This is a genomic window from Luteimonas sp. A277, from assembly GCF_054052045.1.
Window position 1 is genome coordinate 111,304 of sequence record NZ_JBSVRG010000008.1, and the last position, 82,827, is coordinate 194,130.

General features: G+C 67.1%; 71 protein-coding genes, 1 tRNA gene, 1 other RNA gene and 1 pseudogene (1 of these 74 only partly in view). 35 read left to right on the forward strand and 39 right to left on the reverse strand.

Annotated elements, in window-relative coordinates; all coding sequences use genetic code 11:
- Positions 1 to 1,259, forward strand: partial view of a TonB-dependent receptor domain-containing protein gene (locus tag ACW7G2_RS09520; protein WP_456975089.1) — the end only. Its footprint begins 1,666 nt before the window's first position; 1,259 of the gene's 2,925 nt are visible here — the last part of the coding sequence; its start codon lies beyond the left edge, outside the window; it ends in the stop codon at positions 1,257 to 1,259.
- A gap of 129 nt (positions 1,260 to 1,388) precedes the next feature.
- Positions 1,389 to 3,536: a methyltransferase domain-containing protein gene (locus tag ACW7G2_RS09525; protein WP_456975091.1), complete on the forward strand. Its 2,148-nt coding sequence runs from the start codon at positions 1,389 to 1,391 to the stop codon at positions 3,534 to 3,536.
- A gap of 51 nt (positions 3,537 to 3,587) precedes the next feature.
- Here the strand turns inward: ACW7G2_RS09525 and ACW7G2_RS09530 are convergent, their stop codons facing one another.
- Together ACW7G2_RS09530 and ACW7G2_RS09535 are read right to left on the reverse strand one after the other, a co-directional pair.
- The gene (locus ACW7G2_RS09530; protein ID WP_456975093.1) at positions 3,588 to 5,393 is read right to left on the reverse strand and encodes a phosphoenolpyruvate carboxykinase (GTP); all 1,806 of its coding nucleotides are present in this window, start codon (positions 5,391 to 5,393) and stop codon (positions 3,588 to 3,590) included.
- Between the two features lie 104 nt (positions 5,394 to 5,497).
- Complete coding sequence (locus ACW7G2_RS09535) at positions 5,498 to 6,103, reverse strand: TetR/AcrR family transcriptional regulator (protein WP_456975095.1); 606 nt, start codon at positions 6,101 to 6,103, stop codon at positions 5,498 to 5,500.
- Positions 6,104 to 6,257: 154 nt separating this feature from the next.
- Here ACW7G2_RS09535 and ACW7G2_RS09540 point away from each other — a divergent pair, with 154 nt between their 5' ends.
- From ACW7G2_RS09540 to ACW7G2_RS09550, 3 genes are all read left to right on the forward strand, one after another.
- Entirely contained in the window at positions 6,258 to 8,723 is a 2,466-nt protein-coding gene (locus ACW7G2_RS09540) for an acyl-CoA dehydrogenase (protein ID WP_456975097.1), read from the forward strand.
- A 321-nt stretch (positions 8,724 to 9,044) separates the two neighbouring features.
- Positions 9,045 to 9,974 carry an RHS repeat-associated core domain-containing protein gene (locus ACW7G2_RS09545; RefSeq protein WP_456975099.1) on the forward strand — a complete coding sequence of 310 codons (930 nt, stop codon included), beginning with the start codon at positions 9,045 to 9,047 and terminating at the stop codon, positions 9,972 to 9,974.
- Between the two features lie 20 nt (positions 9,975 to 9,994).
- Complete coding sequence (locus ACW7G2_RS09550) at positions 9,995 to 10,483, forward strand: hypothetical protein (protein WP_456975101.1); 489 nt, start codon at positions 9,995 to 9,997, stop codon at positions 10,481 to 10,483.
- Positions 10,484 to 10,565: 82 nt separating this feature from the next.
- On the opposite strand, the gene ACW7G2_RS09555 is transcribed toward ACW7G2_RS09550, so the two are convergent.
- From ACW7G2_RS09555 to ACW7G2_RS09570, 4 genes are all read right to left on the reverse strand, one after another.
- Entirely contained in the window at positions 10,566 to 11,912 is a 1,347-nt protein-coding gene (locus ACW7G2_RS09555; protein WP_456975103.1) for an NTP/NDP exchange transporter, read from the reverse strand.
- 107 nt (positions 11,913 to 12,019) lie between these two features.
- Positions 12,020 to 12,430, reverse strand: coding sequence for a DUF6165 family protein (locus ACW7G2_RS09560; RefSeq protein ID WP_456975105.1), 411 nt, complete (start codon positions 12,428 to 12,430; stop codon positions 12,020 to 12,022).
- Between the two features lie 16 nt (positions 12,431 to 12,446).
- Positions 12,447 to 12,520, reverse strand: a tRNA-Gly gene (locus tag ACW7G2_RS09565).
- Positions 12,521 to 12,573: 53 nt separating this feature from the next.
- Positions 12,574 to 14,397, reverse strand: a complete 1,824-nt coding sequence (locus ACW7G2_RS09570) for an autotransporter domain-containing protein (protein WP_456975107.1) — start codon at positions 14,395 to 14,397, stop codon at positions 12,574 to 12,576.
- Between the two features lie 160 nt (positions 14,398 to 14,557).
- On the opposite strand from ACW7G2_RS09570, the gene thiS reads away from it, so the two are divergent.
- From thiS to ACW7G2_RS09590, 4 genes are all read left to right on the forward strand, one after another.
- Positions 14,558 to 14,758 (forward strand): sulfur carrier protein ThiS, encoded by a 201-nt coding sequence (thiS, locus tag ACW7G2_RS09575; RefSeq protein WP_456975109.1) that lies wholly within the window; start codon positions 14,558 to 14,560, stop codon positions 14,756 to 14,758.
- A gap of 96 nt (positions 14,759 to 14,854) precedes the next feature.
- Positions 14,855 to 15,658, forward strand: a complete 804-nt coding sequence (locus ACW7G2_RS09580; RefSeq protein ID WP_456975111.1) for a thiazole synthase — start codon at positions 14,855 to 14,857, stop codon at positions 15,656 to 15,658.
- A 166-nt stretch (positions 15,659 to 15,824) separates the two neighbouring features.
- The gene (trmB, locus tag ACW7G2_RS09585; RefSeq protein ID WP_456975113.1) at positions 15,825 to 16,556 is read left to right on the forward strand and encodes a tRNA (guanosine(46)-N7)-methyltransferase TrmB; all 732 of its coding nucleotides are present in this window, start codon (positions 15,825 to 15,827) and stop codon (positions 16,554 to 16,556) included.
- A 23-nt stretch (positions 16,557 to 16,579) separates the two neighbouring features.
- Positions 16,580 to 18,421: an SLC13 family permease gene (locus ACW7G2_RS09590; protein ID WP_456975115.1), complete on the forward strand. Its 1,842-nt coding sequence runs from the start codon at positions 16,580 to 16,582 to the stop codon at positions 18,419 to 18,421.
- A 138-nt stretch (positions 18,422 to 18,559) separates the two neighbouring features.
- Here the strand turns inward: ACW7G2_RS09590 and ACW7G2_RS09595 are convergent, their stop codons facing one another.
- Positions 18,560 to 18,895 carry a Rieske (2Fe-2S) protein gene (locus tag ACW7G2_RS09595; RefSeq protein WP_456975117.1) on the reverse strand — a complete coding sequence of 112 codons (336 nt, stop codon included), beginning with the start codon at positions 18,893 to 18,895 and terminating at the stop codon, positions 18,560 to 18,562.
- A 102-nt stretch (positions 18,896 to 18,997) separates the two neighbouring features.
- On the opposite strand from ACW7G2_RS09595, the gene ACW7G2_RS09600 reads away from it, so the two are divergent.
- From ACW7G2_RS09600 to ACW7G2_RS09615, 4 genes are all read left to right on the forward strand, one after another.
- The gene (locus ACW7G2_RS09600; RefSeq protein WP_456975119.1) at positions 18,998 to 19,297 is read left to right on the forward strand and encodes a hypothetical protein; all 300 of its coding nucleotides are present in this window, start codon (positions 18,998 to 19,000) and stop codon (positions 19,295 to 19,297) included.
- 7 nt (positions 19,298 to 19,304) lie between these two features.
- Complete coding sequence (locus ACW7G2_RS09605; RefSeq protein WP_456975121.1) at positions 19,305 to 20,018, forward strand: fumarylacetoacetate hydrolase family protein; 714 nt, start codon at positions 19,305 to 19,307, stop codon at positions 20,016 to 20,018.
- A 60-nt stretch (positions 20,019 to 20,078) separates the two neighbouring features.
- Positions 20,079 to 20,501 (forward strand): large-conductance mechanosensitive channel protein MscL, encoded by a 423-nt coding sequence (gene mscL / locus ACW7G2_RS09610; protein WP_456975123.1) that lies wholly within the window; start codon positions 20,079 to 20,081, stop codon positions 20,499 to 20,501.
- 118 nt (positions 20,502 to 20,619) lie between these two features.
- Positions 20,620 to 22,014, forward strand: a complete 1,395-nt coding sequence (locus ACW7G2_RS09615) for a M20/M25/M40 family metallo-hydrolase (protein WP_456975125.1) — start codon at positions 20,620 to 20,622, stop codon at positions 22,012 to 22,014.
- Between the two features lie 319 nt (positions 22,015 to 22,333).
- On the opposite strand, the gene ACW7G2_RS09620 is transcribed toward ACW7G2_RS09615, so the two are convergent.
- From ACW7G2_RS09620 to ACW7G2_RS09635, 4 genes are all read right to left on the reverse strand, one after another.
- A complete protein-coding gene (locus ACW7G2_RS09620; protein ID WP_456975241.1) occupies positions 22,334 to 23,251 on the reverse strand; it encodes a TrmH family RNA methyltransferase in 918 nt (305 codons plus the stop codon).
- Positions 23,224 to 24,666 (reverse strand): alanine/glycine:cation symporter family protein, encoded by a 1,443-nt coding sequence (locus tag ACW7G2_RS09625; RefSeq protein WP_456975127.1) that lies wholly within the window; start codon positions 24,664 to 24,666, stop codon positions 23,224 to 23,226. The genes ACW7G2_RS09620 and ACW7G2_RS09625 overlap by 28 nt, the downstream gene beginning before the upstream one ends.
- Before the next feature lie 105 nt (positions 24,667 to 24,771).
- On the reverse strand, positions 24,772 to 27,906 hold the full coding sequence (locus tag ACW7G2_RS09630; protein ID WP_456975129.1) for an efflux RND transporter permease subunit: 3,135 nt from the start codon (positions 27,904 to 27,906) through the stop codon (positions 24,772 to 24,774).
- A gap of 38 nt (positions 27,907 to 27,944) precedes the next feature.
- Positions 27,945 to 29,069 carry an efflux RND transporter periplasmic adaptor subunit gene (locus tag ACW7G2_RS09635; protein WP_456975131.1) on the reverse strand — a complete coding sequence of 375 codons (1,125 nt, stop codon included), beginning with the start codon at positions 29,067 to 29,069 and terminating at the stop codon, positions 27,945 to 27,947.
- A gap of 190 nt (positions 29,070 to 29,259) precedes the next feature.
- Between ACW7G2_RS09635 and cysK the strand changes: the two genes are divergently transcribed.
- Positions 29,260 to 30,213, forward strand: coding sequence for a cysteine synthase A (gene cysK / locus ACW7G2_RS09640; protein ID WP_456975133.1), 954 nt, complete (start codon positions 29,260 to 29,262; stop codon positions 30,211 to 30,213).
- Between the two features lie 192 nt (positions 30,214 to 30,405).
- Here the strand turns inward: cysK and ACW7G2_RS09645 are convergent, their stop codons facing one another.
- The 4 genes and pseudogenes from ACW7G2_RS09645 to gap all read right to left on the reverse strand — a co-directional run bounded on the left by ACW7G2_RS09645 (position 30,406) and on the right by gap (position 35,454).
- Complete coding sequence (locus tag ACW7G2_RS09645; protein WP_456975135.1) at positions 30,406 to 31,416, reverse strand: class I fructose-bisphosphate aldolase; 1,011 nt, start codon at positions 31,414 to 31,416, stop codon at positions 30,406 to 30,408.
- A gap of 58 nt (positions 31,417 to 31,474) precedes the next feature.
- A pseudogene (pyk, locus tag ACW7G2_RS09650) lies at positions 31,475 to 32,942 on the reverse strand (pyruvate kinase).
- Between the two features lie 66 nt (positions 32,943 to 33,008).
- Positions 33,009 to 34,190, reverse strand: a complete 1,182-nt coding sequence (locus ACW7G2_RS09655; RefSeq protein ID WP_456975137.1) for a phosphoglycerate kinase — start codon at positions 34,188 to 34,190, stop codon at positions 33,009 to 33,011.
- Positions 34,191 to 34,449: 259 nt separating this feature from the next.
- A complete protein-coding gene (gene gap / locus ACW7G2_RS09660) occupies positions 34,450 to 35,454 on the reverse strand; it encodes a type I glyceraldehyde-3-phosphate dehydrogenase (protein ID WP_456975139.1) in 1,005 nt (334 codons plus the stop codon).
- A gap of 169 nt (positions 35,455 to 35,623) precedes the next feature.
- On the opposite strand from gap, the gene ACW7G2_RS09665 reads away from it, so the two are divergent.
- The 6 genes from ACW7G2_RS09665 to ACW7G2_RS09690 all read left to right on the forward strand — a co-directional run bounded on the left by ACW7G2_RS09665 (position 35,624) and on the right by ACW7G2_RS09690 (position 39,906).
- Complete coding sequence (locus ACW7G2_RS09665; RefSeq protein WP_456975141.1) at positions 35,624 to 36,244, forward strand: OmpW/AlkL family protein; 621 nt, start codon at positions 35,624 to 35,626, stop codon at positions 36,242 to 36,244.
- Positions 36,245 to 36,335: 91 nt separating this feature from the next.
- On the forward strand, positions 36,336 to 37,145 hold the full coding sequence (locus tag ACW7G2_RS09670; RefSeq protein WP_456975143.1) for a S1/P1 nuclease: 810 nt from the start codon (positions 36,336 to 36,338) through the stop codon (positions 37,143 to 37,145).
- 70 nt (positions 37,146 to 37,215) lie between these two features.
- Positions 37,216 to 38,028: a molybdate ABC transporter substrate-binding protein gene (modA, locus tag ACW7G2_RS09675; RefSeq protein ID WP_456975145.1), complete on the forward strand. Its 813-nt coding sequence runs from the start codon at positions 37,216 to 37,218 to the stop codon at positions 38,026 to 38,028.
- A gap of 13 nt (positions 38,029 to 38,041) precedes the next feature.
- Positions 38,042 to 38,728 carry a molybdate ABC transporter permease subunit gene (gene modB / locus ACW7G2_RS09680; protein ID WP_456975146.1) on the forward strand — a complete coding sequence of 229 codons (687 nt, stop codon included), beginning with the start codon at positions 38,042 to 38,044 and terminating at the stop codon, positions 38,726 to 38,728.
- 157 nt (positions 38,729 to 38,885) lie between these two features.
- Positions 38,886 to 39,506: a molybdenum ABC transporter ATP-binding protein gene (modC, locus tag ACW7G2_RS09685; RefSeq protein WP_456975243.1), complete on the forward strand. Its 621-nt coding sequence runs from the start codon at positions 38,886 to 38,888 to the stop codon at positions 39,504 to 39,506.
- A gap of 85 nt (positions 39,507 to 39,591) precedes the next feature.
- Positions 39,592 to 39,906: a BolA family protein gene (locus ACW7G2_RS09690; protein WP_456975147.1), complete on the forward strand. Its 315-nt coding sequence runs from the start codon at positions 39,592 to 39,594 to the stop codon at positions 39,904 to 39,906.
- 59 nt (positions 39,907 to 39,965) lie between these two features.
- Here the strand turns inward: ACW7G2_RS09690 and tkt are convergent, their stop codons facing one another.
- From tkt to ACW7G2_RS09755, 13 genes are all read right to left on the reverse strand, one after another.
- On the reverse strand, positions 39,966 to 41,981 hold the full coding sequence (gene tkt, locus ACW7G2_RS09695) for a transketolase (RefSeq protein WP_456975149.1): 2,016 nt from the start codon (positions 41,979 to 41,981) through the stop codon (positions 39,966 to 39,968).
- Positions 41,982 to 42,101: 120 nt separating this feature from the next.
- On the reverse strand, positions 42,102 to 43,442 hold the full coding sequence (locus ACW7G2_RS09700; RefSeq protein ID WP_456975151.1) for a dicarboxylate/amino acid:cation symporter: 1,341 nt from the start codon (positions 43,440 to 43,442) through the stop codon (positions 42,102 to 42,104).
- Positions 43,443 to 43,562: 120 nt separating this feature from the next.
- Positions 43,563 to 45,203: a BatD family protein gene (locus tag ACW7G2_RS09705; protein WP_456975153.1), complete on the reverse strand. Its 1,641-nt coding sequence runs from the start codon at positions 45,201 to 45,203 to the stop codon at positions 43,563 to 43,565.
- Between the two features lie 4 nt (positions 45,204 to 45,207).
- On the reverse strand, positions 45,208 to 46,983 hold the full coding sequence (locus ACW7G2_RS09710; RefSeq protein WP_456975155.1) for a VWA domain-containing protein: 1,776 nt from the start codon (positions 46,981 to 46,983) through the stop codon (positions 45,208 to 45,210).
- Positions 46,980 to 48,056, reverse strand: a complete 1,077-nt coding sequence (locus ACW7G2_RS09715; protein WP_456975157.1) for a vWA domain-containing protein — start codon at positions 48,054 to 48,056, stop codon at positions 46,980 to 46,982. The genes ACW7G2_RS09710 and ACW7G2_RS09715 overlap by 4 nt, the downstream gene beginning before the upstream one ends.
- Positions 48,053 to 48,514 carry a DUF4381 domain-containing protein gene (locus tag ACW7G2_RS09720; RefSeq protein WP_456975159.1) on the reverse strand — a complete coding sequence of 154 codons (462 nt, stop codon included), beginning with the start codon at positions 48,512 to 48,514 and terminating at the stop codon, positions 48,053 to 48,055. Before ACW7G2_RS09720 ends, ACW7G2_RS09715 begins: the two co-directional genes overlap by 4 nt.
- Positions 48,511 to 49,437: a DUF58 domain-containing protein gene (locus ACW7G2_RS09725; RefSeq protein WP_456975161.1), complete on the reverse strand. Its 927-nt coding sequence runs from the start codon at positions 49,435 to 49,437 to the stop codon at positions 48,511 to 48,513. The genes ACW7G2_RS09720 and ACW7G2_RS09725 overlap by 4 nt, the downstream gene beginning before the upstream one ends.
- Positions 49,438 to 49,462: 25 nt before the next feature.
- Positions 49,463 to 50,464, reverse strand: a complete 1,002-nt coding sequence (locus ACW7G2_RS09730) for an AAA family ATPase (RefSeq protein WP_456975163.1) — start codon at positions 50,462 to 50,464, stop codon at positions 49,463 to 49,465.
- 174 nt (positions 50,465 to 50,638) lie between these two features.
- The gene (locus ACW7G2_RS09735) at positions 50,639 to 52,564 is read right to left on the reverse strand and encodes a type IV pilus secretin PilQ (protein WP_456975165.1); all 1,926 of its coding nucleotides are present in this window, start codon (positions 52,562 to 52,564) and stop codon (positions 50,639 to 50,641) included.
- 44 nt (positions 52,565 to 52,608) lie between these two features.
- Positions 52,609 to 53,097, reverse strand: coding sequence for a pilus assembly protein PilP (locus ACW7G2_RS09740; protein ID WP_456975245.1), 489 nt, complete (start codon positions 53,095 to 53,097; stop codon positions 52,609 to 52,611).
- A 43-nt stretch (positions 53,098 to 53,140) separates the two neighbouring features.
- A complete protein-coding gene (locus ACW7G2_RS09745; protein ID WP_456975247.1) occupies positions 53,141 to 53,776 on the reverse strand; it encodes a type 4a pilus biogenesis protein PilO in 636 nt (211 codons plus the stop codon).
- A gap of 14 nt (positions 53,777 to 53,790) precedes the next feature.
- The gene (locus tag ACW7G2_RS09750) at positions 53,791 to 54,489 is read right to left on the reverse strand and encodes a PilN domain-containing protein (RefSeq protein WP_456975167.1); all 699 of its coding nucleotides are present in this window, start codon (positions 54,487 to 54,489) and stop codon (positions 53,791 to 53,793) included.
- A complete protein-coding gene (locus ACW7G2_RS09755; protein ID WP_456975169.1) occupies positions 54,489 to 55,547 on the reverse strand; it encodes a pilus assembly protein PilM in 1,059 nt (352 codons plus the stop codon). The genes ACW7G2_RS09750 and ACW7G2_RS09755 overlap by 1 nt, the downstream gene beginning before the upstream one ends.
- A gap of 222 nt (positions 55,548 to 55,769) precedes the next feature.
- Here ACW7G2_RS09755 and ACW7G2_RS09760 point away from each other — a divergent pair, with 222 nt between their 5' ends.
- A complete protein-coding gene (locus ACW7G2_RS09760) occupies positions 55,770 to 58,322 on the forward strand; it encodes a penicillin-binding protein 1A (RefSeq protein WP_456975171.1) in 2,553 nt (850 codons plus the stop codon).
- 96 nt (positions 58,323 to 58,418) lie between these two features.
- Positions 58,419 to 59,045, forward strand: coding sequence for a hypothetical protein (locus ACW7G2_RS09765; protein WP_456975173.1), 627 nt, complete (start codon positions 58,419 to 58,421; stop codon positions 59,043 to 59,045).
- Positions 59,046 to 59,126: 81 nt separating this feature from the next.
- On the opposite strand, the gene ACW7G2_RS09770 is transcribed toward ACW7G2_RS09765, so the two are convergent.
- From ACW7G2_RS09770 to ACW7G2_RS09810, 9 genes are all read right to left on the reverse strand, one after another.
- The gene (locus ACW7G2_RS09770; protein WP_456975175.1) at positions 59,127 to 60,416 is read right to left on the reverse strand and encodes a citrate synthase; all 1,290 of its coding nucleotides are present in this window, start codon (positions 60,414 to 60,416) and stop codon (positions 59,127 to 59,129) included.
- 241 nt (positions 60,417 to 60,657) lie between these two features.
- Positions 60,658 to 60,906 carry a type B 50S ribosomal protein L31 gene (locus tag ACW7G2_RS09775; protein WP_456975177.1) on the reverse strand — a complete coding sequence of 83 codons (249 nt, stop codon included), beginning with the start codon at positions 60,904 to 60,906 and terminating at the stop codon, positions 60,658 to 60,660.
- A 66-nt stretch (positions 60,907 to 60,972) separates the two neighbouring features.
- Positions 60,973 to 61,908, reverse strand: coding sequence for a nucleoside hydrolase (locus tag ACW7G2_RS09780; protein ID WP_456975179.1), 936 nt, complete (start codon positions 61,906 to 61,908; stop codon positions 60,973 to 60,975).
- A gap of 45 nt (positions 61,909 to 61,953) precedes the next feature.
- Complete coding sequence (gene recG, locus ACW7G2_RS09785) at positions 61,954 to 64,041, reverse strand: ATP-dependent DNA helicase RecG (protein ID WP_456975249.1); 2,088 nt, start codon at positions 64,039 to 64,041, stop codon at positions 61,954 to 61,956.
- The gene (locus tag ACW7G2_RS09790; RefSeq protein WP_456975181.1) at positions 64,038 to 64,421 is read right to left on the reverse strand and encodes a RidA family protein; all 384 of its coding nucleotides are present in this window, start codon (positions 64,419 to 64,421) and stop codon (positions 64,038 to 64,040) included. Before ACW7G2_RS09790 ends, recG begins: the two co-directional genes overlap by 4 nt.
- Before the next feature lie 58 nt (positions 64,422 to 64,479).
- On the reverse strand, positions 64,480 to 66,654 hold the full coding sequence (locus ACW7G2_RS09795) for a RelA/SpoT family protein (RefSeq protein ID WP_456975183.1): 2,175 nt from the start codon (positions 66,652 to 66,654) through the stop codon (positions 64,480 to 64,482).
- Between the two features lie 150 nt (positions 66,655 to 66,804).
- Positions 66,805 to 67,104, reverse strand: coding sequence for a DNA-directed RNA polymerase subunit omega (rpoZ, locus tag ACW7G2_RS09800; protein WP_456975185.1), 300 nt, complete (start codon positions 67,102 to 67,104; stop codon positions 66,805 to 66,807).
- A gap of 133 nt (positions 67,105 to 67,237) precedes the next feature.
- On the reverse strand, positions 67,238 to 67,855 hold the full coding sequence (gene gmk, locus ACW7G2_RS09805; protein WP_456975187.1) for a guanylate kinase: 618 nt from the start codon (positions 67,853 to 67,855) through the stop codon (positions 67,238 to 67,240).
- Positions 67,856 to 67,859: 4 nt separating this feature from the next.
- A complete protein-coding gene (locus ACW7G2_RS09810) occupies positions 67,860 to 68,717 on the reverse strand; it encodes a YicC/YloC family endoribonuclease (RefSeq protein WP_456975189.1) in 858 nt (285 codons plus the stop codon).
- A 107-nt stretch (positions 68,718 to 68,824) separates the two neighbouring features.
- Between ACW7G2_RS09810 and rph the strand changes: the two genes are divergently transcribed.
- From rph to pepQ, 6 genes are all read left to right on the forward strand, one after another.
- Entirely contained in the window at positions 68,825 to 69,559 is a 735-nt protein-coding gene (rph, locus tag ACW7G2_RS09815) for a ribonuclease PH (RefSeq protein ID WP_456975191.1), read from the forward strand.
- Positions 69,556 to 70,152, forward strand: a complete 597-nt coding sequence (gene rdgB, locus ACW7G2_RS09820; RefSeq protein WP_456975193.1) for an RdgB/HAM1 family non-canonical purine NTP pyrophosphatase — start codon at positions 69,556 to 69,558, stop codon at positions 70,150 to 70,152. The genes rph and rdgB overlap by 4 nt, the downstream gene beginning before the upstream one ends.
- 58 nt (positions 70,153 to 70,210) lie before the next feature.
- On the forward strand, positions 70,211 to 71,365 hold the full coding sequence (gene hemW, locus ACW7G2_RS09825) for a radical SAM family heme chaperone HemW (protein WP_456975195.1): 1,155 nt from the start codon (positions 70,211 to 70,213) through the stop codon (positions 71,363 to 71,365).
- A 101-nt stretch (positions 71,366 to 71,466) separates the two neighbouring features.
- Entirely contained in the window at positions 71,467 to 73,743 is a 2,277-nt protein-coding gene (locus tag ACW7G2_RS09830) for a DUF1631 family protein (RefSeq protein ID WP_456975197.1), read from the forward strand.
- Positions 73,740 to 74,090, forward strand: a complete 351-nt coding sequence (locus ACW7G2_RS09835; protein ID WP_456975199.1) for a PilZ domain-containing protein — start codon at positions 73,740 to 73,742, stop codon at positions 74,088 to 74,090. The genes ACW7G2_RS09830 and ACW7G2_RS09835 overlap by 4 nt, the downstream gene beginning before the upstream one ends.
- A gap of 64 nt (positions 74,091 to 74,154) precedes the next feature.
- Complete coding sequence (pepQ, locus tag ACW7G2_RS09840) at positions 74,155 to 75,477, forward strand: Xaa-Pro dipeptidase (protein WP_456975201.1); 1,323 nt, start codon at positions 74,155 to 74,157, stop codon at positions 75,475 to 75,477.
- 21 nt (positions 75,478 to 75,498) lie between these two features.
- On the opposite strand, the gene ACW7G2_RS09845 is transcribed toward pepQ, so the two are convergent.
- Both ACW7G2_RS09845 and ACW7G2_RS09850 read right to left on the reverse strand, forming a co-directional pair.
- The gene (locus ACW7G2_RS09845; protein WP_456975251.1) at positions 75,499 to 76,830 is read right to left on the reverse strand and encodes an aminopeptidase P N-terminal domain-containing protein; all 1,332 of its coding nucleotides are present in this window, start codon (positions 76,828 to 76,830) and stop codon (positions 75,499 to 75,501) included.
- 43 nt (positions 76,831 to 76,873) lie between these two features.
- The gene (locus ACW7G2_RS09850) at positions 76,874 to 77,413 is read right to left on the reverse strand and encodes a UPF0149 family protein (protein WP_456975203.1); all 540 of its coding nucleotides are present in this window, start codon (positions 77,411 to 77,413) and stop codon (positions 76,874 to 76,876) included.
- A 110-nt stretch (positions 77,414 to 77,523) separates the two neighbouring features.
- Here ACW7G2_RS09850 and ACW7G2_RS09855 point away from each other — a divergent pair, with 110 nt between their 5' ends.
- The 7 genes from ACW7G2_RS09855 (at position 77,524) to rpiA (ending at position 82,334) form a co-directional block, all read left to right on the forward strand.
- The gene (locus ACW7G2_RS09855) at positions 77,524 to 79,746 is read left to right on the forward strand and encodes a putative bifunctional diguanylate cyclase/phosphodiesterase (RefSeq protein WP_456975205.1); all 2,223 of its coding nucleotides are present in this window, start codon (positions 77,524 to 77,526) and stop codon (positions 79,744 to 79,746) included.
- A 31-nt stretch (positions 79,747 to 79,777) separates the two neighbouring features.
- Positions 79,778 to 79,999: a TIGR02449 family protein gene (locus ACW7G2_RS09860; RefSeq protein ID WP_456975207.1), complete on the forward strand. Its 222-nt coding sequence runs from the start codon at positions 79,778 to 79,780 to the stop codon at positions 79,997 to 79,999.
- Positions 79,996 to 80,280: a cell division protein ZapA gene (locus ACW7G2_RS09865; RefSeq protein WP_456975209.1), complete on the forward strand. Its 285-nt coding sequence runs from the start codon at positions 79,996 to 79,998 to the stop codon at positions 80,278 to 80,280. Before ACW7G2_RS09860 ends, ACW7G2_RS09865 begins: the two co-directional genes overlap by 4 nt.
- A 67-nt stretch (positions 80,281 to 80,347) precedes the next feature.
- Positions 80,348 to 80,532, forward strand: a non-coding RNA gene (gene ssrS, locus ACW7G2_RS09870) — 6S RNA.
- A gap of 89 nt (positions 80,533 to 80,621) precedes the next feature.
- Positions 80,622 to 81,227: a 5-formyltetrahydrofolate cyclo-ligase gene (locus tag ACW7G2_RS09875; RefSeq protein WP_456975211.1), complete on the forward strand. Its 606-nt coding sequence runs from the start codon at positions 80,622 to 80,624 to the stop codon at positions 81,225 to 81,227.
- Complete coding sequence (locus tag ACW7G2_RS09880; protein ID WP_456975213.1) at positions 81,224 to 81,712, forward strand: EVE domain-containing protein; 489 nt, start codon at positions 81,224 to 81,226, stop codon at positions 81,710 to 81,712. The genes ACW7G2_RS09875 and ACW7G2_RS09880 overlap by 4 nt, the downstream gene beginning before the upstream one ends.
- The gene (rpiA, locus tag ACW7G2_RS09885; protein ID WP_456975215.1) at positions 81,705 to 82,334 is read left to right on the forward strand and encodes a ribose-5-phosphate isomerase RpiA; all 630 of its coding nucleotides are present in this window, start codon (positions 81,705 to 81,707) and stop codon (positions 82,332 to 82,334) included. Before ACW7G2_RS09880 ends, rpiA begins: the two co-directional genes overlap by 8 nt.
- Positions 82,335 to 82,827: the final 493 nt, after the last annotated feature.

The window sequence follows — 82,827 nt, forward strand, 5'->3', positions numbered from 1 at the left end:
CTGACGCCCTGCTGCAGTCCGGCGTTGCCTCCGGCCTGGCCGCTGGCCCGACCGGTGGTGACTACAAGGTTGACGAGTTCTTCCTGGAGTTCGACGTCCCGCTGCTGTCCGGCGTGACCGGTGCCCAGGAGCTGGGCATCAACGTGGCCAGCCGCTACTCCGACTACGACACCTTCGGTGACACCGTCAACAGCAAGTTCGGCGTGAAGTGGAAGCCGATCGACGACCTGCTGGTCCGCGCCACCTGGGCCCAGGGCTTCCGCGCCCCCTCCATCAGCAACCTGTACGGCGGCGGCTCGCAGACCTTCACCACCAACTTCCGCGATCCGTGTGACTCGGTTTATGGTGACGCCCGCGGCACCTCGCGCTGCCTGCAGGACGTTGCAGCCGACTACCGTCAGCTGAAGCAGGGCTTCGTGCCGACCGATGGTCCGGCGGACCAGACCCCGGTTCCGTTCAACAGCGGCTCCAATCCGCTGCTGCAGCCAGAGCGCTCGCGTTCCTGGACCGCAGGCCTGGTCTACAGCCCGAGCTACGTCCAGGGCCTGGACTTCACCCTGGACTGGTGGAAGATCCGCATTGACGACACCATGGTCAGCGACACTCCGAACGCGATCCTTTCGGACTGCTACATCTCGCTGATCGAGTCGCGCTGCGGGCAGTTTGAACGTGATCCGTCCAACGGCATCGTCAACGAGCTGTCCTTTGGCCTGCGCAACGCCGGCTACTCGGAAGTTGAAGGCTTTGACTTCGGCGTCGGCTACCGCTGGGATACCAACTCCCTCGGCGCGTTCTCGGCCCAGTGGGACAGCACGTACTTCTCGAGCTACGACTACAAGGCCACCAACGACGCAGACGCACCTGTCTCGCCGCAGGTCGGTTTCGGCTCGGAATTCCGTATCCGTTCGAACTTCAACCTGAGCTGGACCTACGGTGACTTCGGTGCCACCTGGGCCATGCGCTACAACTCCGGTTCGAAGGAAGGCTGCTACTACACCCAGCTCTGCACGAATCCGGACTACCAGGCTCCGGACACCCAGGGCAACATCGTTCCGCAGAACCGCGTCGGCTCGGTCACGTTCAACGACCTGCAGGTGCGCTGGAATGCTCCGTGGAATGCCACCGTCTCGGTCGGTGCGAACAACGTGCTCGGCAAGGAACCGCCGATCTACTTCTCGCAGCCGAACTCGAACTACGCGTTCTACGGCGGTCATGACATGGGTCGCTTCATGTACATGAAGTACCAGCAGCGCTTCTGATCCATCCAGACAGCTGATGTCTGTTTACTACGGCCCCTCACGGGGCCGTAGTTTTTTGGGTCGCCGTTGGACTTGGCGCATACTCCGGCGGCACCTGGATCATCTGCAGTCACTGGAGATCGAGACATCATGAACCCGATGGAACAGGCCCGGGGGCTGTTCGAACAGGCTATTGAGCATCACCGCAATCACCGTTTGCAGGCAGCTGAGCAGCTGTACCGCCAGGCACTGGTCCTGGTACCGGACCGGGTTTCACTGCTGGTCAACCTGAGCGCGGTGCTGATTGGCCAAGGGCGCACCGACGAGGCCAGCGCGCTGAGCCAACAGGCGCTTGCCATCGAGCCCGGCCATCCTGACGCCCTGGAGCACCTGGCCGCCTGCAGCCAGGCCAAGCTGGATCCCGAGGAACGGCTCCGCCGCATCGAGGCGGATCTTTTGCGGCAACCGCAGGACGCCGGATTGCACAACCAGCGGGGCCTTCTGCTCCATGACATGGCCCGGCCCGAAGAAGCATGCGCAAGCTTCAGCCAGGCATTGGCGCTGGATCCCGACAACCCGGGCACCCTGAGCAATCGCGCCATGTCCCTGGAAGCCCTGGCACAGCATGAGCGGGCGCTGGAAGACTATCGCCAGGCCGTGCGGGCGTCGCCCGATTACGATCAGGCAGGCTATGGATTGATCAACACTGCGCTGGCGATCGGCTACCTGCCCACGACGCCGGACCCCGGGTTTGAAGAGCTGTTGGCCCGGGCGCTGGAGCGCCCCTGGGCCAGGCCACAATCAATCGCGCCGCTGGCCCAGGCCTGGCTGAAGCGCTCCCCTGATATGGCGAGGGTCCTGACAGACCTCGACGGGCTGGCGGCTGGGCCGGGCATTTCCGACACCCGGGTTGCAGAAGCCAGCAGGGTGCTTGCCCACAACCGCCTGTTGGTCGCGCTGCTGCAGCATGCCGTGGTGACGGACATCGAACTGGAACGGCTGCTGACGCGGCTCAGGGCCGCGTTTCTGGCGGAAACAATGCGACCGGATCCGCCCAACGGCGAGCCGGCACTTGCAGCCTTCCATTGCGCACTGGCCATGCAGTGCTTCCTCAACGAATACGTTTATGCCAACGACGCCCGGGAGCAGGCCGGGTTCCGCGATCTGGCGGCGCGGCTGGGCAATGCGCTGTCCCGGCGTCAACCGGTGCCGGTCCGCTGGATTACCGCCGTGGCCAGCTATATGCCGCTGCACCAGGTGCCAGGGTACGAATACCTGCTGGAGCAGCCCGGAATCGCGGCGGCTGGCCCCGTGATACGGCAACAGGTTGCGGCTCCACTGCAGGAACGGCAGTTGGCAGCCGCTATTCCGGCGATCACTCCGATCCGCGACACCGTTTCGGTGCAGGTGCGGGAGCAATATGAGCAGAACCCCTATCCACGCTGGAACAATCTGCCCCGCCACACCACCAGGATGGGCTTGCGGACGTTTCTGAAGTCACGGGTTGCCGGCACGCTTCCCGCCCGTTTGCCCGGGGCGGACGGCAAGCCGGTGGAAGCGCTGAACGCCGGCTGCGGAACCGGACAGCACCCCATCGACATGGTCCAGCGCATCGAAAGTATCAAACTGCTGGCCGTGGACCTGAGCCTGGCGAGTCTTGCCTACGCCAAGCGCATGGCGGGGGAGATGCAACTGCAAAACATCGAATTTGCCCAGGCGGACATCCTTGAGCTCGGCAGCATTGACCGCCGCTTCGATCTGATTGAATCCACCGGGGTGCTACATCACCTGGCCGACCCCGCCCAAGGGCTTGCGGTCCTGTGCAGGTTGCTGCGCGATGACGGGGTAATGCGCCTGGCGCTGTACAGCGAACACGCCCGCCAATCAGTGGCCGCCTGCCGCCGGTATATTGCCGAGCGGGGCTATCGCTCCACCCCGGAAGACATCCGTCGCTGTCGCGCAGAACTGATGTCGCTGGAGCCGGGGGACCCCCGACGGGAAGCGATGAAGTTCACTGATTTTTACTCGATGAGCGAGTGCCGCGATCTGCTTTTCCACGTGCAGGAGCATCGCTTCAACCTGCCCGACCTCAGGATCCTGCTGCAACGGATGTCGCTGGACTTCCTGGGTTTTGAGCTTCAGCCAGGCGATCTCGACGGCTTCCGCCGCAGGTTTCCTGATCCAGCGGATCGCAGTGACCTGCTGGCCTGGGATGCGCACGAGCGACAGAACCCGGACCTGTTCGCCGGCATGTACGTCTTCTGGGTGCGAAAATCTGCCGCTGGCATCAGTTCCTGATACGGAACCGGCCGCAAGCGCTTCCCGCGCTTGCGGCCATATCAGCCCTGGTCAGCCGCCCTTGCCCAGACCGGACAGCGTGCGCAGGTGTTCTTCGCGCAACGCCTCAGGCAACCGGCTGCCGAACTCGTCCAGGAAGCCCGCAAGCGACTCATACTCGGCGCGCCAACCGTCGGTATCCACCTCCAGCAACGCATCCCGATCCGCTTCGGTCAGCTCCAGCCCGTCCAGTGACAACACCTCTGCGGTCGGCAACAACCCCACCGGGCTTTCAACCGCTCCGGTAGAGCCATCGACCCGGCCGATGATCCACTCCAGCACGCGCAGGTTGTCGCCAAAGCCAGGCCACATGAAACGGCCGTCGGCGTCTTTGCGGAACCAGTTGACGTGGAAGATGCCCGGCAGCTTCGCCCCCGGCTTGTCGAACGACAGCCAGTGCTTGAAGTAGTCGCCGAAGTGGTAGCCGCAGAACGGCTTCATCGCCATCGGGTCGCGGCGCACCACGCCCACGGCGCCGGTGGCGGCGGCGGTGGTTTCAGAGGCCATGGCCGCGCCCACCATCACCCCGTGGGCCCAGTCGCGGGCCTGGAACACCAGCGGCACCAGCGAGGCGCGGCGGCCGCCGAAGACGATCGCGCTGATCGGCACGCCCTGCGGGTCCTCTCCGTGTGGCGAGAAGGTCGGGCACTGCCGCGCGGCCACGGTGAACCGGGAGTTCGGGTGCGCGGCCGGGCCATTGGCCGGGTCATAGGGGCGTCCCTGCCAGTCGAAAGCGGGCACGCGATCGTCCAGGCCTTCCCACCAGGGCTGGTTGTCGTCGGTGATCGCCACGTTGGTGAAGATGGTGTCGCGCTGGATCGAGGCGAGTGCGTTGGGGTTTGATTTGGCCGAGGTGCCCGGGGCCACGCCAAAGAATCCGGCTTCCGGATTGATAGCCCACAGCCGGCCGTCTTCACCGGGGTGCATCCAGGCGATGTCGTCGCCCACCGTCCACACCTTCCAGCCATCCTGCTGGTAGCCTTCCGGCGGGATCAGCATGGCCAGGTTGGTCTTGCCGCAGGCGCTGGGGAAGGCGGCGGCGATGTAGTGCGTCTCGCCCTGCGGGTTCTCGATGCCCACGATCAGCATGTGCTCGGCCAGCCAGCCTTCCTGGCGTGCCTGCCAAGAGGCGATGCGCAGAGCGTGGCACTTCTTGCCCAGCAGCGCGTTGCCGCCGTAGCCCGAGCCGTAGGACTTGATCGCCAGCTCCTCGGGGAAATGCATGATGTAGCGGCGCTCCGGATCCAGCTCGCCGGTCGAGTGCAGGCCCTTCACGAACGGCTTGCCCTCGGCACCCTCGCGCTCGATCCGCTCCAGCGCAGCTGCGCCCATGCGGGTCATCAGGCGCATGTTGGCGACCACGTACGGCGAGTCGGTGATTTCCACCCCGCAGCGGGCCAGCGGTGAATCCACCGGACCCATGCAGTACGGGATCACGTACATGGTGCGGCCCTGCATGCAGCCTTCAAACAGCGCGTCCAGCTTGGTATGCGCCTCGTCCGGGGCCATCCAGTGGTTGTTCGGACCGGCATCCTCGCGTTCGCGGCTGCACACGAAAGTCAGGTGTTCCACCCGCGCCACGTCTTCGGGGTCGGACCGGTGCAGCCAGCAGCCGGGGTGCGTATCCGGGTTGAGCGGCAGCAGGGTGCCGTCGGCCTGCATGGCCTCCAGCAGCGCCTGGTACTCGGCATCGCTGCCATCGCACCAGTGGATGGCATCCGGGCGCGTCAATGCGGCGACCTGCGCCACCCACTCGTTCAGCGCGGCAAGTGCGCTGGCGTTCGCAGGCATGACCTGCTGACTGGAAACTGCGTTCATCGAACCTCCGGAAAACGGCACTGCTCCGCCCAACGGCGGAAAAGCGGCCAGTTTAGCCGCTGCGACCGGAGCTGGCCCCGCTGCAGCGCAACATTGCGCTGCGCTCAGACCGGGATCAGGGTTTCCATGACGTGGCCGATGTATTCCTCGTAGGTCTCGTGATCCAGCCGCGACTGCGGCAGCTGCGAGGAGAGCTGCAGGAAACCGACGTAGGCGCTGTAGGCCAGCCGCGCCCGGTGCTTCGCCCTGGACTGCGCAAAGCCGACCTGGCAGAACGCACTGGTCAGGTACTGCAGCCGGCGCTCGGACACGCGACCGATCACCGGCTGCACGATCGGATGGTCCAGCGCCTGCAGCAGCGCGCTGTAGATGACGTGCGACTGGATCTCCACCGCTACCATCTGGATCAGGTTGCGCAGCCGTTCGTGCGGATCGGTGATGCGCTCGAGCGCACCGAACAGGGCCTCCTGTTCCACGCTCTCCCAGCGCTCCAGCGCTGCCTGAAGCAGCGCATCGCGGGATGGGAAGTGCCAGTAGAAGCTGCCCTTGGTCACCCCGAGCCGGCGGGCCAGGGGTTCCACGGCCACGGCGGCCACGCCCTGCTCGGCGATCAGGTCGAGGGCGGCCTGGGCCCAATCATCGGTGCTCAATCGGGCATTGCGCTCCCGCGACTTTGATTTCGGCGCCTTGCCGGGAGCTGTTTTTTCCATGGCCGCAGTGTATCCATACGCTGCCGTCTCGTCATGCGCGGCCGGCCCCGTACCGCGCGATTGACACGGCTTCGCGGCATTCCCATACTGGCCCGTATGGTTATATTGCGGCGCGCAGGCACCCTGCCCGGCACGCCCTCCCCAGGAGTCCGTAATGAGCGTTGCAATGCCGTTCCTCGTCCTGATCCTCACCGGTGCCTTTGCCGCCTACCACCGCCTGCGGCTGGCCACGTGGATTGCCATCGGCGCCACCGGCCTGGTGGCCTGCTGGCTGCTGGGCAGCCATCCCGGCGCCACCGTGGTGGCCGCGGTGCTGCTCGCACTGGTGGCGGCACTGCTGCTGATCGGCCCGGTGCGCAAGGCGCTGATCACCGCGCCGCTGCTGAAGTTCTTCCGCAAGGTGCTGCCGCCGCTGTCGCAGACCGAGCGGATCGCGCTGGAAACCGGCTCCGTGGGTTTTGAAGGCGAGCTGTTCACCGGTGACCCGGACTGGAACATCCTGCTGAACTATCCGAAGCCGGAGCTGACCGCCGAAGAACAGGCCTTCCTGGACGGACCCACCGAAGAACTGTGCCTGATGGTGGACGAGTGGCAGATCAACCACGTGCACGCCGACCTGCCGCCGGAAATGTGGGACTTCATCAAGACCAACCGCTTCTTCGGCATGATCATCCCCAAGGAATATGGCGGCCTCGGCTTTTCCGCCCTGGCCCACCACAAGGTGATCCAGAAGTTGGCCACGGCTTCGAGCGTGGTCAGCTCCACCGTGGGCGTGCCCAACTCGCTGGGGCCTGGCGAGCTGCTGATGCACTACGGCACCCAGGAGCAGAAGGAGTACTACCTGCCGCGCCTGGCGTTGGGGGAGGAAGTGCCGTGCTTTGCCCTCACCGGCCCGTTTGCCGGCTCCGACGCCACCTCCATCCCCGACTACGGCATCGTCTGCAAGGGCGAGTGGAATGGCGCCCAGGTGCTGGGCGTGCGCCTGACCTTCGACAAGCGCTATATCACCCTGGCCCCGGTGGCGACCCTGATCGGCTTGGCCTTCCGCATGTATGACCCGGACGGACTGATCGGCGACACCCGCGACATCGGCATCACCCTGGCACTGATGCCCCGTGACACCGCTGGCGTGGAAGCCGGCCGCCGCCACTTCCCGCTCAATTCGCCGTTCCAGAACGGCCCGGTGCGCGGCAAGGACGTGTTCATCCCGCTCAGCCAGCTGATTGGCGGCGTGGAGAAGGCCGGCCTGGGCTGGAACATGCTCAACGAGTGCCTGGCCGTGGGCCGCTCCATCACCCTGCCCTCAACCGCCAGCGGTGGATCCAAATTCGCTGCGGTAGTGGTCGGCGCCTATGCGCGGATCCGCAAGCAGTTCGGGCTGTCGATCGGACGCTTCGAAGGCGTGGAGGAAGCGCTGGCCCGGATCGGCGGGCGCGCCTATGCCGCCAGCGCCCTGTCGCAGGCGACCGCCGCGGCGGTTGACCGCGGCGATGTGCCGTCAGTGCCTTCGGCGATTGCCAAATACCACTGCACCGAAATGGGCCGCCAGGCCGCCAGCGACTTCATGGACGTCGTGGGCGGCAAGGGCATCATCCTCGGGCCGCGTAACCTGGGCGGGCGGGCCTGGCAGGCCTCGCCGATCGCGATCACGGTGGAAGGCGCCAACATCATGACCCGCAGCCTGCTGATCTTCGGCCAGGGCGCGATCCTGTGTCATCCGTGGGTGATGAAGGAGATGAAGGCCGCCCAGGATCCGGACGAGGCCGCCGGGCTGCGCGAATTCGACCGCAACCTGTTTGGTCATATGGGGTTCGCGATCTCCAACGCGGTGCGCTCGTTCTGGTTCGGCATCACCGCGGCGAAAATCGGCTCCGCTCCAGGCGACGACTACACCCGCCGCTACTTCCGCAAGCTGGACCGCTACTCCGCCAATCTGGCGCTGATGGCCGACGTGTCGATGCTGATGCTGGGCGGCAAGCTGAAGTTCAAGGAGTCACTGTCCGGGCGGCTGGGCGATGTGCTCAGCCATCTCTATATGACCAGCGCCATGCTCAAGCGCTACCACGACGAAGGCACCCCGGAAGCCGAGCAGCCGCTGCTGGCCTGGGCCTTCCACGACAGCGTGCACCGCATGGAAACCTCGCTGTCCGCGGCACTGCGCAACTTCCCGATCCGTCCGGTGGGCTGGCTGATGTGGCTGCTGGTGTTCCCGCTGGGCCGTCGCGCGGTGCCACCGGGTGATCGCCTGAGCCATCGCGTGGCCGCGCTGCTGATGTCGCCCAACGCCGCCCGCGACCGCCTGGCCAAGGGCGTGTTCCTCACTCCCGGCCCGAACAACCCGGGTGGCCGCATCAACAGCTACCTGGCCAAGGCCATCGCCGCCGAGCCGGTGGAACGCAAGCTGATGAAGGCGCTGAAGAACAGCGATATCGAGGCGCTGGACTTCGCCTCGCAGCTGGACGAGGGCTTGCGCGAGGGCTGGATCACCACGGAAGAGCGCGCCCAACTGGAAGAGCTGCGCGAGCTCACCCTGGACACCATCACCGTGGACGACTTCGACGCCGAGGAACTGCGTTCAGCGGGCTACCGTGTGCAGCAGGAAAAGCGCGATGCGGCCTGACGGGCGGGCCCTTTCGGCTTGGGTGAGCGCGCTGTGATCTGAAGGGCCCCTCCGCGACCGGGAGGCCTTTGCGCTCCATGTCCCCCGGCATCCGCCTTCCGGCGGTTGCCTCCTCCTTTACTTACGCGCAAAGGCCTCCCGGCCACGACGGGGCTCGGCTTCGGCGCGCTGTGTCCGCGCCACCGCGGCTGGATTGACCCGCCGACGGGCAGGCCAACTTGGCGATACCGGACGTCGATCCCATTTTACGCAGGCGCGGTATTGACACGAACTGTTAAAAGTGGAACTTGATCGCCAGGAGGCCGGCAAACGGGTACGGTCATGCGTCAAGCCAACGCTACGGAAGGCCAAGGGGGAAGCATGCGTCTCAATCTATTCGTCGGACTGGCGGCAGTCGGATTCTTTTGCGTGGTGTCGAACAGTCACGCGCAGACCACCGTACGTTATTTTCATACTGACGCGATGGGCAGTATCGTCGCCGTTTCCGACGAGAGCGGGAACGTCGTGGAACGCCGGGAATACGAACCGTACGGTGCCCAGCTGACCCCTGCCCTGCAGGACGGCCCCGGATTCACTGGGCATGTGCAAGATGCGGCCACCGGCCTCACCTACATGCAGGATCGCTATTACGATCCAGTCTTGGGGGTATTCCTGTCGGTCGACCCAGTCACCCCATACAGCCGCCCCACGCAGTACTTCCACCGGTATCGCTACGCCGCCAACAACCCGTACCGCTATCATGATCCTGATGGCCGGGAGTTCCGATCAATCAATCCAGCCAACAATGCGAAGCTTGCGGGCTATATCAATGCGAGGGCCGCTGGGCACTATCGGTTCAATGAGACCAACTTGCTGGTCCGAACCGGTGACAACCCCGGGGGCGGAGGATCGGCAACTTACGATTCGGCGCTGCAGCATGGGATTGCCTCGGAAAAGACGATTCTGCTGGCCGTCCAGCAGATGGTCGGTAACGTCAACGTCGACGATCACGGGGGTGGGTTGACGGGTACGCACGGCAACGACGTCGCCGCTGTCATTAGCGACAACGTCTTTAATACAGTCGACGCACAAGGGAACCTGTTGACCGATCTGCCGGCCGATATTCTGGCGCACGAGATTGCCGGCCATGCAGTACAGCAGGTACTCGGCAACCACGAAGCCAACGCAATCGACATTGACAACCAGATCCGGACGGAAATGAGAGAGCCTTCGCTTCCGCGCGACGAAAACCACCGGGCTTTCGACCCATGATCCGCATACTATTGGCCTGCGTGATCGTGATCGTCCTGCTGTGCGGCAACGCGTTCGCCAGGGAACTTCGTGAGTACTCCCTGACCGAGAAAGTGGAAGCATCAGACATGATCGTTGTCGGCCGGGTTGTCGGGGTCGAGCGCCCGGGCATCGAGGGAGTGAGGGCGTTCGCCCGCGTGGAAGTGAGCGACGGCATCAAGGGGGCAACCGCGGGAGACGAACTGCGCTTCGTGATCCGCGGCAGCATTGCCGAGGCCGATCCGGATTGCTGCAAGGTGGGCTGTGAGTACCTCTTCTTTGCTGTTCGGGGGATACAGGTCTTGCTCGTCGAGGGAACGGAGATCGGCGGCAAGATGAGCCGACAGGACCAATTCGTTTCCGCTACCAACGGCAGGTTCAGCACGTATCGCCTCGGGTTTGAAGGGGTCAAGGACTGGCCACGAGATGGTGAAGGCCCCACACCGCTGGCCGAGGTCCGCAGTGACATCGAGTCGCTGCTTGACCGGTAGCAGATTATTCAAGACATCTTGGGACGCCACCTGACTTGCAAGTGGCGCGGCTTCGAAGGTGTCGACGTTGTGACCGGAGCCGTTACAGCCGCGCTTCGCTGTGCTGTTCGGGCAGCCGGCGCTGCTCGCGCACCACCCGCCAGGCGCTGAAACTGAAGCCCAGCGCGACGCCGATGCCGGCCAGGAACACCACCCCCGAGCCAAACGCCGCCAGCCCCTTGTGCACCCACACGAAGGTGACGTCGCCGCCGCGGTAGATCGCGGTGTCGATGACCGCCTTGGCCTTGTAGCGGGATTCGCGGTCCATGCGGGTGTACAGGGTCTCGCGCGCCGGTTTGTTGAGCGAGAACTCGCTCGCCCGGGTCATCACCTGCACCATGGCCACCAGCATGGGCAGCGGCGAGGCTGACAGCAGGCAGAAGCCCAGCAGGATCGCCACCGCCGGCAACAGCAGCAGTGGCGCCACGCCGTAGCGGCGCAGCAGCCAGCGGGTGGCGAAGAGCTGGATCAGGATGGTCAGTCCGTTCACCGCCCAGTCCAGCGTGGAGTAGTAGCGGGTCGCGCCCTCGGCGGTCGGGAAGTACTGGCGCACGATCGCCGCCTGCTCGTTGTACAGCAGCGTTCCGATGCCCACGCCGAAGAACATCAGCATCGCCAGCGCGCGCAGCAGCGGGTCATTCCACACCCGCACCAGCCCTGCCCACACCGAGCCGCCCATGGCCTGCTCGCCGCTCTGTTCGTCATGCTCGATTTCGCGCCGCATGGCCCAGGGCCGCAGCTTGATGATGCACAACACGCACACGCTGAGGAACGCGGCCGACACCAGCAGCAGGTTGGCTACGCCGATCTGCTCCACCAGAAGGCGGGTGATCGCCGGACCTGACAGCGCCCCGATGGTGCCGCCCGCACCGATGTAGCCGTACACCAGCTTGGCGTGTTCGTTATCGAACACGTCGGCCATGAAACTCCAGAACACCATTACCGCGAACAGGTTGAACACCGCGATGAAGATGAAGAACACCGCGCCGCGCCCGGAAGCGCCGGTATCAAATGCCCACCAGAACCCCAGCAGGCACGTGATGAACACCAGATACACCACCGGCAGGAACACCCGCCGCGGAAACCGGGCCACCAGCCCACCGTAGACCGGCTGCAGCAGCAGCATGACCAGGAAAGTGCCGCTGAACAGAACCTGCAGGGTGTAGTCGCCAAGCGCTATCCCGCGCCCCGCCGTCCACTCCAGCAGCCAGGCCGGGAACACGGTGGCCGGATCACTGGATGCCCCCATGGCGTCGCGCACCGGACGCAGTACGTAATAGCCGCACAGCAGGCAGAAAAAATATACCAGCGCCCACCACAGCGGCGGGGAAGCCGACAGCGCCGCCCGGAAGCGCGCAAGGCGTGAGGTCGAACTGGGGGGAGTGGTCAAGGCACGGCAGGGCTGCTAATGCGATCCGGGCACGGTACCTGATGCACTGCACAATCGGCAATCATCCGCCCCTGCCGGCGTGCGGCCTGCCTGGTGTCGGGCGAGGCTCAGGCGCCGGGAGCAGCGTCGGCCTGATATTCCTTTTCGTCGATGAAAGTCGAGCCGACCAAACGGTTGATGTCGTTCTTCAACCCGACCCGCACCGCGTTCTCGCGCCCCACCGCACAGGCGAGACGCACGAACTCTTCATCGAAGTTCTTTGCCGCTTCGCGATCGCGCAGGCCGTCCTGCACGTCCCACATCGCCTCGTTGGCAACCTTGAGCTGCTGCTTGAGTTCCTCGACCCCGGGGTGACGGTCACGCAGGCCTTCCCAGATCGCGGTCAGCCCCTGCAGTTCAACCATCACGTTGCCGCGCTTTTCGGCGTCGGCGATGCGCTCGGACTTGATCTCCAGGATGGTGATCTTGTCCAGCAGCTCACCGATGGACATCGGCATCAGGATCGAACCCAACTTCATCTCCCAGGCAACACTATGGAGCGGGTGAAGGGAATCGAACCCTCGTCTTAAGCTTGGGAAGCTTCTGCTCTACCATTGAGCTACACCCGCCTGTGGCCCGCAGTCTAGGGTGCGGGACCAGTGTTTGCCAAGCGGCCCGAGGCTCAGAATCCGCGGCCCAGGCTGAGGAAGACGGCGGTGTTGCCACCGCCCGCATGACTCACCGTACCGGTGACCCCGAAGTTGGCATCCAGCCCGAACAGCGCGGTACGTGCGCCCAGGGTTACGGTGCCGTAGCTGTCGTCGTGGCCGTAGGTGGGTACGGCGTACGGGCCGCTGCCGGCCAACGTCTGGGCGATGGCGAAGGCCTCCTCCGGCGCATCCTCCAGCTCGTTGTCCCAGGTGAATCGCGCATACGGGCGCAGCGCGCCCTCGCCTGTCACTGCAAGCTGCCAGCCCACGCTGGCGATGAGTGAATCGAAATCCTGGTCCGGATAGGCCAGCGAGGTGGACAGGGCCGGATCGCTCTCGGCAAAACCATCCATGTCGACCTGCTGCCACACCAGTCCCAGCACCGGGCCGTGGCGCAGGCTGCCGCGCTGGAAGTCCCAGCCCAGATGGGTGGCCACGGCCAGGATTTCGCCGTCGGTCGAGCCGCGATGGCTGCGCTCGCCCTGCCCCAGCCGCACCCGGCGGTGGCTGTCGAAATCCAGCTGCGACCAGCTCAGCTGGGTCACGCCCCAGCCGCCACCGTCACTGAACCAGCCGGCGTAGCCGCCGATGGCAAGATCTTCGTAGCGGAAATCACCGCGGTTCAGGCCCCACTGCTGGCGGGTCGTGCCATAGCCGCCAAAGGCGCCGAACACCGCGTTGCCGCGCACCCAGTCCAGGCCCACGGTCAGCGCGGGCCCGAAGCCGTCGTGGAAGTCACCGTCATCGCGGCGCAGGTAGTTGCCAGCCACATCGACCCACCAGCCGCCGGTTTCCGGCCTGCCCTCGACGTGCCAGGCCACCCGTTCGGCACGGGCGCGTCCGGTCGCTGCCGCAGCCTGGGGCAGTGCCGCCACCAGCGCCGGCGCCTCCAGCACCGAAGCAGCGAAATCCGCCAGCGCGGCGTGGCCTGCATCGGTCGGGTGCACGCCGTCGGCAAAGAGATAGGTCCTGGGCGCATCCGGATGGGTGTAGCTGGCCGGACTGCAGGTCAGCGACTGGGCGGTGATCTGCGGCTCGCAGGCGGTGCCGGTGACGTTCGAGAACCCGAACTCGCCCGGGCTGGCCGCGATTTCGCGCAGGAAACTGAAGGTATCCAGCGGGATCACCCGCAGGCCGCTGGCCGCCAGTCCGCCGAACAGCGCATCGTTGTACGCCCCGGCCAGCGCGCTGAGCTGCGCCTGGGCCACTGGCCCCTGGGCACGCGCAGCCGGGGTGATGCCCATATCCGGCAGCGCGGGCACCAGCACGTAACGCGCCCCGGCGCCCTGCAATGCGCCCACCAGGCCGATCTGCGTGCTTACCGCCGTGCCGATGGTCTGTTCCGGCGGCGCGCCAGCCGCGATGGAAAACACGTCGTTGGCGCCGCCCCACAGCGAATACAGCGCATCGGGATCCACTCCGCCCGTTGCCATGAAGCGCTGCACCTGGCTGGCCATCGATGGCGTCGGCCCGAGCGCACCGACCACGTCCGACGCCACCAGCGCCCCACCCACGGCGTAGTTGTCACCCGATTGGCCGTTGCCGTTGGCCGAGGCGTCGGTGCCCCAGCGCGCGCCCAGGTGCTGCGCCCAGACCCAGCCCGGGTTGGTGGTGAACTGACCGGTGACCGCCTGCACTTCCGGAGGCAGCAGCGGACGGAAAAAGCCGGCGTCGGTCAGGCTGTCCCCGAAGAACACCGTGCGGGAAAACCGGTCGTCCTGCGCGAACGCCGGTGCGGCTGCCAGCGTGGCGGCGGCGACGGCGAGAATGGTCGGTACGAAACGGCGCAGGGTCATGGGATCCTCCTGATCAATGCGGCTGGCCTGGACGCGCTGCGGGACATACCCCGGCGCATGGGGCGTCATCGTTCCACGATCATTCGCAACCCTCACGCCGCAGTGCGTCATCAATCTGTCATCAATGGCCTCCGCAGGCACAAACGGCGACAATGGCGGCATGGAAATCGTACTCAATGGCGACACCGTATCGGTGGACGCGAACTCCACGGTGGCTACCCTGCTGCAGGCCAAGGGCCTGGGCGAGCGTCGCGTAGCGGTGGAAGTGAACGGAGAAATCCTGCCCCGCGGCCTGCACGCGGAACACGTGCTTGCCCCCGGTGACCGGGTCGAGATCGTGCACGCGCTGGGCGGCGGGTAAACCGACCCGCGCGCACGCGACACGTTCCGTTGGGTCGCATGAACCGACCTGCAGGAAGATGCAGCCGAAGCGCCCCATCTGCGCGATAATCGGGCGATGACCGCACAGCACACCTCCAACCAAGACGACGCCCTTGTCATTGCCGGCAAGGCCTATTCCTCGCGCCTGCTCACCGGCACCGGCAAGTTCAGGGACCTGGACGAGACCCGCCGCGCCACCGAGGCCGCAGGCGCCGAAATCGTGACCGTGGCCATCCGCCGCACCAACATCGGCCAGGATCCGGGCGAACCGAACCTGCTCGATGTGCTGCCGCCCGACCGCTACACCATCCTGCCCAACACCGCCGGCTGCTATACCGCCGAAGAAGCGGTGCGCACCTGCCGCCTGGGGCGCGAACTGCTCGACGGCCACCAGCTGACCAAGCTGGAAGTGCTGGGCGACCAGCGCACCCTGTATCCGGACGTGGTGCAGACCCTGAAGGCGGCCGAGATGCTGGTGGCCGATGGTTTCCACGTGATGGTCTACACCAGCGATGATCCACTGCTGTGCAAGCAGCTGGAAGAGATCGGCTGCGTGGCGGTGATGCCGCTGGCCGCACCGATCGGCTCGGGCCTGGGCATCCAGAACCACTGGAACCTGCGCGAGATCGTGGACAACGCCAAGGTGCCGATCCTGGTCGACGCCGGCGTGGGCACCGCCTCGGACGCGGCGATCGCGATGGAGCTGGGCTGCGACGGCGTGCTGATGAACACCGCCATCGCCGGGGCAAAGGATCCGGTGCGCATGGCCCGGGCGATGAACTACGCAGTGCGTGCCGGGCGCGATGCGTTCCTGGCTGGGCGCATCCCACGCCGCCGCTACGCCAGCGCCTCTTCGCCCGAAGACGGACTCCTCGGCTGATGGACCTTCCCTCCTCCTCCTCACGTAGGAGCGCGCCATGCGCGCGAAGCCGCGTGATTTGCGGGATCACGCAGGGGCTCCGGTTGCCTCGCTCGATCCGAAGCCCCGCGGCGCCGATCGGTGTCACGCGGCTTCGCGCGCATGGCGCGCTCCTACGGGTCAGGGCATGAGCCAGGCGGGGCCCGGGAAGCCGTACACGCAGGACCCCGAGCGGCGCAGGATCCGCAGCTTCGTGCTGCGCCAGGGCCGCTTCACCGATGCCCAGCAGCGCGCTTTCGACGAGCTGTGGCCGCGCTTCGGGCTTGATTTCACTCCGCTTGCAAGCAGGGGTGCGCCGCGCGACTTCGACGCAGTCTTCGGCCGCGTTGCGCCGCGGGTGCTGGAAATCGGCTTCGGCAACGGCGAGGCCCTGCGCTGGGCCGCGGCCCGCTATCCGGAGCGCGATCACATCGGCATCGAGGTGCACGCGCCGGGCGTGGGCCGGCTGCTGAACGCGCTGGCCGAAGACGAGGCGCACAACGTGCGCGTCTTCCACCACGACGCGGTGGAAGTGCTGGAAAATGAGGTAGCCGACGCCAGCCTGGACGAGGTGCGCATCTGGTTCCCCGATCCATGGCACAAGAAGCGCCACAACAAGCGCCGACTGGTGCAGCCCGCATTCGCCGACCTGCTGGTACGCAAGCTTGCGCCGGATGGCCGCTTGCACCTGGCCACCGATTGGCGGGACTATGCCGAACACATGTGGGACGTGCTTGAAGCCACCGAAGGACTGCGCAATCGCGCCGGCGAGCGGGGGCACGTACCGCGCCCCGAATGGCGTGCCCAGACCCACTTCGAGACCCGCGGCCAACGCCTTGGCCATGGTGTCTGGGACCTGATCTACGACCGCACCACCTGACCAGCTGAGACCAACAACCGGGCATGGACACCGCTCTCGCGCTCACCACCGATATGCAGATCGTTCTCGGTCTGGTGGCGCTGACCATGCTGCTGTTCCTGTTCCAGCGCGTCCGCGCCGACCTGGTGGCGCTGGTGGTGCTGGTGCTGCTGGGCCTCACCGGCCAGGTGGCGCCGGAAGACGTCTTCAACGGCTTTTCTTCCAACGCGGTGATCAGCGTGATCGCCACGATGATCCTGGGCCTGGGCCTGGACCGTACCGGCGCCCTCAACCGGCTGGCTGGCTGGCTGCTGCGCCGCGCGCGCGGAGTGGAGGAGAGACTGCTGCTGCTGACCGCAACCGTGGCCGGCCTCAACTCCTCGATCATGCAGAACCCGTCGGTGATGGCGCTGTACCTGCCGGTGATCTCGCGGCTGTCATCGCGCACCGGCATCAGCCTGGCGCGGATGCTGCTGCCGGTGGGCGTGGCGATCGTGATGGGCGGCACCCTGACCATGGTCGGCAACTCGCCCTTGATCATGCTCAACGACCTGCTGGTATCGGCCAACGCCAACCTGCCCTCGGGTGCGGCCACGCTGACCCCGCTGAACATGTTCGCCCCCGCGCCGATCGGCCTGGCCCTGCTGGCGGCGGGGCTGGCCTACTTCCACTTCCACGGCAACCGCCAGCTGCGCGGCGGCAAGGATGCCGGCGTGGCACCCGGGCGCACGCAGAGTTACTTTGCCCGGGTCTATGGCATCGACGGCGATATGTTCGAACTCACCGTCAGCGCCGACAGCCCGCTGGTGGGCATGACCTTCGGTGAAGCGGAATCGCTGCACAACGCGCCGGTGCTGCTGGCGCTGAAGGTGGAGGACGAAGCGCGCCTGGCACCGGCGGCTGACGTGCGCATCTGGGTGGGCAGCGTGATCGGTGCGATGGGAACCCGCGAGCAGGTATCGGACTTCGCCCAGAACAACTTCCTGCGCCTGAGCACCCGCCTGCGCCAGTTCGGCGACCTGTTCAATCCGGCCCGCGCGGGCATCTCCGAGGCGGTCGTGCCGCCGAACTCGGATTACGTCGGCAAGACCGCCAATGAGCTGCAGCTGCGCCGCCACCATGGCCTGCGCCTGCTGGCCGTCAACCGCGACAAGGACAAGGTGATCCGCGAAAACGTGCGCGACCTGCCGCTGCGCGCGGGCGACATGCTGGTGCTGCACAGCTTCTGGAAGAACCTGGTGGAGGCCGCCACGGACCGCGACTTCGTGGTGGTGACCGACTATCCGAAGGGCGAGCAGCGTCCGCACAAGTTCAAGATCGCCATGGCGATCTTCGCGGTCACGATCCTGATTGCCGTGTCCGGCCGGGTGCCGACCGCGATCGCGCTGATGACCGGCGTGGCCGGCATGCTGGTGACCGGCGTGCTGAAGATGGACGAGGCCTACGGCGCGATCAACTGGAAAACCGTGTTCCTGATGGCCTGCCTGATCCCGCTGGGCTGGGCCATGGACCGCAGCGGCGCGGCGGCCTGGGTAGCGGGAGCTTCGATCGAACGACTGCCCGACGGCCTGCCGGTGTGGCTGATCCAGGTGGCGGTGGCGATCCTCACCGCCGGCTTCTCACTGGTGATCAGCCACGTGGGCGCGACCATCGTGATGGTGCCGCTGGCGATCAACCTGGCGCTGGCGGTAGGCGCGGACCCGACCTCGTTCGCACTGATCGTGGCGCTGGCGGCGTCGAACAATTTCATGACCCAGTCCAACCCGGTGATGTCGATGATCACCGGGCCCGGCGGGTATCGCGCCAGGCAGCTGTGGATCGTGTGCGGACCGCTGTCGCTGATCTACATCGCGATCGTGGTGCTGATGGTCAACCTGCTGTTCTGAGCACGCCCCTCGTAGGAGCGCGCCATGCGCGCGAAGCCGCGTGACATCGATCCGCGCCGCGTGGCGCCGGTCACGGTCTACCGGCCGAAGCTTCGGCGCACATCACGTGTGACGCGGCTTCGCGCGCATGGCGCGCTCCTACAGGGTTGGGGCTTGCAATACGATCTGGCCATCCTGGACGGTGACCGGGATTTCACGCAGGCGGTCCCCGCGACAGGGGCCGGCGACGCATTCGCCGCTGGCAAGTTCGAAGCTGGCCCCGTGCACGGCGCACACCAATTGGCCTTCCTTCGACTTCAGGAACTGTCCCGGCGCGTAATCCAGCCGGCGCCCGGCGTGCGGGCATACATTGAGCCAGGCGCGTACGGCATCGCCCTGACGATGGACGATCAGCGATTCAGCCGCGCCGTCAACGTTGGCTTCGATCTCAACCAGGCCGCCGTCGGGGATCTGCTCGAAGGAAATCAGGGACACGTCTTCACCGTCATTTAACAGTTACGTTACAAACCCGGGCGGCATGGGACCGATACTGTGCGTCCCGGCCGCGAGCCGCATTGTGTCACGCCGAAGTAACTGATGACTCCACGCTTCCTGCAAAACCTGCTGCTGCGCTACCGCGCCACCGGCTTCAACGCCGTTTTCGCACCGCGCAAACCCCGCCACCCACTGGTCCGGCTGCTGTTCGGCCTGGCTGGCGTTGCCCTGCTGGCGGTACTGCTGGTGTTTGGCGTGGTGATCGGCGCGGCGATGCTGACAGCTGGCATGGCGATGCGCCTGCTCGGCAAGCGCGGCGCCACGATGGGCAGCCGTACCGGCAGCAACGGCACGGTGCTCGACGGCGACTACCGCGTAGTCGACAAGCCGGTCCTGCGCTGAGCCCTTCATGGCAGACCTGATTCCTGCGTGCGAAGCGCCACGTATTCCGGTACGCGGCGGCGGCACGTTTCCCGTGCGGCGTATTTACTGCGTCGGTCGCAATTTCGCCGATCATGCGCGGGAAATGGGCGCCGAGGCTCCGGCGTCGCCCGAAGCCCGTGGCCGCCCGGTGTTTTTCAGCAAGCCCGCCGATGCGCTGGTGCTGGATGGCCTGGTGCCCTACCCGTCGGCCACCTCGGAACTTCACCATGAGGTTGAGCTGACGGTGGCGATCGGCCGTGACGCGGCGCCGGGCATTCTTGATCCCGCCCATGCGTTGGCCCTGGTGCTCGGCTATGGCATCGGCCTGGACCTGACCCGGCGTGACCTGCAGGCCCAGGCAAAAGCCGCTGGCCTGCCGTGGGACATCGCCAAGGGCTTTGATCACTCCGCCCCGGCAAGCGTACTGGTGCCGGCCAGTGACATCGGCGCGTTGCACGAGCGCACGCTGTCACTGGAGGTCAACGGGGAACTGCGCCAGTCCGCGCGCCTGGATCAGATGATCTGGAACGTGGCCGAGATCCTGCACGAGCTGTCGCAGCTGTATCGCCTGCGTGCAGGCGACCTGGTGTTCATGGGTACGCCTGCCGGCGTGGCAGCACTGCAGCCCGGTGACCGCTGCAGCGCGCGACTGGATGATCTGTTGTCGCTGGACTGCGTTATTCTCCCTGTGCTCGCCTGATCCCGGCTGCCCGCTTGGCGGTCCCGGATCAGCCCAATTTCTACGGCAGGAGTCCACCAGATGAGCATCGCTTCGGAGTTCAAGGAATTCGCCATGCGCGGCAGCGTCGTCGACCTTGCGGTCGGCGTGGTGATCGGCGCCGCATTCGGCAATATTGTCACCGCCTTCGTGGACAAGGTGATCATGCCGCCGATCGGATTGCTGATCGGCGGCGTCGACTTCGCCGAATGGGTGATCACCCTGCGCGAGGCCGCGGTGGACGCGGCCGGCGAGGAAATCCCGGCGGTGGTGATCGGCATCGGCGAGTTCCTCAACTCGGTGATCCAATTCGTGATCATCGCCTTCGCGATCTTCATGGTAATCAAGGGAATCAACCGCATGAACCGCAAGGCGGCTGTCGAAGATGAGCCCGCCGCTCCCGAAGCGCCTTCGGAAGACGTGCTGTTGCTGCGCGAAATCCGCGACTCGCTCAAGAGCCGCTGACTCGGCTGGCAGCGCCCCCGCGGCGCCCATGGCGGCCTGGGAGCCGCGCCAGCCGCTCCCGGGACAATGCCGCGGGCTGATAAGCTCGCGGCATTCTTTTTCCGTCTCGGGGTTGTCCATGCGCCTGGCCGCACTGCTGTTCGTACTTGCTGTCTCTCTGCCCGCCGCCGCGCAGGAGCCGACCCGCATCCCGGATGCGGCATTGGAGATTGCAGTCCAGCTGCGCGAGCAGGCGCTGGCCGACGCCACCTCCTGGCGGGTGACCGAATCACTGACCACTGAAATCGGCGCGCGCCTGCCTGGCAGCGAAGCCGACGCGCGTGCCGTTGCCTGGGCCGAGGCGAAGTTCGCCGAGCTGGGCTATGACCGGGTCTGGACCGAGCCGGTCACGTTCCCCAAATGGGTGCGGCGCAGCGAAAGCGCGCACGTCGTGGGCGGCTACGCCCAGCCGCTGGTGGTGACTGCACTCGGGGGCAGTCCCGGCGGCGAGGTTGAAGCACCGATCGTGCGCTTCGCCAACTTCGAGGCCCTGGACGCAGCGCCCGAAGGGTCGCTGGAAGGCCGCATCGCCTTCGTCGACTTCCAGATGGAGCGCACTGCCGACGGCAGCGGCTATGGTGCCGCCGGCCCGGTACGCGGCCGCGGTCCTTCCATGGCGAGCAGCAAGGGCGCGGTTGGCTTCCTGATGCGCTCGCTCGGCACCAGCCACGCCCGCGTCGCCAACACCGGCATCACCCGCTTCGCCGAGGGCGTGGAGCCGATCCCGGCTGCCGCGCTGTCACTGCCCGATGCCGACCAGCTGGGCCGGCTGCTGCAGCGCGGCGAGGTCACCGTGGCCCTCGCGCTCGACGTCGGCTTCGACGGTGAGTACACCTCGCAGAACGTGATCGGCGAGATCAGCGGCAGCGGCGACAGCGACGAGTTCGTGGTGATCGCCTCACACCTGGATTCCTGGGATCTGGGCACCGGAGCGATCGATGATGCCTCGGGCGTGGGCATCACCATGGCTGCCGGCCACCTGATCGGCCAGCTGGAGCAGCGCCCGGCGCGCAGCATCCGGGTGATCGCCTTCGCCAACGAGGAGCAGGGCCTGATCGGTGCGCGCCAGTACGCAGAGCGTCACGCCGACAGCATCGGGCTGCACCTGGTCGCTGCCGAAAGCGACTTTGGCGCCGGCCGCATCTACGGCTTCAACACCGGCGCGCCCGGGCACGCACGCGAGGCGACGCGCCAGATTGCTGAGGCACTGGCACCGCTGGGCATCGAGTACATGCCGGAAGAAGGTGGCCCGGGCCCTGACATCATCCCCATGGCCCAGGCCGGTGTGACCTGGGTCTGGCTGGGGCAGGACGGCACGGACTACTTCGACCTGCACCACAACGCCAATGACACTTTGGACAAGGTCGATCCGGCCGACCTTGCCCAGAACACGGCCGCCTATGCGGTGTTCGCGTACCTGGCCGCACAGGCCGAGGGCGACTTCGGCAGCGCACCCGCCACCTACTCCCCGTAGGAGCGCGCCACGCGCGCGAAGCCGCGTGACCTTCGATTCCCATCGATTGCCGTGATGTCCCGGGGCCGGCGGGAGGCGCTGTGACGGGACTGTCTGCGCCATGGATGGCGCAGGCAAGCCCCCATGGGAGAGTCAGCGCGTTTGCGAAGCACTGCTTCGCGCGCTGGCGAGCGCCCGGAAGCTATGCAGAAGGGCTGGACCCGCGAAGCGGGGGTTTACGGCGTGTCCCGTTACAGCGCTTCCTGCCGGCTCGCCTGCGCAAGCTGATCACTGTCACGCGGCTTCGCGCGCATGGCGCGCGCCTACGGGTGGGGACGTCCTACGGGCGGGGGCGGGACCAGGCGGCGAGGAGGACGGCGGTGGCGGCAGCCACGTTGAGGCTCTCCACGGCGCCAGTGCCTGGGATCGACAGACGCAGGTCGCAGGCCTCGGCCAAGCCGCGATCCATGCCCTCGCCCTCGGCGCCAATCACGTAGACCAGGCGTTGCGGGAGGGTCGTGGCAAACAGGTCCTGCCCGCCTTCGACCACGGTGGCGACAAGCGCGAAGCCCGCGCTTCGCAGCTGTTCTATCGAGGCTTCCGCCGGGCCTAAACGCACCAGTGGCAGCGCCTCCGCACCGCCCTCGGCGACGCGGGCGGCCGCCCCTGAAAGCGCCAGGTCGGAACCCTCCGGCAACAGCACCGCTGCGACGCCGAAGTGGGCGGATGAGCGCAGGATCGCACCCAGGTTGTGCGGATTGCCGACACCATCCAGCCACAGCAGGCACTGTGGGCCGGCCGCCAGCGTGGGCAACCAGTCGCCAAGGGGCGGTTCGGAAGCGCGCAGAACGTCGGCCACCACACCCTCGTGGTGCCCGCTGCCGGCAAGCCGTACCAGCTCGCCTTCGTCTTCCACCACCCGGTAGCCGACCCGGTTCGCCACACACCACTTGAGCAGCGGCTGCAGGTCCGGGATACGTGAGCTGGTCAAATACAGCTTGCGGATCGCCTGCGGACGGCTGGAGAATACGGCCCTGATCGCGTTGAGCCCGTGCAGACGCTGCTCGGCGCGTCGGTCCGGCCGGTTTTCACCGGGCCCCGACACTTGGGTGGGTGCCGGGCGCGGGGGCCCTTCGGGGCGCCTCCGCGGTCGTTCGCTTCCAACTTTCCCGTCCGGACGTCGGCCGCGCGGCTTCCAGGGTCCACCGTCTCCGCCGCCACCCGTTGTGCTCACTTTCCGGCTGCCTTGCCGACCCAGAAGTCGGCGTTGCGGATTTCCAGTTTGAGCGGGTCGAAGGTCGGGTCCAGCCCCAGCTTCTTCTGCGCCTCGTAGTCGCGCAGCGCCAGCAGCGCCGGCTTCTGCAGGATCAGGATGGCGATCAGGTTCAGCCACGCCATCAGGCCAACGCCAATGTCGCCCAGGGTCCAAGCCATGCCAGCGGTGCGCACGCAGCCGAAGGTCACCGCCGCCAGGATGGTGATCCGCAGCGCGAAGATCATCCACGGCCGGTGGATCTTGCGGTTGATGTAGGCGATGTTGGTTTCCGCCATGTAGTAGTAGGCGATGATCGTGGTGAAGGCGAAGAAGAACAGCGCAATCGCCACGAAGCCGGCGCCGTAGCCGGGCATCACCGCTTCCACCGCAAACTGGGCGAAGCCCGGCCCCGGTTCCACGCCAGGCAGGGCCTCGGCCAGCATCTCGCCCCCGCGCCCGACTACGTTGTACATGCCGGTGGAAAGGACCATGAAGGCGGTCGCCGAGCACACCAGCAGGGTGTCCACGTAGACCGAAAATGCCTGCACGTAACCCTGCTTGGCCGGGTGCGACACCTCGGCTGCCGCGGCGTGATGGGGCCCGGTGCCCTGACCGGCCTCGTTGGAGTAGATCCCGCGCTTGACGCCCCACTCCACCGCCAGGCCCAGCATCGCGCCGAATCCGGCGTGCATGCCAAACGCGCTTTCGAAGACCAGCATGAACATCGCCGGGATCTGGGACATGTTGAGAAACATGATCACCAGCGCCATCAACATGTATGCCAGCGCCATGAACGGCACCACCAGCTCGGCGAAGCGGGCGATGCGGGTGACGCCGCCGAAGATGATGAAACCCAGCCCGATCACCAGCACAGTCGCGGTGACGGTGGTCGGCACTTCCCATGCATTGAAGACCGCGGAGGAAATCCCGTTGGCCTGCACGCCCGGCATCAGGAAGCCCGCAGCAACAATGGTCACCAGCGCGAACAGCCACGCGTACCACTTCTGGCCCATCGCCTTTTCAATGTAGTAGGCCGGCCCACCCCGATAGCGGCCCTGGTCGTCCTTTTCCTTGTAGATCTGCGCGAGGGTGGATTCGATGAACGCGGTGGAAGCACCCAGGAAGGCCATTACCCACATCCAGAACACCGCCCCGGGTCCGCCAAACGCGATCGCGGTGGCCACACCGGCGATGTTGCCAATCCCAACCCGCCCTGACAGCGACATCGCCAGCGCCTGGAAGGACGACACCCCGGCATCGGACTTGGTGCCGCTGAGCAGCAGCCGCACCATTTCCGGCACCTGGCGGAACTGCACGAACCGGGTGCGGATGGAGAACCACAGGCCCGCCCCCAGGCACAGGACGATCAGCGGCATGCTCCACACATACCCGTTTACGGCTTCAACGAACTGCTCCACGCATTTCTCCCCGAACGTATGATTCCCCGACCCGCGACATGGCGGACTGGTCGATTCTCACCGATCAGCCCGCGTCGCGAAACCGTCCGCATCGACTACCGCCCCTCAGCCGTGCCCGCTAACCGGTGGCGTGGCGGCTTCCAGTGCTTCCAGCTTCCTGGCCAGCGCGTCGGGCGAGCGGGTGTAAGGCGCCAGCAGCGCGTACAGCGCCGGCACCACGAACAGCGACAGCAGGGTGGCGAAGGCCACGCCGGACATGATGACCACGCCGATCGTGGCGCGGCTGGCCGAGCCGGGACCGCCAGCGGTCACCAGCGGGATCGCGCCCATGATCGTGGCCGCAGCGGTCATCAGGATCGGCCGCAGGCGCACTGCGGAAGCCTCCTCGATCGCCTCACGCACGCTGCGGCCCTCGTCGCGCAGCTGGTTGGCGAATTCGACGATCAGGATGCCGTTCTTGGCTGCAAGCCCTACCAGCATCACGATCCCGATCTGGCTGAACAGGTTGAGCGTGCCGCCAGTGGCCCACAGCCCCAGCAGCGCACCCAGCACGGCCAGCGGCACGGTGAGCATGATCACCAGCGGGTGCAGGAAGCTCTCGAACTGCGCCGCCATCACCAGGTACACGATCACCAGGGCCAGGGCGAAGGTGAGGACGATCGCCCCGCCGGCTTCCTGGAACTCGCGCGTCTCGCCTTTCCAGTCGATCTGGGCATGGCCCGGCAGCTCCTCCGCGGCAACCTGGTAGGTCCATTCGATTGCCTCACCCATGGTGTAGCCCGGCGCGAGACCGGCACTGATGGTGATCGCGCGCAGGCGGTTGAAGCGGTTGAAGCTGCCCGGCTCGGCCACTTCGCGCAGGGTCACCAAGCTGGACAGCGGCACCTGCGTGCCGTCATCGCCGCGCACCCAGGTATTGGCCAGGTCATCGGGCTCCATCCGGTTTTCGCGCCCGGCCTGGAGCATCACGTCGTACTCTTCGCCGTCGTCGATATAGGTGGTGACCTGACGCGAACCCATCATGGTTTCCAGCGTGCGTCCGATCTCCTGTACGGACACGCCGAGGTCGGCGGCGCGCGCGCGATCGATCTCCACCCGCATCTGCGGCCGGGTTTCCTTGTAATCCGAATCCGGATCCTGGATGCCGGGGTTGCCTTCCATGCGCACCAGCATGCGGTCGCGCCATTCGGCCAGGTCCTCGTAGTCCGGCCCGCCCAGCACCAGCTGGTAGCGCTGGCCGCGCGAACCGATCAGGCCGCCCGGCACGTTGGCGCGCACCTCCACGCCCGGCAGGTCGACGAAACTGTCGCGCAGCGAGGCGACCACTTCGGCGGTGCTTTCCTCGCGCTCGCGCCAGTCCTTGAGGAACACGATCACCGCGCCCGAATGCATTTCCTCGGTGCCACCCCAGCCGCGCGGCACCCGTGAATTGGCCCGCTCGATCGGCCCGTCACCGCCCACGTAGTCGGCAAAGATCCGCTCCACGCCCTGGATCTGGGACACGGTGTAATCAAAGCCCGCACCCTCCGGGCCGTCCACCGCAACGAAGAAGCGGCCGCGGTCCTCGGCTGGCGACAGCTCGCTGGGTACGTGCCAGAACAGCACTGCCGCCGCTGCCAGGCAGGCCAGCATGGCCAGCGACACCAGCACCGCAAGGCGCAGCGTGGGCATGGCCACCATCCGCCCAATCCCGCCGCCATAGGCACTGCTGGTGCGCCGCAGCAGCCGGTTGACCCACGCATTGAACCCGGTGGGTTTGACGTTTGCCCGCACCAGCTTGGAGCACATCATCGGCGTCAGGGTCAGGGCCACGAACGCCGACAGTGCCACCGCCGCGGCCAGCGCCACGGACAGCTCGCGGAACAGGCGCCCGCTGTTGCCCTCCATGAAGCCGACCGGCAGGAACACCGCCACCAGCACCGCGGTGGTCGCGATTACTGCGAATGCCACCTGCGCGGTGCCGCGCTTGGCCGCCACCAGCGGCGGCTCGCCCAGATCGGCCCGGCGCTGCACGTTTTCCAGCACGATGATGGCGTCGTCCACCACCAGCCCGATACACAGCACCAGGGCGAGCAGGGTCAGCAGGTTGATCGAGAATCCGAACGCATACAGCGCAATGAACGCCGCCACCAGGCACACCGGTACCGTGATCGCCGGGATCAGCGCCGCGCGCAGTTTGCCCAGGAACAGCCAGATCACCAGGAACACCAGCAGCATGGCCTCGGCCAGGGTCCAGTACACCCGGTCCACCGCAGCCTCGATGAACTGCGTGTTGTCCGAGGCGACGAAGATCTCAGTGCCCTGGGGCAGGCTGTCCTGGATCCGCACCGCCTCCTCGCGCGCCGCGCGGGCCACGTCCAGCGCATTGGCGGTGGAGGTGCGCACGATCCCCAGACCCACGTTCGGGATCGAATTGCTGCGCATGTAGGAACGGCGCTCGCGCGGCCCGATCTCGACCTCGGCCACGTCGCCCAGGCGCACCACGTAGCCATCGCTGCCGCGCCGGAGCGGCAGCGCAGCGAATTCTTCGGGGGTCTGGTAACCGCGCTCCACCCGCAGGGTGAAGTCGCGCGTCTCCGATTCGATGCGCCCGGCCGGCAGCTCCACGTTCTGGCTGCGCAGCGAGCTTTCCACGTCCGCGGCGGTGATCCCGCGGGCAGCCATGGCGTCGCGGTCCAGCCAGATCCGCATCGAATAGCGCTGGCTGCCGCTCAGTTGCACCCGCGCCACACCGTCAAGCGCCGACAGGCGGTCCATCACGTAGCGGTCCGCGTAGTCGCTCAGCTCCATGGTATCCATCGTCGCCGAGCGCATGTTCAACCACAGGATCGCGTCGGCGTCGGCTTCCACCTTGGAAATATCCGGCGGGTCGGCCTCGATCGGCAGGCGGTCGGCCACCCGGCTGATCGCATCGCGTACATCATTGGCCGCGGCCTCGATGTCGCGGGAAATATTGAACTCGATGGTCACGTCGGAGCGGCCGTTGCGGCTGCGCGACTGGATGGTGTTGATGCCCTCGATGCCGGCCAGGGCATCTTCCAGGATCTGGGTGATGCGGGTTTCCACTACCGCGGCCGACGCACCCGGATAGGTCACGTCCACCGACACGATCGGCGGATCGATGTTCGGCATCTCGCGCAGGGTCAGCCGCATGAAGGCCATCAGGCCCAGCACCACCAGGAGCAGGCTCATCACCACCGCGAAGACCGGGCGTTTGATGGAAAGATCTGAAATGCGCATCGGCTGGCTGGATCCGGTGGGGTCGGGAGGGTGACGGGCTACTGGATGACTGCGTCGTCGTAGGCGCGGTCGTCACTGGAAGACGACGGCTCCACATAGGCGTCGGGGCTGACATCCATGATCGCCAGGCCCGGCCGCAGCTTGCCGGTGCCGTCCACCACGATCCGGTCGCCCGGCTCCAGGCCGTCAACCACTTCGGCCCGCCCGGCCACGCGTGCGCCCACCTGGATCCGCACCTGCTCCACGGTCTGGTCTTCACGGACCCGGTAGACGAAGGTATCGCGGCCCACCTGCACCACCGAGATTTCCGGCACCACCAGCGCTTCGCGCGCCGGCCGGTCCAGGCGCACCCGGATCAGCATGCCCGGCCGCAATTCGCGATTGGCATTGGGGAAGCTGCCGCGCACGGTCACCGCGCGCGTGCTGGAGTCCACCCGCGAATCAATCATCGCGACCTCGCCTTCGAAGTCTTTCCCAGGCCACGCCGAGCTGCGCCCGGTCAGCTGCTGGCCCTCGGCCAGATGGGCCAGCTGCACTTCGGGCACGGGAAAGTCCACATACACCCGGGAAATATCATCCAGGGAGGCGATCTCGGTACCGGGCTGCACCAGCGCCCCCGGGCTGACCCGGCGGATGCCCAGCACCCCGGCGAACGGCGCGCGAATCGAACGGTCGCCCAGGTTGGCCCGGATCTCGGCCACACGCGCCCGGGCGGCATCGCGGGTCGCACGCTGGGTATCCAGCATGGCGCTGGCGATCAGCTGCTGCTCGGCCAGCTGCTCCTGGCGACGGTACAGCCGTTCGGCCTCGTTCTCGGAAGCCACGGCCGCGTTCAGCGCCGCCTGCTGCTGATCGCCGCTGAGGGTCACCAGCACCGAGCCCGCCTCCACGATGTCGCCGCTTTCAAAGTGCACCTGCTGCACGGTTTCGCTGACCTTGGCGGTCACCACCACCGATTCACGCGCCGCCACCGTGCCCAGCGCATCGATGGTGTCGCTCCAGGCCTCGTTGGCGACCACGGCGGTAGTGACGGTGGCGGCGGAAGCCTGCCTGCCGCTGGCGGGGGCTTCACTGCCGCCACAGGCGGCCAACATCAGGCCAGTGACCAGGAGCGCAGCGAACGGGAGGATTGGGCGGAGGCGTTGGATAGGGGGAGTCTGCATACCAGGGGGATGGATACGGCAATCCAACCGATTCTAGAGGTTGCAGATGTCATCGCCCCGTGTCGTCAGGCACAGACGCCTGCCAGTGGACCCTTGTCAACGGGCATCCCACCTGCGCGTTACACTCGGGTGCGCCCCGCGGGCGGCCCTCGCTCCGCCCGGATCCCCCACTGCAACCGGAGCTCCCCCCATGATCCATGAATCCATCCTGGACACGATCGGAAAGACCCCGATCGTGCGCCTGCACCGCCTCGCCCCCGACCACATCAGCCTGTACGCGAAGGTTGAAAGCTTCAACCCCGGCGGCTCGGTCAAGGACCGGCTGGCGCTGGCCATCATCCTCGATGCCGAGGAAAAAGGCCTGCTCAAGCCCGGCGATACCGTGGTCGAAGCCACTTCCGGCAACACCGGCATCGCCCTGGCCATGGTCTGCGCAGCGCGCGGCTACAAGTTCGTGGCGACCATGGTGGAGACGTTTTCGGTCGAACGGCGCAAGCTGATGCGCGCCTACGGCGCCCGGGTGATCCTGACCCCGGCGGCCGAGCGCGGCAGCGGCATGGTGCGCCGTGCGCGTGAACTGGCCGAGGAGCACGGCTGGTTCCTCGCCAGCCAGTTCACCAATCTTGCCAACCCTGCCTGGCACCGCCAGACCACCGCGGCGGAAATCCTGCTGGCATTCGCCGGGCGCCGACTCGACCACTTCGTCACCGGCTGGGGCACCGGCGGCACCCTGACCGGCGTGGGCGAGGTGCTCAAGGTCGCCCGTCCGGAAGTGAAAGTGGTCGCGGCCGAGCCCGCCAAGGCGGCGATGCTGCAGGGGCAGGAGTTCAGCTCGCACAAGATCCAGGGCTGGACGCCCGACTTCGTGCCCGAGGTGCTCAACCGCGACGTCGCCGACCGCGTGGTGTCGGTGGACGACGACGAGGCCATCACCATCGCGCGCCGGCTGGCGGCGGAGGAAGGCATCTTCTGCGGCATCTCCGCCGGCGCCACGGTGGCCGCGGCGCTGGAGGTGGCCCGCGATGCCGAAGAAGGTACGGTGATCCTGGCCATGCTGCCGGACACCGGGGAACGCTACTTCTCCACCCCGCTGTTCCAGGACGTCATCGAAGGCTCCGACGACGAGTGGCTCGCCGGCCTGTAAGGCCGGCCTTCGTCGAACGAATCCCGTAGGAGCGCGCCACGCGCGCGAAACCGCGTGAATCGTCGCGATGCGGCGGGGCGTCGGACAGGCTGATCTGACCGGTCCCACGCGGCACGGGCGGCTTCGCGCGCATGGCGCGCTCCTACGGGGAGCTGGCCGGCACGGGGGCCAAACGCTTGGCCCCCGCGCAGGTCAGCTTTCGCCGTCCCACTCTCCGAGCGCGGCCATGCCGTTGGCCCGGGCGCGACCGAGTACGACTTCCTGGGCGCGTGTGACGTTCGCTGCCGGGTCCTGCGCCCACACCTTGAGCGCCGCCTGCTGCATCGCGCGGCCGTAGGAAAACGACAGCGGCCACGGGTGCGGGCGCAAGCGGTTCATCGCGTCCAGGTGCGCGGTTGCGTCCTCGTCGGACTGGCCGCCGGACAGGAACACGATGCCCGGCAGGATCGCCGGCACCGCCGAACGCAGGCACATCAGGGTGGCCTCGGCCACTTCGTCCACCGCGGCCTGCTCGGCGCAGTCGCTGCCGGGCAGCACCATCGACGGCTTGAGGATCGCGCCTTCGAACATCACCTGCTGGCTGTAAAGCGCGTCGAACACACCGCGCAAGGTGATCTCGGTGACTTCGTAGCAGGCCTCGATATCGTGATCGCCTTCCATCAGAATTTCCGGCTCCACGATCGGCACCAGGCCCTGCTCCTGGCACAGCGCGGCATAGCGCGCCAGCGCATGCGCGTTGGCGTCGATGCAGGTTCCGGAGGGGGTCTCTTCACCGATATGGATCACCGCGCGCCACTTGGCGAAGCGCGCGCCCAGCCGGTAGAACTCCTTGAGCCGCGCGCGCAGGCCATCCAGGCCCTCGGTGACCGTCTCACCGGGGAAGCCCGCCAGCGGGTGGGTGCCGGCGTCCACCTTGACGCCGGGAATGATGCCGGCCTCGTCCAGCAGCCGGGAAAACGGCACGCCCGCGGTGGTTGATTGACGCAGCGTTTCCTCGTGCAGGATCGCGCCGCTGATGTAATCGCCCAGGCCCGGGGTCGTCAGCACCACTTCGCGCCACGCACGGCGGTTGTCGCCGGAGTTGGCCACGCCCACCGCGTCAAAGCGCTTGCCCAGGGTGCCGGGCGATTCGTCCAGGGCAATGATGCCCTTGCCCGCGGCCATCATGGCCTGGGCAGTCAGTGCAAGATCTTCGATGCTCATGGGGGAGGTTCCGGTAACGTCGCGTGGCGGACCGCCAGTATAGGCCCGCGGCCAACCGCTAAAGCTCGCCCAGCCCTTCCGCCCGGCCGCCCTCGCCTACCCGCAGCAGGCGCAGCGTGTTGGTGGCACCCAGGGTTTCCATGTGCTCGCCGCTGGTAAAGATGATCCGTTCGCCGTCGGACAGCAGCCCGTCTTCGACCAGCCGCGACACGCTGCCGCGCGCCGCCTCGCGCGGGGTCTGCCCACGGGTGTCGTAATCGATCGGGAACACCTCGCGCATCAGCGACATGCGCCGGCGTGCACCGGCGTGGCGCGAGAAGGCATAGATCGGTGCGCCCGCACGGAAACGCGACAGGTAGCGGGCGGTGCCACCGGATTCGGTCATGGCCACGATCGCGCGGACGCCGATGTGCTCGCTCAGGAACATGGCCGCCATGGCGATGGCCTGGTCGGCACGCTCCAGATTGCGCCCGGTCGGGCCGAAATCGATCTCATGGGTGAACTGGCGTTCGGCGCCTACGCACACCCGGGCCATCGCCTCCACCGCGCGCACCGGGTACTGGCCGGCGGCAGTCTCGGCCGAAAGCATCACCGCATCGGTGCCGTCGATGACCGAGTTGGCCACGTCCAGCACCTCGGCCCGGGTCGGGATGGGGCTGTCCACCATGGACTGCAGCATCTGGGTGGCGGTGATCACCAACCGGTTGCGGGCCAGCGATTCACGGATGATCTTCTTCTGCAGGCCCGGCAGTTCGGCATCACCGATCTCCACGCCAAGATCGCCGCGGGCCACCATGACCACGTCGCTGGCATCGATGATCTCGCCCAGGTTGTCGATCGCTTCGGCCCGCTCGATCTTCGACACCATGAAAGCGTCCGAGCCCGCCGCACGGGCCAGGCTGCGGGCCTCCTCCATGTCGGCCGCGCTGCGGCAGAACGACACCGCAATGAAGTCCACGCCCAGCTCGGCGGCAAACCCGATCCACTCGCGGTCCTCATCGGTCAGCGCGCCCAGCGACAGCCCTCCGCCCAGACGGTTCAGCCCCTTGCGATCCGACAGCGGGCTGTCGTTGAGCACGCGGGTGACGATGCGCGAGCCCTCGATCGCCTCCACCCGCATCTGCACGATGCCGTCGTCGAGCAGCAGGATGTCCCCTGTCACCAGGTCCTGCGGCAGCTGCGCGTAGCTCACGCCTACCTGGTTGGCATCGCCGTGTTCCACCGATCCATCGGCCACCAGGTCAAAGCGCTGGCCAGCCTGCAGGTCCACGCGTGAATCGCGGAAGCGGTCGATGCGGATCTTGGGGCCCGGCAGGTCGGCCAGGATGCCGACTTCCTTGCCGAGCCGGGCCGCTGTTTTCACGCACGGCGGCGGCGCGGGCCCGATGCTCGTCACGATTGCCGTGGGAGAAGTTGAGCCGCACCGCGTCGACGCCCGCGTTGAGCAGGTCCTCGAGCACGCCCGGCCCGTCACTGGCTGGGCCAAGGGTGGCAAGGATGCGGGTACGACGCTGGTGTGTTGTCACATTCGGTCTCCGGTGATCGCCCGGAAACCTAGCACAAAGCCGCGCCCCACCGGCGCGGCATACGCCTCAGCTTTCCGGACTGCGCTGCTTGAGCGCCACCACCGCCGGCAGCTGGCGACCTTCAAGGAACTCCAGGAACGCGCCACCGCCGGTCGAGATATAGCCGATGTCACCACCGATGCCGTACTTCTCCACCGCGGCCAGGGTGTCGCCCCCACCGGCAATCGAGAACGCATGCGACTTGGCGATGGCACGGGCCACCACCTCGGTGCCGCGGCCGAAGGCATCGAACTCGAACACGCCCACCGGGCCGTTCCACACCAGGGTGCCGGCCTGGCCGATCAGCTCGGCATAGCGCTTGGCGGTTTTCGGCCCGATATCCAGGATCATCTCGTCCTCGGCCACCTGGTCGAGCAGCTTCACCACCGGTTCCGCATCGGCCGAAAACTCCTTGGCCACCACCACGTCCACCGGCAGGGGAATATCGGCATGCTGGGTGCTGGCGCGGCCCATGATCTCGCGCGCGGTCTCGATCAGGTCCGGCTCGTGCAGCGACTTGCCGACCGGATGGCCTGCCGCGGCGATGAAGGTGTTGGCGATGCCGCCGCCGACGATCAACTGGTCCACCCTTTCGCACAGGTTGGTCAGCAGCTCCAGCTTCGACGACACCTTGCTGCCGGCCACGATCGCCAGCAGCGGGCGCTCGGGATCGTCCAGCGCCTTGGCCAGCGCGTCGAGCTCGGACATCAGCAGCGGACCGCCGGCAGCCACGGCCGCCTGCTGGATCACACCGTGGGTGGAGGCCTGGGCCCGATGTGCGCAACCGAAGGCGTCCATCACGAAGACATCGCACAGCGCGGCATACTTCTTCGCCAGCGCCGGGTCGTCCGCCTTCTCGCCCACGTTCATGCGGCAGTTCTCGAGCAGTACGATCTGCCCGGGCTGCACTTCCACACCGTCGAGCCAGTCGCGCACCAGCGGGACTTCAATCTCCAGCAGCTCAGACAGCCGCTTGGCCACCGGGGCGAGGGAAAACTCCGCGGACCACTCGCCTTCCACCGGCCTGCCCAGGTGCGCCATCACCATGACCGCCGCGCCCTGCTCCAGCGCGCGACGCAGGGTCGGCAGCGAAGCCACGATGCGCTGATCGGAGGTGATGCGGTCGCCGTCGAGGGGCACGTTCAGGTCCTGCCGGATCAGCACGCGCTTTCCGGACAGGTCGAGGTCGGTCATTCGCACGATGGACATAGGGAATATCTGCTCACGATCAGTGGGTTGAGCGCCCGCAGACCTTGCTTTTTCCGGTCCACGTGCATGTGGCTGCTGCCACAGGCCGCGCATTGTCCGCCTGTTGTGCCTGAGTGGCAAACCCTTACCCGTCCGGCGCGCGCGGGTGCCTGCGCCGCTGCGCGCCGGGCCACCGGACAGGCCCCGCTCGCTGAACCCCGTACAAACAGGAAGCCCCGCACAGGGCGGGGCTTCGGGGACAGCGGGTTGCAGCGCGGGCTTACTTGCCAGCCACCACGCGGACCATCTCCAGGCACTTGTTGGAGTAGCCCCACTCGTTGTCGTACCAGGCCACCAGCTTGACGAAGGTATCGTCGAGCTGGATGCCGGCGTCCACGTCGAACACCGAGGTGCGGGCGTCGCCGCGAAAGTCGGTGGCGACCACCTTGTCTTCGGTGTAACCGAGGATGCCCTTCAGCGGGCCTTCGGCCTGGGCCTTCATTTCGGCACAGATTTCCTCGTAGCTGGCGCCCTTCTCCAGCTCAACCGTCAGGTCCACCACCGACACGTTGGAGGTCGGCACGCGGAACGACATGCCGGTGAGCTTGCCATTCAGCTCCGGGATCACCTTGCCCACTGCCTTGGCGGCGCCGGTGGAGGACGGGATGATGTTTTCCAGGATGCCGCGGCCGCCGCGCCAGTCCTTGGCAGAAGGACCGTCGACGGTCTTCTGGGTTGCCGTAGCGGCGTGCACGGTGGTCATCAGCCCGCGCTTGATGCCCCACTTGTCATTGAGCACCTTGGCCAGCGGGGCCAGGCAGTTGGTGGTGCACGAGGCATTGGAGATGATGGCCTCGCCGTCGTACTTCTCGTGGTTCACGCCATAGACGAACATCGGCGTGGCGTCCTTGGACGGCGCCGACATGATCACCTTCTTCGCGCCGGCGTCGATGTGCTTCTGCGCGCCCTCGGCGGTGAGGAAGATGCCGGTGGATTCGATCACCACATCCACGCCCACCTCGCCCCACTTCAGGTTGGCCGGATCGCGCTCGGCGCTCAGGCGGATGCGCTTGCCGTTGATGACCAGGTGGCTGCCGTCCACCGAAACGTCACCGTCGAAGCGACCGTGCACGGAGTCGAAACGCAGCATGTACGCCAGGTAATCCGGCTCCAGCAGGTCGTTGATGGCCACGACCTCGATGTCGCTGCCGAAATTCTGCACCGCAGAACGCAGCACGTTGCGGCCGATGCGGCCAAACCCGTTGATGCCAACCTTGATCGCCATGAGTAACTCAACTCCTGACCACCGCACCGGGCGGCGGATTATGGGTGGGGGGAATCCCCATATTTTAGCAGCTGCGCAGAAAATAAATCCGCGACCGCCTTGATCACGGTCAACGACACGCTGTTTTGGAAACGCGACAGTAGCGGGGTGTTTCAACCAAAGGAAAAACATGAAACTGCTCTCCCCCACTTTGCTTGCCATTGCAGCGGCCTGTTTTGCGCTGCCCGCCGCCGCCCAGTCCGCGGGCGACTGGACCCTCGCCATCGGTGCCCACCAGGTGGCGGCCAAGAGTGACAACGGCTCGCTGGCCGGCGGCACCATGGATCTGGACATCGGCAACAGCATTCGCCCGACCATCGCGTTCGAATACTTCCTGGCCGATGGCTGGGGCCTGGAAGTGCTGGCGGCCACTCCGTTCAGCCACGACATCAACATCGACGGGCTGGGCAAGGTCGGCAGCACCAAGCACCTGCCGCCCACCGTCAGCCTGCAGTACCACTTCAACCGCGAGGGCACCGTGCGCCCGCTGCTGGGGCTGGGCCTGAACTACACCACTTTCTTCAGCGAAGGCACCACCGGTGCGCTGTCGGGTTCCGAGCTGGACCTGGGTGATTCCTGGGGTCTGGCTGCGCACGCCGGCATCGATTTTGACGTCGGCGAGCGTGGTGCGATCCGTCTGGACGTGCGCTGGATGGACATCGAGAGCGACGTGAAAGTGGACGGCGTGAAGCTCGGCACCGCCAATATCGACCCGCTGGTCTACGGCGCGGCCTACGTACTGAAGTTCTGACCTCCCGCCGGGGCTCCATCCCCGGCACCCCGGCGTCGCCGCGGCCCTCCCGCGGCGGCGCTTCTTTTTGCGCGCGGCTACAATCCCATCCATGAGAACCCTCCTGCTTGCCGCACTGCTGTGCGTGATCGCTGCCCCGGCCCACGCCTGGGGCGGACGTGGCCACCGCCTGGTGGGCCATGTGGCCGAATCAGGCCTTGCTCCCGCCGCACTTGCGCAGGTCGACGCGCTCTTGCAGGGCGAAGAGGATCCGGAGAATCGCTCCCTGGCCGGCATCGCCACCTGGGCCGATGAACTGCGCGGCTCCGACCCTGATCTGGGCCGCCGCAGCGCGCGCTGGCATTACGTCAACATCGGTGAGGACGACTGCAGCTACCAGGCAGACCAGCACTGCCCCGACGGCAACTGCGTCATCGCCGCGATCGACGACCAGGCCGCCATCCTCGGCGACCTCAACCGCAGCAATGCGGAACGCCTGCAGGCGCTGAAATTCGTGGTCCATTTCGTCGGGGACGTGCACCAGCCCATGCATGCCGGCTACGCCCATGACCGCGGCGGCAACGATGTGCAGCTGAATCTGCGTGACGGCACCCGCAATGGCTATGGCACCAACCTGCACGCACTGTGGGACGGCAGCCTGTTCTACAGCCTGCGTGAATCCGAAGAACGGCACCTGCGCGAGCTGGGCAAACTGCAGGTTGCGGTGCCGCCGGGGGATGCACCCGGCACCTGGGCCGAGGAGTCCTGCCGCATCGCCGTGGACCCGTCGGTGGCTCCCCAAGGGGCGCGGGTCGGCATGGACTACGTGTACCGCTGGCGGCCGGTGGCCGAGGAGCGGGTCGTGATCGCAGGCCAGCGGCTGGCCGCGCTGCTGAACCGCGTGCTGGGCGGCGGATCCTGAGGCTTCCGCCCCCGCCGGTGGTGCATGGCCAGCGCCAATCGACGCGCGGCAATGCGCTACCTTTCCAGTCATGGACCTCTCTGGCCGCCCCCTGCTGACCCGCCTGCGCTTGCTGCCGCTGGCGCTGGGCCTCATCGGCATGCTCGTCGCCTGTGGCGGGCGCGGCGAGCCGGCGACCCCGGAACAGGAAGCGCTGGTGGTATTCGCCGCTGCCAGCCTCAAGGAGTCTCTCGACGAAGCCGCCGATGCCTACAGCGCCACCGGCGGACCACAGCTGCGGGTGTCCTACGCCGCCAGTTCAACCCTGGCCCGGCAGGTTGCCCAGGGCGCACCGGCCGACGTGTATATCTCTGCCGATCAGGAATGGATGGACTGGCTTGAGCGCCAGCAGCTGATCGATTCCGGCACTCGCCGCGACCTGCTCGGCAATGACCTGGTGCTGGTGGCACCCGCCCGCGGCGACGTGACGCCCGTGGCACTGGAAGCCGGGGCCGACCTGCTGCCACGACTGGGAGAGGGACGCCTCGCCCTGGCCCTGGTCGACAGCGTCCCGGCTGGAAAATACGCGCGCCAGGCCTTTGAATCGCTGGACATGTGGCCGGCGCTGGCACCCCGCGTGGCCGAGGGCGACAGCGTGCGCGCGGCACTGATGCTGGTCGCGCGCGGCGAAGCCCCGCTGGGCGTGGTCTACGGTAGCGACGTCCTGGCCGAGCCGCGGGTGCAGGTGGTGGCCACCTTCCCGGCCGACTCGCATCCACCGATCGTGTACCCGGTTGCGCGGGTGGCCGCGAGCGGCCACCAGGACGCATCCGGATTCATCCAGTGGCTGTCCTCGCCCCCGGCCGGAGACATCTTCCGCCGCCATGGCTTCACCCACCACTGAGTCAGCCGCGAGCATGTTCACGCCCGAGGAACTGACCACCATCGCCCTGAGCGTACGGGTGGCCGGCGTGGCCGCGCTGGCCAGCCTGCCGCTGGCAGTGGCGGTCGGCTGGCTGCTTGCCCGCAAGCGCTTCCCCGGCAAGGCCCTGCTCGATGCGCTGGTGCACCTGCCGCTGGTGCTGCCTCCCGTAGTAGTGGGCTATGCGCTGCTGGTCACCTTCGGCAGCCAGGGCGCGGTTGGCCAGTTTCTCGGGCGCTTTGGGCTGGAGTTCGCCTTCCGCTGGACCGGCGCCGCGCTGGCGGCGGCGATCATGGGCTTCCCGCTGATGGTGCGCACCATCCGCCTGTCGATCGAGAACGTCGATCGGCGGCTGGAACAGGCCGCGGCCACCCTCGGCGCCTCGCCCTGGCGCCGGTTCTTCACCATCACCCTGCCGCTGGCCTGGCCCGGCTTGGTGGCCGGCGCGGTGCTCGGCTTTGCCAAGGCGCTGGGCGAGTTCGGTGCCACCATCACCTTCGTGTCCGCCATCCCGGGGGAGACGCGCACGATTTCCACGGCGATCTATGGGCTGATGCAGGTACCGGGCGGCGAAGCCGCGATCTGGCGCCTGGCGGCGATCTCGGTGCTGATCTCGTTCGCCGCCCTGCTCGCCTCAGAGTGGCTGGTGCGCCGCCAGCGCGGCCGCGAGGACGAGCCATGAGAGTTTCCGTAGGAGCGCGCCATGCGCGCGAAGCCGCGGAAAGTAAATCCGCCAGCGCAGCGTCATTCGCGGCATTGCTCCCGGAAACGCGGCTTTCCCCTGCCACCAGAATTCACGCGGCTTCGCGCGCATGGCGCGCTCCTACAAGGGGGAGCCCATGTTGAGCGTGGACATCCAGCTGCGTCGCGGGGGCTTCGAGCGCCACGTGCGGATCGAGGAGGATGCGCGCATCCTCGCCCTGGTGGGGCCTTCCGGTGCTGGCAAGACCTCGGTGCTCAACGCCATCGCCGGCCTGCTGCGTCCGCAGGCGGGCCGCATCGAAGTCGATGGACGGGTGCTGTACGACAGCGCGCGCAGCATCAACCTGCCCGCCCACCGCCGCCAGGTGGGCTATGTGTTCCAGGATGCGCGCCTGTTCCCGCACCTGGATGTGCGCGGCAATCTGCTCTATGGCCGCCACGCCCCGCGCGGGCAGGCGCGGCGGTTTGACCTTGATACGGTCGTCGGGCTGCTGGGCATCGGCAGCCTGCTCGAGCGACGCACCGCAAACCTTTCCGGCGGTGAGGCGCAGCGGGTGGCGATCGGCCGTGCCCTGCTCTCGCAGCCGGAGCTGCTGCTGTTTGACGAGCCTCTTTCGGCCCTTGACGAGGCCCGGCGCGAAGAACTGATCCCGTGGCTGCTGCGGGTGCGTGACGAGATCCGCCTGCCGATGCTCTACGTCAGCCATCACGCTGAAGAGGTCCGGCGCCTGGCTTCAGCCATCCACAGGCTCGACTGAAGCCAGGCTCTGGGCCTACTCGTCCAGCGGCCCCCACTCGTAAGCCCGCGCCGGACCGCCGGCACCCATGGGCGATAATGGCGCCATGAAAACCAAGCTTGAGCAGATCCAAAGAGCCCTGCAGGCACTCAGTCCCACCCACCTGGAAGTGCTGGACGAGAGCCACATGCACAGCCGCGGGCTGGAAACCCATTACAAGGCGATCGTGGTCAGCGATGCATTTGCCGGGAAGATGCGTGTGCGCCGCCACCAGGCTGTGTACGCCGCGCTCGGCCCGCTGATGCAGCAAGTCCACGCGTTGGCCCTGCACACCTACACCGCCGAAGAATGGGCCGCCCAGGGCGCGGCGCCCGAGTCCCCGCGCTGCCGCGGCGGCAGCCAGCACGACGCCAAGTCCTGATACGCCAATAGAAAAGGGCCGCACGTGGCGGCCCTTTCCGGTACTGCTTCGTGCCGGGCTCAGAGCGCCTTGGCGGCTTCCACGATCGCCTCGGCGGTGAATCCGAAGTGCTTGAACAGCACCCCGCCCGGGGCGCTGGCGCCGAAGCGGTCAATGCCGATCACCGCCCCGTCCAGGCCCACGTACTTGCGCCAGAAATCGGTGATCCCCGCTTCCACCGCCACCCGCTTGCGCACCGCGTTAGGCAGCACCGATTCGCGATACGCCGCATCCTGCCGGTCGAACACGTCGGTGGACGGCATGGACACCACCCGGGTGGGCGTGCCGGCGGCGTCCAGCGCGGCCTTGGCCTCCATCGCGATGCCCACCTCCGAACCAGTGGCAATCAGGATGACCTCCGGCTTGCCGCCTTCGGCATCGGCCAGCACGTAGCCGCCGCGGGCGATCTGCTGGACCTGCTCGTCGGTGCGGGCCTGGTGGGCCAGGTTCTGGCGCGAGAACACCAGGCAACCGGGTCCGTCGTGACGCTCGATAGCCGCCTTCCATGCCACCGCGGATTCCACCGCATCGCACGGACGCCAGACGTCGTTGTGCGGAATGGCCCGCAGCGAAACCAGGTGCTCCACCGGCTGGTGGGTCGGGCCGTCCTCGCCCAGGCCGATCGAGTCGTGGGTATAGACGTGGATCGCCCGGGCACCCATCAGCGCGCTCATGCGCACCGCGTTGCGGGCGTAGTCGGAGAACACCAGGAAGGTGGCGTCATACGGCAGGAAGCCGCCGTGCAACGCCAGGCCGTTGCTGATCGCGGTCATGCCGAACTCGCGTACGCCGTAGTACACGTAGTTGGCGTCCCGGCCCTCATCGGGTCCGTAGCTGCCGGCCACGTCCTTGCTGCCGCTCCACATGGTGAGGTTGGAGCCGGCCAGGTCGGCCGATCCACCCACCAGTTCGGGCAGGTGCGGGGCGTAGGCCTCGATGGCCATCTGCGAGGCCTTGCGCGACGCCACCGTGGGGCCTTCCGCCTGCAGTTTGGCGATATAGGCATCGGCCGCGGCGGTGAACCCTTCGGGCAGCTCGGCACGTGAGCGACGCAGCAGTTCCGCTGCCTGTTCCGGGAAGGCCGCGGCGTAGGCGTCGAAAGCCTTGTTCCAGCGCGCTTCGCGCTCGCTGCCGGCTTCACGGGCGTCCCAGCCTTCGGCGACCGGCTGCGGGATTTCGAACGGACCGTGTTGCCAGTCCAGTTCCTTGCGCGTGGCGGCGATCTCATCTGCCCCAAGCGGCGCGCCGTGGGTGGCTTCGCTGCCGGCCTTGTTGGGCGAGCCAAAGCCAATCGTGGTGCGGCAGCAGACCAGCACCGGGCGGTCATCGTTGGCGGCCGCAGTCTGGATCGCGGTGCGGATGGCATCCGGGTCGTGGCCGTCAACGCCACGGATCACGCGCCAGCCGTAGGCCTCGAACCGGGCCGGGGTGTCATCGGTGAACCAGCCGGCGGTGTCGCCGTCGATCGAAATGCGGTTGTCGTCCCAGAACGCCACCAGCTTGCCCAGCCCCCAGGTGCCGGCCAGCGAGGCGACCTCGTGCGAGATGCCCTCCATCAGGCAGCCGTCGCCCATGAACACCCAGGTGCGGTGATCGACGATCTCATGGCCCGGCCGGTTGAAACGCCGGGCCAGCAGCTTCTCCGCCAGCGCGAAACCGACCGCGTTGGCGAACCCCTGGCCAAGCGGCCCGGTGGTGGTTTCCACGCCGTCGGTGACGAAGTTTTCCGGATGGCCCGGGGTGCGGTGGCCGAGCTGGCGGAAGTTCTTCAGCTCCTCGATCGGCAGGTCGTAGCCGGTCAGGTGCAGCAGGGCGTAGATCAGCATCGAGCCGTGCCCGTTGGACAGCACGAAGCGGTCGCGGTTGAACCACTTCGGGTTGGCCGGGCTGTGGCTCAGGTGATCGTTCCACAGCACCTCGGCGATGTCGGCCATGCCCATGGGCATGCCGGGATGGCCGGAGCTGGCGGCCTCGACCGCATCAATGGCGAGGAAACGGATGGCGTTGGCGAGTTCGCGGCGAGTCGGCTGGGTCATGGAATCCGGACGGTAGTGGACGGCGCCCCGGAGGTTCGGGGGCGCATATTGTCCCATGAGCGCCGGCCGCCTGCCCTGTCGCGTTGGCGGAAGCCGGCGAGGCCGGAGCCCGCCCCGACCTCAGACCTGACCGGAGTCAGCCGGCGCGGGATCGACCTCATCCAGGCTGATGTCATCCTGGTCGTAACGACTCTCGCTGTGCCCGATCACCACGGCCCCGGCCATGTCGCCGCCGATGTTGACCGCAGTCCGGCACATGTCCAGGAACCGGTCCACGCCGAGGATGATCGCCAGACCCTCGGCCGGGATGCCGAACATGACCAGGATCGCCGCGATCACCGGCAAGGACCCGCCTGGCACGCTGGCCGCGCCGATCCCACCCATGATGCACATGATCAGGATCATGACCTGCTGGGTCATGGTCAGGTCCACGCCGAACAGCTGGGCCAGGAACAGCACCGTCACGCCCTCGTAGAGCGCGGTGCCGTTCATGTTCACGGTACTGCCCAATGTGCAGACAAAACGGGCCACTCGCCGGGGCACGCCGAGGTTGTGCTCGGCCACCTTCAGCGAGGTCGGCAGCGTTGCCGCACTGGATGACGTGGAGAACGCGGTCAGCAGCGCAGGCTGCGCGCGCTTGAACACCTCGATCGGGTTGCGCCTGCCAAGCGTCGCAATCAGGATCGAGAACGTGCCGGTGAAGTGCAGACCCAATGCCACCACCACGGTCAGTACGAACCAGCCCAACTGCACCATCAGGTCCAGGCCCATGCGCGCGGTCAGGGTGAACAGCAACGCGGCGACCGCATACGGGGCGGTGCGGATGACCCAGTCGATCAGCTTCAGGCTGATGTCGAACACGCCCTGCACCGCGCTGACGAAGCTGCGGGTGCCGACGCTGTTCACCACGGTGGCGGCCACGCCGAACATCAGTGAGAAGAACATCACCGCGATCAAGTCATTGTCCGCGGCCGCCTGCACCGGGCTGCGCGGCACCATGTTCAACAGCATGTCGACCACGCCGACGGGCTGCGTGCCGATGGCCACCGACCCGGTCTGCGCCGCATCGGCCATGAAGGCGTCGCGCAGTGCGGGATCGATGCCGGAACCCGGCTGCATGATGGTGGTTACCACCAGGCCGATGACCACCGCGATGGTGGTGGTGCCCAGCACCCACAGCAGGGCCTTGCCGCCCAGCCGCCCCAGCGAACGCGGATCGCCGATTTCCACCACGCCCAGGATCAGCGCCGAGAACACCAGCGGCACCACCAGCATGAACAACAGGCGCAGGAACAGCTGGCCGATCGGCTCGGTCACGTACTCGATCGTCCCCTGCAGCCAACCCGCCTCGGCGCCGACAAACACGTTGGCCGCCAGACCCAGCACGGCACCCACGGCGAAGCCGATCAACATCTGGGTGTGCAGCGGCATGCTGCGACCGGGCGCCTTGGTTGAGGTCATTGGCACTGCACTCCGGAAACTCGGGAATCGGGCAGCTTAACAAAGCCGCAACGGTATCCGGCACTGCACATCATGCCCATGACTTTGGTCACCCTGTCGCTTTAGGGGCGCACGGCGCGATCATTCCGGATACAGCGGGGGCACCGGATCGGACAGGCGCTGCACGGTGTCAGCGCTGGCCCAGCGCGGCCCTTTGGCAAATGCCGTGCGTACCCCGGCACGGGCCTTGGCCGGCTCCCCATCGGCCCAGCGGGCGCGCTGCAGGCCTTCGATGGCGGCCACCTGGGCGGGATCGCCCAGACGCGTGCGAAGGGCGTCCAGATCCGCCGCCGGTGGCGATGCCAGCCCGCACAGCGCCTGTTCCACTTCGCCAAGGTCGCCGGTGTCCAGGCTGAGCCTGAGCCGACGCATCCCGGCCCGGTTCGCACCTCCCAGCGTCGGCAGCGCAGCAGAGCCGCCCTTCCGGGGGAGGCTGGGCACCGGCCGCCGGTGCAACGCCCACATCAGCGTCCCCAGCCACAGGAACGCGAAGGCCGCCGTCGCCACCGCCCAGGACCGTACTTCGCCCTGCACGCCGGGCACCCGGATCCAGCGTTCGTCACCGGCAACGTAAGCCGGGCCGCCACCCGCCACGGTGATGACCAGCGGAGGCAACGCCACGGTGCGCGCGACACCGACCTGTGCGTCCCACCACTCGAACGGTTGCACCTCCACCTGCAGGCGTCCGGCCTGCCGGGGCAGGATGGAAAAGCGTCTGGTCAGCACCACCTGCGGCCGCCCGCGGTCAAAGTGCTCCTGCATCGCGGGCGGCTCGGCGAACACCTGGGCGCCGTTGTCGGCGCGCAGCGCGGGTTGGGGCATCTGCGCCGCGGTGGCGCCATCTGCACGCAGTTCCACCACCACTTCCAGCGCCTCGCCGGCCCGCGCCGTCTGCGGCGCTTCCACGAACCGGGCCTCCAGCCCACGCAGCGGCAGCCATGGGGTGGGAGCCGCATCCGGCATTGGCCGCACCTGCAATCGTTGCGACTCGCCGGTGGCGCGCAGGCTGCGCGGACCGCTGCCAAACATGTCGTCGAAAAACCCGCCGGCCCCGCGCCCACGGAAACGCGCCGGCGGGATTTCCAGCTCCCCGCTGCGCTCGGGCACCAGCAGGAACCTGCGCTCGACCACGCTGTAGCGCCTGCCGGCGATCTCACGGCTGTACTGCAGGTCGTCACCGATCCGCTGCAGGGCGGCCCCCTCGGGCTGCGACTGCTCCAGCTGGCCCGATACCAGCGGCGTGGCGTAGTACAGCCGCAGCACGTAACCCACCGCCTGCTGCACCCACACCTGGCCGGTATCCAGCTCGGCCTCGATGAAGGCATCGGCCCCGGCCTGTGCGGGAACATTCTCCGCCGGCACAACGGTCAGGGTCAGCGCGGCGGTGCGTTCCTGATGCACCTGCAGCGGGGCAATCGTGAACACGCCCTCGCGCCTGGGCCGCAGGGCCACGGCGAACAGCGACTGCGTCCGGGCCTGGCCATTCACCTCTTCAACCCGCCGCGTGCTGGTGTGGCCGCTGACTTCAAAATCCGCATCCAGCGGCGACCAGTCCGGCGTGGTCACTCCGTCCTGGTCGGTCTCCACGTTGAGGGTGGCCGTTTCCCCGAATGCGATCCGGTCGCGGTCCAGCCATGCGCGGGTATCCGCGCGCGCCGGCAAAGCCGACAGTAGCGTCAGCAGGGCGATCAACAGGAGGGCGGTAGGCAGCGGGCGAAACATGGGTTCAGTCTGCCCCCTGACGGACGCGGCGTTCATGCTCGAGCCTGAACCGCGCACGCAGCAGGCCACCGGGGTCATCCGGAATGCGGCGCAGCCAGGCTTCGGCGGCCTCGCGGCGCTCCTGCTCGCGGGTATCGTCCAGCGCCTCGTGCGCATCCCGTGGATCCTCCTCCAGTGGCTCTTCCCCTGCCAGCGCCTGCTGGATCTCATCGCGCAGGGCCTGATCCGCTGCCCGCTGGGCATCGGCATCGGAAGGACCCGGGTCTGCTTCCTGATCCTGCGTCCCGCCCTGCTGGCCCTCACTCCCGGATTGCCGGGATGGCTGCGGCGGCGGCTGCTGACCATCCCCACCACCTTGCTCAGGGTCCGCTTCGTTGCCCTGTTCATTGCCTTGATCACCAGACGGGGGCGGCTGGTCCTGCAGCGCCTCCTCAACCACCCGGCGATTGGCCAGTGCGTCCTCCATACCAGGCTCCCGCGCCAACGCCTCGTCATAGGCTTCAAGCGCTTCTTCCAGACGCCCCGCCCGGGCCAGCGCGTTGCCGCGGTTATAGGCGTCGTCGACCCCGGGCAATTCGGCCCAGATTCGGGCGGCGGCTTCGTATTCCCCGCGGCGGTAGGCATCCACTGCGGCCATGCCGCGCTCATGACCGATCTGGTCGGCGCGGCGCCACAGACTGCCTGCTGGGGCATCGCCTTCAGGGGCCCTGCCTTCCGGAACCGGGGCCTGGGCTTGTGTCTCGGTTTGCGGCTGGGTCTGGGCGTGGACTGGAGCCGGGGCCAGCGGCAAGCCCAACATGAGAACCACCAGCAGCAGGCCGCCACCGCGACGGAAGGCCAGCGCCGCCAGCAACATCAGCGGCAGCAGCAGCCAATAACCCTGATCGGCCCGGATGCTTCCCGTTGCGCCGGTCCCCGCACTGTCCACCCGGCCCCCGCTTCCCAGGCCGGTGAACTCCTGCGCCCCGTCGCCTCCGGTCAACGCCGCAAATCGCCCGGAGCCCGCATCGGCCAGCGCCTGCAGTGCCGCTGCCTCCATGCGGCTGTGCACCAGGCGACCACGCGCATCGCGATGCATGGCACCTTCGCCGGTCCCCAATCCAAGCACCGACACGGTGTAACCCGCCCGCGAAGCCGCGGCGGCGGCGCGTCGGGCGCCCCCGTCTGCATCGTGGGTGAGCACCAGGATATCGCCACGCTCCAGCCCCGCCTGCTCCAGCAACTGCGCCGACCAGGCAATGGCTCGCGCCGGATCGCTGCCGTCGGTGGGCATGATGTCCGGCGCCAGCGCATCCAGAAAAATTGCCACGTTGTCCACATCTCCGGTCAGCGGCGCCACCGTATGCGCACTGCCGGCAAAGGCCACCAGCGCCACCTGTCCGCCTGTCCTTGCTTCAAGCAGGCTGCCGATGGCAGCGCGCGCCTGCAGCAATCGCGATGGCTGCAGGTCCGCCGCGCCGGTGGCGCTGGACAGATCCAGGGCGATCACCAGCGGCGCAGCCTCCTGCCACAGCTGCTGCGGCTGCACGCGCCACCCCGGTCCAGCCAACGCCAGGATGGCCAGGCCGAATGTGGATATGCCCAGCACCACGCCTGCCACCCGCCGGCGCACCGATCCGGGCGCCAGAAGATGCGGCAACAGGTGCGGGTCAACCCGGCGGTGCCATGCATCCTGGCGACTGCGCCGTCGCAGCCACCACAGCGCCAGCAGCGGCAGGGCAAGCAGCAGCCACAACCACTGCGGGCGCATGAACTGCACATCGGCCAGGGCCTGGATCATGACCCGGCCTCGGCGATCGAAGCCGCTGCGCGCGATGCGAGGGGCCGCAAGCGGCCATGCCTGCCCAGCATCGCCAGCAGCGCACAGGCCAGTGACAGGCCAAGCGGCCATGGATAGGCCTCCACGCGGGGGCGCGCCGCGGGTCCCGCCCGCTCGACCGGCTCAAGCCGGTCGATTTCGGCATAGATTCCCGCCAATTCCTGCGCGTCACGGGCGCGGAACATGCGCCCGCCGGTGGTCTCGGCGACGGCCTGCAGGGTGGCTTCATCAATGTCATCGCCGCCGCCCGGCATCGGCAGGCGATAGCCGAACATCGACAATTCGCCGCCGGCACCACCGAAGGCGACCGTATGCACCCGCACGCCGTAGGTCCGGGCCAGCTCCGCCGCCTTCAGCGGCTCCAGCAGTCCCGCCGTGTTCACGCCATCGGTCAGCAGCACCAGCACCCGCTCGCCGGCTTCACCGTCCGCGGCGTCGCGGTCGCGCAGCCGCTTGACCGCCAGGCCGATGGCGTCGCCGATCGCGGTTTCACGGCCGGCCAGCCCGACGGCGCTGTCGATCAGCTGCTGGCGGACCGTATCCAGATCGTGGGTGGGCGGTGCCAGCACGTAGGCGCGGCGACCAAAGACCAGCAGCCCGACCAGATCGCCCTCGCGCCGGTCCAGGAAGTCGGCAAGCACCGCTTTCGCCGCAGTCAGGCGGTCCACGGGACGCCCCCCAAGCAGCATGTCTTCATCGCCCATGCTCCCCGACAGGTCCACCGCCAGCATCAGCTCGCGCCCGATCCGCGGTGGCTGCTGAGGATCACCCAGCTGCTGCGGACGCGCCGCCGCCAGGCACAGCAGCACCCACGCGAGGGCGGCAAACGCCAGCGGCCAGCTCCGCACCCGCTGTCCCCGGCGTCCGGGCGTGCCGGACGCCGCAGCCAGCCGCGCGGCATGGGGCATCCGCAGCGCGGCACCGGACGACCGGCGCGGCGGCAGCAGGCGCCAGGCCAGCCACGGCAACGGCAGCGCCAACAGCGCCCAGGGCCAGGCGAATCCGGCGAAGGCCGCAGGCAGCCAGGCGCTCACTTTCGCCCTCCGGCCAGGCGCAGGAAGCAGGCGCGCGTCGCCTCATGCAGCGCCTGCAGGTCCACATCACCCAGGTCGCGGCGGTAGCCTCCCTCCAGCAGCATCCTGCGTGACTCCCCATCGAGCTGGAGGATGGCGGGGTCACGCTCCAGGTAGGCAAGCCAGGCGTCTCCCTGCAGCGTGGCGGCAGCCGGATCGCGCTCCAGCACCGCGCGACGCAGCAATGCGGACATCGCCGCGATGCGCTCCGGCGCCGTGTCGGCGATGGCCACGTGACTGTCGAACATCCGCCGCAGACTCCGCCGGCGCCGCACCCGGCGCCACAGCAGCACTGTGATCACTGCCGCGACAGCCAGCACAAGCAGCGCCAGCAGCCACCAGCCGGGGGCGGGCGGCCACCAGCCGGGGACGGACGGAACATGGATGTCACGCAGCGGGAGCGCGTCGCCGGGAATCATGCGCGGGCGGCCCCTGGAACGGAGAACAGCGGCAGCCACTCGTCCCCTGGGCCGTCGCAGGGCAGCGCCATCGCCCGTACGCCGTACCGGGGCAACTGGGTGAGCGCGGACTCAAGCGGCGCGGCGAAGGCGCCGTCCCAGGCAGCACGCCCGGACCTGCTGCCCAGATCAACATCCCGCCGCCCGCCGTCTACCTCCAACGCCAGCGTTTCCGCAGGCGGGTCGGACTCCAGCGGGTCCACCGGCAGCAGCACCACCACCTGGTTGTGCATGGCCAATGCCGGCCAGCGTCGATCGGGAACGGCCGCCAGGCTGGCCGGATCGGCCAGCACCAGCAGCCGCGAACCCGGTCGCAACACCCGCGCCGCGTGTTCCAGGGCGACATCCAGGCCTTCGTCATCCGGCGGTGGCTGTGCATACCAGCGCACCAGCGCATCCAGCACCCGCAGCGCACCACGCCGGCCGGCGGCCGGCTTCACCGGAGGTTCCATGGAACTGCCGCGCAGTGCGGCCACCCGATCGCCATCACCCACTGCCGCCCACACTGCCAACGCGCCCGCACGTGCGGCCTGCACCGATTTGAAGCGCACCCGGGTACCGAAGTACAGGGCCGGTGCGGTATCCACCACCACCAGGGTCACCCGCTCACGCTCGGCCTGGAACAGCTTGGTATGTGGCTTGCCACTGCGCGCCGTGACCCGCCAGTCGATGTGGCGGGCATCGTCGCCGACGGCATATTCCCGGGATTCCGCATATTCCATCCCCCGCCCCCGCAGAGGCGAGGGTGCCTGGCCAGTTCCCAGCTGTCCCCGGCGCGGCGGCCTGCGGGCGAGCGCGGCCGCGCGCAGGGCCACCAGTTCGGCCAGCGTGGGCTGCACCCCGCTGTACGCTTGCTCCGGCTTCGATTTTTGCTTGCTGTGCATCCGTCCGCCCCTGCAAGGCCCGCCCTCAGGGCAGCGGAACCTTTTCCAGCAGCTCGGCCACCAGGCGGTCACCATCCCAGCCTTCGGCCGTGGCTTCGTAGCTGGGCAACACCCGGTGGCGCAGCACGTCCGGCGCAACCTGCTGCACATCCTCCGGGGTGACGAAATCACGACCCGCCAGCCAGGCGCGGGCGCGGGCGCAGCGTTCAAGCGCGATGGATCCACGCGGGCTGGCCCCCCAGGCGATCCGCTTGGCCAGCGCCTCGTCGTAACGGGCGGCATCCCGGGAAGCCAGCACCAGCTCAATCAGGTAGCGCTCCAACTGCGGGGCCATGTGCACATCAAGCACGGCGCCGCGCGCGGCAAACACATCCGCCTGCGGCATGCGCACCGGCGCCGGCGCCTGGTGATCAAGCACGCGACGCGCCCGCGCCCGCTCCAGGCGCAGGATCTCCGCTTCCGCCGACGCGTCCGGATAGCCCACGCGCACGTACATCAGGAAGCGATCCAGCTGTGCTTCGGGCAGGGGAAACGTACCTTCCTGCTCGATCGGGTTCTGGGTGGCCATCACCAGGAACAGCTCCGGCAGCGGCCAGGTCTTGCCGCCCACGGTCACCTGGCGTTCGCCCATCGCCTCCAGCAGTGCGGACTGCACCTTGGCCGGGGCGCGGTTGATCTCATCGGCCAGCAGCAGCGGGTGGAACACCGGACCCGGCTGGAACTCGAACCGGCCTTCCTGCGGCCGCCACACATCGGTACCGGTCAGGTCGGCGGGCAGCAGGTCGGGGGTGAACTGCAGCCGCGCGAAATCCGCATCGATACGCGCGGCCAACGCGCGGATGGCGCTGGTCTTGGCCAGGCCGGGCGCCCCTTCCACCAGCAGATGGCCGTCGGCCAGAAGCGCCACCAGCAGGCGCTCGATGAGGTCCGCCTGGCCGACGATCTCGGCCGAAAGCGCGGCGCGCAGGGCAACGAACGCGTCGTGCAGGCGGGGAATGTCGGACTGTTCTGGAAGGGAGTCGGGCATTTGTTACCGGAGGCTCGCGGCGCCGTTCGCACCATGGTCCAGTTTGACCCAAAGCGCCGGGCGAGGTTCACCGGCAGGTGAACCGCCGGCCATGCAGCGGCGCGGATGGTGGGCCGCGGCGGCGCAAAAGGAAACGGGGCCGTCGGCCCCGTTTCGATCCAGCTTTGGCAGCGCTCAGCGCTGGCTGACGCGCATCACCTTCGGAGTGACGAAGATCAGAAGCTCGGCCTTCTCGCGGTCGCGGCCGCGACGCTTGAACAGGTTGCCGATCACCGGCAGGTCGGCCAGGAACGGCACCTTGGACATCTCGCTGCGGTCGCGGAACTCATACACACCGCCGATCGACACTGTCTGGCCGTCATCGATCAGCACCGCCGTGGTGATCTCACGCTTGTTGAGGTTCGGTACCGACCCGTAGGCACCCATGTTGGTGAACCCGGCGATCTCGTCCTTGGTGATTTCCATCGCCAGGAACACGCGACCGTCGTTGGTGATCGTCGGGGTGACCTTCAGCTCCAGCAGCACTTCCTTGAACTGCACCGTAGGCACGTTGTTGCTCTGCCCGCCGGTCACGGTCAGGTAGCCGACCTCCTGGCCCTGTCGGATCACCGCTTCGCGCTGGTTGCTGGTGACGATGCGCGGATTGGAGATCACTTCACCGCGACCTTCCTGCTGCAGCGCGGAGATCTCCATGTTCCAGTTGATCGAGTTGCCGAGGATCGTCAATGCCAACGAACCGGCTCCCAACGACGTATCGGCCGGGTTGTTGAAGTTCAGGCTGCCGGGAAGATCCCAGGTCGGCTCCCCGTCAATGACCGAATTGATGAATCCGGCGTTGGCGTCCAGCGAACCGGACACCACGCTGCGGTCATGGACCCCGGTTACCCCGAACCGCGCACCGATATCACGGGCAAACGACTCGTTGGCGATCACGATCCGCGCTTCGATCACCACCTGGTCGACCGGCTTGTCCAGCTCCTGCACCAGGCGGCGGATCTCGGCCACCCGGGTCGGAATGTCGATCACCAGCAGGGTGTTGGTGCGCCGATCGAAGCTGAGGCTGCCGCGCTGGGACAGGAAGCCGCGACTCTGCGATGAACCGCTGCCGCTGCCTCCGCCCGCGCCCTGCCCGGTCTTGCTTTCATCGGTCAGCAGGGTGGCGATGTCTTCGGCATTGCCATAGCTGATCGGGATGTACTCGGTGACCATCTCGACCCGGTCCTGGAGGTTGGCGCGGGCGTCTTCACGGGCCTGCTCGTAGGCGGCGATCTCGCTCTGCGGCGCAATCCAGATCACGTTGCCGTCGCGGCGCTTGTCCAGTGAGTTGGCGCGCAGGATGATGTCCAGCGCCTGGTCCCACGGCACGTTGTCCAGCCGCAGGGTCACGTTGCCGGTCACGCTGTCGGAGGCGACCACGTTGAAGTCCGACTCCTCCGCGATCATCTGCAACACCGTGCGCACCGGCACGTCCTGGAAGTTGAACACCACCGGGTGCCCGGAGTAAGTGCGCTCCTCACCGGCAGACGCGGCACTGGTCTGCCCAGCGGCCACCGCACCGGCGGCGCCGACCGCACGCCCCGGCTCAGCGGTTCGGGGAACCAGCTCGACGATGTACTCGCGTCCGGACTGGTAGGCCATCGGCTCGAACTCGCCGTGCGCGGTCAGCACGATGCGGGTATTGGTGCCGCTCTGCACGGCGTCGATGCGCCGCACCGGGGTGGCGAAGTCCGACACGTCCAGGGGACGCTGCATGGCGCTCGGCAGGTTGACGTTGCCAACCTCGATCACCACGCTCGCGCCATGCATGCGCATGTCCGGAACCGCGCCTTCACCGTCAAAGCGCAGTACCAGCTTGCCCGACCCGCCTTCTCCCCGATGGAAGTCGATGTCATCGACCGCAATCGCTCCGGGGAGCTGCTTGGCCGGGTCGCTTCCCGTCATGGCAACCTGCAGGGCTGCCATCCGTGGCGCGATGCCGGGCGACTGCGCGGCGTGCACTCCGGACGTCGCGGCCAGCAGGCCCACCGCCAGGCCCAAGGTGGCCGAACGGACCGGCTGGATGCGACGCGTCGCACGAGAATCTTGCCCGTTGCTCATCATCTGACTTCCCCTAATCCCTAATCGATTTGTTGTTCAAGGGCGTGTTATTCAATTGAAATTGCGGCAGGGCGTTCCAGCCAGCCGCCGGCACCGTCAGGTACCAGTTCCACGAGTTCAATGCGGTCTTCGGCGATCGAGGTGATCCGGCCGTCGGCCTGGCCCATGTAGTCGCCATTGCGGATCCGGTGGGTCACCTTGTTCGGTGCCATCACCAAGCCAATGATCGAAGCGCCGCGACCGATGGTGCCAACCATTTCCAGGCTGTCGAGCGGGAAATCCTCCAGCTCATGCTTGCGGCGGTCCGAATCCGGCCGCGGGCCGACCCCGCCGGTATCGGCGAACGCGTCGCTGAAGGGATCACGCAGGTCCTGGGCCGCGTATTCGAAGGTTTCGAACTGCTGCATGACCGGCAACGGCTCCAGCGGCGGCGCAGGACGCGCACGCACGTTGGCCACCCATTCCTCCAGGTTCGGCGCATCACCAGGTTTGCTGGTCACCCCGCGACCGCAGCCGGCAACGCCAAGTACGAGCATCGAGACCAGCGCGATCCGCGCCCCATGTCCAATCCTGCGCATGTCAGCGTTCCCCCGCGGCCTGGGCGGCCTGCTGTTCGGCCGTCTCTTCATCGTCGAGATAGCGGTACGTCTTGACCGTGCCAGCCAGCTCCAGGCTGGCCCCCGGCCGGATCGCCCCGCCGTCGCGCGGCTGCAGCGAGATATCGTGCATGGTCATGATGACTACCCGCGGCAGCGAAGCCACGCCGCTGACGAAGGCTCCGAACTGGTGGTAGCTGCCGCGCATCCGCAGCGAAATCGGCTGCTCGGCATAGAACTCCTTGGGCGCCTCGGGGCCGGGGCGGAACAGGTCGTTCTGGATGCCGGTAGCGACCGCGGTCTGCGAAATATCGGTGATCAGGTCCGGCATCTCGGTCCGGCTCGGCAGCTGCCTGAGCATCTGCTGCAGCTGCTGCTCCATCTGTGCCAGCTGCTGCTTGAGCGGGTCGAGGTTGGTGGCCCGGCCCTGCTTCTCTTCGAACTCGGCACGTTTCTGCGACTCCTGGCGCTCGAGTCCTTCCAGCGTGCCGAGCTTGTCACGCACGACCAGCCACCAGAGCAGGCCGAAAACCAGCAGCCCGATGAGCACGCAGAAGCCGATCTTGTACTCCTTCGGCCACGAGCCCATGTTGTTGAAGTCAAGCTCGCGCAGCGACATCTTGCGTTTTGTACTCACGATGCGGCTCCTTCTTCACCGGCCGGCGTTTCCGCCACATCGGCGTCCGCGTCCGCCTCTGTTCCTGCCTCTGTGTCCACTTCTGCGGCTGCCTCGGACTGGCCGTCCTCCTGTTCCTGCGCCTCAGTGGCATCCTGGGACGGAGTGGTCAGGGTCACCGAAAGGTTGAACACGTAAGGCAGCGCGGCGCTGTGCACCCCGGCCCCTTCAGGCCGCGCCTCGATCACCGCCAGGCGCGGATCGGCCATCCAGCCCGCCCCTTCGAGGTTGCGCATGTAGGTACTGACCCGGGCGTTGGACTGCGCGCGCCCTTCCAGGGTCAACTTCTGACCTTCCTGCTTGAGCGTGGTCAGCATCACCCCGTCAGGGATGGTGCGCACCAGCGCGTCAAACAGATGCACCATCTGCGAGCGGCTGGCCTGAAGCTCTTCGATCACTTCCTTGCGTGCCAGCAGGCGGGCGCGCTGGCGGTCGAGTTCCTCGATCTCCTTGATGGTCTCGTCGACCTGGGAAATCTGCTGGTCCAGATAGCGGTTGCGGGTCTGCTGGCCCTCGATCTGGGCGTTGTAATAGCCGTTGACCAGGAACCAGAGCAGTGCCCCGGCCACCACCGACAGGGCCACCATCAGTCCGAATTCTTTCTGCCGCTGGGCCCGGCGTTCGGCGCGCCAGGGAAGCAGGTTGATCCTGGCCATCAGTCGAAGCTCCTGAGTGCGAGCCCGCAGGCGATCATCAACGCCGGAGCGTCCTGGGCCAACGCATGGGCCTGGACCCGCGAGCCCAGGGTCATGTGCGCCAGCGGGTTGGCCACTGTCGTGGGCACCCCGAGCTGCTCCTCCACCATCTCGGACACGCCGGGAATCGAGGCACAACCCCCGGCCAGCACGATCTGGTCAACGCGGTTGAACTCGCTGCCGGCGTAGAAGAATTGCAGCAGGCGGCTGATCTGCTGCACCAGCGCCTCCTTGAACGGCTCCAGCACCTCGATCTCGTAGCTTTCGGGCAGTCCGCCCTGGCGCTTGGCCAGGCCGGCTTCCTCATAGCTGAGGCCGTAGCGACGCATCACCTCGTCGGTGAGCTGCTTGCCGCCGAAGACCTGCTCGCGGTTATACAGGCTGCGGCCTTCGCGGATGATGTTGAGGGTGGTCATGGTGGCGCCGATGTCGACCAGGGCCACGATGCCGTCGTGCGGCGCGTTCAACGTTCCGGCCAGCAGGCTGTATGCGTTCTCGATCGCGAATGCCTCCACGTCGATCACCTTGGCGGTCAGCCCGCCAAGCTTGAGCGCGTCGGCGCGCGTCTCCACGTTCTCCGAGCGCGACGCTGCCAGCAGCACCTGGACCATCTCCTCGTTGCCCGGCATGGGCCCGAGCACCTCGAAGTCGAGGTTCACTTCCTCGATCGGGTAGGGAATGTAGTTGACCGCTTCCAGCTCGACCGCCGACTCCATCTCTTCCTCGTCCAGATCGGCCGGCATCGGGATGGTCTTGGTGATGATGGCCGAACCGGCGACGGCGGCGGCGGCGTGCTTGGCCTTGCTACCCGAGCGGGCCATGGCGCGGCTGATCGCCTCGCCTACGGCTTCCACTTCGACAATGTTCTTTTCCACCACCGCATTGGGTGGCAGCGGCTCGACGGCATAGTGCTCAACGCGGTAGCGCTCACCGTTGCGGGACAGCTGCAAAAGCTTCACTGCAGTCGAGCTGATGTCCACGCCCACGATCGGCGGCTGGCTTTTTGTGAATAAACCCACGGTTTTCCCCTATTGTCACGGGCGCTTGAACGCGCAACGTGCCCCGACGGATTAGATAACGGACTTTTCACCCCTTGGCAACCTTGGATGACCCGAAACCGTGTCCCAGTGCCCTGTTCTGTCCGACTCTGCCCCTGAACAGTGAACCCGTCCCCCACGGGACAGGGTGTCCAGTCATCTATAATCCGCGCCTCCCCTGCTGCCACTTGACCACACGTCCGCATGCCCACCTTCAAACGCGTGTTGCGCTGGCTCGCCGTAGCGGCCCTGGCCCTGGGCGTGCTTGGCGCCCTGACCCTGGCCACCCTGTACTACGTCGTGTCAGCGCGCCTGCCCGATGTCCAGACCCTGCGCGACATCGAAATGCAGGAGCCATTGTACGTCTATTCCCGCGACGGACGGCTGATGGCCCTGTTCGGCGAAACGCGCCGCTACCCCGTGCAGATCGACGAGGTGCCGGACCAGCTCAAGCAGGCGTTCATTGCCATCGAGGACGCCCGCTTCTATGACCACCACGGTGTGGACCCCCGCGGGGTAGCGCGCGCCATCTGGCTGCTGGCCACCACCGACGACCAGCGCGTACCGGGCGGATCGACGATCACCCAGCAGGTGGCGCGCCAGTTCTTCCTCAGCTCGGAATACAGCTACACCCGCAAGTTCGCCGAGATGCTGCTGGCGCTGAAAATGGAGCGCGAGCTGACCAAGGACGAGATCCTGGAGCTGTATCTCAACAAGAGTTTCTTCGGCAACCGCTCCTACGGGGTGGCCGCGGCGGCCGAGTTCTATTACGGCAAGTCGCTGGATGACCTGACCCTGGAAGAAGCGGCAACCCTGGCGGCGATCCCCAAGTTCCCGTCCAGCGGCAACCCGGTCACCAATCCCGAGCGCGCCCGGATCCGGCGCGACTACGTGATGCAGCGCATGCGTGAGCTGGGCTACATCGAGCAGGCTGCGGAAATGGCCGGCAAGGCCACACCCATGCACGCCCGCCCGCACGAGCGCCCGGTGGAAGTGTACGCACCCTACGTGGCGGAAATGGTGCGCCAGGAAATGATCGCCCGTTACGGCGGCGACGTGCTGACCAAGGGTTACCACGTCACCACGACCATCGATCCCGATTACCAGGCCGCTGCCGAGCGCTCACTGCGCGACGGCCTCACCGTGTATGACCGCCGCTATGGCTGGAGCGGTGCGGAGCAATCATTCGAACTGGCTGCCGACGAAGACGCCGCCACCGCGGCGGCGCGGCTGCGCGGCATCCCTGCCCAGGCCGGACTGCGGCCGGCAATTGTGCTGCGCAGCGGCGAGGGCACCGCCGACGTGGTGATGGCCGACGGCACCACGACCACCCTGGATGCCAAGGCCAGCAGCTGGACCCAGCGCGCGCCATCGGCCCTGATGGAGCGCGGCGACCTGGTCCGGGTGCAGCGGATCGAGACGCCCGCCAAACCCGCCTCAGGCGCCGCCGAAGACGCTCCTGCGGAGCCGCCGGTGGTCAGCTACCAGCTCGGCCAGATACCGCGCGGCCAGGCCACGCTGGTGTCCATGGAATACGACACCGGCGCCCTGCGTGCGCTGGTGGGCGGCTTCAGCTTCGCCGGGCAGAAGTTCAACCGCGCCACCCAGGCCCGGCGCCAGCCGGGGTCGGCGTTCAAGCCCTTCATTTTTGCGGCCGCGTTCGAGCGCGGCTTCAACCCGGCCTCGATCGTGCCTGACGCGCCGGTGGTGTTTCGCATGCGCCGCGGCCAGGACTGGCGCCCGCAGAACGCCGACGGACGCTTCATGGGGCCGATGCAGCTGCGCAATGCGCTTGCGCTGTCGCGCAACCTGGTCTCGGTGCGGCTGCTGGACGCGATCGGCGTGGACTACGCCCGCCGCTACATCAGCCACTTCGGCTTCGACGAATCCGAGCTGCCGCCCAACCTGTCGATCTCGCTGGGCACGCCGTCGCTCACCCCTCTGGACGTTACCCGCGGCTATGCGGTGTTTGCCAATGGCGGCTTCCGCGTCACGCCCTGGTTCATCGACGAGGTGCGCGATCGCAACGGCGAGCTGATCTTCAAGGAAAATCCCGCCCGCGCCTGCCGCGGCTGCGCCGGCGGGGCGCGCCCCGCGCTGGGTGAAACGGCGGTGGCGGCACCGTCTCATATCGTCGACGGCTTCGATTTCGGCCCGGCCACTCCGGCCCCGGCGCCTGTTCCACCGCCGGTTGCCACGGAGCCGGCGGATGAACCGCTGGCCGACGGGATTGCCCTGGACGGCGTTGAAGGTGACGCTGAATTCATCGTGGCTCCTCGGGCGATCGATGAGCGCGTGGCGTGGCAGCTGGTGTCGATCATGCGCGATGTAGTCCAGCGCGGCACCGGTACCGCGGCACGCTCGATCGGGCGCGAGGATGTGGGCGGCAAGACCGGCTCCACCAATGACTTCCGCGACGCCTGGTTTGCCGGCTTTGGCGGCAACCTGGCCACCTCGGTGTGGGTGGGTCGCGATGACAACCGCTCACTGGGCCGGCGCGAGTATGGCGGCCGTTCGGCATTGCCGATCTGGATCGATTACATGGCCGCGGCGCTGGAAGGCCAGCCCCTGATGCCACACGAGGTCCCGGACGGGCTGGTGCAGGTGAGCGTGAGCGAGGGCGGGAGGCTGCTTCCGGCCGGCTCCGGCGGGCGCTCGGAGTACGTCAAGGTCGAGGATCTGGAGCGGATGGCGGCGGAGATTGACGACGGATTTGATGATTCGATGCCGGCCGAAGAGGTGTTCGATATTTTCTGAACGCCGCGACCATGGCCCGGCGCCAGCTCCACTGTAGGAGCGCCTGTCACATCTGCCGGGCTACAGTCAGACCCCGTGTCTGTGAGGGAGAACGCCATGTCACGCCCCCGCCAGCACGCCGAGAGTCGCACCCGTGAGCGCCGGCTGCGGCTGGCCCACGAAGCCGCCCGGCTGATGAGCGAAGGCGGGATCAGCGATTTTCGCCAGGCCAAGCAGAAAGCCGCCAGCCGGCTGGGAATCCACGACGACGCATCCCTGCCCCGCAACAGCGAGGTCGAGCAAGCGCTGCGTGAGTACCAGCGGCTGTTCCAGGGACCAGAGCAAGACGACGCGCTGCGACTGCGCCGGCAAGCCGCGCTGGATGCGCTCGAATTTTTTGCACCATTCCAGCCGCGCCTGGTGGGACCGGTGCTGGATGGAACAGCCGACGCCAACTCGGCGGTGGCATTGCAGCTTTATCCGGAAAATCCGGAAGAGGTGCCTCTGTTCCTGGACGAACATGGCATCCCGGCGACCGAGCGCAGCCGCAGGATCCGCCTGGACCGCAGCCGCAGCGGGGACTTCCCGGTGTGGGTGTTCAGCGCCGACGACCTGACGATCGACCTTACCGTGTTGCCGCAGCTGGCATTGCGCCAGGCACCGCTGTCGAACATCGACGAAAAGCCCATGCCCCGGGCCAGCGCCTCACAGCTGAAACTGCTGCTGGCCGAAGACCCCGCGTAGGAGCGCGCCATGCGCGCGAGGCCGCGTGAAAGAAAACGCCCCGGGGTTGCCGGGGCGCTTCTCAGACGATGCAGCGGCGGCTCAGCGCTTGTCGACCGGCACGTAGTCGCGCAGGTCGGAGCCGGTGTAGATCTGCCGAGGACGGCCGATCTTGGCTTCCGGATCCACCTGCTGCTCCAGCCAGTGCGCCACCCAGCCGGCGGTACGGCCAATGGCGAACATGACGGTGAACATCTCGGTCGGGATCTTCAGCGCCTTGTAGATGATGCCGCTGTAGAAGTCGACGTTCGGGTACAGCTTGCGCTCGACAAAGTAGTCGTCCTTGAGCGCCGCCTCTTCCAGCTTCATCGCCACGTCCAGCAACGGGTCGTCCACGCCCAGCTCGTCCAGCACCTTGTGGGTCATCTCGCGGATGATCTTGGCGCGCGGGTCGAAATTCTTGTACACGCGGTGGCCAAAGCCCATCAGGCGGAAGCCGGAGCTCCGGTCCTTGGCCTTTGCAATGGCCGCATCCACGTTGGCCGGATCGCCGATCTCTTCGAGCATCTTCAGCACGGCTTCGTTGGCGCCACCGTGTGCAGGTCCCCACAGCGCGGCGATGCCCGCCGAGACACAGGCGTACGGGTTGGCACCGGTGGAGCCCACCAGGCGCACCGTGGAGGTGGAGGCGTTCTGCTCGTGGTCGGCATGCAGGATGAACAACAGATCCAGCGCCTTGGCCACCACCGGGTTGAGCTCAAGCTGGTCACCCGGGGCTTCGAACATCATGTGCAGGAAGCGGGTGGAGTAATCGAGCTTGTTCTTCGGGTTGGCGATCGGCCAGCCAATGGAATAGCGGTAAGCGGCGGCCGCCAGGGTCGGCATCTTGGCGATCAGCCGGACCGCGGCCATGCGCCGCTGCTCCGGATCGTTCAGATCCAGGGTGTCGTGGTAGAAAGCGGACAGCGAGGCCACCGAACCGCACAGCATGGCCATCGGATGTGCATCGTGGCGGAAGCCGGTGAAGAAGTTCTTCAGCGCCTCGTGCATCATCGTGTGATGGGTCACGTCATGCTCGAAGCCGGCCATCTGGTCGGCAGTCGGCAATTCGCCGTTGATCAGCAGGTAGGCCACTTCGAGGAAGCTGGACTTGCCGGCCAGCTGGTCGATCGGGTAGCCGCGGTAGAGCAGCACGCCCTCGTCGCCGTCGATGTAGGTGACCGCCGACTTGCAGGAAGCGGTGGCGGTGAAGCCGGAATCGTAGGTAAAGCAGCCGGTCTGCTTGGGCAGGGTGGCAATATCGATGCAGGGATTGCCCAGGGTGCCCTTGAGCACCGGAAGGGTCACCGACTTGCCGCCGGCGTCCAGCGAGACCTGGTCAAAATCTGACACGGTTCACTCCTATTCAGAGCGCTTCGTCATCCACGGCCGAGGGTCGGGGAGAAGCGTGTGTTCGCGTAAGGGGGAGGAGCAGCGGCCACGGCCACCGCAACAGGCCAATTATCGCATACCGCGCGCGCAGGCCACTGCGCCCTTGGTTGAATCCGGGCCTGGGGCCGGCCTTGCAGGAACGCAAACGGCCGCCCAGTGGCGGCCGTTGCGGAACACGCCCCGCACAGCGGGGGCGCGGCGATTACTTGGAGTAGCGCCTGCGGAACTTGTCGACCCGACCGCTGGTGTCAACGATCTTGTTCTGGCCCGTGTAGAACGGATGCGAAGCCGAAGAAACTTCGACCTTGACCAGCGGGTACTCGTTGCCGTCTTCCCACTTGATCGTCTCCTTCGCGGAGGAGGCCAGGGTGGAACGGGTAAGGATCTTGAAATCCGAGGTCACGTCCTGGAACACGACCTCGCGGTATTCGGGATGGATATCGGCCTTCATGGCGGCACCGGCAATACGGGGAGCCGGGCATTGTACCCCCTCTTCTCCCGCGACTGCAATCGCCGCCTACCCGGCCGCCAGCGCCCCGGAAACCAGCGATTCGAACCGGTCCTGGTCATAGCGCATCAGGATGCGGGCGTTGTCAGCGGCCCCGGTCTGGCGCTGCCAGTCCACCACCGTCATGCCGCGGCTGTGGCGGCCATCCAGCTCCACCACCACCGGCCGTTCCGGCGTCTCCAGCGCGCCATCCGGCTCCAGTGCCCAGGCCATGGCCAGCGCGTCGGCGGCGTACCAGCGCGGACCGCGGCTGTCGGCGGACCAGCGCCGCGTGTGGCGGGAGATCGCTTCGTAGAAGTCCGCCCGCGCGGTACCCGCGGCCAGCCAGCGGTCAACGCGCTCATGTGGCAGGCCGTGCGCCACCACCGCCTCCCAGTCGGCGAGATCCAGGTTCGGGAAGGCCTCGAACACGATGTGCGCGGCCTCCGGGTCAAAGGCGATGTTGAACTCCGCCGCCGGAGTGATGTTGCCGCGCGCGGTCACCGCTCCACCCATCACCACCAGCCGCTTGATCCGCTGCGGCAGGGTGGGATCCAGGCGCAGCGCCAGGGCCAGGTTGGTCAGCGGCCCCAGCGCCACCAGCAGCAGCTGCCCGGCATGGGCATGGGACTGACGCAGGATGGCCAGCGCCGCGTGCTCCGCGTCTGCCTGCAGCGTCGCCGGCGCATAGCCCACATCCCCGAAACCGTCCTTGCCATGCACGTTGGCCGCATCCACGGCCGGGTGCAGCAGCGGCGTGGCGGCACCGGCGTGCACCGGCACCCGCGCATCGCACAGCTCAACCAGCTTGAGTGCGTTGGCGACGGTGTGCTCCAGCCCCACATTGCCAGCGGCCACTGTCAGGCCAACCACCTCGTGCCCGGGGTGGTTGAACGCCATCAGCAGGGCCAGAGCGTCGTCCACGCCCGGGTCGGTATCGATCAGAAGGGGAATGCGTTCGTCCATGGGTCAATATCCTCCACGCGGCGCTGCGCCGCGTCCAATAGATTCTCAGGCGCCAGCGTACCGCGCGGCACTGCCGACCCAGCGGTCAACCAGGCGATCAGCCATTTCCGGTCGCTCGCGCAGCAGACGGTCGGCCAGCCTTTGCACCTCGGGCAGCAGGTCGGCATCGCGCACCAGGTCCGCCACCCTGAAAGCAGCCAGTCCGGTCTGCCTCGTGCCCAACAGCTCGCCTGGCCCACGCAGCTCCAGGTCACGTTCGGCAATCATGAAACCGTCAGTGGTCTCGCGCATGGTTTCCAGCCGCTGCCGCGCCATCTGCGACAGCGGCGACTGATACAGCAGCACACAGCTGGAAGCCTCGCTGCCCCGCCCCACCCGGCCGCGCAGCTGGTGCAGCTGCGACAGGCCCAGACGCTCGGCGTTTTCCACGATCATCAGCGAGGCGTTGGGCACGTCCACACCAACCTCGATCACCGTGGTGGCCACCAGCAGGTCGATGCCACCGTCCTTGAACCGGTGCATGGTGTCCTGCTTTTCCGCTGCCTTCATGCGTCCGTGCACCAGCCCCACGCGCAGACCCTCCAGGGCGCCGGTGAGCAATTCAAATGTTCCCTGCGCGGCCTGCGCCACCACCTCGTCGCTCTCATCGATCAGGGTGCAGACCCAATAGGCCTGGCGACCCTGGGCGCACGCGGCGCGGATGCGTTCAATCAGCTCCGGCCGCCGCTCTGCACTCAGCACCACGGTCTGCACCGGCGTGCGACCGGGCGGCAGTTCATCAATGGCGGACACATCCAGATCGGCGTAGGCGGCCATGGCCAGGGTGCGCGGGATTGGCGTGGCCGTCATCACCAGCTGGTGCGGCACCTGGCCGGCCACCGCTCCCTTGTCGCGCAGCGCCAGCCGCTGGTGCACGCCGAAGCGATGCTGCTCGTCGATGATCGCCAGGCCCAGGTCACGGAAAGCCACGCCTTCCTGCATCAGCGCATGCGTGCCCACCACGACCTGTGCACGTCCGCCGGCCACTTCTTCCAGGGTGCGCGCACGCTCCCTTGCCGGCAGCTTGCCGGCCAGCCAGGCCACTCGCACGCCAAGCGGCTCGAACCAGCGGCGAAAGCTGGCATGGTGCTGCTCGGACAGCAGTTCGGTGGGCGCCATCATGGCCACCTGGACGCCGGATTCCACCCCGGCGGCAGCCGCCAGCGCGGCCACCACGGTTTTGCCGCTGCCCACGTCGCCCTGCACCAGGCGCAGCATCGGTATCGGCCGGGCAATATCGCCAAGCACCTGGGCCAGCACACGCTCCTGGGCTCCGGTCAGGGCAAAGGGCAAGGTGGAGCGCAGCCGGGCGCCCAGGTTCCCACCCGCCGCAAGCACCGGCGCAGCGTGCTGCTGCTGGGCAATGCGGTGGCGACGCAGGCTCAGATGATGGGCCAGCAGCTCTTCCAGGATCAGGCGCCGCTGCGCGGGATGGGCGACCGCCAGCAATGCGGCGACATCCGCGTCGGCCGGAGGCCGGTGCACGGTCAACAAGGCTTCGCGCAGCGGCGGCAGTCCGCGTGACTGCAGTTCGTCGGCGGGCAGCGATTCCAACGCTTCCCCATCCGGCAACCGGTCCAGCGCGTGACCGATCATCCGCCGCATCGCAGTCGCTCCGATACCCTCGATCTGCGGATACACCGGGTGCAGCCGCTCATCCAGCGCCCCACCGTCGTCCGCGCCCAGCAGCCGGTAGCTGGGATGAACAATCTCCAGCCCATGCTGGCCCGGTCGCGGCGTGCCATAGCAGCGCACCCGCTCACCCACCCGGAACTGCGCTACCTGCGCCGCACGGAAGTGGAAAAATCGCAGTACCAGCGTTGCGCGCGAGCCGTCGCCGATGGCCACCCGCAGGGTAGGCCGGTAGCGGAAGCCGCGCTCCACCGCTTCGATGACCCCTTCCACCTGGCAGGCGATACCGGACTGCAGATCCCGGATCGGCACGATCCGGGTGCGGTCCTCGTACTGGCGCGGCAGCTGGGTCCACAGGTCCTGCAGGGTCAGCAGGCCCCGGGAAGCCAGTTTCTCAGCGGTTTTTGCGCCTACGCCCGGCAGGGACGACAGCAGCTGCGCTGCGGGATCGACAGGGTTCAGTCCAGCACCATGACCGCATCGACCTCGAACGCCGCATCCTTGGGCAGGCCCGCCACCTCGATGGTCGAACGCGCGGGATACGGGGCGGTGAAGTAGTCGGACATGACCGAGTTGACCACCGCGAACTCGTCCAGGTCGGTCAGGTACAGGCCAAGACGCATGATGTCGTCCAGAGTGCCGCCGGCCTCTTCGGCCACCGCCTTGAGCGAGTCAAAGGCGCGCCGCGCCTGGGCCTCGATGCCGCCTGGCACCAACTCACCGGTGGCCGGATCGAGCGGGATCTGGCCGGAGAAATACACCGTGTTGCCGCTGCGCACGGCCTGCGAGTAGGGGCCGATCGCGGCGGGCGCGAGTTCGGTATTGATCGGGGTACGGGCCATCAAGAGCTCCAGATGAAAGTCATCCGGTGATGATAGTAGGAGCGCGCATGGCGTGCTGCTACAGGCGTTGGACGCCGTGCACCACGCCCAGACGCCGCACCTTGCGGATCACATCGGCCAAGTGCTTGCGGTTGCGGACCGCGATCGAGAAGCGGATCGCAGCCACGTTGCTGTCGCGCTCCAGGTAATCGACGCCGTCGATGTTGGACTCCACCCGGGCGATGGCTGCGGCCACCTGGGCCAGCACGCCGGGCCGGTTCTCCACCTCCACCCGCAGGCTGGTGCTGTAATCGCCCTCGACTTCCCGATCCCAGCCGATCCCCACCCAGCGATCGGGCGACTTGCGGTATTCCGCCACGTTGGGACATTCGATCCTGTGCACCATGATGCCCCTGCCGGCCGTGTGGTAGCCCATGATGTCGTCGCCCGGGATCGGCAGGCAGCAGTTGGCGAAGGTGATGACCCCACGCTCGTTGCCGGTGATGAGAATGCGTTCCCCGGGGCCCACGGACTGCACGGTGGCAAACAGACCTTCGCTCTCACCGCTGCCCTGGACCAGGGTCTGCGCCACCTGGTTGGGCATGCGGTTGCCCAGCGCGATGTCCGCCAGCAGCTCTTCCAGGCGCCGATAGCGCAGCTCCGTCAGGTAGGCGTCAAGCCGGTCGGGGGGCAGGCGCTCAAGCGAGCTGCCGAGGTTTTCCAGCGCCCGGTCCAGCATGCGGTGGCCCAGCTGCACCGCATCCTCATGCTCGAGCTGCTTGAGCTGTTGGCGGATGGCCGTGCGTGCCTTGCCGGTCGCCACGAACTCCAGCCATTGCGGCTTGGGCGTGGCCGACTTGGCCGTGATCACTTCCACCTGCTGTCCGCTGGACAGCCGGGTGCGAAGTGGAACCAGGCGCCGGTCCACCCGCGCGGCCACCGCCCGGTTGCCCAGGTCCGTGTGCACCGCGTAAGCGAAATCGACCGCAGTGGCATTGCGCGGCAGGGACAGGATGTCGCCGTTGGGCGTGAACAGATACACCTCGTCCGGAAACAGGTCGACCTTGACGTTCTCGAGAAATTCCAGCGACGAGCCGGTGGCCTGCTGCGACTCGAGCAGGCCGGAAATCCACGAATGGGCCCGTATCTGCGCGCTGGTGGGCGCGCCGCCGTGCTTATAGGCCCAGTGCGCCGCGATTCCGCGCTCGGCGATCAGGTCCATTTCCTCGGTCCGGATCTGCACCTCGATCGGCGACCCGTACGGGCCGAACAGCACCGTGTGCAGCGACTGGTAGCCGTTGGCCTTGGGGATGGCAACGAAGTCGCGGAAGCGCCCGTCCACCGGCTTGTAGACCGAATGCACCACGCCCAGCGCGTGGTAGCAGTCCGGCACGGTGTTCACGATGACGCGGAAGCCGAAAACGTCCATCACCTGCTTGAACGACTTTGCCTCGGCCTGCATCTTGGTATAGATGCTCCACGGCGACTTGACCCGACCCACCAGCCTGTACTCAAGGTCCTGGTTGGTCAGCCGCTGGGCCAGCTGCGCCTCGATCCTGGCCAAGGCCTCGCGGCGCACCAGCGGCTGCGAGCGGATGCGTTTCTCAAGCACCGCGTGGCGCACCGGATGCAGCGCGCGGAAGCCCAGGTCCTGCAGCTCGCTCTTGATCGCGTTCATGCCCAGGCGCTGGGCGATCGGCGCATAGATTTCCAGCGTCTCGCGCGCGATCCGCTCGCGGGCCTCGCTGGTCTGCGCGCCCAGGGTGCGCATGTTGTGCAGGCGGTCACCGAGCTTGATCAGGATCACGCGCAGGTCGCGCGCCATCGCCAGCATCATCTTGCGGAAGCTTTCCGCAGTGGCTTCCTGGCGGCTGCTGAAATGCAGCTTGTCCAGCTTGGTGACCCCGTCCACCAATTCGGCAACGGTCTCGCCGAATTCGCTGGCCAGCTCCTCGCCGGTCAGCGGGGTGTCTTCGATGGTGTCGTGCAGGATCGCCGCCACCAGCGTTTCCAGGTCCACCTTCAGCTCGGCCAGCACCTTGGCCACCGCAACCGGGTGGGTGATGTAGGGCTCGCCGGACTTGCGCATCTGCCCTTCATGGGCGCAGGCGCCTACTGCCCACGCGCGGCGCAACACCAGCCGCTGGCTGTCATCCAGGTAGCTGGCCGCCTGCTCCAGCTCGCGCACGTAACCGGGCAGCGCTTCGTCGGCCGGCGCCTGGATCCGGTGAATGGCCAGTGGGGTCGGAGTCATGTCCCCAGCGTAGCCGGGGAAGTCGCAATGGGGAATGGGCAATCACGCCCGCGCCGGACGGAACCGCCAGGCCGGAAAACAAACGGCCCCGCTAGAAGCGGGGCCGTTGCGTTCGCGAGCTGCGCCGGCAAAGCGGCGCGCACGGATCGGTCAGACTTCGTCGCCCTTGGCCTCTTCGTCGGCGACCACTTCGGCAGCGGCCCACTCCAGCGCCTCGCGCTCCTTGCGCTCGCGCTCGGCCTTGTCGACGGCTTCAATGTAATCATTGTCGATCGCACGCGCGGCGATCTCGCGCAGCGCAAGGACAGTCGGCTTGTCATCGTTGCCGCTGTTGTCGATCTGGGCTTCCACGCCGTTGGCCAGCTGGCGGGCGCGCTTGGCGGCCATCATGACAAGTTCGAAGCGGTTGTCGACCACTTCCATGCAATCTTCCACGGTAATACGGGCCATACGGGCTCCCGGCGACCATCAGGCCGCGCGAATGTTGGGGACAGGACCGGCCATTTTACCGGAAACCTCGCCCACAACGCAAGCACGCGCCTTTCAAATCAATGGCTTGAGCCTGTAAAACACCGTCGATTGATCAGTCTTCCCGCAACAGCGCCTTCAACAGCTGGCCGTGGCGCTGCTGCTGCTGCGCGCGACGCAGGCGGCTGGCAACGAAGATCGCGCACATTTCATCCACCGCCGCATCGAAATGCTCGTTGACGATCAGGTAGTCGAACTCGTCATGGCGCGCCATCTCGTCGCGGGCTGCGGCCAGGCGCCGGGCAATGACCTCGTCGCTGTCCTGACCGCGCTTGCGCATCCGCTCCTCGAGCGCGGCGCGCGACGGCGGCAGGATGAAAATGCCCACCGCGTCAGGCACCTGGGCGCGGACCTGGCGAGCGCCCTGCCAGTCGATCTCCAGCAGCACATCGCGACCTGCAGCCAGCTGCGGTTCCACCGACTGCTTGGCCGTTCCTTTCAGGTCCCCGTGCACCCGCGCGTGCTCGAAGAACTCGCCGGCTTCGACCATGCGCTCGAATTCGGCCTCATCCACGAAGTGATAGTGCCGGCCGGTTTGCTCACCCGGCCGCGGCGGCCGCGAGGTGAATGAAATCGACAGGCTCACCGACGGGTCCCTCGCCAGGCAGGCGTTGACGATGCTGGATTTGCCCGCCCCCGAAGGCGCGGCCACGATGAACAGCGTTCCACGCATCCCGTCACTCAAGGTTCTGCACCTGCTCGCGTATCTGGTCGATCAACACCTTCAGCTCCACCGCCGCCTGCGAGGAACGCCGATCCACTGATTTGGAGCCGAGGGTGTTGGCTTCCCGATTGAACTCCTGTAGCAGGAAATCCAGCCGCCGGCCCACCGGGCCGTCCTGCGCCAGCACCCGGCCGATCTCGTCAATATGACTGTCCAGCCGGTCCAGCTCTTCGTCCACATCCAGTTTCTGCAGCCACAGCACCAGCTCCTGTTCCAGGCGGCCCGGGTCCAGCGGCTGCGCCAAGTCGGCTACGCGCGCCTCGAGCCGATCGCGCAGGCCCTGGCGGATTCCCGGGATCATCGTGCGCACTTCGCCCACGATCCGGGCGATGCCTTCCACCCGCTCCCGAATCACCGTGGCCAGCTTGTCACCTTCGCGCTCACGCGCCGCCAGGAATTGGGCCAGCACCTCGTCCAGCAACGACAGCGCGTCAGCTTTGAGGCCTTCCGCGTCCACTGCCAGCGTCTGCATCACGCCCGGCAGCTGCAGCAGCCCGGTGACATCGGTGGTCAGTCCCGGGAAGCGGCCCTGCAACGACTGCGCCAGGCCCGCCAGCTGCTCCAGCGCGGCCTCATTCACACCCAGCGACTGGGCGGCCTCCGAACGCAACCGGATCACCAGGTCCAGCTTGCCGCGGGTCACGCAGGCGGCCACCCGCTCGCGCAGCGCAGGCTCCAGCGCGCGCAATTCGTCCGGCAGGCGCGTGCCCAACTCGAGGAAACGGTGGTTGACCGCGCGCAGCTCGCAGCCGAGCGTGCCCCAGGCGGTGCTGCGTTCGGCCGCTGCATAGGCGGTCATGCTTCTGGTCATTGCTGGGCAAAGGTTTCTGGCGGAGGCGCAGTATGCCATTGCGCGACGCCGCGGCGCCGTGGAACGGCGGGCTGCTAGACTGCCCCGCCCCCATTTTCAAGCTGCCCATGACCTCTATCCAGCGTCCCAGCGGCCGCGCTCCCGACCAGCTGCGCGAAGTGCGCCTGGAGCGCGGCTTTACCCGTCACGCCGAAGGATCGGTACTCGTTTCGTTCGGCGACACCCGGGTGCTGTGCACCGCCAGCGTTGAAGAACGCGTGCCGGGCTTCCTGCGCGGCAAGGGCGAAGGCTGGGTCACCGCCGAATACGGCATGCTGCCCCGCGCCACCCACACCCGCAACGACCGTGAGGCCGCCCGCGGCAAGCAGGGCGGACGCACCCTGGAGATCCAGCGCCTGATCGGCCGCTCGCTGCGCGCCTGCGTGGACCGCGCTGCGCTGGGCGAGCGCACCATCACCCTGGACTGCGATGTGCTGCAGGCCGATGGCGGCACCCGCACCGCTGCCATCACCGGTGCCTACGTGGCCCTGGTGGACGCGGTGCGCAGCCTGATGAAGCAGCGCAAGATCCTGCGTGATCCGCTGTACGGCGCGGTGGCCGCGGTCTCGGTGGGCCAGTACCGGGGCGTACCGGTGCTGGACCTGGACTATGCCGAAGACAGCGACTGCGATACCGACATGAACGTGGTCATGAACGACGGCGGCGGCTTTATCGAATTGCAGGGCACGGCCGAAGGCCACGCATTCCGCCGCGACGAGCTTGATGCCATGGTGGCATTGGCCGAAGACGGGATCCGCCAGCTGTTCGAGCTCCAGGCCCAGGCGCTGGCCGCCGGCAAGTGAAGCTCGTCCTGGCCAGCAACAACGCCGGCAAGCTGGCCGAGTTCAGCCGGCTGCTGGAAGGCAGCGGCCTGCAGGTTCTGCCACAGGCGGAATTCGGGGTGGCCGATGTCGAGGAAACCGGCCTGACGTTCGTCGAGAACGCGCTGCTCAAGGCGCGGCACGCTGCCCGGGCCACCGGGCTGCCGGCGCTGGCCGATGATTCGGGGCTGTGCGTGGACGCCCTTGGCGGAGCCCCGGGGCTGTATTCGTCCCGTTACGCTGGCCCCGAGGCTGATGCGGCGGCCAACGTCGCCAAGCTGCTCCAGGCGCTGCAGGATGTGCCGGAAGCCCGCCGCGGCGCGCGCTTTCACTGCGCGCTGGTGCTGCTGCGGCATCCGGAAGATCCGCAGCCGCTGATCGCCGAGGGCAGCTGGGAAGGCCGGATCCTGCCCGCGCCGCGCGGCAGCCACGGCTTCGGCTACGATCCGGTATTCCTGGATCCGGACCACGGGCTGAGCGCGGCCGAAATGGATCCGGCGATCAAGAACCGCATCGGCCATCGCGGCCGCGCCCTGGAACAGCTGCGCCAGCGCCTGCCCGGTTTCCTGAGCTAACCCCGCCGCCCGCGCGACGCTACGCCGCGCCCCACGCGAGCCCCTCTACAATAGTGGGATGCTGATCACACCGCCGCTGACCCTGTACGTGCACCTGCCCTGGTGCGTGCGCAAATGCCCGTACTGCGATTTCAACTCGCACGAGGCGCGCGGCGAGCTGCCGTTTGACGCCTATGTGGACGCCCTGCTGGCCGATCTGGACCACGACCTGCCGCTGGTCTGGGGCCGCCCCGTGCACGCGGTGTTCTTTGGCGGCGGCACCCCCAGCCTGTTTCCGCCCGCTGCCATCGATCGGTTCCTGCAGGGCGCCGCGGCCAGGCTCCGCTTCATGCCGGGCCTGGAAATAACGCTGGAAACCAATCCGGGCACCGCCGAGCACGGCCGTTTTCCCGATTACCTGGCCGCAGGCGTGAACCGGCTCAGCTTCGGCATCCAGAGCTTCGATGACGGCTGCCTGCAGCGGCTGGGCCGGATCCACGACAGCGCCCAGGCCGAAGCGGCGGTGAAGCAGGCGCAGGATGCCGGCTTCGACAACCTCAACCTGGACCTGATGTACGCCCTGCCCGGCCAGGACCTGGCCATGGCTGAATACGATGTGGAGCGTGCCATCGCGCTGGATCCGGCGCACATTTCCCATTACCAGCTCACCTTGGAACCCAACACGCTGTTTGCCGCCCGGCCGCCGTCCGGGATCCCCGACGATGATCTGGCCTGGTCCATGCAGGATGCCTGTCAGGCACGCCTGGCCGCAGCCGGCTACCAGCACTATGAGATTTCCGGCTACGCCCGGCCCGGCCGGCAGTGCGCGCACAACCTCAACTACTGGCGCTATGGCGACTACCTGGGGATTGGTGCCGGCGCCCACGGCAAGCTGACGCTCGGCTCGGAACAGACGATCCTGCGCCGCTGGAAACTCAAGCACCCGACCGCGTGGCTTTCCGTGGCCGGCAGCGATGCGGCAATCGGCGGGGATGAGCGGGTGGCGCCATCACAGCGGCCGTTCGAGTACGCGCTCAACGTATTGAGACTCAAGGAAGGCTTCCGGCTGGAAGACTTCGAAGCGCGCTGCGGCCTGGATCGCAGCGCGATTTCCGAACCGCTGGACCGTGCCCGCCGCAACGGCTGGCTGCACGAACAGGGGGACCGCCTGGTCACCACCGCGCTGGGGGAGCGCTTTGCCAATGACGTCATGGAACTGTTCCTGCAGGACTAACCTGCCCACGCCTCCGGCCAGGCCGCGCAGTAAGGGGCTCGCTGGCCCGGCCGCTGCGAGCATGGTAATTACTCTGGTCGATCCGTCTGGAGGGAGCCGCAATGACGTTCACTACCGCTGCTTCTGACCTGCCACGGCGGACCAGCCTCGCCACTGCAGATCTTCCGGACCGCGTGCGCCGGACACTGGACCGGGCGCTGATGATGGTGTCCGAAGAACTGGACCACGGCATGGAGCGGATGCTGCTGGAGTTCGAGCGCGAACTGTTCCGGCTCGCCGACCAGGCCCGCCACCCCACGCTTGAATCGGGCTACATGCAGGCCCTGCACAGCTTCCGGCTCAACCGTGCCGACCTGCTGCCACAGTTCATGATCGAGGTGGAGTCCGCGCTGGCCGGGCTGCGCTCCTCGGCAGAGCCGCAGCCGGCCAAATCCGCCGATGACGCCCCGCTGAGTTTCCGTAACCTCAGCCTGGTCGAAGAGTCGGTCATGGATGAAGACACCGTCCTGCGCGAGGTGGCCAGCCGCCAGGAAGGACGCTCCACGCTGGCCCTGCACCTGCTGGGCCAGCGCTTCGGCGTGCTGGCCGGTGCGCCGGCATTTGATTCCGTCCGCCTGCCCCTGGGTCCACACGCCCTGTGCAGGGCGATCCATACCGCGGCCGTGGCGCTGGAAATCACCCACGACGCCCGCCTGCTGCTGTATCGCATGTTCGATCGCCAGCTGATGGCCGGCTATCCGCAGCTGCTGGACCGGATGAACCAGTTGCTGGTCGATGAAGGCATCCTCCCCGCCCTCACCTTCGTGCCGATCCGCGGCAGTCGGCCCGCGCCGACCGCCGTGGATCGGGCCAACCAGGATCCGGACGTTCCCGCCTCCGCTGACACCGCGTCGACACGCCGTGCCCCCGGTACGCGTCCGCATACCGCCTGGCTGGGAGAGGCACCCGGCGCTGACGCCCAGGACGACGACGAATCGGCCTTCGCCATGTTCCAGCAGCTGCTTTCAGGCCGCCGCGAGCTGATCGACAAGCTGCGGGCGGATACAGCCCCCGGCACCCGCCAGCAGCTGAACACCACCGACCTGATCCAGGCCCTGCAGGGTCTGCAGGCCCTGCCGGCCGCCAGCCGCGGCAACCTGGCCGAGATCAAACGGACTGTGCTTGCCCGGGCGCGCCAGCAGCATGGGCAGGCATCGACGCTTCTGCCAGAGGACAACGACACCTTTGAACTGGTCGGCCTGCTCTACGACCAGATTGAAAGCGAAATCCGCACCGATGCACCCACCACGCCGCTGGTGCGCGAGCTGCAGCTGCCCTTGCTGCGCCTGGCACTGCGCGACCGCGGTTTCTTCCTGCACCCGGGCCACCCGGCCCGGCAGCTGCTCAACACCATTGCCGAGAGCGCCGCCCGCTGGAGCGCACGGGACGAGCTTGACCAGGGGTTCGTACAGTCGCTCAGGCAGACGGTGGAAGAAGTTGTCAGCGGGTTCGATGACGATCCGGCCGTCTTCTCCCGGGCCAATGACAGCCTGCAGCAGCAGGTGCATGCACAGATCCGCAAGGCGGAAACCCTGGAAAAGCGCCATATCGAGGCCGCCCAGGGCAAGGAAAAGCTGGAGGCCGCCAAGCTGCAGGCCGCCCAGGTGCTGGAAGAGACCGTAGGCGACCAGCGCCTGCCGCGGTTCGTGCGGGCGCTGCTCAACCAGGCCTGGGCCGATGTGCTCACCCTGACCCTGCTGCGCCAGGGCGAGGACTCCGAGGCGTGGCGGAACCAGCTGGATGCCACCGCGCAGATCGTCCGGGCCTGTGCCCGCGAAGGCGGGCCGGCCGCACCCGAACTGACCGGACTGGTGGAAGCATCGCTCAGCCAGGTGGGCTACCACGCCGAGGAAGCGGCGGTGATCGCCCAGCGCCTGACCGGCAGCATCGACGAGAGCGACGAAGACCCCACCTCGCGCACCGAACTGGCGATGAAGCTCAAGGCGCGCGTACGCCTGGGCGAGGAAAAGGTTCGCGAAAAGAAGGCCCCGCTGCCACCCCGCACTGCGCTGGAGCAGGCCCACTACGACCAGCTGCGGGTGCTGCCGTTCGGCAGCTGGATCGAGTTCGTCACCAACCAGCAGGGCCACATCGTCCGCCGCCGCTTGTCCTGGTACAGCCGCATCACCGACAACGCGCTGTTCGTGAACCAGCGGGGCCAGCGCGTGGGTGAGCAGAGCCTGGACAGCCTGGCCCGGCTGATGGCCGCGGACCAGGCGCGCCTGGTCACCGCCGAGCGCGGGCGCCTGGTCGACCGGGCCTGGCAGGCAGCGGTCAGCGCGCTGCGCAGCTTCGCCGGTCGCGGCGACAACCCGCACACCACAAAGGCCACCGCATGATGCAGGATTACAGGCGCACGAAGCGCCGCAAGGCACATCACCCCATCCCGGTCAGCGACGCCATGACCGGCCAGGTGGTCGGCAACATCGGCAACCTGTCCGAGTCGGGCATGCTGCTGATGGCCAGCGGGCCACTGGTCAACGATGCGCTGTACCAGTTCAGCTTCTCGCTCCCCGGATCGGACGGCCAGACCACCGAGCTTGAACTCGGCGCCCACCTGCTGTGGTCCGACCAGGCCAGCGCACCTGGACAGCACTGGGTCGGCTTCCGCTTCATCGGCCTGGGCGAGCAGCAGCTGGTCCGCCTGCGCGGCTGGGTCAGCACCCCGGGGAGCCAGTACGCCTGAGGCGCCGCTTGGGCAGTCAGCGGCGGATGGGAGACAATGTGACGTTTCAAACAGGTCCCATGCCATGACTTCCAATCCCGCCCAGCTCTATCAGCAACACCTTCAGGTTCTGCAGCAGCGCGCCGCCGTTGCGCTCGAGCGGGGCGGCTTCGATCATCTGGTGATACCCAGTGGAACCCTGCATTACCACCTGTTCGACGACCGCGATTACCCCTATGCGACCAACCCGCAGTTCAAGGCCTGGGCGCCGCTGACTTCCCATCCCGGCAGCTGGCTGGTGGTGACCCCCGGGGAACGGCCAAAGCTGGTGTACCTGCAGCCGTTCGATTACTGGCACGTGGTACCGGAGGCGCCGTCGGGCTACTGGGCCGGTCATTTCGACATCGTGGTGATCCGCGAGCCCGACCAGGCGCTCGAGCACCTGCCCCGGGATCCTGCCCGCTGCGCCATCCTCGGCGAACCGCAAAGCGCGCTGGGCAGCTTCAGCCCCAACAACCCGGACGCGGTGCTGCAATACCTGGACTATCACCGCGCGTATAAGACGCCGTACGAAATCGAGATGCTGCGCAAGGCCAACCGCCGCGGCGTGCGCGCGCACCGCGCAGCCGAACGTGCGTTCCGCGCCGGCGCCAGCGAGTTCGGCATCCACCTGGCCTATTGCCAGGCCGCCGGCCAGGACGCCAATGACCTGCCCTATGGCAACATCGTTGCGCTCAACGAACACGCCGCCGTGCTCCACTACACCGAACGTGACCGGGTGCCGCCAGCTTCGCTGCGCAGCTTCCTCATCGACGCAGGCGCCGCCCACGCCGGCTACGCCGCCGACATCAGCCGCACCTATGCCAGCGACACGGGCAGCGAGTACCAGGCCCTGATCGAAGCGGTCGACCGCGCGCAGCAGGAATTGAACGCCCGCTTCACCGCCGGCACTGATTTCCGCCAGGTGCACCTGGATGCACACCTGACCCTGGCCGGGGTACTGAAGGACTTCGGCGTGCTGCGCACCAGCCCGGAAGCGGCGCTGGAGACCGGCATGAGCTCGGCCTTCTTCCCGCACGGCCTGGGCCACGGCATCGGCCTGCAGGTGCACGATGTGGCCGGCTTTGCCGCCAGTGATGCCGGCGGCAGCATCGACAAGCCCGAAGGCCACCCGTTCCTGCGTTTCACCCGCGTGCTGGAGCCGGGGATGGTGATGACCAACGAACCGGGCGTGTACTTCATCGACATGCTGCTGGACAAGGTCCGCAACGGCGCGCATGCCGACAGCGTGGACTGGGAGCGGGTTGAAGCATTCCGCCCCTACGGCGGCGTGCGCATCGAAGACGACCTGGTGATTACCGACGGCGAGCCGGTGAACCTGACCCGCGAGGAATTCGACGCGGCCTGACCCGGGTCGAACAGTCCGGGCTCAGCACCGGGCCGCTGCCATGAATGCTTCCACCTCGTCCGCGCTGCGGGCGAGGTTCGTGGTCAGCACTTCGTGCCCTTCCCGGGTGATCAGCACGTCATCCTCGATGCGGATCCCGATCCCGCGCCACTTCGCGTCCACATCCGTGGCGTCGGGGGGCACGTAGATCCCCGGCTCGATGGTGAACACCATGCCCGGCTCGATCAGCCGCGGCTCGCCGTCGATCCTGTATTCGCCCACGTCGTGCACGTCCAGGCCCAGCCAGTGTCCGGATTTATGCGGATAGAAACGGCGATAGCTCCCTTGGGCAAGCACTTCTTCCAGCTGCCCCTTCAGCAGGCCCAGCGCCAGCATGCCTTCGGCCAGGACCCGCACGGCGGTTTCATGCACCGTCTCGAACGGGACTCCCGGCCGTGATTGCTCCAGCGCCGCGGCCTGGGCCGAATGGACCAGATCGTGCAGTGCGCGCTGGGCAGGACTGAACTCCCCGCTGGCGGGGAAGGTGCGACTGATGTCGGCCGCATAGCCGGCGTACTCGGCACCCGCGTCGATCAGCACCAGGTCACCAGCCGCAATGCGTGCCCGGTTCGCGCCGTAATGCAGCACGCAGCCGTTGGCGCCGGCACCCACGATGCTTTCATAGGCCGCCTGGCCCCCATGGCGGCGGAACTCGTATTCCAGTTCGGCCTGCAGTTCGTATTCGTACATGCCGGGCCGCACGGCACGCATTGCCGCGGCATGCGCACGCACGCTGATCGCCGCTGCGCGACGCATCAGCACCAGCTCTTCGCGGGCCTTGAACAGCCGCATTTCATCCAACAGGTGGCCAAGCTCGAGGAACTCGTGCGCGGCTTGGGCACGCGCCGGCACCTGGGCCTGCACCTGCTTGAACCAGCCGATCAGCTTGAGGTCGAAATCCTCGTTGCGCCCGAAATGGTGATACACCCGCGGCCTGCCCTCCAGCAGCCCGGGAAGGATCTCGTCCATGTCGTCGATCGGATAGGCGTCATCCATGCCCAGCGCGTCCACCGCGCCCTCCGGCCCCAGCCGTGGACCGTCCCAACCCTCGCGCACCGGATCCCGCTCGCGGCAGAACAGCAGGCACTCGCCATGGCGGCGCCCGGGTACCAGCACCAGCACCGCCTCCGGCTCGGCGAAACCGGTCAGGTACCACAGGTTCGAGTCCTGACGATATGCATGAAACGTGTCACCGCTGCGCACCCGCTGCGGCGCCGCCGGCACGATCACGATTGCCTCCTCACCGGCCATCGCCATGAGCTGCCTGCGATGGCGCTCATGGAGGGCAGGCGATATCCCGGCCAGCGGACGCAGGCCGGGACCGGAATCCCTGACTGGACTCATGCCAAATGGGGCCTCAGTTGAAACTCTGCCGATGGCGCGGCCCCAGCGCGCAATCCCCGTGCAGCAGCAGCGCCGCCACCCGCACGAATTCCTGGATCTCGGCCAGGGCCTGCTCGTCGTCCTCGTCACCCTCCTCCTGCGGTGTCGCGGCGGCCAGGCGGGCGATGTCGACCAGGGCTTCGCTGCCCTCTTCCGATACCGGCGGGTCCTTGCCCGCCGCCAGCCCGAAGCCGCCGAGGAACCCGCGGCACCAGTCAAACAACGCCAGGGTCCGCTCATACAGCGGCTCCGAAGTCGCGGGCAGCAGCAAGTTGAAATCGAACTCCGGATCCTCGATCTGCGACGCCGTGGCTTCGCGCATCTGCTCCAGCCCCCGGTCGGGCGCCGGCGCTCCATCATCGGCCAGCACCTGGCCCAGCCAGCCGGGACTATTGTCACCGCCACCGGCAAGCCATCCGCAAAGGTTGCCGTGCAGTTCGAAAACGCTGACAGCCAGTCCAAGACTGCGGATCGAGTCCTGCACTTCGGCCACGGGGGGAAGAGTAGCGGTCATTGTTTCGGCCACTTTGGAAGGATCTGCAGTCTAACAACCCGGGCCTGCAGCCGCGCTTGTTGCCGAGGGGTCGCCGCGCCTAAACTCAACGGGGGCGCTGCATGCTTGCAGTGCGGGGGAACAATGTGCCGATCGATCCTGCAGACCTGCGACTGCCAGGCGTCGTCATCCTTTTTCTGGTGCTGCTGGGAGTGCTGTTCCTGCGGCAGCGGCGTCGTGCGCGGGCGCAGCTGGACCTGCTGGCAGAGCGCGAGGAGCGGCTGAAAATGGCCCTCTGGGCCACCAGTGAGCACTACTGGGAATACGACGTCAGCACCAAGCGCGTGCGTTTGCTGCAAATCGAGCCGGAAGGCCAGGCCGACGTCATGCACGAGCGGGTGGTGCCGATCGCGGCCCTGATCCATCCCGACGATTTCGAAGCCGCGGCACGCAGCATGCAGGCCTGTCTGGATGGCACTACCCGAAGCGTCGTGTCGGAGGTGCGCATCCTTCTGGATGACGATGAACCGGTATGGATCCGGGCGCGCGGCCGCGTCGTGACGCGGGACGAACACGACGCGCCCACCCGCGTGGCCGGCACCGCCCGCGACATCAGCCGCAGCCATCAGGCCGAGCGCGAACGCCGCATCGCAGCGCAGGTGCTGCGCAGCATGGACGAGGCCGTATCGGTCGTGGACGAGAACTTCGACTTCATCTCGGTCAACCCGGCGTTTTCCCGCATCACCGGATATCAGGGCGAGGAGATCATCGGCCGCAGCGCGGCCATGCTCGACAGCGACCAGCACGACCGGGCTTTCTACCAGGACGTGCGTCGGCAGATCGCCAAGCGTGGCCATTGGAAAGGGGAAATGTGGCAGCGGCGCAAGGACGGCGAGGAATTCCTGTGCCATCTGGTGAGCAATGCCGTCACCACGAATGAAGCCGGGCAAAAGCAGTATGTCACCGTGCTCAGCGACGTCACCCAGCAGAAGCGCGCCGAGCAGGAATTGCTCTACCTGGCCAACTTCGACCCCCTGACCAGCCTGCCGAACCGGTCGATGCTGTCCGAACGCCTGTCGCGCGCCATTGTCCGCGCCCGGCGCAATGGCGGACGCATCGCGCTGTTGTTCCTTGACCTGGACCGCTTCAAGGACATCAACGATTCGCTGGGCCACGCCGCCGGCGACCGGATCCTCAGGGCCGCCGCCAAGCGCCTGCAACAGACGGTGGGCGAGCATCACACGGTGGCCCGGCTGGGCGGCGACGAATTCACGGTGGTGCTGGAAGACCTGGAGTCGCCCGCCCATGCAGAGCGCAGCGCCCGCGAGATCATCATGGCCTTCGAAGCACCGTTACAGCTTGATGGCCGCCAGGAAATTTCCATCTCACCATCGATCGGCATCAGCCTGTATCCCGAGCACGGCCAGGTGCCAACCGAACTCATCAAGCGCGCCGACACCGCGATGTACCAGGCCAAGGCCGCTGGCCGGCGCACTTTCATGCGCTACGACGACGCCATGGATGTAGCCACCCGCAAGCGCGCGACCCTCTCCGGAGCCCTGCACAAAGTGCTCGACCGCGGCGAACTGCGCCTGGCCTTCCAGCCGCGCATGGCGCTGGCCGACTCGCGTATCACCGGGGTGGAAGCGCTGCTGCGCTGGACCAGCGAAGAACACGGCGAGATCCCGCCGGCAGACTTCATTCCCCTGGCCGAAGAAAGCGGGCTGATCCTGGAAATCGGGGAATGGGTGCTGCGCGAAGCGTGCCTGATGCTTTCCCGCTGGCAGCAGCATGGCGTGGATCCGCGCCTGGCGGTATCGATCAACGTATCGGCGCTGCAGCTGGTGCGCGGCAATTTCCCCGAAGTCGTCAAGCGGATCCTCGAAGACACCGGCCTGGCGTCTGGCTTGCTGGAGCTGGAGCTGACCGAAAGCGTGCTGATGGCCAACGCCGCGCACACCGCCGCGCACTTGCACGCGTTCCGCGAGATGGGGGTTCCGCTGGCCATTGATGATTTCGGCACCGGCTACTCCTCGTTGGCCTACCTAAAACGGCTGCCGATCACATCGATCAAGATCGACAAGGCTTTCATCGACGACCTCAGCAGCGACCCGGAAGATGCCGCCATTACCAGCACCATCATCACCATGGCCCATTCACTGGGACTCAACGTGATCGCCGAGGGCGTTGAGACCCAGGCCCAGGTGAATTTCCTTTCGCAGCACGGCTGCAACGAGATCCAGGGATTCTGGCTGGCCCCGCCCATGGATGCACGCGCCTGCCTGGCCTTCATCCGCAGTTGGGAGCATGCCGGCGGGACCTTGTCCAGTCCGACGCAGATGACCAATCCTTGACCGGGCCTCTGGGCCTGCCTATCTTGCCAACATGGACAACAACGACCAGCTTGAAAGGCTCCGCACGCTCGCGGCGCGCGTCGATACGCTGGTCGACCGGATCCACCAGCTGACCGCCGAGAACCAGAGCTTGCGCCAGCAGCACGAGCAGGTCTCGGGCGAGCGCTCGCAGCTGCTGGCCAAGAGCGAGCAGGCCCGCTCGCGGGTGGAAGCCATGATTGCCAGGCTCAAATCACTGGAGCAGCACACATGAGCGCTGATAGCGAACCGGTCAGCGTCCGCATCCTGGACCGTGAATACACGATTGGCGTCGGCTCTGACGGGCGAGAGGCGCTGATGGCTGCAGCCCGGCTTCTGGATGCAAAAATGCGGGAGATCCGCGGTACCAGCCGGATGGCTTCGGTCGATCGCGTTGCGGTGCTGGCCGCGCTCAACCTGGCCCACGAACTGGAGCAACTGCGCGAGCGTGACCTTGAGGTCGAACGCGTCCTCGGCACGCTTGAGCGCAAGCTGCACGGAGCCGGGATCGACTGATCCCCGCGCCCTGTCTGCACGGCCGGGCATTCATCCACGCTCCGGCATTGGCGTTATACTGACCCTGCGTCCTCTGCTGTGTCCGACAGCGCGCAAACATTCGCCTTGTCCCTTAATCACGACCTCGGGGAGGCGGTGGAATCCGGGCGTGCAGGTCCGCCTTGCAGCGGAAAGCCCGAAGGAGCCCGCGGCCACCCCACTTGAACCCTGGGTTCAAGGTCGTTTTGCTCGCATCGTCATGGCGGAGGACGTTCATTATTTCCAGCTCGCGGGGGCCCAACGCTCCCGGGGCATCATGGCAGGTGCGGACACCGCACCGCCGCCAGACACAAACACTGCCAATGACCGATCCGCGCAACGCCCTGCGCCGCAGCCTGCGCCAGGCCAGGCGCGACATCCCCGCAAAGGACCGGATCGACGCGGCCGAAGCCATCGCCGGCCATCTGTTCTCGCTGCCGTTCTTTCCACAACGGGGCCATGTTGCCGGCTATTGGGCAATGGATGGCGAGATCGCCCTGCATGTATGGCAGATGCGCCTTCCACCAGGTGTCACCTACTGCCTTCCCGTGCTGCCTTCCGACCCGGCCACCGCCGCTGCGGACGGGCTGCGCTTTGCGCCTTGGCGCCCCGGCGATCCCCTGGTCACCAACCGTTACGGCATACCGGAACCCGAGGTTGATCCGTCCAGGTTACTGGACCCGAGCGCCTTGGAGCTGGCCGTCCTCCCGCTGGTAGGCTTTGATGCTGCGGGCAACCGGTTGGGCATGGGAGGCGGCTGGTATGACCGCAGCTTCTCATTCCGCCAGGACAGCGCCGCGCCGCCCTGGCTGGTGGGAGCCGCATTCTCCACCCAGCAGGTCGATCAGCTGCAGCCCGCAGAATGGGACGTGCCACTGGATGCGATCTGTACCGAACGATCCACCCACCTTCCCGACGGAACCAGATGAACAAACGCACCCGCTACTGGCTCATGAAGTCCGAGCCCGATGATTTTTCGATTGATGACCTGGAAAAGGTCGGAACCGAGCCCTGGAACGGAGTGCGCAACTACCAGGCGCGCAACTTCATGCGCGACAGCATGCAGGTCGGCGACCAGGTGTTCTTCTACCATTCCAACACCAAGGTCCCGGGCATCTATGGCATTGCCCAAGTGGCAAGCACGCCGTACCCGGACGACACCCAGTTCGACAGCAAGTCCAAATACCACGACCCGAAGGCAACCCGCGAGGAGCCGCGCTGGTTCCTGGTGGACGTTGGCTTCGTGCGCAAGCTTGAGCAACCTGTTCCGCTGGCATTGATCCGCGAACACAGCGAACCGCTGGGCGAGGACTTCGCCCTGATCCGCAAGGGTGCACGTCTTTCTGTCCTGCCAGTCACCTCCTCGCAGTGGAAGATCCTGCTGGCCCTGGAAGGAACAAACAATAATGAGTGATGCAAAGCGCCTGGCCGGAGAAAAGGCCATTGAGCACGTCGAGGACGGCATGATCGTCGGCGTAGGCACCGGATCTACCGTCGCCTATTTCATTGATGCGCTGGCCAGAATCAAGGACAGGATTGGTGGAGCCATATCCAGCTCCGAACAAAGCAGCGAACGGCTTCGCAGCCACGGCATCGAAGTCCTCGACCTGAACGCCGTGGGCCCCCTGCCGCTGTACGTGGACGGGGCCGACGAATGTGATCCCAAGCAGCGCCTGATCAAGGGCGGCGGCGCCGCGCTGACCCGTGAAAAGATCATCGCCGAAGCCAGCGAGAAGTTCGTCTGCATCATCGATCCCTCCAAGCGTGTCGAGGTGCTGGGAGGGTTTCCCCTTCCGGTGGAAGTGATCCCCATGGCCCGCAGCCTGGTTGCAAGGGAGATTCTGGCCAGCACCGGCGGCCAGCCGGTCTGGCGGCAGGGTGTAGTCACCGACAACGGCAACTGGGTGCTGGATATCCATGGCCTGTCGATCACCGATCCGGTCGCCCTGGAGCGCGACCTCAACCAGATTCCCGGCGTGGTCAGCGTTGGTCTGTTTGCACGCAGGCCGGCTGACGTGGTTATCACCGGCGAATGAGCTGAAAAAGCCCCGGGCCACGACACCGGCCGCGAAACACGTGCCGCCTGACACACCGGTGTCACGGCCTTTGCCTGATCAGAAGGCCGCCCGCACGGCGGGCTTTTTGTTGGTTCATCTCCCATCGCCGCGCCTTCGCCCTTCCCACCGCTCCGAAGCCGAGCCCCGCCGCGGGCGGGAGGGCTTTTCGGCGAAATCAAGGCGGAGGCCGGGGGACATTCGCCGAAAAGAGCCTGCCGCCCACGGCGGGGCCCATCAAGTCGCGGCGATGTGAAGCACCGACCAGCCCCCACTCCCGCCGCAAACATTACCCAAGCCCGGCGGAGTCTTTCTTTTGCCCGTCGCTCCGCCGCCAACAGCGGTCTCGCCTCTTCCTTTCGCCCAAAGAAAAGCCCCGCAGCTTATGGCTGCGGGGCTTTGGGGTAAAAACCCTGGCGATGACCTACTCTCGCATGCTAGATGCACACTACCATCGGCGCGTGCGCGTTTCACT

What these genes read in the sequence shown, in the direction of transcription:
- ACW7G2_RS09525 (WP_456975091.1), top strand. Translation starts at nt 1,389, where the DNA reads ATGAACCCGATGGAACAGGCCCGGGGGCTGTTCGAACAGGCTATTGAG.
- ACW7G2_RS09530 (WP_456975093.1), bottom strand. Translation starts at nt 5,393, where the DNA reads ATGAACGCAGTTTCCAGTCAGCAGGTCATGCCTGCGAACGCCAGCGCA.
- ACW7G2_RS09535 (WP_456975095.1), bottom strand. Translation starts at nt 6,103, where the DNA reads ATGGAAAAAACAGCTCCCGGCAAGGCGCCGAAATCAAAGTCGCGGGAG.
- ACW7G2_RS09540 (WP_456975097.1), top strand. Translation starts at nt 6,258, where the DNA reads ATGAGCGTTGCAATGCCGTTCCTCGTCCTGATCCTCACCGGTGCCTTT.
- ACW7G2_RS09545 (WP_456975099.1), top strand. Translation starts at nt 9,045, where the DNA reads ATGCGTCAAGCCAACGCTACGGAAGGCCAAGGGGGAAGCATGCGTCTC.
- ACW7G2_RS09560 (WP_456975105.1), bottom strand. Translation starts at nt 12,430, where the DNA reads ATGAAGTTGGGTTCGATCCTGATGCCGATGTCCATCGGTGAGCTGCTG.
- ACW7G2_RS09570 (WP_456975107.1), bottom strand. Translation starts at nt 14,397, where the DNA reads ATGACCCTGCGCCGTTTCGTACCGACCATTCTCGCCGTCGCCGCCGCC.
- thiS (WP_456975109.1), top strand. Translation starts at nt 14,558, where the DNA reads ATGGAAATCGTACTCAATGGCGACACCGTATCGGTGGACGCGAACTCC.
- ACW7G2_RS09580 (WP_456975111.1), top strand. Translation starts at nt 14,855, where the DNA reads ATGACCGCACAGCACACCTCCAACCAAGACGACGCCCTTGTCATTGCC.
- trmB (WP_456975113.1), top strand. Translation starts at nt 15,825, where the DNA reads ATGAGCCAGGCGGGGCCCGGGAAGCCGTACACGCAGGACCCCGAGCGG.
- ACW7G2_RS09590 (WP_456975115.1), top strand. Translation starts at nt 16,580, where the DNA reads ATGGACACCGCTCTCGCGCTCACCACCGATATGCAGATCGTTCTCGGT.
- ACW7G2_RS09600 (WP_456975119.1), top strand. Translation starts at nt 18,998, where the DNA reads ATGACTCCACGCTTCCTGCAAAACCTGCTGCTGCGCTACCGCGCCACC.
- ACW7G2_RS09605 (WP_456975121.1), top strand. Translation starts at nt 19,305, where the DNA reads ATGGCAGACCTGATTCCTGCGTGCGAAGCGCCACGTATTCCGGTACGC.
- mscL (WP_456975123.1), top strand. Translation starts at nt 20,079, where the DNA reads ATGAGCATCGCTTCGGAGTTCAAGGAATTCGCCATGCGCGGCAGCGTC.
- ACW7G2_RS09615 (WP_456975125.1), top strand. Translation starts at nt 20,620, where the DNA reads ATGCGCCTGGCCGCACTGCTGTTCGTACTTGCTGTCTCTCTGCCCGCC.
- ACW7G2_RS09630 (WP_456975129.1), bottom strand. Translation starts at nt 27,906, where the DNA reads ATGCGCATTTCAGATCTTTCCATCAAACGCCCGGTCTTCGCGGTGGTG.
- ACW7G2_RS09635 (WP_456975131.1), bottom strand. Translation starts at nt 29,069, where the DNA reads ATGCAGACTCCCCCTATCCAACGCCTCCGCCCAATCCTCCCGTTCGCT.
- cysK (WP_456975133.1), top strand. Translation starts at nt 29,260, where the DNA reads ATGATCCATGAATCCATCCTGGACACGATCGGAAAGACCCCGATCGTG.
- ACW7G2_RS09645 (WP_456975135.1), bottom strand. Translation starts at nt 31,416, where the DNA reads ATGAGCATCGAAGATCTTGCACTGACTGCCCAGGCCATGATGGCCGCG.
- ACW7G2_RS09655 (WP_456975137.1), bottom strand. Translation starts at nt 34,190, where the DNA reads ATGTCCATCGTGCGAATGACCGACCTCGACCTGTCCGGAAAGCGCGTG.
- gap (WP_456975139.1), bottom strand. Translation starts at nt 35,454, where the DNA reads ATGGCGATCAAGGTTGGCATCAACGGGTTTGGCCGCATCGGCCGCAAC.
- ACW7G2_RS09665 (WP_456975141.1), top strand. Translation starts at nt 35,624, where the DNA reads ATGAAACTGCTCTCCCCCACTTTGCTTGCCATTGCAGCGGCCTGTTTT.
- ACW7G2_RS09670 (WP_456975143.1), top strand. Translation starts at nt 36,336, where the DNA reads ATGAGAACCCTCCTGCTTGCCGCACTGCTGTGCGTGATCGCTGCCCCG.
- modA (WP_456975145.1), top strand. Translation starts at nt 37,216, where the DNA reads ATGGACCTCTCTGGCCGCCCCCTGCTGACCCGCCTGCGCTTGCTGCCG.
- modB (WP_456975146.1), top strand. Translation starts at nt 38,042, where the DNA reads ATGTTCACGCCCGAGGAACTGACCACCATCGCCCTGAGCGTACGGGTG.
- modC (WP_456975243.1), top strand. Translation starts at nt 38,886, where the DNA reads ATGTTGAGCGTGGACATCCAGCTGCGTCGCGGGGGCTTCGAGCGCCAC.
- ACW7G2_RS09690 (WP_456975147.1), top strand. Translation starts at nt 39,592, where the DNA reads ATGAAAACCAAGCTTGAGCAGATCCAAAGAGCCCTGCAGGCACTCAGT.
- tkt (WP_456975149.1), bottom strand. Translation starts at nt 41,981, where the DNA reads ATGACCCAGCCGACTCGCCGCGAACTCGCCAACGCCATCCGTTTCCTC.
- ACW7G2_RS09700 (WP_456975151.1), bottom strand. Translation starts at nt 43,442, where the DNA reads ATGACCTCAACCAAGGCGCCCGGTCGCAGCATGCCGCTGCACACCCAG.
- ACW7G2_RS09705 (WP_456975153.1), bottom strand. Translation starts at nt 45,203, where the DNA reads ATGTTTCGCCCGCTGCCTACCGCCCTCCTGTTGATCGCCCTGCTGACG.
- ACW7G2_RS09710 (WP_456975155.1), bottom strand. Translation starts at nt 46,983, where the DNA reads ATGATCCAGGCCCTGGCCGATGTGCAGTTCATGCGCCCGCAGTGGTTG.
- ACW7G2_RS09720 (WP_456975159.1), bottom strand. Translation starts at nt 48,514, where the DNA reads ATGATTCCCGGCGACGCGCTCCCGCTGCGTGACATCCATGTTCCGTCC.
- ACW7G2_RS09725 (WP_456975161.1), bottom strand. Translation starts at nt 49,437, where the DNA reads ATGCACAGCAAGCAAAAATCGAAGCCGGAGCAAGCGTACAGCGGGGTG.
- ACW7G2_RS09730 (WP_456975163.1), bottom strand. Translation starts at nt 50,464, where the DNA reads ATGCCCGACTCCCTTCCAGAACAGTCCGACATTCCCCGCCTGCACGAC.
- ACW7G2_RS09735 (WP_456975165.1), bottom strand. Translation starts at nt 52,564, where the DNA reads ATGATGAGCAACGGGCAAGATTCTCGTGCGACGCGTCGCATCCAGCCG.
- ACW7G2_RS09740 (WP_456975245.1), bottom strand. Translation starts at nt 53,097, where the DNA reads ATGCTCGTACTTGGCGTTGCCGGCTGCGGTCGCGGGGTGACCAGCAAA.
- ACW7G2_RS09745 (WP_456975247.1), bottom strand. Translation starts at nt 53,776, where the DNA reads ATGTCGCTGCGCGAGCTTGACTTCAACAACATGGGCTCGTGGCCGAAG.
- ACW7G2_RS09750 (WP_456975167.1), bottom strand. Translation starts at nt 54,489, where the DNA reads ATGGCCAGGATCAACCTGCTTCCCTGGCGCGCCGAACGCCGGGCCCAG.
- ACW7G2_RS09760 (WP_456975171.1), top strand. Translation starts at nt 55,770, where the DNA reads ATGCCCACCTTCAAACGCGTGTTGCGCTGGCTCGCCGTAGCGGCCCTG.
- ACW7G2_RS09765 (WP_456975173.1), top strand. Translation starts at nt 58,419, where the DNA reads ATGTCACGCCCCCGCCAGCACGCCGAGAGTCGCACCCGTGAGCGCCGG.
- ACW7G2_RS09775 (WP_456975177.1), bottom strand. Translation starts at nt 60,906, where the DNA reads ATGAAGGCCGATATCCATCCCGAATACCGCGAGGTCGTGTTCCAGGAC.
- ACW7G2_RS09780 (WP_456975179.1), bottom strand. Translation starts at nt 61,908, where the DNA reads ATGGACGAACGCATTCCCCTTCTGATCGATACCGACCCGGGCGTGGAC.
- ACW7G2_RS09790 (WP_456975181.1), bottom strand. Translation starts at nt 64,421, where the DNA reads ATGGCCCGTACCCCGATCAATACCGAACTCGCGCCCGCCGCGATCGGC.
- ACW7G2_RS09795 (WP_456975183.1), bottom strand. Translation starts at nt 66,654, where the DNA reads ATGACTCCGACCCCACTGGCCATTCACCGGATCCAGGCGCCGGCCGAC.
- rpoZ (WP_456975185.1), bottom strand. Translation starts at nt 67,104, where the DNA reads ATGGCCCGTATTACCGTGGAAGATTGCATGGAAGTGGTCGACAACCGC.
- gmk (WP_456975187.1), bottom strand. Translation starts at nt 67,855, where the DNA reads ATGCGTGGAACGCTGTTCATCGTGGCCGCGCCTTCGGGGGCGGGCAAA.
- ACW7G2_RS09810 (WP_456975189.1), bottom strand. Translation starts at nt 68,717, where the DNA reads ATGACCAGAAGCATGACCGCCTATGCAGCGGCCGAACGCAGCACCGCC.
- rph (WP_456975191.1), top strand. Translation starts at nt 68,825, where the DNA reads ATGACCTCTATCCAGCGTCCCAGCGGCCGCGCTCCCGACCAGCTGCGC.
- hemW (WP_456975195.1), top strand. Translation starts at nt 70,211, where the DNA reads ATGCTGATCACACCGCCGCTGACCCTGTACGTGCACCTGCCCTGGTGC.
- ACW7G2_RS09830 (WP_456975197.1), top strand. Translation starts at nt 71,467, where the DNA reads ATGACGTTCACTACCGCTGCTTCTGACCTGCCACGGCGGACCAGCCTC.
- ACW7G2_RS09835 (WP_456975199.1), top strand. Translation starts at nt 73,740, where the DNA reads ATGATGCAGGATTACAGGCGCACGAAGCGCCGCAAGGCACATCACCCC.
- pepQ (WP_456975201.1), top strand. Translation starts at nt 74,155, where the DNA reads ATGACTTCCAATCCCGCCCAGCTCTATCAGCAACACCTTCAGGTTCTG.
- ACW7G2_RS09850 (WP_456975203.1), bottom strand. Translation starts at nt 77,413, where the DNA reads ATGACCGCTACTCTTCCCCCCGTGGCCGAAGTGCAGGACTCGATCCGC.
- ACW7G2_RS09860 (WP_456975207.1), top strand. Translation starts at nt 79,778, where the DNA reads ATGGACAACAACGACCAGCTTGAAAGGCTCCGCACGCTCGCGGCGCGC.
- ACW7G2_RS09865 (WP_456975209.1), top strand. Translation starts at nt 79,996, where the DNA reads ATGAGCGCTGATAGCGAACCGGTCAGCGTCCGCATCCTGGACCGTGAA.
- ACW7G2_RS09875 (WP_456975211.1), top strand. Translation starts at nt 80,622, where the DNA reads ATGACCGATCCGCGCAACGCCCTGCGCCGCAGCCTGCGCCAGGCCAGG.
- ACW7G2_RS09880 (WP_456975213.1), top strand. Translation starts at nt 81,224, where the DNA reads ATGAACAAACGCACCCGCTACTGGCTCATGAAGTCCGAGCCCGATGAT.
- rpiA (WP_456975215.1), top strand. Translation starts at nt 81,705, where the DNA reads ATGAGTGATGCAAAGCGCCTGGCCGGAGAAAAGGCCATTGAGCACGTC.